Annotated in this window: 81 protein-coding genes and 1 riboswitch (2 of these 82 only partly in view); of the genes, 55 read left to right on the plus strand and 26 right to left on the minus strand. The window is 70.8% G+C overall.

Going from position 1 to position 115,343, the window contains the following annotated elements:
• Positions 1-95 carry the beginning of a carbohydrate ABC transporter permease gene (locus tag GWK25_RS04345; protein ID WP_215448555.1) on the minus strand. 829 nt of this gene lie to the left of the window's left edge, so the window shows 95 of its 924 coding nt (coding positions 1-95); the start codon lies at positions 93-95; its stop codon lies beyond the left edge, outside the window.
• Positions 92-1,528 carry an ABC transporter substrate-binding protein gene (locus GWK25_RS04350; protein WP_251828703.1) on the minus strand — a complete coding sequence of 479 codons (1,437 nt, stop codon included), beginning with the start codon at positions 1,526-1,528 and terminating at the stop codon, positions 92-94. The genes GWK25_RS04345 and GWK25_RS04350 overlap by 4 nt, the downstream gene beginning before the upstream one ends.
• 121 nt (positions 1,529-1,649) lie before the next feature.
• Here GWK25_RS04350 and GWK25_RS04355 point away from each other — a divergent pair, with 121 nt between their 5' ends.
• The 9 genes from GWK25_RS04355 (at position 1,650) to GWK25_RS04395 (ending at position 10,996) form a co-directional block, all read left to right on the plus strand.
• A complete protein-coding gene (locus GWK25_RS04355; protein ID WP_215448556.1) occupies positions 1,650-2,717 on the plus strand; it encodes a LacI family DNA-binding transcriptional regulator in 1,068 nt (355 codons plus the stop codon).
• A 216-nt stretch (positions 2,718-2,933) separates the two neighbouring features.
• A complete protein-coding gene (locus GWK25_RS04360) occupies positions 2,934-4,283 on the plus strand; it encodes an endo-1,4-beta-xylanase (RefSeq protein WP_215448557.1) in 1,350 nt (449 codons plus the stop codon).
• 87 nt (positions 4,284-4,370) lie between these two features.
• Positions 4,371-5,441 (plus strand): LCP family protein, encoded by a 1,071-nt coding sequence (locus tag GWK25_RS04365; RefSeq protein WP_374200687.1) that lies wholly within the window; start codon positions 4,371-4,373, stop codon positions 5,439-5,441.
• A gap of 199 nt (positions 5,442-5,640) precedes the next feature.
• Entirely contained in the window at positions 5,641-5,982 is a 342-nt protein-coding gene (locus GWK25_RS04370; RefSeq protein ID WP_215448559.1) for a PadR family transcriptional regulator, read from the plus strand.
• The gene (locus GWK25_RS04375) at positions 5,979-6,935 is read left to right on the plus strand and encodes a hypothetical protein (protein ID WP_215448560.1); all 957 of its coding nucleotides are present in this window, start codon (positions 5,979-5,981) and stop codon (positions 6,933-6,935) included. Before GWK25_RS04370 ends, GWK25_RS04375 begins: the two co-directional genes overlap by 4 nt.
• Before the next feature lie 106 nt (positions 6,936-7,041).
• The gene (locus GWK25_RS04380; RefSeq protein WP_215448561.1) at positions 7,042-7,962 is read left to right on the plus strand and encodes a phosphatase PAP2 family protein; all 921 of its coding nucleotides are present in this window, start codon (positions 7,042-7,044) and stop codon (positions 7,960-7,962) included.
• A 139-nt stretch (positions 7,963-8,101) separates the two neighbouring features.
• A complete protein-coding gene (locus GWK25_RS04385) occupies positions 8,102-9,004 on the plus strand; it encodes a MerR family transcriptional regulator (protein WP_215448562.1) in 903 nt (300 codons plus the stop codon).
• Between the two features lie 181 nt (positions 9,005-9,185).
• Complete coding sequence (locus GWK25_RS04390; RefSeq protein WP_184904576.1) at positions 9,186-9,542, plus strand: YciI family protein; 357 nt, start codon at positions 9,186-9,188, stop codon at positions 9,540-9,542.
• A 110-nt stretch (positions 9,543-9,652) separates the two neighbouring features.
• The gene (locus GWK25_RS04395) at positions 9,653-10,996 is read left to right on the plus strand and encodes an RNA polymerase sigma factor (RefSeq protein ID WP_374200592.1); all 1,344 of its coding nucleotides are present in this window, start codon (positions 9,653-9,655) and stop codon (positions 10,994-10,996) included.
• A 245-nt stretch (positions 10,997-11,241) separates the two neighbouring features.
• Here the strand turns inward: GWK25_RS04395 and GWK25_RS04400 are convergent, their stop codons facing one another.
• Positions 11,242-12,438 carry a methyltransferase domain-containing protein gene (locus GWK25_RS04400; RefSeq protein WP_215448563.1) on the minus strand — a complete coding sequence of 399 codons (1,197 nt, stop codon included), beginning with the start codon at positions 12,436-12,438 and terminating at the stop codon, positions 11,242-11,244.
• A 173-nt stretch (positions 12,439-12,611) separates the two neighbouring features.
• Here GWK25_RS04400 and GWK25_RS04405 point away from each other — a divergent pair, with 173 nt between their 5' ends.
• The 4 genes from GWK25_RS04405 to groL all read left to right on the plus strand — a co-directional run bounded on the left by GWK25_RS04405 (position 12,612) and on the right by groL (position 17,094).
• On the plus strand, positions 12,612-13,649 hold the full coding sequence (locus GWK25_RS04405) for a polysaccharide deacetylase family protein (RefSeq protein WP_251828704.1): 1,038 nt from the start codon (positions 12,612-12,614) through the stop codon (positions 13,647-13,649).
• A gap of 296 nt (positions 13,650-13,945) precedes the next feature.
• The gene (locus GWK25_RS04410) at positions 13,946-14,824 is read left to right on the plus strand and encodes a polysaccharide deacetylase family protein (RefSeq protein ID WP_251829437.1); all 879 of its coding nucleotides are present in this window, start codon (positions 13,946-13,948) and stop codon (positions 14,822-14,824) included.
• A gap of 206 nt (positions 14,825-15,030) precedes the next feature.
• A complete protein-coding gene (gene groES / locus GWK25_RS04415) occupies positions 15,031-15,339 on the plus strand; it encodes a co-chaperone GroES (protein ID WP_033527131.1) in 309 nt (102 codons plus the stop codon).
• A 129-nt stretch (positions 15,340-15,468) separates the two neighbouring features.
• Positions 15,469-17,094, plus strand: a complete 1,626-nt coding sequence (gene groL, locus GWK25_RS04420; RefSeq protein ID WP_215448564.1) for a chaperonin GroEL — start codon at positions 15,469-15,471, stop codon at positions 17,092-17,094.
• 77 nt (positions 17,095-17,171) lie between these two features.
• Here groL and GWK25_RS04425 read toward each other — a convergent pair whose 3' ends face one another.
• From GWK25_RS04425 to GWK25_RS04435, 3 genes are all read right to left on the minus strand, one after another.
• Entirely contained in the window at positions 17,172-17,879 is a 708-nt protein-coding gene (locus GWK25_RS04425) for an ester cyclase (protein WP_215448565.1), read from the minus strand.
• Positions 17,880-17,972: 93 nt separating this feature from the next.
• On the minus strand, positions 17,973-18,746 hold the full coding sequence (locus GWK25_RS04430) for an SDR family oxidoreductase (RefSeq protein WP_215448566.1): 774 nt from the start codon (positions 18,744-18,746) through the stop codon (positions 17,973-17,975).
• A gap of 134 nt (positions 18,747-18,880) precedes the next feature.
• Entirely contained in the window at positions 18,881-19,546 is a 666-nt protein-coding gene (locus tag GWK25_RS04435; protein ID WP_215448567.1) for an MOSC domain-containing protein, read from the minus strand.
• A gap of 80 nt (positions 19,547-19,626) precedes the next feature.
• On the opposite strand from GWK25_RS04435, the gene GWK25_RS04440 reads away from it, so the two are divergent.
• Positions 19,627-20,529, plus strand: coding sequence for a LysR family transcriptional regulator (locus tag GWK25_RS04440; RefSeq protein WP_215448568.1), 903 nt, complete (start codon positions 19,627-19,629; stop codon positions 20,527-20,529).
• 25 nt (positions 20,530-20,554) lie between these two features.
• On the opposite strand, the gene GWK25_RS04445 is transcribed toward GWK25_RS04440, so the two are convergent.
• Complete coding sequence (locus GWK25_RS04445) at positions 20,555-20,884, minus strand: WhiB family transcriptional regulator (protein ID WP_215448569.1); 330 nt, start codon at positions 20,882-20,884, stop codon at positions 20,555-20,557.
• A gap of 392 nt (positions 20,885-21,276) precedes the next feature.
• Between GWK25_RS04445 and GWK25_RS04450 the strand changes: the two genes are divergently transcribed.
• From GWK25_RS04450 to GWK25_RS04465, 4 genes are all read left to right on the plus strand, one after another.
• On the plus strand, positions 21,277-21,888 hold the full coding sequence (locus GWK25_RS04450; RefSeq protein WP_003948568.1) for a response regulator transcription factor: 612 nt from the start codon (positions 21,277-21,279) through the stop codon (positions 21,886-21,888).
• A gap of 268 nt (positions 21,889-22,156) precedes the next feature.
• The gene (locus GWK25_RS04455; protein ID WP_005481141.1) at positions 22,157-22,732 is read left to right on the plus strand and encodes a sigma-70 family RNA polymerase sigma factor; all 576 of its coding nucleotides are present in this window, start codon (positions 22,157-22,159) and stop codon (positions 22,730-22,732) included.
• A 162-nt stretch (positions 22,733-22,894) separates the two neighbouring features.
• Positions 22,895-24,400: an IMP dehydrogenase gene (gene guaB, locus GWK25_RS04460; protein ID WP_215448570.1), complete on the plus strand. Its 1,506-nt coding sequence runs from the start codon at positions 22,895-22,897 to the stop codon at positions 24,398-24,400.
• A gap of 116 nt (positions 24,401-24,516) precedes the next feature.
• Positions 24,517-25,641 (plus strand): GuaB3 family IMP dehydrogenase-related protein, encoded by a 1,125-nt coding sequence (locus GWK25_RS04465; protein WP_215448571.1) that lies wholly within the window; start codon positions 24,517-24,519, stop codon positions 25,639-25,641.
• Positions 25,642-26,192: 551 nt separating this feature from the next.
• Here GWK25_RS04465 and GWK25_RS04470 read toward each other — a convergent pair.
• Entirely contained in the window at positions 26,193-27,401 is a 1,209-nt protein-coding gene (locus GWK25_RS04470) for a nucleotide sugar dehydrogenase (protein ID WP_215448572.1), read from the minus strand.
• A 291-nt stretch (positions 27,402-27,692) separates the two neighbouring features.
• On the opposite strand from GWK25_RS04470, the gene GWK25_RS04475 reads away from it, so the two are divergent.
• From GWK25_RS04475 to GWK25_RS04500, 6 genes are all read left to right on the plus strand, one after another.
• On the plus strand, positions 27,693-29,399 hold the full coding sequence (locus GWK25_RS04475; RefSeq protein WP_215448573.1) for a glycerol-3-phosphate dehydrogenase/oxidase: 1,707 nt from the start codon (positions 27,693-27,695) through the stop codon (positions 29,397-29,399).
• Between the two features lie 263 nt (positions 29,400-29,662).
• Entirely contained in the window at positions 29,663-31,879 is a 2,217-nt protein-coding gene (locus GWK25_RS04480; protein WP_215448574.1) for a serine/threonine-protein kinase, read from the plus strand.
• A 457-nt stretch (positions 31,880-32,336) separates the two neighbouring features.
• Positions 32,337-35,090 carry a protein kinase gene (locus GWK25_RS04485; RefSeq protein WP_215448575.1) on the plus strand — a complete coding sequence of 918 codons (2,754 nt, stop codon included), beginning with the start codon at positions 32,337-32,339 and terminating at the stop codon, positions 35,088-35,090.
• 217 nt (positions 35,091-35,307) lie between these two features.
• Positions 35,308-37,113 (plus strand): serine/threonine-protein kinase, encoded by a 1,806-nt coding sequence (locus GWK25_RS04490; RefSeq protein WP_215448576.1) that lies wholly within the window; start codon positions 35,308-35,310, stop codon positions 37,111-37,113.
• 241 nt (positions 37,114-37,354) lie between these two features.
• Positions 37,355-39,217, plus strand: coding sequence for a serine/threonine-protein kinase (locus tag GWK25_RS04495; RefSeq protein WP_215448577.1), 1,863 nt, complete (start codon positions 37,355-37,357; stop codon positions 39,215-39,217).
• Positions 39,218-39,309: 92 nt separating this feature from the next.
• Positions 39,310-41,166: a serine/threonine-protein kinase gene (locus GWK25_RS04500; protein WP_215448578.1), complete on the plus strand. Its 1,857-nt coding sequence runs from the start codon at positions 39,310-39,312 to the stop codon at positions 41,164-41,166.
• A 42-nt stretch (positions 41,167-41,208) separates the two neighbouring features.
• On the opposite strand, the gene GWK25_RS04505 is transcribed toward GWK25_RS04500, so the two are convergent.
• Entirely contained in the window at positions 41,209-43,455 is a 2,247-nt protein-coding gene (locus GWK25_RS04505; RefSeq protein WP_215448579.1) for a glycosyltransferase family 4 protein, read from the minus strand.
• 5 nt (positions 43,456-43,460) lie between these two features.
• Positions 43,461-44,366, minus strand: a complete 906-nt coding sequence (locus GWK25_RS04510) for an alpha/beta hydrolase (RefSeq protein ID WP_215448580.1) — start codon at positions 44,364-44,366, stop codon at positions 43,461-43,463.
• Positions 44,367-44,714: 348 nt separating this feature from the next.
• On the opposite strand from GWK25_RS04510, the gene GWK25_RS04515 reads away from it, so the two are divergent.
• From GWK25_RS04515 to GWK25_RS04555, 9 genes are all read left to right on the plus strand, one after another.
• The gene (locus tag GWK25_RS04515; protein WP_308404170.1) at positions 44,715-46,265 is read left to right on the plus strand and encodes an FG-GAP-like repeat-containing protein; all 1,551 of its coding nucleotides are present in this window, start codon (positions 44,715-44,717) and stop codon (positions 46,263-46,265) included.
• A gap of 32 nt (positions 46,266-46,297) precedes the next feature.
• Positions 46,298-50,002 (plus strand): LamG-like jellyroll fold domain-containing protein, encoded by a 3,705-nt coding sequence (locus GWK25_RS04520; protein ID WP_215448581.1) that lies wholly within the window; start codon positions 46,298-46,300, stop codon positions 50,000-50,002.
• A gap of 243 nt (positions 50,003-50,245) precedes the next feature.
• The gene (locus tag GWK25_RS04525) at positions 50,246-57,064 is read left to right on the plus strand and encodes an RHS repeat-associated core domain-containing protein (RefSeq protein WP_215448582.1); all 6,819 of its coding nucleotides are present in this window, start codon (positions 50,246-50,248) and stop codon (positions 57,062-57,064) included.
• Positions 57,051-57,362, plus strand: coding sequence for an Imm53 family immunity protein (locus GWK25_RS04530; RefSeq protein ID WP_215448583.1), 312 nt, complete (start codon positions 57,051-57,053; stop codon positions 57,360-57,362). The genes GWK25_RS04525 and GWK25_RS04530 overlap by 14 nt, the downstream gene beginning before the upstream one ends.
• Positions 57,363-57,493: 131 nt before the next feature.
• Complete coding sequence (locus tag GWK25_RS04535) at positions 57,494-58,885, plus strand: diacylglycerol kinase family protein (RefSeq protein ID WP_215448584.1); 1,392 nt, start codon at positions 57,494-57,496, stop codon at positions 58,883-58,885.
• Between the two features lie 60 nt (positions 58,886-58,945).
• Positions 58,946-60,895 carry a serine/threonine-protein kinase gene (locus tag GWK25_RS04540; protein ID WP_215448585.1) on the plus strand — a complete coding sequence of 650 codons (1,950 nt, stop codon included), beginning with the start codon at positions 58,946-58,948 and terminating at the stop codon, positions 60,893-60,895.
• A 172-nt stretch (positions 60,896-61,067) separates the two neighbouring features.
• Positions 61,068-62,723, plus strand: coding sequence for a succinic semialdehyde dehydrogenase (locus GWK25_RS04545; protein ID WP_215448586.1), 1,656 nt, complete (start codon positions 61,068-61,070; stop codon positions 62,721-62,723).
• A 51-nt stretch (positions 62,724-62,774) separates the two neighbouring features.
• The gene (locus GWK25_RS04550; RefSeq protein ID WP_215448587.1) at positions 62,775-64,556 is read left to right on the plus strand and encodes a GMC oxidoreductase; all 1,782 of its coding nucleotides are present in this window, start codon (positions 62,775-62,777) and stop codon (positions 64,554-64,556) included.
• 240 nt (positions 64,557-64,796) lie between these two features.
• Positions 64,797-65,537 (plus strand): hypothetical protein, encoded by a 741-nt coding sequence (locus tag GWK25_RS04555; RefSeq protein ID WP_251828707.1) that lies wholly within the window; start codon positions 64,797-64,799, stop codon positions 65,535-65,537.
• A gap of 406 nt (positions 65,538-65,943) precedes the next feature.
• Here the strand turns inward: GWK25_RS04555 and GWK25_RS04560 are convergent, their stop codons facing one another.
• On the minus strand, positions 65,944-66,231 hold the full coding sequence (locus GWK25_RS04560) for a chorismate mutase (RefSeq protein WP_215448589.1): 288 nt from the start codon (positions 66,229-66,231) through the stop codon (positions 65,944-65,946).
• Positions 66,232-66,804: 573 nt separating this feature from the next.
• On the opposite strand from GWK25_RS04560, the gene guaA reads away from it, so the two are divergent.
• The gene (gene guaA / locus GWK25_RS04565) at positions 66,805-68,385 is read left to right on the plus strand and encodes a glutamine-hydrolyzing GMP synthase (protein ID WP_184904513.1); all 1,581 of its coding nucleotides are present in this window, start codon (positions 66,805-66,807) and stop codon (positions 68,383-68,385) included.
• A 21-nt stretch (positions 68,386-68,406) separates the two neighbouring features.
• Here the strand turns inward: guaA and GWK25_RS04570 are convergent, their stop codons facing one another.
• Positions 68,407-68,889, minus strand: coding sequence for a pyridoxamine 5'-phosphate oxidase family protein (locus GWK25_RS04570; RefSeq protein ID WP_215448590.1), 483 nt, complete (start codon positions 68,887-68,889; stop codon positions 68,407-68,409).
• A gap of 251 nt (positions 68,890-69,140) precedes the next feature.
• Here GWK25_RS04570 and GWK25_RS04575 point away from each other — a divergent pair, with 251 nt between their 5' ends.
• A complete protein-coding gene (locus tag GWK25_RS04575; protein ID WP_215448591.1) occupies positions 69,141-69,935 on the plus strand; it encodes a class II aldolase/adducin family protein in 795 nt (264 codons plus the stop codon).
• A 104-nt stretch (positions 69,936-70,039) separates the two neighbouring features.
• Here the strand turns inward: GWK25_RS04575 and GWK25_RS04580 are convergent, their stop codons facing one another.
• On the minus strand, positions 70,040-70,996 hold the full coding sequence (locus GWK25_RS04580) for a DUF4429 domain-containing protein (protein ID WP_215448592.1): 957 nt from the start codon (positions 70,994-70,996) through the stop codon (positions 70,040-70,042).
• A 383-nt stretch (positions 70,997-71,379) separates the two neighbouring features.
• Between GWK25_RS04580 and GWK25_RS04585 the strand changes: the two genes are divergently transcribed.
• The 5 genes from GWK25_RS04585 (at position 71,380) to GWK25_RS04605 (ending at position 75,190) form a co-directional block, all read left to right on the plus strand.
• Complete coding sequence (locus tag GWK25_RS04585; RefSeq protein WP_215457199.1) at positions 71,380-72,633, plus strand: hypothetical protein; 1,254 nt, start codon at positions 71,380-71,382, stop codon at positions 72,631-72,633.
• 353 nt (positions 72,634-72,986) lie between these two features.
• Complete coding sequence (locus GWK25_RS04590; RefSeq protein WP_215448593.1) at positions 72,987-73,499, plus strand: DoxX family protein; 513 nt, start codon at positions 72,987-72,989, stop codon at positions 73,497-73,499.
• A 141-nt stretch (positions 73,500-73,640) separates the two neighbouring features.
• Positions 73,641-73,847 carry a hypothetical protein gene (locus GWK25_RS04595; protein ID WP_215448594.1) on the plus strand — a complete coding sequence of 69 codons (207 nt, stop codon included), beginning with the start codon at positions 73,641-73,643 and terminating at the stop codon, positions 73,845-73,847.
• Positions 73,831-74,355 carry a DUF6879 family protein gene (locus tag GWK25_RS04600; protein WP_215448595.1) on the plus strand — a complete coding sequence of 175 codons (525 nt, stop codon included), beginning with the start codon at positions 73,831-73,833 and terminating at the stop codon, positions 74,353-74,355. Before GWK25_RS04595 ends, GWK25_RS04600 begins: the two co-directional genes overlap by 17 nt.
• Positions 74,345-75,190 (plus strand): helix-turn-helix transcriptional regulator, encoded by an 846-nt coding sequence (locus GWK25_RS04605; RefSeq protein WP_215448596.1) that lies wholly within the window; start codon positions 74,345-74,347, stop codon positions 75,188-75,190. Before GWK25_RS04600 ends, GWK25_RS04605 begins: the two co-directional genes overlap by 11 nt.
• A 735-nt stretch (positions 75,191-75,925) precedes the next feature.
• On the opposite strand, the gene GWK25_RS04610 is transcribed toward GWK25_RS04605, so the two are convergent.
• The gene (locus GWK25_RS04610; RefSeq protein WP_215448597.1) at positions 75,926-76,828 is read right to left on the minus strand and encodes a hypothetical protein; all 903 of its coding nucleotides are present in this window, start codon (positions 76,826-76,828) and stop codon (positions 75,926-75,928) included.
• Positions 76,829-78,408: 1,580 nt separating this feature from the next.
• Positions 78,409-79,005 carry a hypothetical protein gene (locus tag GWK25_RS04615; protein WP_215448598.1) on the minus strand — a complete coding sequence of 199 codons (597 nt, stop codon included), beginning with the start codon at positions 79,003-79,005 and terminating at the stop codon, positions 78,409-78,411.
• Positions 79,006-79,340: 335 nt separating this feature from the next.
• Here GWK25_RS04615 and GWK25_RS04620 point away from each other — a divergent pair, with 335 nt between their 5' ends.
• On the plus strand, positions 79,341-80,126 hold the full coding sequence (locus GWK25_RS04620) for a hypothetical protein (protein ID WP_215448599.1): 786 nt from the start codon (positions 79,341-79,343) through the stop codon (positions 80,124-80,126).
• Between the two features lie 749 nt (positions 80,127-80,875).
• On the opposite strand, the gene GWK25_RS04625 is transcribed toward GWK25_RS04620, so the two are convergent.
• The 3 genes from GWK25_RS04625 to GWK25_RS04630 all read right to left on the minus strand — a co-directional run bounded on the left by GWK25_RS04625 (position 80,876) and on the right by GWK25_RS04630 (position 84,682).
• Complete coding sequence (locus GWK25_RS04625) at positions 80,876-82,414, minus strand: recombinase family protein (protein WP_215448600.1); 1,539 nt, start codon at positions 82,412-82,414, stop codon at positions 80,876-80,878.
• A 473-nt stretch (positions 82,415-82,887) separates the two neighbouring features.
• The gene (locus tag GWK25_RS43215) at positions 82,888-83,205 is read right to left on the minus strand and encodes a hypothetical protein (protein ID WP_308404171.1); all 318 of its coding nucleotides are present in this window, start codon (positions 83,203-83,205) and stop codon (positions 82,888-82,890) included.
• Entirely contained in the window at positions 83,192-84,682 is a 1,491-nt protein-coding gene (locus GWK25_RS04630) for a PspC domain-containing protein (RefSeq protein WP_215448601.1), read from the minus strand. Before GWK25_RS04630 ends, GWK25_RS43215 begins: the two co-directional genes overlap by 14 nt.
• A 167-nt stretch (positions 84,683-84,849) precedes the next feature.
• Here GWK25_RS04630 and GWK25_RS04635 point away from each other — a divergent pair, with 167 nt between their 5' ends.
• Both GWK25_RS04635 and GWK25_RS04640 read left to right on the plus strand, forming a co-directional pair.
• Positions 84,850-86,139: an ATP-binding protein gene (locus GWK25_RS04635; protein WP_251828708.1), complete on the plus strand. Its 1,290-nt coding sequence runs from the start codon at positions 84,850-84,852 to the stop codon at positions 86,137-86,139.
• Complete coding sequence (locus GWK25_RS04640; protein WP_215448603.1) at positions 86,136-87,011, plus strand: response regulator transcription factor; 876 nt, start codon at positions 86,136-86,138, stop codon at positions 87,009-87,011. The genes GWK25_RS04635 and GWK25_RS04640 overlap by 4 nt, the downstream gene beginning before the upstream one ends.
• A 184-nt stretch (positions 87,012-87,195) precedes the next feature.
• On the opposite strand, the gene GWK25_RS04645 is transcribed toward GWK25_RS04640, so the two are convergent.
• Entirely contained in the window at positions 87,196-88,275 is a 1,080-nt protein-coding gene (locus GWK25_RS04645; RefSeq protein WP_215448604.1) for a C40 family peptidase, read from the minus strand.
• A gap of 483 nt (positions 88,276-88,758) precedes the next feature.
• Between GWK25_RS04645 and GWK25_RS04650 the strand changes: the two genes are divergently transcribed.
• Positions 88,759-89,112 (plus strand): hypothetical protein, encoded by a 354-nt coding sequence (locus tag GWK25_RS04650; RefSeq protein ID WP_215448605.1) that lies wholly within the window; start codon positions 88,759-88,761, stop codon positions 89,110-89,112.
• A 39-nt stretch (positions 89,113-89,151) separates the two neighbouring features.
• On the opposite strand, the gene GWK25_RS04655 is transcribed toward GWK25_RS04650, so the two are convergent.
• A complete protein-coding gene (locus GWK25_RS04655) occupies positions 89,152-90,345 on the minus strand; it encodes a C40 family peptidase (RefSeq protein ID WP_215448606.1) in 1,194 nt (397 codons plus the stop codon).
• An 8-nt stretch (positions 90,346-90,353) separates the two neighbouring features.
• Positions 90,354-90,526: riboswitch (cyclic di-AMP (ydaO/yuaA leader) on the minus strand.
• Positions 90,527-90,767: 241 nt separating this feature from the next.
• On the opposite strand from GWK25_RS04655, the gene pcrA reads away from it, so the two are divergent.
• Positions 90,768-93,284: a DNA helicase PcrA gene (gene pcrA, locus GWK25_RS04660; protein ID WP_215448607.1), complete on the plus strand. Its 2,517-nt coding sequence runs from the start codon at positions 90,768-90,770 to the stop codon at positions 93,282-93,284.
• Between the two features lie 102 nt (positions 93,285-93,386).
• Here pcrA and GWK25_RS04665 read toward each other — a convergent pair whose 3' ends face one another.
• Both GWK25_RS04665 and GWK25_RS04670 read right to left on the minus strand, forming a co-directional pair.
• The gene (locus tag GWK25_RS04665; RefSeq protein WP_308404172.1) at positions 93,387-94,994 is read right to left on the minus strand and encodes a M23 family metallopeptidase; all 1,608 of its coding nucleotides are present in this window, start codon (positions 94,992-94,994) and stop codon (positions 93,387-93,389) included.
• A gap of 415 nt (positions 94,995-95,409) precedes the next feature.
• Entirely contained in the window at positions 95,410-96,270 is an 861-nt protein-coding gene (locus GWK25_RS04670) for a triacylglycerol lipase (RefSeq protein ID WP_215448609.1), read from the minus strand.
• A 649-nt stretch (positions 96,271-96,919) separates the two neighbouring features.
• Between GWK25_RS04670 and GWK25_RS04675 the strand changes: the two genes are divergently transcribed.
• On the plus strand, positions 96,920-97,336 hold the full coding sequence (locus GWK25_RS04675) for a cobalamin B12-binding domain-containing protein (protein ID WP_215457200.1): 417 nt from the start codon (positions 96,920-96,922) through the stop codon (positions 97,334-97,336).
• Positions 97,337-97,600: 264 nt separating this feature from the next.
• Here GWK25_RS04675 and GWK25_RS04680 read toward each other — a convergent pair whose 3' ends face one another.
• Together GWK25_RS04680 and GWK25_RS04685 are read right to left on the minus strand one after the other, a co-directional pair.
• Entirely contained in the window at positions 97,601-99,211 is a 1,611-nt protein-coding gene (locus GWK25_RS04680) for a DUF5691 domain-containing protein (protein ID WP_215457201.1), read from the minus strand.
• Positions 99,212-99,360: 149 nt separating this feature from the next.
• On the minus strand, positions 99,361-100,737 hold the full coding sequence (locus tag GWK25_RS04685; protein WP_215448610.1) for an SWIM zinc finger family protein: 1,377 nt from the start codon (positions 100,735-100,737) through the stop codon (positions 99,361-99,363).
• A 133-nt stretch (positions 100,738-100,870) separates the two neighbouring features.
• On the opposite strand from GWK25_RS04685, the gene GWK25_RS04690 reads away from it, so the two are divergent.
• The 6 genes from GWK25_RS04690 (at position 100,871) to sucD (ending at position 109,896) form a co-directional block, all read left to right on the plus strand.
• Positions 100,871-102,037 (plus strand): AAA family ATPase, encoded by a 1,167-nt coding sequence (locus GWK25_RS04690; protein ID WP_215448611.1) that lies wholly within the window; start codon positions 100,871-100,873, stop codon positions 102,035-102,037.
• 65 nt (positions 102,038-102,102) lie between these two features.
• Positions 102,103-104,505 (plus strand): DUF5682 family protein, encoded by a 2,403-nt coding sequence (locus GWK25_RS04695; RefSeq protein ID WP_251828711.1) that lies wholly within the window; start codon positions 102,103-102,105, stop codon positions 104,503-104,505.
• Positions 104,506-104,662: 157 nt separating this feature from the next.
• Positions 104,663-105,829 (plus strand): VWA domain-containing protein, encoded by a 1,167-nt coding sequence (locus tag GWK25_RS04700; RefSeq protein WP_215448612.1) that lies wholly within the window; start codon positions 104,663-104,665, stop codon positions 105,827-105,829.
• Between the two features lie 254 nt (positions 105,830-106,083).
• Positions 106,084-107,199: a hypothetical protein gene (locus GWK25_RS04705; RefSeq protein WP_215448613.1), complete on the plus strand. Its 1,116-nt coding sequence runs from the start codon at positions 106,084-106,086 to the stop codon at positions 107,197-107,199.
• Positions 107,200-107,814: 615 nt separating this feature from the next.
• The gene (gene sucC / locus GWK25_RS04710) at positions 107,815-108,993 is read left to right on the plus strand and encodes an ADP-forming succinate--CoA ligase subunit beta (RefSeq protein ID WP_215448614.1); all 1,179 of its coding nucleotides are present in this window, start codon (positions 107,815-107,817) and stop codon (positions 108,991-108,993) included.
• An 18-nt stretch (positions 108,994-109,011) separates the two neighbouring features.
• Positions 109,012-109,896: a succinate--CoA ligase subunit alpha gene (gene sucD, locus GWK25_RS04715; RefSeq protein ID WP_215448615.1), complete on the plus strand. Its 885-nt coding sequence runs from the start codon at positions 109,012-109,014 to the stop codon at positions 109,894-109,896.
• A 115-nt stretch (positions 109,897-110,011) separates the two neighbouring features.
• Here sucD and GWK25_RS04720 read toward each other — a convergent pair whose 3' ends face one another.
• Positions 110,012-110,923, minus strand: coding sequence for an RNA polymerase subunit sigma-70 (locus GWK25_RS04720; protein ID WP_251828712.1), 912 nt, complete (start codon positions 110,921-110,923; stop codon positions 110,012-110,014).
• A gap of 324 nt (positions 110,924-111,247) precedes the next feature.
• On the opposite strand from GWK25_RS04720, the gene GWK25_RS04725 reads away from it, so the two are divergent.
• A complete protein-coding gene (locus GWK25_RS04725) occupies positions 111,248-113,344 on the plus strand; it encodes a DUF6350 family protein (protein WP_215448616.1) in 2,097 nt (698 codons plus the stop codon).
• A 70-nt stretch (positions 113,345-113,414) separates the two neighbouring features.
• Here GWK25_RS04725 and GWK25_RS04730 read toward each other — a convergent pair whose 3' ends face one another.
• Positions 113,415-114,203, minus strand: a complete 789-nt coding sequence (locus GWK25_RS04730; protein ID WP_215457202.1) for a hypothetical protein — start codon at positions 114,201-114,203, stop codon at positions 113,415-113,417.
• A 372-nt stretch (positions 114,204-114,575) separates the two neighbouring features.
• Between GWK25_RS04730 and purN the strand changes: the two genes are divergently transcribed.
• Entirely contained in the window at positions 114,576-115,205 is a 630-nt protein-coding gene (gene purN / locus GWK25_RS04735) for a phosphoribosylglycinamide formyltransferase (protein ID WP_215448617.1), read from the plus strand.
• Positions 115,202-115,343, plus strand: the beginning of a protein-coding gene (gene purH, locus GWK25_RS04740; RefSeq protein ID WP_215448618.1) for a bifunctional phosphoribosylaminoimidazolecarboxamide formyltransferase/IMP cyclohydrolase. The gene runs 1,421 nt beyond the window's last position; the window shows 142 of its 1,563 coding nt (coding positions 1-142); it begins with the start codon at positions 115,202-115,204; the stop codon falls past the right edge of the window. Before purN ends, purH begins: the two co-directional genes overlap by 4 nt.

The raw sequence follows: 115,343 nt of genomic DNA on the forward strand, positions 1-115,343 counted from the left end.
TGCGGACGGCCGGCGCGGCTCGCGCGGTGCTCCGGTCCCTTCCGCGCCGCCGGTCCCTTTCCCGGCGTCGGGGCCTTCTCGACCGTGACGGTCACTTGAGCCCCTTGCACGCCGTCACGAACTCGCTCGGCGAGGACTTGCCCGCGAACAGCTTGCCTATCTCCGTGTGCATCTTGGTGCCGATCCCGTCGCCGAGCGCCTGGTCCCAGGAGAGTGTGAAGGCGGGTGCCTTCTGCACCATGTCGTACTGGAACTTCGCGTACTCGGGGTTCGGCGCGGAGGCGAGGAGCGCGGCCGCGTTCGAGGTGGTCGGCACGTCACCGTTGTCGACGAGGGCCTTCGCGTACGCCTCCGAGGCGCAGTCCTTGAGGAAGCCGACGGCCAGGTCCTTGTTCTTCGTACGGGCGTTGATCGACCAGTAGTTGGTGGGGTTGCCGACGACGTTGCGGACGTCGCCCGTGCCGCCCTCGACGGTCGGGAAGGGGGCCCAGCCGAGGTTGCTCTTGGCGAAGTCCGGGAACTTGCCGAGCTGGGTGGAGTACTCCCAGGAGCCCATCAGGTGCATGGCGGCCTTGCCGCGCGCGAAGACCGCGGGGGCGCCGCCGTTGACGTACGACACCGAGGTGAACTTGGAGCCGAAGGCGCCGTCGTCGACGAGTTCCTTGACCAGTTCGGCGGCCCTGAGCATCGCGGGGTCGCCCCAGCCCTCGAAGTCGCCGTCCTGGATGCGCTTGAAGACCTCCGGGCCGCCGAGCCGGTCGACCAGGTACTCCAGCCACATCAGGTTGGGCCACAGGTCGGAGCCGCCGAGGGCGAAGGGGGTGATCCCGGCCTTCTTCAGCTTCGCGTTGTTGTCGAGCAGTTGGTCCCAGGTGGTGGGCGGCTGCAGCTTGTGCTCGGCGAAGACGGACTTGTTGTAGAAGAGGATCACCGGCTGCATGCCGCGCATCGGGATGCCGTAGTGGCGGCCCTTCAGATCGCCGGCCGAGAGGACCGAGGGCAGGAAGCCGTTCTTGAGGACCGGGTCGCCCTCGATGATGTCGGTGAGGTCGACGAGCTTGCCTGCGTCCTCGTACGGCTTGATCGAGCCGCCGCCCCAGTTGAAGAAGATGTCCGGGGCGCCGGGCGAGCCCATCGCCGTGCGGAGCTTGGGGGAGTAGTCGGAGCCGGGGACCTTCTGGAGCTTGATGGTGCCGCCGGCCTTCTTCGCCGCGGCCGACTTGTTGAACCGGTCGACGCTCGCCTGCTGGACCTTCACCGCGTCGTCGCCGTACACGAACGCGGTGAGCGTCTTGCCGTCCCCGCCGCCCGCGCCGCCGCCGGAGCCACAGCCGGTGAGACCGGCGCCCAGCCCGGCGGTGAGCAGCGAGGCGGACCCCGCGCCGAGGAACCAGCGCCTGCTGAACGGCCGGCCGGCCGCGCCGCCTCCGGCGGACCCGTCCACGCCGCTTCCGGTGAACCCGTCCACGCCGCTCCCGGTGGACCCACCTGCGGTCGCCCCGGTGGACCGGCCTCTGCTCGACTCCATGACAGCACCCTTCGCGAATGTTCGGACGTGCGAATGTTTCGGATGTCACTTCGAATGTTCCGGGAACGTATGGCCGTCGAAAGGGTTCGTCAAGGGGTCGCGCAGGGATACGATCCCGCACATGAAGCCCGCGAAGCCTGAGGCAATCCAGACAAGAGCGCGTTCGTCGCAGTCCACGCAGACCGCGACGCTCGCCGAGATCGCCCGCCAGGCCGGCGTCTCGGCTCCGACTGTTTCGAAGGTGCTCAACGGCCGAGCGGACGTCGCGCCCGCGACCCGCACCCGCGTCGAGGACCTGCTGCGCGAGTACGGCTACCGCCGCCGACGCGCCGAGGCGACCCGGTCCCCCCTCATCGACCTGGTCTTCCACGAGCTGGAGAGCGCCTGGGCCATGGAGGTCATCCGGGGCGTGGAGAACATCGCGCGGGAGGAGGGCCTGAGCGTCGTCCTCTCCGAGAGCGCGGGACGGCTCACCCCCGGCCGCACCTGGGCCGACCAGGTCGCGGCCCGGCGCCCGCACGGCGTCGTGCTCGTCCTGTCGGGGCTGGACGAGTCCCAGCGCGCCCTGCTCACCAGCCGCTCCATCCCGTTCGTGGTGATGGACCCGGCGGGCGACCCCGGCGACGACGTGCCATCGATCGGCGCCACCAACTGGCAGGGGGGCCTGGCCGCCACCCGCCACCTCGTCGAACTCGGCCACCGGCGGATCGGCGCCATCAGCGGACCCTCGCGGATGATCTGCAGCCGCGCCCGGGTCGACGGCTACCGGGCCGCCCTGGAGACCGCCGGGCTGCCGGTCGCCGCCGACCTGATCAAGGCCGGGGACTTCCACCACGAGACGGGCTACCGGCTGGGGCTGGACCTGCTGCGCCGCCCGGACCGCCCGACCGCCGTCTTCGCCGGGAACGACCTCCAGGCCCTCGGTCTTTACGAGGCCGCCCGCGAACTGGGCCTGCGCATCCCGGAGGACCTCAGCGTCGTCGGCTTCGACGACCTGCCGGTGGCCCGCTGGGTGGGGCCGCCGCTGACGACCGTGCGCCAGCCCCTGATGGAGATGGCCGAGGCGGCGGCCCGCCTGGTGCTGGACCTGGGCCGCCAGGACGCGGGCCCGTCGGCGGCGACGAGAGTGGAACTGGCGACGAGCCTCGTGGTGCGGAGCAGCACGGCGGTGCCGCCCCTGCAGTCCTGAAAGGGCGGCGAGGCCGCCTTCAGGGACGCGGGGCTGTATCCGCGGGCGGCTCCGCCGTGTGGGCGTGATCAGCCGCGACGAACGGGTCCGGCCGGCCACGAACCGTTCCCGGCGGGCGCGTGTCCGGAAGTTGATGTGTTGACGGCCGAGGCAACCCCCTCCACACTCCTCCGAAGTCAATCGGATGCACCACCGAAACTTTCGGAGGCACCCGCAATGAGACCCTCCCTGAGTGCCGTGCTCACCGGCATGGTGGCACTCGCCGCCTTGTTGGTCACGGCCCCCACCGCCCACGCCGCCGACCCGCCCCTGCGTGACCTGGCCGCCGCCAAGAACAAGGCGATCGGCACCGCGGTGACCGGCTCGAAACTCACCGGCACCTACGGCGAGATCACGGCCCGCGAGTTCAACTGGCTCACCCCCGGCAACGCCATGAAGTGGGGCTCGGTCGAACCCACCCGGGGCACCTTCGACTGGACCGAGGCCGACCGGATCGTCGACTTCGCCGAGGCGCACGGCCAGGACGTGCGCGGCCACACCCTCGTCTGGCACAGCCAGAACCCGAACTGGCTGACCAACGGGACCTGGCCCCCCGCCCAGCTCAGCCAGTTGATGACCGACCACATCGCCCTGGAGGTCGGCCGCTACAAGGGCCGCCTCGCCGCCTGGGACGTGGTCAACGAACCCTTCGACGAGGACGGCACCTACCGCGAGACCCTCTGGTACGACGGCCTCGGCGCCGACTACATCGCCCAGGCCCTGACCGCCGCCCGTGCCGCCGACCCGGCCGCCAAGCTCTACATCAACGACTACAACGTCGAGGGCGTCAACGCGAAGAGCACCGCCCTCTACAACCTGGTCCGGGACCTCAAGGCGCGCGGCGTCCCCATCGACGGGGTCGGCCTCCAGGCCCACCTGATCCTCGGACAGGTCCCCTCCACGCTGCAGCAGAACATCCAGCGCTTCGCCGACCTCGGCCTGGACGTCGCCATCACCGAGCTCGACATCCGTATGCAACTCCCGGCAACCGCCGCCAAGCTGGCGCAGCAGCGCACCGAGTACGACGCCGTGGTGAAGGCCTGCGTCGCCGTGACCCGCTGCACCGGCGTCACCGTCTGGGGTTTCACCGACTCCGACTCCTGGATCCCCGACACGTTCCCGGGCGAGGGAGCGGCCACCCCGTACGACGAGAACTACGTGCCCAAACCGGCGTACTACGGCATCGCGACCGGTCTCGGCGGGACGGGCACCACGCCCCCGCCGACCCCGAACGGCTGCGCGGCCTCGTACAGCGTCGCGAACCAGTGGAACAGCGGCTTCACCGGCAATGTGACCGTCCGTTGCGACGCCGGGTCCTCGCTCTCCTCCTGGCGGGTCACCTGGACGTTCGGGGCGGGGCAGCAGGTCGGCCAGGTCTGGAACGCGAGCTGCGCCCAGACCGGCGCGGCGGTCAGCTGCTCCAACGCCTCCTGGAACGGGAGCGTACCGAGCGGCGGTTCGGCGACCTTCGGCTTCAACGGCACCTGGAGCGGGAGCAATCCCGTGCCGACGGTGACGCTGGGCTGAGCGTGACTGCAGAGGGCTGAGAAGTCTGAGAATTTCCGAAGGAACGGCGGCATGAGGTTCTGTCCGTAACAATTCGGACGTAAGTTCCTGTGCGTGAATGGTGAAGAAAGCGCGTTCGGGGGCGGCAGCGGGGACCCGGGGGGACGGCGGCGCCGGCTGAAGATCGCCGGGGGGCTGCTCGCCGGGATCCTCGTGGTCGGCGCGGGCGGGGCGGGCTGGGCCTTCTGGCGGCTGAACGACAACATCCACAGCGTCGACATCGACGCCGCCCTCGGCGACAACCGCCCCGCGAAGGTCCGCTCCTCCCCGGAGCCGTCCGCGTCGGCCACCACCGAGGCCCCACCGAGCGGCGCCCTGAACATCCTCGTCCTCGGCTCCGACTCCCGCAGCGGCAAGGAGAACGCGAAGCTCGGCGGCGGTGGTGAGGGGGCGGGGGCGCGCTCGGACACGGCGATGGTCGTCCACCTCGACGAGGGCCGCACCGGGGCGACGGTCGTCAGCATTCCCCGGGACACCCTCGTCACCCGCCCGTCCTGCCCGTTGGAGTCGGGCGGTTCGACGGCCGTGGCGTACGACGTGATGTTCAACAGCGCGTACGCGGTCGGCGGTCCGGTCTGCGCGGTGAAGACCGTCGAGTCGATGACGGACGTCCGCATGGACCACTACGTCGAGATCGACTTCGGCGGTTTCGCGAAGCTCGTCGACGCCCTCGGCGGCGTCACGGTCACGACGGAGGAGGACATCGACGACGAGGACAGCCATCTGAGTCTGCGGGCCGGCACCCACCACCTGGACGGCGAGCAGGCCCTCGCCCTGGCCCGCACCCGGCACGGCATCGGCGACGGCAGCGACCTCGGCCGCATCGGCCTCCAGCAGAAACTGGTCAAGGCCCTTCTGGACCAGATCTCCTCGACCGACCTGCTGACCAACCCGGCCCAGCTCTACCGGGCCGCCGACGCGATCACCGGAAGCCTGACGACGGACACCGGCCTGGACTCCCTCACCGAACTGACGAGGCTGGGCGAGAGTGTGCGGGGCCTGTCCTCCGCCGGCACGAGGACCGTGATGATGCCGGTGGTCACGGCCCCGTACGACCGCAACCGGGTGGTGGCGGACGAGCCGGAGGCGAAGCGGCTGTGGGAGTCGCTGCTTCCCTGACGGTCGGGTGGGTTCGGGAGAGCGTGGAGCAGTCGCGGAACCGGCGGGCAGCGGCGGGACCCGGCGAGCCGTCGCCGTACCGGAGTTGTCCGGCCGGAGCGCCGCTCCGGTAGGCGGTGTGCCGGACCCGCGGCATGCCCGTCGGGGGGTGATCTTCCGACTGGCAGATATATTTCGTAGCTCGATATATGCTCGATGCATGACCAGACAGAGTCCGCCTCTGACGGAACCGCAGTACTTCATCCTTGCCGCGCTCATGGATGGTCCGTTGCACGGTTACGGCATCATCAAGGCCGCCGAGCAGGCCACCGACGGGCGGCTCCGGATCGCTGTCGGCACTCTCTACGGCGCGTTGGAGCGGATGGAGCGGGCCGGGCTGGTGGCCGCCGGCCATGAGGAGATCGTGGACGGGCGGGCGCGGCGCTACTACCGGCTCACCGAGGACGGCGCCGAGGTGCTCGGCCGGGAGGCGCTGCGGATGCAGCAGGCGGCGGCCGTCGTCATCGGACGCTCGCGGGACGCCGGAGCGGCCCCGGCATGAACCGTCTGCTGCTTGCGGTCTATCCCGAGCCCTACCGATCCCGACAGGGAGAGGAGGTGCTGGCCTGCCTGTCCGAGGCGTATCCCGGCCGCTCCTGGCCCCCGCCGCGGGAAGTCGCCGCCCTGGTGCGCGCGGGGGCGCGGGCCCGCGCCCGTGCCGTCGTCGACGACACGGCACGGCCGTGGTGGCTGGACGGCATCCATCTGGCCGCCCTGGCCCTCGCCGCGCTGGCGCTGGTTCCGTACTTGCAGGATGTGTGGCACTGGGCCCTGCGCATCGACCCCGGACAGCACGCCATGGCCTTCCGCTTCTCCGGCTGGTACCCGTGGGCCGAAGGCCCCACGCGGATACGGCTGCTGCCCTACGGGCTGCTCCCGCTGGGCTGTCTGATCGCTCTGCTGCGTGGCAGGCCGTGGATCGCGCTGCCGGCCGCGGCGGCCATGATCTGGGCCGGCGCCACGCCCGACGGCCGCATCCTCTTCGGCGACGAGGGCAAGGCCGGCCTGAGTTACTACGGTCTCGGCGCCCCGATAACGGCCCGTGACCTGGTTCTCGCGGGGGTGCTGTGCGCCGCGTGCGCCGTGCTGGCGCTCTGCCGTCCCAGCCGTCTGCGACGCCGCTCGTACGGCTGGCTGGCCCCCGTCGTGCTCGCCATGTTCATGGCCGGGGGCCTGCACATCATCTCCGTCAGTCCGGCTTTCCAGCGCGGTCTGTTCCTCCTCGAAGTCGCCGCGCTGCTCGCCGCGTGGGCGGCGACGGCCGCCACCGGCGACTACCGGTGGCTGATCCCCGTCGCGGCGGTCGCGTTCGTCCGCACGCAGGCGATCGTCGTCCGTCCGGACGCCTTCATGCAGTCCTTTCCGGACCTGGTCGTCCTCATCCTGCTGATCGCACCCCTCCCCGCCCTGGCGATCGCCGCCCAGCGCCGACAGGCGCAGGCCCTCGCCGACTAGGGGCAGACGGCGGGCCCCGGTGGGCCGGCCGAGCCCGGCGGCCCACGTCTTGCCGCGCGACGTGCCGCAAGACGTGCCAACTCCCCCCAACGGAAGAAACAGAGCGATGACCCAGCACGATTCTCCGTCCCTGCCCGCGCACCGTCCGGGGGCCTCGAAACAGGCCCCCGAGGCCCCCGACAGCCTCAGCCCGTCGCGTACGGCACGGCCGTGGATGCCGGCTCTGCTGTACACCCTGGGGTTCCTGACGGTCTATCTGCTCGCCATCTGCACGCCATGGGGGCAACGAGCTGAGAACCCGTGGTTCTACCTCGGCATACAGGGTGGCGAAGCAGCATGGATCTACCCCCTGTCAGGAGCGGTCTACGGCTCGACGCCCCTGCCGCCGCTGGAACTGAGCGCCAAGCCCACCGTGATGGCGGGCCTGGCCGTCATCGTGCTCCTCACCCTGGTGCGACGGTGCTGGCGGCAGGGATGCGCGGCGCTCGGGGTCGCCATTCTCGCGATCGGAGCCAAGGAGGTGTTCAAATCGACCGTGCCCCGCCCCGATCTGGTGGGCGCGCCCGAGAATCTCCTTGATCAGGGTTTTCCCAGCGGGCACACGGTCATCCCCGCCGCGTTCACTCTCGCCGTCGTCCTCGTGGTGTCCCCCCGCGTCCGCCCCTACGTCGCCACGGCCGGTGTGCTGTGGCTCGCCTGCATCGCCGCCGCCACCGCGACCATGGGCGGCCACCGGCCCAGCGAAGTGCTGGGAGCCACCTTGCTCGCCTGTGCCTGTTACGGCCTCGTAACCTGGCTGCTGCCGCCGGCCGACGCGCCAGGCGCCACGCGGAGCCCCCGTGCGCTGCCCGTCATCACCGTGACGCTCGCCTTGGCCGTCGCCCTCGTTTCCGGCGCACGGCCCGACACCCTCACAAGGTCACTGGTCTCCGCGGCGACGGCCTTCATATGCGCGGCCCTGGTCTGGTGCGCCGCAGTCGGGTGGCCTGCACGCGCCGCACGCCGCACACGCCCCGACCTGAGCTGACCACCCGGCCGGCTCCGGGCGGGAACCTGAGCCGCCTTCGTAGGGCCTGACTCCGGTGGCACCCGGATGAGGTTGTTGCACATGCCGTAGCGGCATGTGGTGGGGTCGGGTCATCACAGCACGAAAGGCTCTGTCTGCGATGTACCCCTCTCTCACGCCTCCCCGGCAGGTCAAGATCGGTGATGCCGCCGCGTTCGCCGGGACCACCCCGCGCGCCATCCGGCACTACCACGAGATCGGTCTGCTGCCGGAACCCGAGCGCGGCGGGGACGGCCGCCGCCGCTACGGCTATGACGACATGATTCGCCTGCTGTGGATCCGCAAGATGGCTGATGCCGGTATCAGCCTGGACGACATGCGGGCCGCCTTCGGCGAAGCCCGGGACGAAGCCGGCGACGAAGCCCCGGGCCAGGCCCCGGACCAAGCCCCGCACATCGAGTCGGTCCTGAGCAGGCTGGAGGAAACCTTGGCGGCGCAGGAGGCCGTCATCAAACGTCGCCGCGCGGCTGTCCAGCGCCTGCAGGCGCTGGACAGCCCGCTGGGGCTGCTCTCCGAACTGGTCACGGACCGGCTCGGCCACCTGCCCCCGGGAGCGCTGCGCCCTTCCGATCTGGACGCCCTGCTGGTCACGGAACGGATCTTCGGGCCGCTGGGCGCCGCCATCCAGGCCAGCACGTTCATCGTGCTGGCCACCCACCCCCACCTGCGGGCCGAGGAGGACCGTCTCGAGGCGGCCGAGGCCGCTCTCGACGACGGCGTCGAACCCGACGACCCGCGCGTCGAAGAGCTCGCCGTACAGCGATGCGCTCACCAAATGGCCCTGAACGAAGCCATCGAGGCAGCTGGTCTCGACGCGGCCGAGGAGAAGATCTTCGAGATCTACGACGCCGACCTGAAAGGGGAGGAGGACAGAGAGATGAGTGCCGCCGCAGCGATCACCAAGATGCCCTACGACTTCTCTCCTGCCCGGATGCGCTGCATGGAGCTCGCCGGACGACTCTTCGGCGAGGCCCTGGCCGACGCCTGCTCCGCGGACAGCTGATCGCCTGTGTCCGCTCGTGCACCTGACAGGGATCGCTGAAGCAGGGGTGAAGGGGCCCCCGAGGAGGGGGCGAAAAAACTCTCCGGAAAATCCGTGGGACGTGTCGATCCCGGGTGCGGTCGTTCGACGTAGAGGTGAGAGTCGGGGAAAGCCCCCGCCCGCCGATGTCGTAGGAGTCACCGTGCCGCGCTATCTGTCGTTGGTTCAGATCGACGAGAAGACCGCCCCCGCCGAGGGGCCCAGCCCCGAGCTGATGCAGCGGATGGGGGAGCTGCTGGAGGAGATCACCAAGGCCGGGGTCATGCTCGACACCGCCGGGCTGACGCCGACCGCTCAGGGCAAGAGGGTGCGCTGGGAGGGCGGGAAGCTCTCCGTGACGGACGGGCCGTTCACCGAGTCCAAGGAGGTCGTCGGCGGCTACGCGCTGATGCAGTGCAAGGACATGGCCGAGGCGATCGAGTGGACCCAGCGATTTCTGAAGGTGCACGAGGAGCACTGGACGGTGACCTGCGAGGTGCGGGAGATCGCGGAGGGCTGAGCCGCCCGGCCGAGTTCGTCCGACTGAGCCGGCCGAGTCCGCCCGGCCGAGTCCGGCAGGCGGGGCGGCCGCTTCTCGGGACCCGGGGATGTCGTGTCTGATGGTGGGCTGTGACCCCACAGCCCACCACGGACAGACCGCCCGACCCGGACCCGGGGAGGGGCCGAGCCTCGGAGAGGAACCCGGACACGGCCATCGAGACCGTCTTCCGGCTCGAGTCGCCCAGAGTCATCGCCGGTGTCGCACGGATCGTGCGGGACGTCGGCATCGCGGAGGAACTGGCGCAGGACGCGCTGGTCGCGGCGCTGGAGCAGTGGCCGAGGGACGGCGTGCCGGACAAACCGGGGGCCTGGCTGACGGCCACGGCCAAGCACCGGGCGATCGACCTCGTGCGCCGCCGGGAGCGGTACGCGCGCAAGCTCGCCGAGGTGGGGCGGGACCTGGAGTCGGCGGGACCGTACCTCGATCAGCCGTCCGACCCGGACGACATCGACGACGACTTGCTCCGCCTGGTCTTCACGGCCTGCCACCCGGTGCTGTCCGCCGAGGCCCGCATCGCCCTCACCCTGCGCCTCCTCGGCGGCCTGACCACCACCGAGATCGCCCGCGCCTTCCTGACCCCCGAGCCGACGATCGCCCAGCGCGTCGTCCGCGCCAAGCGCACGCTGGCCACGAAGAACGTCGCCTTCGAGGTGCCGTACGGCCCCGACCGCGAGGCCCGCCTCGACTCGGTGCTCGAAGTCATCTACCTGATCTTCAACGAGGGGTACGCGGCCACCGCCGTCGACGACCTGCTGCGCCCGGCGCTCTGCGAGGACGCCCTCCGACTGGCGCGCGTCCTGGCCCAGTTGATGCCCAAGGAGCCCGAAGTGCACGGCCTGGTGGCGCTGCTGGAGCTTCAGGAGTCGCGGGCGGCGACCCGCACGGGGCCCGCCGGGGAGCCGGTCCTGCTGCGGGACCAGGACCGCCGTCGCTGGAACCGCCTTCTCATCGCCCGGGGCTTCACCGCGCTCGGCCGCGCCACCGCCGCCGCGCACGGCGCACCCGGCCCGTACGCCCTCCAGGCGGCCATCGCCGCGTGCCACGCGCAGGCGCACACCTACGAGGAGACGGACTGGGCGAGGATCGCCACCCTGTACGCCCTGCTGGCAGCCCGAGCCCCGTCGCCCGTGGTCGAACTGAACCGCGCGGTCGCCGTCTCGATGGCAGAGGGGCCCGGCCCCGCCCTGGAGATCGTGGACGCCCTCACCGCCGAACCGGCCCTGCGTGACTACCACTTGCTCCCGAGCGTCCGAGGAGACCTGCTCCGCCGCCTGGGCCGCACGGAGGAGGCCAGAGCGGAGTTCCTGCGAGCGGCGGACCTGACCCGCAACGAACGCGAGCGCGAACTGCTGCTGGCACGGGCGGAGGAAGATGCCCCAGGGGCCGGTGAAGGGGCCGGTGAAGGGGTCTGAGGGGCGGGACGAGGAGTGGGGCGAGCCGTGGTCCCGCCGCGCCCTGAGGGTGCGGGTCGTGCCCGACACGGCCCAGCGTGCGGCTCCTCGGGCCCCTGCGGCTCGTCCCGGCGATCGCGTCGGGCCGCGGCGATGGCCGGGACAGCCGCGCGACCTGCAGCCCCGCAGGCGGCGACGTCGCGCGGCACGCCCCGGCGGAACCCCTCGGCTGTACCCCCGGCGGAACCCCCGGCGGAGCCCGCCCCCTACGCCGGGTGGCCGATCAGCATGGTGGGGGCTCCGGCTACCCGGGTCAGGAAGACCGTGGCCGAGTTGCGGCCCTGCGGCTTGACCTTCTTGCGCAGTTCCTCCGGTTCGACGGCCGACCCCCGCTTCTTCACCGTGAGGATGCCGACCTCCCGCTCGCGCAGCAGGGCCTTCAGCTTCTTCACGTTGAAGGGCAGTCGGTCGGTGATCTCGTACGCCGTCGCGTACGGGGTGACACGGTGCTCGTCGGCCGTGACGTAGGCGATCGTGGGGTCGATCAGCCCGCCCGCCAGTTCCTCGGCGACCTCGGCGACCAGGTGGGCGCGGATGACGGCACCGTCGGGCTCGTACAGGTACCGGCCCACCGGGCGGACCGGGGGGTCGGGCAGCATCGTCGCGGGGGTGGCGCGGACACCCGCCCCGGCGGGCAGCAGCATCGCCTGCCGCGCCCCCGGCGTCCCGTCCGCCCGGAACCAGAGCACGGCCTCCTTCACGTCCCCGCCGTCGGAGATCCACTCGGCCTCGGCCTCCGGGGGAATCGCCTCGTGCGGGATGCCCGGCGCGATCTTCAACGCGCCGAGCGGCGCCTTCAGCGCGGCCGACACGGCCCAGGACAAGGGCGGGGAGTAGGCCTCAGGGTCGAAGATCCGGCCGCGCTTGGAGGAACGCCGGGCCGGGTCGACGAACACGGCGTCGTACCCGTCCGTGTCCACCTCCGTCACATCCGCCTCACGCACCTCGATCAGCTCGGCCAGTCCGAGCGCGTCGGCGTTGGCGCGGGCCACCGCCACGGTCAGCGGGTCGCGGTCGACGGCCAGCACCCGGACCCCGGCGCGCGCGAACGCGATCGCGTCCCCGCCGATCCCGCAGCACAGATCGGCGACCGACCGCACGCCCAGCGTCCGGAGACGCTCGGCCCGGTACGTCGCCACGCTCGTCCTGGTCGACTGCTCGACCCCGTTCGGCGTGAAGAACATCCGCCCCGCGTCCGCCGCGCCGAACTTCGCCGCCGCCCGCTGCCGCAGCCGGGCCTGGGCCAGCGCCGCCGAGACCAGTTCGGCCGGGTGGTCGCGGCGCAGCCGGGTCGCCACGGCCAGCTCCCGGGCCGGCTCGGTGTCGCGCACCTCGTCGAGGAGGGCGCGGCCCTCGGGCGTGAGGAGGGGGGTGAGGAAGGTGGCGGGGTCGAGGTCGTTCACCGGGTCATTGTCGGTCAGGCGGACGGCGCCGGGGCCAGGGGGAGGGCGGTCCGGGCCAGGGAGAGGGAGGTACGGGACCGAGGGAGGGCGGTGTGGGCCAGTCGGTGGATGGTCGGGGGACCGTGGCGGTGTCGGGGCGGTGGAGGCGGGCCGCCCTGCGAGGATGCGGCGCCATGCGATTCGTACGACAAAATGATGTAAAGAGTGCGAAGCGGGCGGGGCTTCTCGGGGGGTGTGGCGGTGTCCGGGGCGGCATCGCGCTGCTCGCCGCCGCGGCCGTGATGTCCGGATGCGGCGGGGGAGGCGCCGAGGAGGGCCCGGAGCGGGGCTCCGCCGGGCGGCGAGGGGCGGCCGAGGCCGGAGAGGCCGCAGGGACCGCCGAACCCGCCCACGGCCAGCAGCGCGGGGCGCGACAGGACGGACAGCGGCGCCTCGACGCGCCCGCGGCACGGGCTCTCGACGCGTACGCCGGGAAGGTGCGCCGGGCGCAGGCCGCGCGGGTCGCCGCCGCGAAGCACTGGGGGCTGGCGAAGGTGCCGCTGAGCGCTCCCGCGCCGCCGGTACGGAAGCCGGAACTCAGGACCCGTGAGGGGTTCGAGGTCGACGGGCACGCGGAGGACGGCCTGCCCCCGGTCTTCACCACCGTCCCCACCCGCCACAAGGTCGTCTTCCTCACCATCGACGACGGCGCCGAGAAGGACCCCGCGTTCCTGCGGATGATGACCGACCTGCGGATCCCGTACACCGCCTTCCTCAGCGACTACCTGATCAAGGAGGACTACGGCTACTTCGCACGGATGCGGGACCGTGGCGTCGCCCTGCACAACCACACCCTCCGCCACCGCCACCTGCCCCCGCTCTCCTACGCCGCGCAGAAGCACGAGATCTGCGGCATGCAGGACGTGATGGAGAAGCGGTACGGCACCCGGCCCACCCTCTTCCGGCCGCCGTACGGCAGCTACGACCGGGACACCCTGCGCGCCGCCGCGACCTGCGGGGTCAAGGCCGTCCCGCTCTGGAACGAGGAGGTCTTCGTCGACCGCTGGGACTACCGCGAGTCGGACCGCGAACTCCGCCCCGGCGACATCGTCCTCAGCCACTTCCGGGGCACGTCCGACTGGAAGGGCACCATGCCCGACATGATCCGCCGCTTCCTGAACCTGGTCACCGCCGAGGGGTACGCGGTGGCGAGGCTGGAGGACTACCTGTGAGGGCCTACGGGGGCGGGCCGGGACCTGCGCGGGACGGGAGGAGACCTGTTCGGGGCGGGGGACGCGGTCCGGGTGCGCTGGGCGTACGTCGTGCGCTGGGCGTACGCCGTGGGTGGGGTGCACGTCGTGGGCGGGGCGCGGGCCGTGACGGGAGCGCGGCCCGTGGGCGGCGTGCGGGCCGTCCGTGGAGCACCGCCCGTGAGTGGGGCGTAGAACGCGCGGGGAGTGCAGGTCGTGCGCGGGGCTCAGGTCGTGCGCGGGGCGTCACCGACGCCCGGACGTCAGCCCCCCGCCCCCTGGGCGCGACCGCCCTCGCCGCCGTCGCCGCCCTCACGGCCCTGACCGCTCTGCTCCTCACCGGGTGCGCGGCCGCCCCGTCGGCATCCGGACCCACCGTCCCGCGCCCGGGTGCGGGCGGGCCGGTGCAGCCCCGCCCCGCACCTCCCCACTCCGGCGCGCACACCCCCGCACGCCCCCACCCCCACCCTTCGTCACCCCCCTACCGCCGCTGGGGCCTCCCCGCCCCCCTCGCCCCCGCGCCCGAGAAGCCCCACCGGTCCCCGGCGCCCCGCGCGGCGGGGCCGGGGCTGCCGCCGGTCGTGGACCGGGTGCCGACCCGGGACAAGGTCGTCTTCCTGACGTACGACGACGGGGCCGAGAAGGACCCCCGGTTCGTCGACATGGTGCGCGAGCTGCGGCTGCCGGTGAGCATGTTCCTGACGGACAGCGTCGTGGGGCCCGGGTACGGCCACTTCGCACGGCTGCGGGCGGTCGGCGCCACCGTGCAGAACCACACGCTCGACCACACCGCCCTGCGCGGCCTGCCGTACGCCGGGCAGCGCGCCGAGATCTGCGGCCAGCAGCACAAGCTCAAACAGCGCTTCGGCGTCCGGCCGACCCTCTTCCGCCCGCCCTACGGCGTCTACGACACCACCACGCTCCGCGCCGCCGCCGACTGCGGCCTCTCCGCGGTGGTCCTGTGGCGCGCTTCCATGCAGATCCACGACCTCCGCTACGCCGTCGGCGACCGCCTCCGCCCGGGCGACATCGTCCTCGCCGGCTTCCGGGGCCCCGACCAGCTCAAGGGCACCACTCTCACGGAGATGACGACCCGGCTGCTGCGCCGCATCCAGGAGCAGGGACTGACGGTCGGCCGCCTGGAGGACTACCTCTGACACCGCGACGACCGACCGCCACAACCCGCTCGATTAGCAGTCCGCTTGACCGAGTGCTAATCGCGGTCATAGTCTCAGGTCTGGCACTCCCCCCTGGAGAGTGCCAACAACGCGACGGGCAGGTCCGGCACCCGCGACGACGGATCCACCTGGTCGCCACCTCAGACAGTTAACCCCGTGAGATCTCCGAAGGGGGAGGTCGGATCGTGACGACCACCAGCTCCAAGGTTGCCATCAAGCCGCTCGAGGACCGCATCGTGGTCCAGCCGCTCGACGCCGAGCAGACCACCGCCTCTGGCCTGGTCATCCCGGACACCGCGAAGGAGAAGCCCCAGGAGGGCGTCGTCCTCGCCGTCGGTCCGGGCCGCTTCGAGGACGGCCAGCGGCTGCCGCTCGACGTCTCCGTCGGCGACATCGTGCTGTACAGCAAGTACGGCGGCACCGAGGTGAAGTACAACGGCGAGGAGTACCTCGTCCTCTCGGCTCGCGACGTGCTCGCGATCGTCGAGAAGTAATTCACCCGCTTCCTCACCGAAGCACCTTGCTTTTGAGCTGCGCCCTTGGCCCCCGCGACCACTAACAAGCCGGGCGTCGGGGGCGCAGTTCGTTTCACCCACGTTTTCCGAGAGGGCTGAACCGCTCCCATGGCGAAGATCCTGAAGTTCGACGAGGACGCCCGTCGCGCCCTCGAGCGCGGCGTCAACAAGCTTGCCGACACGGTCAAGGTGACGATCGGCCCCAAGGGCCGCAACGTCGTCATCGACAAGAAGTTCGGCGCCCCCACCATCACCAACGACGGTGTGACCATCGCCCGCGAGGTCGAGGTCGAGGACCCGTACGAGAACCTCGGCGCCCAGCTGGTGAAGGAGGTGGCGACCAAGACCAACGACATCGCGGGTGACGGCACCACCACCGCCACCGTGCTCGCCCAGGCGCTGGTGCGCGAGGGCCTGAAGAACGTCGCCGCCGGTGCCTCCCCGGCCGCCCTGAAGAAGGGCATCGACGCCGCCGTCGCCGCGGTCTCCGAGGACCTGCTCGCCACGGCCCGTCCGATCGAGGAGAAGTCCGACATCGCCGCCGTCGCCGCGCTGTCCGCTCAGGACCAGCAGGTCGGCGAGCTCATCGCCGAGGCGATGGACAAGGTCGGCAAGGACGGTGTCATCACCGTCGAGGAGTCCAACACCTTCGGTCTGGAGCTGGACTTCACCGAGGGCATGGCCTTCGACAAGGGCTACCTCTCGCCGTACTTCGTCACCGACCAGGAGCGTATGGAGGCCGTCCTCGACGACCCGTACATCCTCATCCACCAGGGCAAGATCGGCGCCATCGCCGACCTGCTGCCGCTGCTGGAGAAGGTCATCCAGGCCAACGCCTCCAAGCCGCTGCTGATCATCGCCGAGGACGTCGAGGGCGAGGCCCTGTCGACCCTGGTCGTCAACAAGATCCGCGGCACCTTCAACGCGGTCGCGGTCAAGGCCCCCGGCTTCGGCGACCGTCGCAAGGCGATGCTGCAGGACATGGCGACGCTGACCGGCGCCGAGGTCATCTCCGAGGAGGTCGGCCTCAAGCTCGACCAGGTCGGCCTGGACGTGCTCGGCTCCGCCCGCCGCGTCACCGTCACCAAGGACGACACCACGATCGTCGACGGCGCCGGTGACTCCGGTGCGGTCCAGGGCCGCGTCGCCCAGATCAAGGCCGAGATCGAGAACACGGACTCCGACTGGGACCGCGAGAAGCTCCAGGAGCGCCTCGCGAAGCTGGCCGGCGGCGTGTGCGTCATCAAGGTCGGCGCCGCCACCGAGGTGGAGCTGAAGGAGAAGAAGCACCGTCTGGAGGACGCCATCTCCGCGACCCGCGCCGCGGTCGAGGAGGGCATCGTCTCCGGTGGTGGCTCCGCGCTCGTCCACGCCGTGAAGGTCCTCGAGGGCAACCTCGGCAAGACCGGCGACGAGGCCACGGGTGTCGCGGTCGTCCGCAAGGCCGCCGTCGAGCCGCTGCGCTGGATCGCCGAGAACGCTGGCCTGGAGGGCTACGTCATCACCTCCAAGGTCGCCGAGCTCGACAAGGGCCAGGGCTTCAACGCCGCCACCGGCGAGTACGGCGACCTGGTCAAGGCCGGCGTCATCGACCCGGTCAAGGTCACCCGCTCCGCCCTGGAGAACGCCGCCTCCATCGCCTCCCTCCTCCTGACGACCGAGACCCTGGTCGTCGAGAAGAAGGAAGAGGAGCCGGCCGAGGCGGGCCACGGCGGTCACGGCCACGCCCACTGACGTACGACGTCGGTAAGCCGTAGGCGAAGGCCCGGCACCCCTCGGGGTGCCGGGCCTTCCCGCGTCCGCGTCCCCGCCTACTTCTCCAGATCGTCCAGCGCGCCCAACTGCCCCATCAGCCCCAGCCGGTCGTACTCCCACCAACCCTCGGCGATCTTCCCCTCGGACGTGCACCGGTGCACGAGCGTCCCCGTCATCCGGACCGTCCGCCCAGTGGCCGGGATCCCGACGAAGTCCCCCTTGTGCGTCGCGTCCCACGACCACCGCGTGCACACCCGGTCACCCTGCGCGATCTGATCCTCCACGGTGAACTCGAAGTCGAACCCGCCCCGCCACTCCTCGACCGTCCTCCTGAACGCGTCCATCCCGATGGCGTCCGGTTCCTCGGAGGGAACGTGGTCGTGGTAGTCCTCCACGAGCAGATCGTCGAGCGGCGGCAGCTCCCCTTTCTTGGCGATGGTCGCGAGGAACCGCCGCGCGGTGGCCGCGTACAACTGCTCGTCGCGCACCACGTCCAGATCGGTGAACGTGGGCATCTCGTCGCACAGCGCCACCATCTCCTGGAAGATCCGCTCCGTCTCCGGCAGCCCGGAGTTCCGCATCGCCTCCTCGTACGAGGGGAACTCCACGATCTCCACGAAGTGCGAGCCGTCCGAGCGGTCCTTCCCGATCACGCTGTGTGTCGCGGTCCGCTTCCCCTTGGTCTGCTCCACCCAGGTGTCCATCAGCCGGTTCATCTCGTCGAACCTGCTGGTCCTGCAGTCGATGAGCTGCACGAATGTCATGACACACCGCCTTTGACCCCCCTGGGTCCGGATGAACAGCTCCATTGTCGCGCCGGGCCGCCGCCCCCACTCGCTGGGCCGTCCGGGGGACGGCTACTGCGGCCCGTACTTCCGGCCCGTCTTCGAGCTGATCCCGCCCAGCAGGGCGCGCGGCATCACCTTCACCACACCCATCAGCGCCTTGTAGCGGGGGTCCGGAACGGAGACGGACCTGCCGCGGGAGAGATCGGCGAGCGCGGCGGTGACGAGCTTGTCGGCGTCGAGCCACATCCAGGAAGGGATGTTGTCCGTGCCCATGCCGGCCCGCTCGTGGAACTCGGTACGGACGAAGCCGGGGCACAGTGCCATCAGCCGCACCCCGGTCCCGGCCAGATCCCGCGCGGCGCCCTGCGTGAACTGCACGACCCACGCCTTCGACGCCCCGTACGTGCCGCGCGGCACGAAGGCCGCCACCGACGCCACGTTCACCACACCGCCCCGACCGCGCTCGCGCATGGCCTCGGTGGCCGCCGAGGTCAGAAGCAGGACCGCCTCGCAGTGGACCTTGAGCATCCGCAGCTCGTCGGCCATGGAGACGTCGAGGAAACGACCCTTGTTGCCGAAGCCCGCGTTGTTGACCAGCAGGTCGACCGGGTTCTTGCGGTCCGCCAGCCGCCGCGCCACCGTCTCGATGCCGTCGTCCTCCGCGAGGTCCGCCGTCAGCACCTCCGCCTCGATGCCGTGCCGGTCGTGCAGCTCGGTCGCCTGCTCCCGCAGCCGCTTGGTGTCCCGCGCCACCAGCACCAGGTTGTGCCCGTCCGCCGCCAGCCGCCGTGCGAAGGCGGCGCCGATCCCCGCGGTCGATCCCGTAATCAGAGCCGTTGTCATGGCCCAAGCGTAGTGACCGGGACCGCACGGGTCCGATGGCTCCACCGCACGTTCACCAGCGACTTCGCCGACACCTCGGTGAACACCCGCACCGCCGTGGCACCTTCACCGGCACCCCGCATCGCACCGGCCCGTCACCCCTGCGCCGCCACGTACTTCCGCGCGATCTCCAGCACCTCCGGATGCAGGGCCTCGCCCGCCGCCAACAGCCGCGGCAGCAGGGAGTGCTGATCCATCACGGCGCGGAAGACGAGCGCCACGGTGACGTCGTGGTCGGGCCGGTGGACGATCTCGACCGGGTCGCCCGCGCTGATCTCGCCCGGCCGGATCACCCGCAGATACGCGCCGGGCGCGCCCTGGCGCGTGAAGCGCTTGACCCAGCCCCGCTCGCCCAGGTGGCGCTGGAAGTTGAGACAGGGGACGCGGCTGGAGGTGACCTCCAGGACCACCTCGGAGCCGATCCGCCAGCGCTCGCCGACGAGGGCGCCGGAGACGTCGAGGCCCTCGGTGGTGAGGTTCTCGCCGAAGACCCCGCTGGGCAGAGCGCGGCCCAGTTCGCGCTCCCAGCCGTCCAGGTCCTCCCGGGCGAAGGCGTAGACCGCCTGGTCGTCGCCGCCGTGGTGCTCGGTGTTGCACACCGAGTCCCCGGCCACCCCGCTGGCGCCGACCCCCCTGGGGCCGGGCGCCGCCACCCGCACCGGCCCGTCCACCGGCCGTTTGTCGATGCCCGAGACCTTCTTCGACTCCTCCACGACGTCGACGGCTCGGGCCCGGCCCACATTCAGTGACAGAAGCTTCATACCGGCACCGTAGGCGCGGACGGTCAAAGCGTCGACGCAATATCCGGCACGCGGTCCAAGCCCCGCTTATGCTCGACCGCGTGATCGAGGCCCGTCATCTCCGTGTCCTGCGCGCCGTCGCCACCACCGGCTCCTTCTCCGCCGCCGGCCGGGAACTCGGCTGCACCCAGCCCGCCGTCAGCCAGCAGATGAAGGCGCTCGAAGCCTCCGTCGGCACCCCGCTGCTGGTCCGCACCGGCCGGGAGATGCGGCTGACGCAGGCGGGCGAGGCGCTGGTACGGCACGCGGCCGGCATCCTCGCCGGGCTCACCGCGGCGGAGGAGGAGGTCGCCGCCATCGCCGGGCTGCGCGCCGGACGGGTCCGCCTGGTCTCCTTCCCCAGCGGCAGCTCCACCCTGGTGCCCACCGCCCTGGCGGCTCTGCGCGCCGATCATCCCGGCACCCGGGTCTCCCTGGAGGAGGCTGAGCCGCCGCAGTCGGTCGGGATGCTGCGCGACGGCGACTGCGACATCGCGCTGGCCTTCCGCTATGAGGGCGCACTGGGAGCGGAGGAGGGGGAGTGGGACGACCTGGTCGTGCGCCCCCTGCTCACCGACCGGCTCGTCGGGCTAGTCCCGCAGGGGCACCGGCTGGCCCGCGCGCGCTCCATCGGCATCGGGGAACTGGCAGGGGAATCCTGGATCGCCGGCTGCCCGCGCTGCCGGGGGCAACTGGTGCGGGTCTGCGAGAGCGCGGGCTTCACGCCCCGTATCGACTTCGCGACCGACGACTACCCGGCGGTGGTGGGGCTGGTGGGTGCGGGGCTGGGCGTGGCCGTGCTGCCGGAGCTGGCCGTGGAGTCCGTACGCCCCAAGGGGGTGCGCACGGTGTCGGTCGAGCCGGTGGTGCACCGGGAGATCGTGGCGCTCACCCTGCCCGACCTGGCCCTTGTGCCCACGGTCGCGGCGACGCTGGACCGGCTGGCCGGAGCGGCCTTGCGCTAGCGCCACGCGCTGAAGAAACGTTCTTTCAGGTATCCGAACCGCTGTCGCCACTGGACGCGGACGCCGTCACCAACCGGTGCCGGGCCCTGCCCATGAGCTCCTCGCGCTCGTCCTCGGTCAGTCCGCCCCACACGCCGTACGGCTCGCGCACCGCCAGGGCGTGGGCCGCGCACTGCGCGCGTACCGGGCATCGCATGCAGACCTCTTTGGCCGAGTTCTCACGAGCGCTCCGTGCCGCACCGCGTTCTCCTTCGGGATGGAAGAAGAGCGAGCTGTCGACCCCACGGCAGGCCGCGAGGAGCTGCCAGTCCCACAGATCAGCGTTCGGTCCGGGAAGGCGGGAGAAATCTGCCATTGCGTGTCCCCTTGTTGCCGTTCTGGGAGGAGATGTTGCCCATGACCGTACATCGACTATCTAAGGAGATGAAAATATGACTCATTGCGAATCTAGCCTCAGACACCAATAAATGGGAACAAAAACGTCTGAATGGGGCATAGGTTGTGATGAAACGTTGAGGGTCCATCGCGCATGTCTGCACCGTGTCCGCCCCCTCACGTAGAGTGCCGAAGGTGGCCAGCCATCCCGTAACTCTTTCGAGTGACCGTCGTTGAGACGGGCGGAGGCGGTTGAAGGAACAAGCGCTCGGGCGGGCGTTCGTGTCCGCTCGTGAGTGTCGACCGCACAGGTGACGATTTCGTACCAGCCTGGAGGCTCAAGGTGACGCGCATCAGCTGCGGAGGGCGGCCATGACATCCGTCCTCGTCTGCGACGACTCCCCGCTTGCCCGAGAGGCGCTGCGCCGCGCGGTGGCGACCGTGCCCGGCGTCGAGCGCGTGACCACGGCGGCCAACGGCGAGGAAGTCCTCCGCCGCTGGGGGGCCGACCGCTCGGACCTGATTCTGATGGACGTACGCATGCCCGGCCTGGGCGGCGTCGAGACCGTACGGCGGCTGCTGTCCGCCGACCCCGGGGCGCGCATCATCATGCTGACCGTCGCCGAGGACCTGGACGGCGTGGCCCTCGCGGTCGCCGCCGGCGCACGGGGCTATCTGCACAAGGACGCCTCCCGCGCGGAGCTGCGTGCCACGGTCACCCAGGCCCTCGCCGACCCGACCTGGCGGCTCGCCCCGCGCCGGCTGCGCTCCGCCGAGATGGGTGCCGCGCCGACGCTCACCGCCCGGGAGATCCAGGTCCTGGAGGGCATGAGCCACGGCCGCTCCAACGCCGAGATCGGTCGCGAGCTGTTCCTCTCCGAGGACACGGTCAAGACCCACGCCCGGCGCCTGTTCAAGAAGCTCGGCGCCTCGGACCGCGCGCACGCGGTGGCGCTCGGCTTCCGCTGGGGTCTGGTCCGCTGAGTGGACCGTGCCGGGGGTGGTCCCCCACGAGGGAGGAGCCCCGCCTGCCGCACGGCCGGCGGGGGTGACGAGACGATCCGCCGGGTGCCCGCTGCTCGTTTCGCCGCGGATGCCGCATCCTTGAGGTGTGGAGTTCCTAGGGGAGCAGTCGAACGAGCGGGAGGGGAGGGCGCAGGAGATGAGTTCCGGCGCACCTGCTCATAACGCTTCGGTGCACAACCATGGACGTGGCGCCACGGACCGGACGGCCGCAAGGCACCATGGACCGATGCGCGACGACGAGACGACAGTGATCGGTGCGCTCGTGCATCGCGCGGTCGACGGGGACGAGCAGGCCACGCACGATCTGCTCGCCCATGTCCACCCCCTGGCGCTGCGCTACTGCCGCACCCGTCTGTCCCGGCTGCCGGGCGACGCGCGGCACTTCGTGGAGGACCTGGCGCAGGAGGTCTGTGTCGCCGTCCTCCTCGCGCTGCCGCGCTACAAGGACACCGGAAGGCCGTTCGAGGCGTTCGTCTTCGCCATCGCCGGCCACAAGGTCGCCGACCTCCAGCGGGCCGCGATGCGCCACCCCGGATCGACGGCCGTCCCCTCGGACGAGATGCCGGAGCGCCCCGACGACTCCCTCGGCCCCGAGGAACGCGCCCTGCTCAGCAGTGACGCCGAGTGGGCCAAGAAGCTCCTGGCCAACCTCCCGGAGAACCAGCGCGAGCTGCTGCTGCTGAGGATCGCGGTGGGGCTCACGGCCGAGGAGACCGGACAGATGCTGGGGATGTCGCCGGGTGCGGTCCGGGTGGCCCAGCACCGGGCGCTGAGCAGACTCCGGGCGCTGGCGGAGCAGTAGACGCGGTCGCACGGGCCTCGGGGCGCCCCGCATGAACACGCGGGGCGCCTTTTCCGTACGAACATACGAAGCCCGGCAGGACTTCGTACCGTGGAATGTGTGCCCCGCGCTTCCCGTTAGCATGGACATCCGCACCGATCAAGGCCATTTGGGGAAGGTGTCATGACTGCCAACGTCGACGGAGTGCCCGATAAATTCGCGACGCTCGGGCTGACCTACGACGACGTGCTGCTGCTGCCCGGCGCGTCGGACATGGCACCCGACGAGATCGACACCGCCTCGTACGTCTCCAAGAACGTGCGGGTGAACATCCCGCTGCTCTCGGCCGCGATGGACAAGGTCACCGAGTCCCGCATGGCGATCGCCATGGCCCGTCAGGGCGGCGTCGGCGTGCTGCACCGCAACCTGTCCATCGAGGACCAGGCCAACCAGGTCGACCTGGTGAAGCGCTCCGAGTCCGGCATGGTCGCCGACCCGATCACCGTGCACCCGGACGCCACGCTCGCCGAGGCCGACGCGCTCTGCGCCAAGTTCCGCATCAGCGGCGTGCCCGTGACCGACGGCAACAAGAAGCTGCTCGGCATCGTCACCAACCGCGACATGGCCTTCGAGACCGACCGTTCGCAGCGGGTCCGCGAGGTCATGACGCCGATGCCGCTGGTCACCGGCAAGGTCGGCATCTCCGGCGTCGAGGCCATGGAGCTGCTGCGCAAGCACAAGATCGAGAAGCTGCCGCTGGTCGACGACGCGGGCATCCTCAAGGGCCTCATCACGGTCAAGGACTTCGTCAAGGCCGAGAAGTACCCGCACGCGGCGAAGGACGGCGAGGGCCGCCTCCTCGTCGGCGCGGCCGTCGGGGTCGCCGGCGACGCCTTCGAGCGCGCCCAGGCCCTCATCGAGAACGGCGTCGACTTCATCGTCGTCGACACCGCCCACGGCCACTCCCGCCTGGTCGGCGACATGGTCGCCAAGATCAAGTCGAACTCCTCCGGTGTCGACGTCATCGGCGGCAACATCGCCACCCGTGACGGCGCCCAGGCCCTCATCGACGCCGGCGTGGACGGCATCAAGGTCGGCGTCGGTCCCGGCTCCATCTGCACGACCCGTGTCGTCGCCGGCATCGGCGTCCCGCAGGTCACCGCCATCTACGAGGCCTCCCTCGCCGCCAAGGAGGCCGGCATCCCGGTCATCGGCGACGGTGGCCTGCAGTACTCCGGCGACATCGCCAAGGCCCTGGTCGCGGGCGCCGACACCGTGATGCTCGGCTCGCTGCTCGCGGGCTGCGCCGAGTCGCCGGGCGAGCTGCTCTTCATCAACGGCAAGCAGTTCAAGTCGTACCGGGGCATGGGTTCGCTGGGCGCCATGCAGTCGCGCGGCGACCGCAAGTCGTTCTCCAAGGACCGCTACTTCCAGGAGGGCGTCGCCTCCGACGAGCAGCTCGTCCCCGAGGGCATCGAGGGCCAGGTGCCCTACCGGGGCCCGCTCTCCTCGGTCGTCCACCAGCTGGTCGGCGGCCTGCGCCAGTCGATGTTCTACGTCGGCGGCCGCACCGTCCCGGACCTGCAGGCGAACGGCCGGTTCGTCCGGATCACCTCCGCGGGGCTCAAGGAGAGCCACCCGCACGACATCCAGATGACCGTCGAGGCGCCGAACTACAGCCGCAAGTAGAACGCAAGCGGAAACGGCACACTGCTCCAGGGCGGTTCCGGGACTCCGGAACCGCCCTCGGCGTGCCCGTCGGCGATACTGGTAGACGCTGAACGCATCAGGGAAAGGCCACAGACGTGACTGAGATCGAGATCGGGCGCGGCAAGCGCGGCCGCCGGGCGTACGCCTTCGACGACATCGCCGTCGTCCCCAGCCGCCGTACGCGGGACCCGAAGGAGGTCTCGATCGCCTGGCAGATCGACGCCTACCGCTTCGAGCTGCCGTTCCTGGCCGCCCCCATGGACTCGGTCGTCTCCCCGGCCACCGCGATCCGCATCGGCGAGCTGGGTGGCCTGGGCGTCCTCAACCTCGAAGGTCTCTGGACCCGGTACGAGGACCCGCAGCCGCTGCTCGACGAGGTCACCGGCCTGCCCGAAGAGGCCGCGACCCGCCGTCTCCAGGAGATCTACGCCGCTCCCATCAAGGAGGAGCTGATCGGGCAGCGCATCAAGGAGGTGCGCGACTCGGGTGTGGTGACCGCCGCCGCGCTCTCCCCCCAGCGCACCGCCCAGTTCTCCAAGGCCGTCGTGGACGCGGGCGTCGACATCTTCGTGATCCGTGGCACGACCGTGTCGGCGGAGCACGTCTCCGGCTCGCACGAGCCGCTGAACCTGAAGCAGTTCATCTACGAGCTGGACGTTCCCGTGATCGTCGGCGGCTGCGCCACCTACACGGCCGCCCTGCACTTGATGCGCACCGGCGCGGCCGGCGTCCTCGTCGGTTTCGGCGGCGGCGCGGCCCACACCACGCGCAACGTGCTCGGCATCCGGGTCCCGATGGCAACGGCGGTCGCCGATGTCGCCGCGGCCCGCCGCGACTACATGGACGAGTCGGGCGGCCGGTACGTGCACGTCATCGCCGACGGCGGTGTCGGCTGGTCCGGTGACATCCCGAAGGCGATCGCCTGCGGCGCGGACGCGGTCATGATGGGCTCGCCGCTGGCCCGTGCCACGGACGCGCCCGGCAAGGGCAACCACTGGGGCATGGAGGCGGTGAACGAGGAACTGCCGCGCGGCAAGAAGGTCGACCTCGGGACCGTGGGCACGATCGAGGAGGTCCTCACCGGCCCCTCGCACACCCCCGACGGCTCCATGAACCTCTTCGGTGCGCTGCGGCGGGCGATGGCCACGACCGGGTACAGCGACCTGAAGGAGTTCCAGCGCGTCGAGGTGACGGTGGCGGACTCGACGCACATGCGGTGACGCTGCGCTCGGCTTGAGCGGGGCTTGGGGCTCGGTTGCCTTGGGGTGACCGGGCCCTTTGTGTGCCCAAGTGGCGTGGCGGGGGCGTGAGTTGCGGGGTGGGGGCGCGTGGGGGTGTTGGGGACGAATGTGGGCCGAATGGGCGTAGCCGGGCGATAGCGTTCGTGTCCGGCGCCCCAGTTCGGCTGGGAGCCCCCTTCCAAGGACCTGGTCCGGACCCCGCCCTCGGGGCCCGGCCCGATTCCGACGGACCGTCCACCGGGCTAATGGGCGGTGTCGTGGAAGGGGGCGCCCATGGGACGTCACCGCAAGCCCACCCGCTGGGACCGAGTCCGTCTTCGGATGGTGCAGTGCCGGAGGAGGTGGATCTTGCGGATTTTCGGATGGTGAGCGGCCGCCCCCATACGGACTAGGGGCGGACACTCCGTGATCCATCCAGGAGCCTGCCGCAGCAGCCACTGCGGTGGGCTCCACCTGTTTCCGTACGGTACCGGGGTGGGGCGGGGTCTGCCACCAGCCCCGGAGGCCGGGGTCGCGTCGTGCGCCCCCTCTCACAACCTGTGCGCCGCCCCCGTGGGCGTGGCCCCCCGGGTGTCCAGCAGCAGTTGCGCCTTCACCGACAGGCCCTGGAGGTCGTAGGTGCGGTGTTGCTGGAGGAGGATCGTCAGGTCGGCGTCGGCGGTGGCCTCGTAGAGGGAGTCGGCGCGGGGGATGGGGCGGTCGAGGACGCTCCAGGTCGGGACGTGCGGGTCGTGGTAGCTGACGTGGGCCCCGAGTTCGATGAGGCGGCGGGCGATCTCGTCGGCGGGCGTGCCCTGTTGGTCGGGGACGTCGGGCTTGTAGGTGACGCCGAGCAGGAGGACGCGGGCGCCCCGGGCCGACTTGCCGTGTTCGTTGAGGAGGGTCGCGGCGCGCTGGACGACGTACTGGGGCATGCGGTGGTTGACGCGCTGGGCCAGTTCGACCATGCGGAGGGAGCGGGGGGCGTGGCCCGCGAGGTCCTGGGGGAGGGCGTGGCCGCCGACGCCGGGGCCGGGGCGGAACGCCTGGAAGCCGAAGGGCTTGGTCTCGGCGCAGCGGATGACGTCCCAGAGGTCGACGTTCAGGTCGTGGCAGAGGGCGGCCATCTCGTTGACCAGGGCGATGTTGACGTGACGGTAGTTGGTCTCCAGGAGGTGGACCGTCTCCGCCTCGCGCAGGCCACGCGCGCGGACCACCTTGTCGGTGAGGCGGCCGTAGAACGCCGCCGCCGATTCCGTGCAGGCGGGGGTGAGGCCGCCGATCACCTTGGGGATGTTGGCGGGGCCGTAGGCGCGGTTGCCCGGGTCGACGCGGGCCGGGGAGTAGGCGAGATGGAAGTCGCGGCCCGCGCGGAGGCCCGAGCCCTCTTCGAGGAGGGGGCGCAGGAGGTCCCCGGTGGTGCCCGGCGGGACCGGGGATTCCAGGATGACCGTGGTGTGCGGGCGCAGCCGGGCGGCCAGCGTGCGGGCGGCCTCCTCGACCTGGGTGAGGTCGAGCGAGCCGTCTGCGCCGAGTGGGGCCGGGGCGCAGATGACGGCCGTACGGACGCGGCCGAGTTCGGCGGGGCTGGTGGTGGGCTTGAAGCCGCGGGCCAGCATGCGGCGGAGCTCGCCGGGGGTGAGGGAGCCGGAATCGGGCCCGGTGCGGTAACCGAGCGTGGCGATGCCGGCGGCGACGGCGGCCTGGGCCAGCGGAAGCCCCAACTGGCCGAGTCCGATCACGGCGAGATCTGCGGGCATGGCGGGGCCGTCCTTCCCAGTAACCGAAGCGGGACAGGCGCGCAAGCCCGGTGGTCTGGATGAGCGAGCGCAATGTCACATTAGGCGGAAATATGACCGATATGCGGGATTGGGGAGTTGTTTTTCTGTGCGCGTCCTGCGGAGTTATCCACAGGCTGGGGGCCGGTGGTGGCCGAAGTCGGACAACGCGGTCAGAATTTTGGGCAGGGGATGCGAGAGGGACGAAAGAGCTGGGTCTCGCCGACGGGTACGGACGGATGAGGCCGACGCGACGGACAGCGGGAGGCAGCGGTGAGGACAGCGGCACTGGGACCGGCGCAGCGCGTCGAGTCACTGGCGGGTATGGCCGAGCGCGAGCTGGACGTGCTGGTCGTGGGTGGTGGCGTGGTCGGTGCGGGCACGGCCCTGGACGCCGTGACCCGCGGTCTGTCCACGGGCCTGGTCGAGGCACGTGACTGGGCGTCGGGCACCTCCAGCCGGTCCAGCAAGCTGATCCACGGCGGTCTGCGCTATCTGGAGATGCTCGACTTCGCCCTCGTCCGGGAGGCCCTCAAGGAGCGGGGTTTGCTGCTGGAGCGGCTGGCCCCCCATCTGGTGAAGCCCGTGCCCTTCCTCTATCCCCTGCAGCACAAGGGCTGGGAGCGGTGGTACGCGGGCTCGGGCGTCGCGCTGTACGACGGGATGTCCATGGCGCGCGAGCACGGGCGCGGGCTGCCGATCCATCGTCATCTGACCCGTCGCCACGCCCTGCGGATCGCCCCCTGCTTGAAGAAGGACGCGCTCGTCGGGGCGTTGCAGTACTACGACGCCCAGATGGACGACGCCCGGTACGTCGCCACCATGGTCCGCACGGCCGCGTCGTACGGGGCGAAGGTCGCCAACCGCGCGCGGGTGGCCGGGTTCCTGCGGGAGGGCGAGCGGGTCGTCGGGGCCAGGGTGCAGGACGTCGAGGGCGGCGGGGAGTACGAGATCCGCGCCCGGCAGGTGGTGAACGCGACCGGGGTGTGGACCGACGACACCCAGGCGATGGTGGGCGAGCGGGGCCAGTTCCACGTACGGGCCTCCAAGGGCATCCATCTGGTCGTACCGAAGGACCGGATCCACTCCACGACCGGGCTGATCCTGCGGACCGAGAAGTCCGTGCTGTTCGTCATCCCCTGGGGACGGCACTGGATCGTGGGCACCACGGACACCGACTGGGACCTCGACAAGGCGCATCCGGCGGCGTCCAGCGCGGACATCGACTATCTGCTGGAGCGGGTGAACTCGGTCCTGGCGGTGCCGCTGACGCGGGACGACGTGCAGGGGGTGTACGCCGGGCTGCGGCCGTTGCTCGCGGGGGAGTCGGACGCCACCAGCAAGCTCTCGCGGGAGCACATCGTGGCGCATCCGGTGCCGGGGCTGGTCGTGGTGGCCGGCGGCAAGTACACGACGTACCGGGTCATGGCCAAGGACGCGGTGGACGCGGCCGTGCACGGGCTCGACCAGCGGGTCGCGGAGTGTGTCACCGAGGACGTGCCGCTGCTGGGGGCCGAGGGGTACCGGGCGCTGTGGAACGCGCGGGCGCGGATCGCGGCGAGCACCGGGTTGCACGTGGTGCGGGTGGAGCATCTGCTGAACCGGTACGGGTCGGCCACCGAGGAGGTGCTCGAACTGATCGCCTCCGATGCCTCGCTGGGGGAGCCGCTGGGGGCGGCCGACGACTATCTGCGGGCCGAGGTGGTGTACGCGGCCTCGCACGAGGGGGCGCGGCATCTCGACGACGTGCTCACGCGGCGGACGCGGATCTCGATCGAGACGTTCGACCGGGGGACGCGCAGTGCGCGGGAGACGGCGGAGTTGATGGCTCCGGTGCTCGGGTGGGACAAGGACCAGATCGAGCGGGAGGTTCAGCACTACGAGAAGAGGGTGGAGGCGGAGCGGGAGTCGCAGCGGCAGCCGGATGACCTGACGGCGGACGCCGCGCGGTTGGGGGCGCCGGACATCGTGCCGCTGTAGTCGGCCACCGTGCCGCCGCTGTGGTTGCATCCGCCCTCGGCGCCCTCGCCGCCCTCGCCGCCCTTGCCCGTCCCACCCGGGCTGGACGGGGCTGCTCTGATTCTGCGTCGGCCTCAGAAACGGGGCCCTGGTGGTGAAGTGTGGGTGGGTGTGGTGAGGGGCTTGGAGGTGGCGTGGCCGGTTGAGGGGGGCCCTGGGCGTGGGGCGGTTGGCGGGTGGGTGACAATGGAGGCTCTGTCAGGGCGGGTTGTATGAGGGGACGCATGTCGGAGGCGGAGCGGGCTGGGGAATCCCGTCAGGACAAGGACGCACGTCTCCTCGCCGGTCGGTACCGGCTGGGAGGGGTGCTCGGTCGCGGCGGCATGGGCACGGTGTGGCGTGCCATGGACGAGACGTTGGGCCGTACGGTCGCCGTCAAGGAGTTGAGGTTCCCGTCGAGCATCGACGAGGACGAGAAACGGCGGCTCATCACACGCACGCTGCGCGAGGCCAAGGCGATCGCGCGGATCCGGAACAACGCCGCCGTGACGGTGTTCGACGTCGTCCACGAGGACGACCGGCCGTGGATCGTCATGGAACTCGTCGAGGGCAAGTCGCTCGCCGAGGTCATCCGTGAGGACGGCGTCCTCGAACCGAGGCGCGCCGCCGAGGTGGGGCTCGCCATCCTCGACGTGCTGCGCGCCGCGCACCGCGAGGGCATCCTGCACCGCGATGTGAAGCCGTCCAACGTGCTCATCGACAAGCACGACGGCCGTGTCGTCCTCACCGACTTCGGTATCGCCCAGGTCGAGGGCGACCCCTCCATCACCTCGACCGGCATGCTCGTGGGCGCTCCCTCCTACATCTCGCCGGAGCGGGCGCGCGGGCACAAGCCCGGGCCCGCCGCCGACCTGTGGTCGCTCGGCGGTCTGCTCTACGCGGCGGTCGAGGGGGTGCCGCCCTACGACAAGGGTTCGGCCATAGCGACACTGACCGCGGTGATGACCGAGCCGGTGCCGCAGCCGAAGCGCGCCGGTGCCCTGAAAGACGTCATCTTCGGCCTGCTCACCAAGGACCCCGAGCGACGCCTCGACGACGCCGGCGCACGGGCCATGCTCAACAGTGTGATCCACGCGCCCGACCCGAAGGACGTCGATCCGGTGGACGCCACCCGGGTCGTGCCGTTGCCGCCGGTGCCCGAGGAGCGCCCGAAGAAGGGCGGCTCCGGTGGCGCCGGGGCCAAGGGCGGTGCGGGCGAGCGGGTTCGGGCACCCCGGTGGTCCATGCGGAAGGGGTCGGCCGCGGCTGGGGCCGGGGCCGCCGGTGGGGCCGTGGCCGGCGGAGCCGACACCGGCGTCGGTGCCGCGCGGGGTACCTCCGGTGGGACTTCGGGAGGGGCTTCCGGCGCGGTTTCCGGTGGGCGGGGTGCGAAGTCGCCGGCCTCGGCGGCCGTGACGACGCGGTCCGCGTCCGTCGGAGTGGCGTCCGGGGCCGACAGTGCGACGAAGGGCGGGGGCGCGGCGCAGTCGGCGGGCAAGCCGGCGTCCGGGGCCGTTGATCGCGGCGGGGCGGTACCCGGGCCGCGGCCCGGCGGAGCCGGTCAGGGTGCGGGCCAGGGGAACTCCGTCTCGACGGGGCGTACTTCGGGGTGGCCCGAGATGACGCCGCCGGATCTGCCGCCGCGGCCGGTGCCCAGGGCGCCGATCACGGACGTGGTGTCGCGGCGGACGCTGGCGGTCATCGCGGTGGCCGTGGCCCTCGTCGTCCTCGGAACCGTCCTGGTGCTCACCCTCGGTGGGGACGACGGCAGTTCGACCGGCAGCAAGGGAGCCGACACCAAGGCGGCCGCGTCCAGCGGGTCGGCGTCGGGGAGCGACGCCGACGGCAAGGACGCGGACAAGGGCAGGGACGAGGACACCGGCAAGGAGAAGGGGTCCGACCCCAGCCCCGACGGGGAGGCGACGGAGGAGGCCACCGGGTCGAGTGGGGTCGGCGGCAGCTCACCGAGCCCTTCGGGCGGGGCGAACGGCGCTGTCAGCGGTGACGGCTCCGGCTCCGGCTCGGGCGGCATCGCGGCCGAGACCTACAAGAGCGCTCAGGGGTTCTCCATCGGGCTGCCCGACGGGTGGAAGTACCAGTCGACGGACGGCGCGGGTGCGCGGTTCTCCGGCCCCGACGGCCAGCGCCTGCTCGTCGGGTGGACGTCCACGCCGAAGAGCGACCCGGTCGCGGACTGGAAGAACCAGGAGCGCTACATGACGCGTTCTCAGTACAAGCGGATCCGAATAGAGGCGGTGGACTACCGGGGCTGGAAGGCGGCCGACTGGGAGTTCACCTACGTGGAGAGCGGGACGAAGAACCGGTCGATCGACCGGGGGTTCGTCGTCGACTCGCAGCAGGGATACGCGCTGATGTACACCGCGAAGGCCGCGAAGTGGAGCGGAGAGCTGCGCAAGGACACCTGGCGGACGTTCACGAAGACGTTCGAGCCGAAGGCGTAGGGCGTAGGGCGTAACGCGCAGCGCGCGGAGCGGATCGGGCCCGGGGCCGGATCGGGCACCAGACGGATCGGGCACCGGGAGTAGGGCCTCGCGCTCGGTGGGTGGGGGCGCGTGCCGGTGGGTGTTGTGCGCCGGTGTGTTGAGGGCGAGGGCTCTGTGCGGACCCGTGCCTCGGTTCGGGGCGCCGCACGGGGGCGTGCGGGTGCGAGAGGCGGGGCGAGGCGGCTCCGTATGAGCTCAGCTCCGGGAGTTGTGCCCGCCGGGTGAGTTCGGGGACGGGTCTTCCGGGGAAGATCGGATGCGTTCGAGCGCATTCGAGACGAACGAGATATCGCATCGAGTCAATGTGAGTTGCCTCCGGCACGTATCGTGAAGGGCTGCGGATCGTACGCATCCAGCACGGAACAGGTCGCTGGGCGAGCGGAATCGACCAACCGGGCGGTCGGGGGAGGGCATCGTGGACGCATACGCGGGGCGAGTACTCGCCGACCGCTATCGCCTGCCGCTGCCACCCTCCGACGAGTACGAACTCGCCGCCGAGATACGGGCCTTCGACACCTACAGCGGACAGGAAGTGCTGGTCCGGCAGGTGCCGCTGCCCGAGGTGGTCGAGGCGGAGGTGCTCGACTCGGACGGTCTGCCGGAGGGGTACGTCGCGCGGGACGGCACGCCGCGCCGGGGCACCGGACGGGCCACGCGCGGGTCCGCCGACCCCGCCGTGCGGCGCGCCATCGAGGCCGCGCAGGCCGCCGCGCAGATCCCCGACCACCCCCGGCTCGACCAGGTCTTCGACGTGTTCGCCGACGGCGGCTCGTTGTGGATAGTGAGCGAACTGGTGTCCGCCCGCACGCTGGAGGCGCTCCTCGCCGAGCAGCCGCTGACGCCGTACCGCGCGGCCGAGGTCGCCGCCGACGTGCTCACCGCGCTGCGGGCGCTGCACGCGCACGGCTGGGTCCACCGGAACATCACCGCCCGCACGGTCCTGGTCTGCGACGACGGCCGGGTGATGCTGACCGGGCTGGCCGCCGGGGCGGCGGAAGAGGCGCTGTGCGGGTACGACCCGGTACCCGCGCGGGAGTACGAGGACAGGCCGCCCCCGGCACCCGGCGGTGGCGCGGGAGCGCCTGCCGGGCCCGGCGCGGGGCAGGGGCCACGGCAGGTCCCGGTGCCGCCCGGCGGGGTGCGGGACGCACGACGTGGCCCGGTGCCGCCCGGCGGGGTTCCCGGGGCCCGCGGCGGCGCGCTGCCCGCGAGTGGCGGCGGTACGTTCGGCGGTGCCCGGGGCGGGGTTCCCGGGGGCGCGGTCGAGGATCCCGAGGCCGCTCGGCGGGCCGCGATAGAGGCGCGGGCGGCCGGGAGCGCGGCCCCGGGGGCGGATCCCTCCGGAGGGCAGCGCGCGCTGGAGGCCGGCGGGGACGCGCGTGCGGCGCGGGCGGGTGCCATCGCGGCGTACCGGGCTGGTGCGCGGGCCGCGGCCCGCGTGCAGGACGACCAACACGGCGGGACGGGAACGGGGTTGCCCGCCCAGCGGTCGGCGCCGCAGGACCGGGCGCCCGGGGCAGGACCGGACAGCGGCGCGGCGACGCGCCCGGTGCCGTTGCACCAGATCGCCGACCCCTACGGCGTCCTCGCGAACGGCGGTGCCACGAGCGCCTGGCACGGCGCCCTGCCGCGCGGCGGGACGACCACGCCCGGCGCCGGCGAGGGCGGGACGCACGACAGCGGCGTTCGCGGCACCCATGGCACGTCCGGTGGCCCCGGCGGAGGCGCGGTGGGTGACGCGCCGTACGGCGGTGGGGCGGTCGGCGGTGCGAGGGCCGGCGGGGCCGACTCCGACGCCGTGCCCGGTGCGCCGGTTCCCGTGGGTGTGACGGATGCCGTCCCGTGGGGCGGTGCCGGGGCCGGAGCCGCCCCACGGCGAGGCCCCGCGACCGCGCTCGCGGCCGAGCGCGCGCGACAGGCGCGGATGGCCGTGGTGGGACCGGTCACGGAGCGATGGGCGCCGGAGCAGGCCGGACCGGTGCACGAGAACTGGCAGTTGGCCGCGCCGATCGGACCGGCCACGGACCTGTGGGCGCTCGGCGCGCTGCTGTTCCGGGCCGTTCAGGGACACGCGCCGTACCCGGAGGAGAACACCGCCGAGCTGGTGCAGATGGTGTGCGCCGAGCCGCCCGCGTTCGCCGAGGAGTGCGGACCGCTGCGTCCGGTCGTGGAGTCGCTGCTGCGGCAGGACCCCACGGAGCGGCTGGACTTCGAGGAACTGCGCGGCTGGCTGCGCTCCCTGGTGCGGTCGGCGCCCGAACCCGAGGCCGGAACGCACGTCGTGCCCGCCCCGCCCGTCGACGCGAGCAGGCTGCCGATCGTACGGCGGCGCGGCGAACTCGTCCGCAGACGACGGGCCGGGCTGCCCGCGACCAGCGCGCACGCCCGCCACAAGCGCACCCGCCAGGACAGGCGGCCCCAGCCCCGCAAGCTGGGCCGGAACCTGCTCCTGCTGATCCTGCTCGCGCTGGCCGCCGCCATCACGTACGCCATGGTGTTCATGCCGAAGGCCACGCCGAGCAGCCAGGGCAGCGACACGGGCAGCCGTACGGACAGCGCCGGGCGGCCGAGTTCGGCACCGGAGGCGAGCGGTGACTCCCGGCCCGGTCAGAACTCGAGTTCGCCCGACGGAGGCGAGGAGGGCGAGAGCGACGCGAGCCCCTCGCCGTCGGAGTCGTCCGGGTCCACCCAGACGCAGACCGGGGATCCCGATGTCGCCCAGGGGTTCACCCTGCGCAAGGACCCCGACGGGTTCCAGGTGGCCGTCGCCACCGGCTGGGACCGCGCCGGCAAGAACGGGCGCGGCCAGATCGTCTACTCCCAGGGCGGCTTCGAGCTGATCGTCGTCCCCGGGCGGGACAGCGCGGCGACGTACGGCAGCGATCCGCTGAAGTACCAGCGGGAGGACGAGCGCGAGTTGCAGCCCTTCCGTGACTCGACCTGGGCCACCTCCACCGGTATGCGGCTGGTCGAGGTGGGCGGGGTGACCTCGGCCGAGGGACAGTTCACCTGGCAGGACGCCGAGGGGCGCGGTGTCTTCGTACGGAACCTCGCGATCCTGCTCGACGGGCGGTACCACGTGGTGCAGGTGCGCGGGCCGGAGGCGGAGCGGGACGAGGTGACCCGGCTGTACGAGCAGGCGGCGGCCACGTACAAGGCGACCGGCTGAGCGGCCACGTACGAGACGACCGGCTGAGCGGCCACGTACGAGACGACCGGCTGAGCGGGGGAGGTCGCTGTTCGGCAAGGCGGCGGAAGGTTGCGCTCCGTTCGCGGAAGCGAGAACCGTCACAGTGCGGTCTCTGTGCGGCCCGGCCGGTTCCCCGGGCCGTGACCCGCTCCCTACTCTGACCCTGTCAAGAACATTGCGGGGCAACGTGAATCAGATGCAGGGCCAGCTCCTCGCGGAGCGCTACCGGCTCGTCGACACCATCGGCAGCGGTGGCATGGGACGGGTCTGGCGTGCGCACGATGAGGTGCTGCACCGGGCCGTCGCGGTCAAGGAGTTGACGGCCGCGCTCTACGTCTCGGAGAGCGAGCAGGCCATCCTGTTGCGGCGGACCCGGGCCGAGGCGCGCGCGGCTGCGCGGATCAACCACTCGGCCGTCGTCACCGTGCACGACGTGCTGGAGCACGACAACCGGCCGTGGATCGTCATGGAGTTGGTTGAGGGCGTCTCGCTGGCCGACGCCGTGCGGGACCGGGGGCGGGTGGAGGCCCGCGAGGCGGCGCGGATCGGTGTGTGGGTGCTGCGCGCGCTGCGGGCCGCCCACCGGGCCGGTGTGCTGCACCGCGACGTGAAGCCGGGGAACGTGCTGCTCGCCGAGGACGGCCGGGTCATGCTGACCGACTTCGGTATCGCGCAGGTCGAGGGCGACACCACCATCACCCGCACCGGCGAGATCGTCGGTTCCGTCGACTACATCGCCCCCGAGCGGGTGCGCGGGCACGAGCCCGGTCCCGCCTCCGACCTGTGGTCCCTGGGCGCCACCCTGTACACGGCGGTGGAGGGCAAGTCGCCGTTCCGGCGCACCACTCCGCTCACCACGATGCAGGCCGTGGTGAGCGAGGAGGCCGACGAACCGGCGGACGCCGGGGCGCTCGGGCCCGTCATCGCCGCGCTGCTGTGCAAGGACCCGGCCGTACGGCCCGGCTCGGACGAGGCCGAGCAGATGCTCGCCGAGGCGGCGGAGGGGCGGTGGCCCCGGGCGGCACAGGCGTATCTGACGACTCGGGAGCATCGGGAGCATCGGGAGCAGACGGCGGGTGCGGCTGCCGGGGGTGAGGGCTCGGGCGGTCCGGAGGACCGGGGCGGCGCGAACTTCGGCGAGGCGGACGGCACGGGACGTCCGCAGGATGCGGCTGGAGCGCATGGTTGGGCTGAAGCCCATGGTTCGGGTGGGACGAATGGTGCGGGTGGGCTAGGCACACACGGCGCGCACCGCACACATGGCACGCACGGCACACACGGTGCGCACGCGCTGGAGTACACCACCGGGGCCCCGGTCGCGGGACCCTATCAGTCGGGCTCCTCCGGGGCGCCCGTCGCGTCCAGCGGCAAGCGGCGCCGTCGGGGGCGTACGGTCGCGCTCGTGCTGGCGCTGGCCGTGCTGGCCGGTGGCGGCGGAGCCGTCGCGCTTCAGTACGCGGACGGATGGTGGCCCGGGAGCGGCGCCTCTGCCGGGGCTGACGGTTCGGGCGGGTCGGAGGAGGACGGGGACCAGCCGGCGGACGGAGTGCCCGAGGGGTGGGAGCGGGTCGAGGACCCGGAGGGCTTCAGCCTCGCGCTGCCCAAGGGGTGGAAGCGGCAGGTCGAGGGCTCGCAGATCGACTACACGCCCGACGGCGGTGAGCACTTCCTCCGCGTCGCCGTGGACGACTCGCCCGACTTCGACAGCCCGTACCACCACCAGCTCGACCTGGAGGAGCAGGTGCGGACGCGGCCGGAATACAAGCAGGTCAGCTTGGAGGAGAACATCTTCCGCGACCGGCCGGGCGCGCTGTGGGACTTCACGTGGACCGCGCCGAAGGACACGAAGTTCCCCGGGCCGCGCCGGGCGATCGAGCAGATGTACCTCTCCCGGGACGGCGTCGAGTACACGATCTACATGTCCGCGCCGGCCGGGGACTGGAAGACGGCCGAGGAGCAGTTCTACGCGGTGCTGCGCAGCTGGCGGCCGGCGGACCGCTGAGCCCGACCGGGCACGACCGGGCACGACCGGGCGAGTCTGCCGGGGGCACCGCCTCCTGACACGCGGACACTCGCGCCCTCGGGGCCGCGTCGCTCAGCGCCCCTTCTGCCGCCTGAATCCGCCGGCTCTCGGGCCCCGCGCGGCGCTCGCAAGGTGCTCGTGAGACGTGTGTGCGGCGCTTGTCGGCCAGCCCGTCGCAGGGCAGCGGAGGGTTCGGGTCCGGTGCGGCATGATGGGGCGCATGGGGACCGAGGGGGAGAGCGTCCGTGTCATAGCCGGGCGTTACCGGCTGGAGGCCAGGATCGGCCGCGGCGGTATGGGGATCGTGTGGCGCGCCACCGACCAGCTCCTCGGTCGGCAGGTGGCGGTCAAGGAACTCGCCCTGGACGACTCGCTCCCCGAGGAACGGTCCCGGGAGCGGCGCGAGCGCACCCTGCGGGAGGCGCGGGCGGTCGCCCGGCTCGGGCACCCGCACATCATCGTCGTGCACGACGTCGTCGAGCAGGACGAACGCCCGTACATCGTCATGGAGTTGATCGACGGCGGCTCGCTCGCGGAGCGGATCGAGGAGCGGGGGCCCGTCGACGCGCGGGAGGCCGCGCGGATCGGGATCGCCCTGCTGGGCGCGTTGCGCCGGGCGCACGACGCCGGAGTTCTGCACCGCGACCTCAAGCCCGCGAACGTCCTGATCGAGACCGGCACCGACCGGGTCGTCCTCACCGACTTCGGTATCGCCCAGGTGGCAGGGGCGCCCACGCTCACCGAGAGCGGGTCCTTCGTCGGCTCGCCCGAGTACACCGCCCCGGAGCGGATGTCCGGGGTCCGCACCGGCCCGGAGTCCGACCTGTGGTCGCTGGGCGCGCTGCTGTGCGCCGTGCTCAGCGGGGAATCGCCGTTCCGGCGTGACTCGTTGGGCGGGATCCTGCACGCGGTCGTCGTCGACGAGATCCGGCCGCCCGCGCAGGCCGCGCCGCTGCTTCCCGTCGTACGGGGGCTGCTGGAGCGTGATCCGGACCTGCGGCTCGACGCGGCGGAGGCCGAGCGGATGCTGCGGGCCTTCCGGGAGACGGGCCGGACTCCGCGGACGACCAGGAACCCGAGGACGTCGCACGGCTACACCCCGACCCGGCGCGACGTGCCTCGTCCGGGCCGGGACGCGCGGCGTACGGCTGCCGCGGCCGGAGGCGCGGGGCACGCCGGGTCCGCCGCCCCGGACGTCACGGCGGCCGGTGGCGGACAGTCGTCGGCGGACCCGGGCGGACCCGGTGCGCCGACGGCCGGGGAGCGGCCCGAGGAGGGGCGCCCGACGCACTCCACACGGAGCGTGCTGGTCGCGGCCGCGCTGGTGGCGGCGATGGCCGGGGCCGGCGTCTCGGCGGCGGCACTGCTGATGCGCGAGGGGGGCGGTGGGGGCGGCACACCCGGCAGTTCGGCACCGCGGACCCCGGGCGTGTCGAGCACGGCGGGCGAGTCGGGAGGGTCGGGTGGCGAGGGAGAGCCGGGGGCGACGGGTGAGTCGGGACAGTCCGGCTCGCCGAGCACTCCGCACACGTCGGGCGCGCCGAGCTCCTCGGGCGGGTCCGGGGGGCCCGGCGGCACAGCCGGTACATCGGGCGACGCCACGCCCACCGTGACACGCTCCCGGGCCGCCACCGCGCCGAGCGTGCCCTCGGGGTACCGGCTCGCCCGGGACGAGCGGGGCTTCAGCCTCGCGGTGCCGGACGACTTCACGCGGGAGCCGCAGGGGGAGCGGGTCTTCTACATGTCGCCGGGGCGGGTGGTCCGGATCGGCGTCAAACTCGACGACCCGCAGGAGGGCGGGCCCGCCGGGGTGATGCGGCGCGCCCATGCGAAGGGGCCCTCCACGAACCCCGGTTACCGCGACGGCCGCGTCACCGAGACCACGCACGACGGGCGGCCGGCCGCGCTCTGGGAGTTCACCTGGGACGGCTTCAGCGCGGCGGAGGGACCCCGGCACACGTACGACCTGTGCTGGGAGCGGGACGGGCGACTGTACGACGTGTGGGTGTCGGCGCCGGTCGGGAGGGTGAGCGAGGCGAAGGAGTACTTCGACGTGGCGGTGGACACGTTCGTACGTAACTAAAGCGGAAATAAGTGGTATTCCGCGTCACGGGTCTGTGACCGGAAAGCGGCGGGGGTGGCTGCCGAAGCCCTTGCCGCGATACAGATGAACATATGAGCAGCAACGGGGGCGCCCCTTACGGAACAGGGCCTGGGCCCGGCTACGGAGCCGACGAGCCGACGAGTTTCGGACTGCAACCGCCGCAGCCGAGCGCGCCGTACCCCGGGAACCCGTACGCGCAGCCGCCCCGGCCCGCGGACCGGCCCACGCCGCCCTCGGCGCCGCAGGCACAGCCGCAGGACCAGGCACAACCGCAGGCGCAGGCCCAGCCGCAGTCGCATCAGCAGCCGCAGTCCCCGCCGCAGCACGCGCAGGCGGCTCGCCCCGTACCGCCCTCGCAGGCGGCGCAATCCGCGCCTGCCGGACAGGACCCCGGCACCGGGCGGCTGATCGCCGGTCGCTACCGGCTGCTCGCCAAGCTCGGGCACGGCGGTATGGGCACGGTGTGGCGGGCGCAGGACGAGACGGTGGACCGGGAGGTCGCCGTCAAGGAGCCCCGCGTACCCGACCACCTTCCCGAGCGTGAACGGGCCAACGCCTTCGAGCGGATGCGCCGCGAGGCCCGCGCGGCGGCCCGGCTCGATCATCCGTCGGTCGTGAACGTGCACGATGTGGCGGTCGTCGACGGCCGGCCGTGGATCGTCATGGAGCTGGTACGGGGGCGCTCGCTGGGCGACGCGCTGCAGGAGGGCACCCTCGGCACCCGTGACGCGGCGAGAATCGGCCTCGACGTGCTCGGCGCGCTGGAGGCCGCGCACGCGGCGGGCATCCTCCACCGGGACGTCAAGCCCGACAACGTCCTCCTCGGCCGGCACGACCGGGTCGTCCTCACCGACTTCGGTATCGCCCAGATCGAGGGCGAGACCAATCTGACGGACACCGGCGGTTTCGTCGGCTCGCCCGAGTACATCGCCCCCGAGCGCGTGCTCGGCCAGCGCCCCGGGCCCGCGTCGGACCTCTGGTCGCTCGGCGTCGTCCTCTACGCCGCCACGGAGGGCGTGTCGCCCTTCCGGCGCAGCAACACGCCCGCGACCCTGCAGTCCGTGCTCAACGCCACGCCGGCGGCGCCCGCCTCGGCCACCGGCCCGCTCGCCGAGGCCATCAACGGCCTGCTGCAGAAGGACCCCGCGCGCCGTCCGAGCGCCGCCCGTGTCCGCGAGTTGCTGGAGACGGCCGCGAACCCGCCGGCCCCCGCGCCCACCCAGGTGGTCCGGACGGCCGCGGGGATCCGGGCGGGGGAACCCAAGGGCATCAGGATCGGCGCCAAGACCCTCGCCGGGGTCGGCGCGGCGGTCGTCGCTGTGGCGGTCGCCGGACTCGGTGTGCTGGGCGTGGCGGCGGCGGTGACGGCCTACGTGGTGATCGCCGACCCCTTCGCGGGGCCGCTGCCGGACGGCTGGAAGCAGCGCGACCTCGGTACGAAGGTCGCCGCGAGCGTGGGCGTGCCCGGCGACTTCGTGAAGGACCGGTTCGAGCCGGACGAGACCGACGGAACGTTCGCGCAGTACAGCGACCCGAGCGGGCTGATCCGGGTCAACGTCGACCGGGACATCAAGGAGGACGACAAGGAGAACGAGATCCCGGGCGTCGCGCTGGACAGGGCGTACGCCGACTGGGAGCTGGTCAAGGACGGCGAGTACTCGCTGGACGTCGCCGACACCCCCGCGCCGAAGGGGAGGCCGCAGGAGGCCCGGTTCCAGGACCACGAGGCCGCCGAGAACACCATCAGGTACACGACCACGGACAGCCAGGCCCCGCGCCTACGGGAGGCGCGGGTCCTGTACTACAAGGCCGACAACGGCGACATGTACCGGATCTGGATCGACTATCCGGGCAAGGGGCACTTCACCGGGCAGGGCCGCGAGATCGCCCGTACCGTCATCGCGAACCTGAAGATCGACTCGATGTAATCGACTCGATGTAGACGCGGCTTCGCCCCCGATGCGTAGGCCTCACGAGAGCGCGAGGGCCAGGTCGTTGGTGACGGTGAAGAAGAAGCGGGCCTGCGGCACGGATCCGTTCGGTGTGGTCATGGGGACCGCCGGGTACTTGTCGGTGTCCTTGCGGTCCACGATGTCGTCGAACAACCGGCCGAGTCGGATGGGTTCGGCGTCGGGGGCGGGGCGCAGGAACAGGTCCCAGATCACCTTGTCCGGGCCGACGGGGTCCGGCAGGGACGTCAGCCGCGCGCGGAATCCGGGTCGCCCGGCCGCGCCTGTCCGCTCCGCGCCCGTCCGCTCCGTGCCCGTCCGCTCCGTGTGTGTCGCCGGTACCTCGAAGTCCGCCACGTCCTCGCCCCGGGCGACGCCGACCAGCGCCGCGCCCTCGCCGAGCACGGCCCCGTGCAGCACGCCCTCCACGGCGAGCGACCCGTCGTCGACGGGCAGTGCGGTGACCTCGGCGTGCGCGGTGCGGTGGAAGGTGCGCAGCGCCAGGTAGCCGTCCTTGGTGGCGTACGGGATCGACCAGGCGACCGGCGACCGGTCCGGGAGCTCGGCGGTCAACAGGCCGCGCTGCTCGACCAGTCCCGCCCGCACCCGACGGCGTGCCCCGTCCCCGCCCCGCTCGACGTGCAGGTCCCAGCGGCCCTCCGCGAGGGCCGGCTCGTCGCGGCGCAGCGTGGCGGTCCACGGGCTCCTGGGGTCGTCCGGCGTGTCCTGCCGCAGGGGGACGCGCACCTCGTCGCCGGCGTGGCGTCGGCGCAGCACGAGCGTCAGGTCCGCCCCCGACACGCCGGACGCGGCGACGGCGATCCGTACACCGCCGCGCCGGTCGACACGGCAGCCGGCCTTCGGGCGTAAGGGCTTGGGCGCGGTGCTCTCGGCGGAGGGGCGCGGGGGCACGGCCTGCGCGGACTCGGCGGGTGCCTGGGCGGCACCGGCCTTCGCGTCCCCGGCCGTCGGCTCGGTCCCCCCGTCCTCCTCGGCCGGCGTCGAAGGGCGCCATCCCAGTGCCCGGCGTAAGCGGCGGGCCAGTTTGACCGGGGCCGGGGTGCGGGCCTCCTGGAGGTCGGCGATCAGCTGTTCGTACTCCGCGGCGATCGTGCGGGGCGCGTACCGCTTGACGGTCGTGCGGCCGGCGGTGCCGACGCGCTGCCGCAGTTCCGGGTCGTCGATGAGCCGGAGCAGGCCCGCGGCCAGGGCGTTCGGGTCGCCCGGGGTGACGAGGAGGCCGTCGGTGCCGTCGGTGACGATCTCGCCGGGGCCGTGCGGACAGTCGGTGGCCACCACGGGGACACCGGCGTGCATGGCCTCCAGGATGGTCATGCCGAACGACTCCCACTCGGAGCTGACCGCGGCGACGGACGCCTTCGCCCACTCGGTCTCCAACGTGGCCTGGGCGCCCATGAGGAAGACGTGGTCGCCCAGGCCGAGTCTGTCGATCGCGGCGCGCAGGTTCGCGCGCTCCGGGCCCTTGCCGTAGATCCGCAGCCGCCACTCGGGGCGTTCGGCGACGACCTTGGCGAACGCCTCGACGAGCAGGTCGTACCGCTTGACCGGGAACAGGCGCCCGGCGGCGACCACCAACGGCGCGCGCAGGTCGGAGGGTTCGGCCTTGGGCCGGGGCGCGGCGTTGGCGATGTTCGTGATGCGGGTGCGCACGCCGGGCAGGTGCAGACGGTGGTCTTCGGCGTCCCGCGCGGAGACGGTGACGAAGGCGTCCAGGCGCTTGATCGCCGCGTTCTGCGCCTCGCGTACGCCAGGCACGTGGTTGTCGTACGACAGGTGCTCCTGCCCGATGAGCAGCGGGCCCCGGCGGGACGCGCCGGTCGTACCGGAAGTGCCGGACGCGCCGGGTGGGCGGCGCGAGCCGACGGCGCCGTGCCCGGCCAGGGCCACCACGAGCGCCGGGCGGGTCGCGACGACGACATCGGCGTCGGTGGTGTCGAGGAAGGCGCGCAGACGTTCGTCGGTGAGGGCGGTGTAGCGGTGGGCGAGCACCTCGGTGGGCGGGACCACCGCGGAGGGCCGGGACATCAGTTCGTGGCCGCCGTCGTAGGACTCGGCGTCGGGGCGCTCGTCGACGAGCGGGACCAGGCGGACCTTGCCGCTCACCCCGAGCAGGGGGCGGTCCTCGGTGCGTAGGACGGAGACCACCTCCACGTCGTGACGGGTCGCCAGGGCTCCGGCGAGGTTCAGCGTCGAGCGGACGGTGCCGCCGATGGCGTACGCGTTGTGGAGCAGAAAGGTGATCTTCATGGCGCTCAGTGCGTCCTCTCAGCGATCCAACCCAGGACCCGGTCGGCGACCCCCGGCTCCTTCAACAGCGCTCCGCCGTGCGAGGAACCGGCCACCGTCCCCACTGTGACCCCGTTGGCGGGCATGTTGTGGGTGTCCTCCTCGGCGGCTTCGAGGTCGAGCGAGTGCCGGACGGGTACGAAGTCGTCCTCGGAGTGGAGCAGGAACATGGGGGCGTCGTCGCCGCCGGAGGCACGGTTCCTGACGACCATGTCCGACCAGGTGTCCCGGCAACCTGGGTGTGCCGAGGCGGAGTTGTCCGACGTCTCGGGGTGACAGCGGGCCAGGAGCGTGGCGTTGTCGCGCAGTTTGCGCTGCCTGGCGGTCGCGTCACCGGCGTTGCCGTCGCGCCAGGCGCGGTACGGGTCGTTCACGGGGGACAGCGCCACCACGCCGTCGACGCGGAAGGCGCCGGAGCGGTAGGTGGCGACGGCCGTGGCGATCTGGCCGCCCGAGGAGGAGCCCAGCAGGACCAGTCGGTCGGGGTCGAGGTCGAAGTCGGCGGCGTGGCCGCGGATCCAGTCCAGGGCGGACAGCGCGTCGGTCCGCTGGGCCGGCCAGGGGGCATCGATATTCAGCCGGTGGTCGACGGCGAAGACGGCGTACCCGGCGTCCGCGAACCTGCGCGACCAGCCGGCCCAGCCGGTGTCCTCGTACCAGTGGCCGCCGTGCAGGATCACGATGCCCGGCTGCTCCCCTCCCCGGTCCTCACCGGCGGTTTTCCAGTAGGCGTCGAGGGTCTGCCGGGGGTGCGAACCGTAGGCGTGGGAGCTCTCGTTGCGGGCGGCCGCCTCGCTGGCGCGGGTGTCGTGGACGAGCAGCGCGGCAACGACGGCAACGCAAAGAATGAGACAACCCCAGAGCCGACGCACGGCTACCTGCCCTTCGAGTGACCTGACGGCAGGCGACGTCGTACCCGGGCACGGGATCCGACCGAAACGTCCACGGCTTGGGGGCGCCCCACACGGCCTGCTTGCGTGAGCAACCGGACTATAGGCGGCCCCTGCGAACAACCGTCAATCGGGGTAGGTCAGTTGGCCGGAAATTTCCGGCCTGAACAGCTTGGCGGGGGTCGAGGATGACATATGCAAACATCTCCATGGCTGTGGATGACCCATGGAGAAAGGGGGGTTGACATGGAGGCGACGTGCACCTTTAGCTTCCCCTTATGTGGCCAGGGGTGTTGCTGTGGCCACTCAACGGGGATATAGGGGTGAGTTGTGCGAATACGCACACGCACAGCGGGGTTGGCCCTGCTGGCTTCCGTCGTCATGTCATCGGGGCTGTTGCCCTCCAGCGTCGCCGGGGTGGCAGCGGCGGCCACCTGCACGGCCGGCACATCCACCGACTTCAACGGCGACAGCGTCGTCGACACGGTCGTCGCGGACCCGAACGCCACGGTGAGCGGCGTCAAGGGCGCCGGCCTGGTGCGGGTGATCCTGGGCGGCGGCAAGGGGGTCTTCGAGATCTCGCAGGCCACTCCCGGCATGAACGCCGCGCCCGAGCACGGTGACGGCTTCGGCACCTCCCGCACCACCTACGACGCCGACGGCGACGGCTGCACCGACCTCGTCGTCGGGGTGCCCTACGAGGACGTCACCAAGGACGGGGTGAAGCTCGTCGACGCCGGGGCGATCTACATCGTCCACGGCAGGCCCACCGGTATCGGCGAGGGCTCCGTCATCGAGGGCTACAGCCAGTCGGGGCTGGACGCCGACACCACCACCGAGGCATACGACTGGTTCGGACAGTCCGTCAAGGGCGGCGAGACCGCGACCGGCGCGCCCTACCTGGTCGTCGGGGTGCCCGGCGAGAACGTCGTCACCGGCGGCACCGACTACGCGGACGCCGGCTGCGTCCACTACATCCAGGGCAGCACCAGGACGACCGTCAACCAGAACGACCCGGGGGTACCCGGGACCGTCGAGGCCCACGACCGCTTCGGCTACTCCGTGGCCGGCACCAACCGCTACTTCGGCGTCGGCATCCCGGGCGAGGCCATCGAGAGCAAGACCTTCGCCGGAGGCGTCGCGGTCTTCAACCACACCCTCGCGAACGGCGTTCCCACCGCCCTGGCCGGATTCGACCAGGACGCCGCCGGGGTGACCGGCACGGCCGAGACCGACGACGGCTTCGGCACCTCGATCGCCATGACCGGCCACCGGCCGAGCGACCAGACGTACAACTCCGACGTCCTGCTCGCCGTCGGCACGCCGGGCGAGGACATCGGCACGGTCACCGAGGCGGGCGGCGCGGCGGTCTTCCGGATCCAGCCCTCCGGCGCGTACACCGAGACGGCGGCCATCGACGCCGCGGTGGCGGACGTCGAGGGCGACCCCGTGGCGGGCGACTTCCTGGGCCAGCGCGTGGCCATCTCCAACACCGACACCAGTGTCGTCACCACCGCCGCCACCGTGCGGCTGGCCGTCGGCATCCCCGGCAAGGACGTCGGAGCTGCCACCGACGCGGGCGCCGTCCAGGTCTTCCGGCCCCTGGGGGCCATCGGCGCGGGCGACAGGCTGGTCACCCGCGGCTCGGGCCTGCCGGGTACCGCCACCCGGCGGGACCACCTGGGCATGTCGCTGACCGGCGGCGCGAGCAACCTCTATGTCGGGGTGCCCTTCAGCAAGGCGTCCGGCACCACCAAGGGGGTCCTCCACGTCCTGACGTGGGCCGACCTCGACGGCACCACCAGCACGGGTGCCACCACGTACCAGCCGGGATCGGGCGGACTGCCCGACAGCGGCGTCTCGTTCGGCGTGGTCGGGTGACGGACGGCATGGAGAGAAGGAAGTACACCGCGATGACGTTCCGTTCGAACAGAAGTGCGGGAGAAGGGGCGGGTGTCTCCCGTGCGGGCAGACGTCCGGTCCGCTCGCTCACCGTCGCCACCGCGCTGACGGCCCTGCTGGTGACGGCACTCGGCAACGCCCCCGCCCCCGAGCCCACGGCTGCGACCGCGGCCACCGGGAAGGCCACCGGAAACGCCGCCGGGAAGGCGGGCAAGGGTTCCGGCACGGCCCTCACCGAGGACGCCGCCCAGGACCGGGCCGCGAAGACGGGGAAGAAGGTCGAGATCGCCGGCCTGCGCGACGAGCGCAGCACGACGGTCGCCAACCCGGACGGCACCTTCACCGTCACCGAGTACGTGCAGCCGGTCCGCACCCGCAAGAACGGGGTCTGGACCGAGATCGACACCACGCTGGTCAAGCGGGACAACGGGACGTACGCGCCCAGGGCCGCCGTCACCGCGATGGCCTTCTCCGGCGGCGGCGACCGCACCTTCGCCGAGATCGAGAAGGACGGCCGCGCCGTCTCCCTCGACTGGCCCGGCAAGCTGCCCGAGCCCAGGATCGACGGCTCCACCGCGACCTACCGGAACGTCCTGCCCGGCGTCGACCTCAAGGTCACCGCGAACGCCGAGGGCTTCTCCCACGTCCTCGTGGTCAAGAACGCCGAGGCCGCCGCCCATCCCGACCTCGCCACCCTCGAACTCCCCGTCGACACCACCTCGGTGGAGCTGACGGAGAGCGCCGGCGGCGGTCTGACCGCCACCGACAGCGGTTCCGGCGGCGCGGTCTTCGAGGCGCCGAAGCCGTTGATGTGGGACTCCAGCGCCGGCACCGGCGAACCGGACGAGGTCTCCGCGGCCCCCGACGGCCCGGCCGCGGCCCCCGGCGAGGACATCACGCCGCCCGACGGCGCCACCGTCGAGGACGTGGCGGTGGCCGTCGACTCCGACAGCGTCACCCTCACCCCCGACGCGGACCTGCTCACCGGCGACGACACGGTCTACCCGGTCTACATCGACCCCGTGTTCCGCACCGCCAACCGCACCGGCTGGACCATGGTGTCCTCCGACTCCCCGTCCGACTCCTTCTGGAAGTTCGGCGACGACGAGGGCGTGGGCCTCTGCCCCTCCAACGTCTCGTTCCGCTGCTCCAGCAGCAGTGACAAGAAGCGGCAGTTCTTCGCCATCCCGACCGGGGCCTTCGAGGGCAAGGACATCGTCGAGGCGCACTTCGCCGTGACGCTGGTGCACTCCTACAGCGACTCCGGGCGCGAGGTGCAGCTGGCCCGCGTCAACAGCACCGGCGCGAGCGCGATCAGCTCCAGGACGAACTGGTCCAACCAGCCCTCGTCGAAGGACACGATCACCGCCAAGTCGCCGACCGACACGGCCGGTTCGTGCACCTCGACCAACCAGAACGTGCGCTTCGGCGTGACCGGCACCGTCCGGACGGCGGCCGACAAGGGCTGGGACACCACCACGTTCCGCCTCAAGGCCGCCAACGAGTCGGACGTCTCGTACTGGAAGCGCTTCTGCGGCAACGCCCACCTCGAAGTGACCTACAACAGGCCGCCGTTGCAGCCGGACCAGGACGCCCTGCAGATGAAGCCGGGCGGTTCCTGCGAGTTCGGCGCGGCCACCGAGCACTACGTCACCGAGACGCCGCGCGTCAGTGCCGTGCTCAAGGACTACGACCACAACGACACCGGCTCCAACTCCGAGAAGCTGCAGGCTCAGTTCAAGGTCTTCTGGGAGAAGGACGGGCAGACGGTCACGCACTACGCCACGACGGGTCAGCGCGCCACCACCAACGTCAGCAAGAAGATCACCCAGACCGGTCAGGCGACGTTCTTCTACACCATCGGCAGTGACGTCAAGGACGACGGCGAGCCCGGCTTCACCCTCCCGAAGAACACCGTCATCGGCTGGGCCGTGCGCGGCTACGACCAGGAGGCATACGGCGCCTGGTCCTCCGACGGCGCGCAGACCCGCTGCGAGTTCATCTACGACACCACGCAGCCCAAGTCGGCCACCGTCACCTCCGCCGCGTACCCGGACGACGAGGCCTGGCACGTCGGCACCGGCGACTACGGCAGCTTCACCATGGACTCGCCCTCCGCCGACGTCACCAAGTACACGTACCGCTTCACCGGGCCGCACGCGGTGAACACCCCGAAGACGGTGGCCGCCGAGTCCGTCGGCGGTCCGGCGACCATCCGCTGGATGCCGCCGAGCGAGGGCACGTACGCGCTGCAGGTCACGGCCGTCGACGGGGCGGGCAACGCGCAGAAGACCCCGACGGTGCACGTCTTCCTCGTCAGCGACGGCCGGGCACCGGTCGCGGCCTGGACCCTCGGTGACGCCAGGGGCTCCACGAAGGCCGCCGGCAGCGGGGACGCGCCCGACGCCACCGCCGGCTCCGGGGCGACCTTCGGCGCAGGGGGACCGCTCGGCTCCACCGACACCGCCGTCTCCCTCGACGGCACCGAGAACGCCTGGCTCGACGCGGGCGAGCCCGCCGTCGACACCGGCAGGACCTTCTCCGTGGGCGCCTGGGTGATGCTGCCCTCGCTGCCGAGGGAGAGCATGACCGTCGTCAGCCAGGACGGCACCGCCCAGCCCGGCTTCGAGCTCGGCTACGACGTGGACTCGGCGTCGTGGACCTTCCGCATCCCGTACGGGGACATCGAGTCGCTCGGCACCTGGAAGGTCTCGGGCGCCGCAGCCGTCCCCGGCAGCTGGGCGCACCTCATCGGGGTCTATGACGCCGAGCAGCGCAAGATGATGCTGTACGTCAACGGCGTCCTGGTCGCCGACGACGTCCAGGCCCGCCGCACCACCTGGAACGCGGGCGGCGCCGTACAGATCGGCCGCAAGCTGGCCCTCGACGGCTACCTCGGACACCTCAAGGGCACGGTCGCCGACGTCAAGATCCACGACCGGGTGATCCCGCCCGCCGAGGGGCAGGAGCTGGGCGGCATCCAGCCCCGCCAGCTCGCCTACTGGCCGCTCGACGCGTCCGCGTCCGGCATCTCCCCGGAGGTCGACGGCGGCACCGGTCTGACCCTGGGCGGCGGCGCCTCCGTCTACCTGCCCGACGACTCCTGCGACCCCGAGGCCGACCCGGAGTGCGTACCCCCGGCCGAGCCGCTGTGGGGCGACGGGCACCTGGCGCTGAACGGCACGAACGCCTACGCGACCCGGGCCGCCGGCGTGCTCTCCGCGGAGGACAGCTTCACCCTCACCGCCCGCGCACGGCTCGCCTCGACCGGCTCCACCGCCGACCAGACGGTGCTCTCGCTGTCCGGCGCCAGAGGCAGCGCGATCACGGTCAAGTACCTGGCCGCGAGCAACCGCTGGCAGCTGAAGGTGACCGACGCGGACGCGACGGCCCCGGTGGTCACCACGGTCCTCGACAACGGCGACCTGCCGAGCGCGGAGGGCGACGGCGACCATCTGGCGCTCGTCCACAACGCGGTCTTCGGTGACGTGCTGCTCTACGTCAACGGCGTCGCGGTGGCGGAGGCCCCCTGGGACAACACGTGGGACTTCACGACCACGAGCCTCCAGGTCGGCCGCACGCTCACCGGAGCGGCCGGGAGCGAGTACTTCTCCGGGGCGGTCGACGAAGTCCGCATGTACCAGGGGCCGTTGGACGCGTCCCTGGTGACGCTGGTGGCGGTCATGCCGGCGGGTTCCAGCATCAGCGAGAGCTAGCCGACACGGCCGTCGTTCGAATGCCGGCCGTCCGTGGCTGATCGCGCAGTTCCCCGCGCCCCATAAGGACACGGCCCCCGAGGGGCGTTCGGCCGGGGACGCAGCCCCTGCCTCTCAGGGGCGCGGGGAACTGCGCGAGCGTCCCCACCGGCCGTCAGTCGCGCCCCCGACCGAACGCCCCTCCCGCAGAGCGCTTCGGCCCCACCCCCTCTCCTTCCCGATCCCCTCCTGACGGGAGACATCATGTCCTCGCCCCCCTGGTACCGGTCCCCGAGACCGGCCTGGCGCACCGGCCGACGCCGCGCCGCGCTCGTGCTCGGCCTCGCGCTGTCGATCGGCCTGCTGCCCCAGTACTCCCCCCAGGCCCTGGCCGCAGACGGCGGCCTCACCAAGCCCGGGACCCAGACCAACCTCGACGACCCGGTCCGCGGCAAGAACGCCAAGCCCGAGAAGTTCAGGCAGAGCGACGAGGCCGCGAAGGCCGCGGTCGAGGACGCCGAGAAGACCACCTGGCCCAAGGCGGCCACCGCCGAAGTCGCCCTCACCGGCGACAAGGCCACCCGGGCCGAGGGCCTCCCCCTGACCGCCAGGGCCACCGGCGGCAAGAACGCCGCCGGCTCCCTCCGCGTCGAGGTCCTCGGCCGCAAGGCCACCACCGCCGCCGGAGTCGACGGCGTCCTCTTCACGGTCGCCCGCGCCGACGGCGAGGACAGCAGGGGCACCGCCCAGGTCGCCCTGGACTACTCGGCCTTCGCGGACGCGTACGGCGGCGGCTACGGCTCCCGGCTGCGCCTCGCGCAGTATCCGGAGTGCGTGCTGACCACGCCGGAGAAGAAGAGCTGCTCGACGCCGACGTACCTGAAGAGCACCAACGACGCGGCGAAGCAGACCCTCACCGCCAAGGTCACGGCGGCCGGCGACACGGCCGGCACCGGAACCCAGCTGATGCGGGCCGCGACCGCGAGCACCTCCTCGGCGACCGTGCTGGCGGCCACCGCCGGAGCGGAGGGCGACGGCGGCGACTACAAGGCGACGAGCCTGAAGGCGTCCTCCGAGTGGGGCGTCGACACCTCGTCCGGCGCCTTCACCTGGTCGTACCCGCTCACCACGCCGCCCGTCCCCGGCGGCTCGCAGCCCAAGGTCGGCCTCTCCTACAACTCCCAGTCGGTGGACGGCCAGACCGCGGCCACCAACAACCAGGGTTCGTGGATCGGCCAGGGCTTCACCTACGAGCCCGGCTTCATCGAGCGCAGCTACAAGGCCTGCGCCGACGACGGTCACGAGGACAAGTACGGCGACCAGTGCTGGGCGTACGACAACGCCACGCTGTCCCTCGCGGGCGGCACCTCCGGCGAGATCGTCAAGGACGACACCACCGGGCAGTGGCGGGTCAGCGGCGACGACAACTCCAAGGTCGAGAAGCTGACCGACGCCGTCAACGGCGACAACAACGGTGAGCACTGGAAGGTCACCACGACCGACGGCACCCAGTACTTCTTCGGCCTGGGCCGCCTTCCCGGTCACAGCAGTGGCAAGGAGGAGACCGCCTCCACCTGGACCGTCCCCGTGTACGGGGACGACTCGGGCGAGCCCTGTTACGACGCGACCTTCGCGAACGCCCACTGCACGCAGGCCTGGCGCTGGAACCTCGACCACGTCATCGACCCGCACGGCAACGTCATGTCGTACTACTACGGCAAGGAGACGAACCATTACACGCAGGGTCTGAAGACCGGCGAGAACGGCAAGGCGTACGTCCGCGGCGGGTACCTCAAGCGGATCGACTACGGTCAGCGCGCCGGCAAGGTCTACTCGACCGAGCCGTCCGCCCGTGTCGTCTTCACCACCGCCGAGCGCTGCATCGGCGATCTGACCGACTGCGAGCCCGGCGACCTGACGGACGCCACGGCCGCCGACTGGCCGGACGTGCCCTGGGACCAGAACTGCAAGGCCGACACCAAGTGCGCCGGCCAGAACTCGCCGACGTTCTGGACCCGCAAGAAGCTCACGAAGATCACCACGCAGATCCGCACAGGTGACTCCACCTACTCGGCGGTCGACGAGTGGGCCCTCTCCCACGACTTCACCGACAACGGTGACGGCTCCAAGTCGTTGTGGCTGAAAGCCATCGATCACACCGGCAAGGTGGGCACCGACGTCCCGATGCCGTCCGTGGAGCTCTACGGCCAACAGCTCGCCAGCCGCGTCGACGTGGCCGGTGACAACATCCAGCCCTTCCACCGCTTCCGGCTCTCGGCGGTGAAGAACGAGACCGGCGGCGTCCTCAGCGTCAACTACGCCGACACCCAGTGCACGTCGAGCACCCTGCCCGCCGAGGACTCCTCCACCAAGCGCTGCTTCCCGGTCAAGTGGAGCCCGCCGGGCGCCGAGAAGCCGATCGTCGACTGGTTCCACAAGTACGTCGTCGCCTCCGTCGTGGAGCAGGATCTCACCGGCGGCAACGCCGAGAAGGTCACCTCGTACACCTACCTCGGCGACGCCGGCTGGCGGAAGGTCAGGCCCGACGGCATCACCACCGCCGAGTACCGGACCTGGGGCGACTGGCGAGGCTACGGCAGGGTCCGTGTCGAGACGTCCGACGGCACGAACTCCGCCTCGAACACGAAGTCCGAGCACATCTTCTTCCGAGGGCTCGACGGTGACGTCGACGCCGACGGGGACTCCCGCTCGGCCACGGTCAAGGACTCCGCGGGCACCTCCTACGAGGACTCCGACTGGAAGGCCGGCCAGGAGCTGGAGACGATCACCTACAACGGCTCCGACATCACCCAGCGCGCGGTCACCCTGCCCTGGACCCACGTCACGGCCACCCGCGTCGAGGACTGGGGCACCCGCCGGGCGCGCTACCTCGACAAGGGCTCCGTCGACACCTACGTCTCCCTCGGCTCCGGCAACTGGCGGCACCTGAGGTCGACGACGTCCTACGACGACAAGACCGGGCGCGCCGTGCGGGTGGACGACGCCGGCGAGGTGGGCGTCGCCGACAACGAGTGCACCCGCACCGAGTACGCCGACAACGCGAGCCTCCACCTCTACTCGTACGTCTCGCGCGTGGAGAAGGTCGGCGTCGACTGCTCGACGACGCCGAACCGCAAGACGGACGTCATCTCCGACGAGCTGACCCTCTACGACGGTTCGACCACCCTGGGCGCGGCCCCCACCAAGGGCGACGCGACCATGACCAAGAAGCTGTCGGCGCACGACGGCACGACGGCCACGTACCGGACGACCGCCGTGACGACGTACGACGACTACGGCCGTCCGCGCACGGCGATGGACGCCGAGTCCCGCACCACCAAGACCGACTACGTGGACGCCCACGGGCTCGCGACGAAGTCCACGGTCACCAACCCGCTGGGCTGGACGACCTCCACCGAGTACGCGCCGCAGCGGGGCGTGCCGACCGCCAAGGTCGATCAGAACGGCAAGCGGACCGAACTGGCCTACGACGGCCTGGGCAGGCTCACTTCGGTGTGGCTCCCGGACCGCATCGGGCTGAGTCCCTCCATCAAGTACACCTACCTGGTCCGAGGCGACGACGGCCCGACCGCCGTCCAGACCCGGAAGATCGAGAACGACGGCATCTCGTACGGCAGCGAGTGGACCCTGTACGACGGCCTGCTCAGGCCCCGTCAGGAACAGACCGAGGGCGCCGACGGCGGACGGATGATCGCCGACACCCTCCACGACGGCTCCGGCCGCGTGGTGAAGGTCAACGACACCTACTACGCCTCGGGCGCACCGACCTCCACGCTCTTCGAGCCCGTCAACGCCGATCTCGACGCGCAGACGGTGACGCAGTACGACGGCGCCGGCCGTGCCACGGCCTCGATCTTCAAGGTCGCGGGCAGTGAGAAGTACCGCACGTCGTACACGTACGGCGGCGACCGCGTCACCACGATCCCGCCGTCCGGCGGCACCAGGACGACGGTCGTGAAGGACGCCAGGGACCGGACGACGTCGCTGATCCAGTACCCGGCGGGCGGCGAGGCGGTCACCACCACCTACGGCTACACGGACGCGGGCCTGCTGTCGAAGGTCACCGACCAGTCCGGGAACGTGTGGACGTACTTCTACGACCAGCTGGGCCGCAAGGTCCGGGCCGTGGACCCCGACACCGGCACCTCGACGTTCGCCCACGACGCGATGGACCGCCAGATCTCGGTCACCGACAACCGCGGCAACAAGACGTCGACGAAGTACGACGAGCTCGGCCGCGAGATCTCCACTTGGCAGGGCGACGTCGACAGCGGCACCAGGCTCTCCCTCACCCGCTACGACACGGTCGCCAAGGGCGAGCTGTACGGCACCTACACCTACAAGGACGGCGCGGTCTACTCGTCCGTCACCTACCCGACGCTCGACCCGGAGAACGACTACAAGCCGGTCTCGACCAAGTACTTCGTGTCGAAGACGGCCGAGCCGGAACTCGGCGGTACCTACGAGTTCACGACCCAGTACAACGACGACGGCACGGTGCAGGGCCAGGGCCTGCCGGCGGTGGGGGACCTCGCCGCGGAGGCGCTCTCGTACGTCCATGACGAACTGCAGCGCCCGACGGGGCTCAACACCTCCCTGACGGGAGGCAGTTACGTCACCGACGTCACCTACTCGCCCACCTCTCAGCTGGAGCAGCTGGAGCTGTCCACCGGGAACGCGTCCGCGCCCAAGACATGGCTCACGAACACCTTCGAGCCGGGCACGGACCGTCTGACCCGGTCCCGCGTGCACGTGGAGGGCGCCGCCGGCGTCGCGTACGACGCGGACTACACCTATGACGCCGCCGGCAACGTCCTCTCCCTCGCCGAGACCCCGAGCGGTGGGACGAACGACGTCCAGTGCTTCACCTACGACGGACTGCGTCGTCTGACGGACATGTGGACGTCGTCGGTGACCCCGAACGGGGCGTCCGGCACAGGCGGCACCGACGCGGCCTGTTCCTCGGGTGCCTCGGCCTCGACCGTGGGGGGCGTGGCCCCGTACTGGATCGAGTACGGCTACGACGCCGCGGGCAACCGCACGAGCGAGGTCCGCCACGGGGTGAACGGCAAGGGCACCTCGACCCGCACCTACACCTACGGGGACGGCTCGGGCCCGGACGGTGCGGACTCCGGCCCGCACACCGTGTCGTCGGTGGTGGAGAAGACCGAGGCGACGGCCACCACACCGGCGGTCACGGCCGAGGACAGATACACCTACGACGCCGCGGGCAACACCAGGACCCGTGTCCTCTCCGGCGACACGCAGACGCTGGACTGGAACAAGCAGGGTGAGCTGACCAAGGTCACCAACGCCGACGGCGAGGTCACGTCGTACAAGTACGACGCCGCCGGCGAGCGGATCCTGCGCGACACCCCCGACGAGAAGACGCTCTACCTGCCGGGCACGGAACTGCACCTGGACAAGTCCACCGCGAAGGTGACGGCGACCCGCTACTACACGTTCGCCGGCACGACGGTCGCCATGCGTGAGGCGGCCGGGGTCCACTTCCTGCTCTCCGACCACCAGGGCACGGCCGAACTGGCCGTGGAGGCCTCGACGGGCCAGACCACACGCCGCCGTACGGATCCGTTCGGCATCACCCGTGACGAGTCCACCTCGACCTCCGCCGGATGGGTGAACGACAAGGGATTCGTGGGCGGCACGATCCAGGAGTCCACGGGCCTGATCACGCTGGGCGCGCGCGAGTACGACGCCGACACGGGCCGCTTCGTATCGGCGGACCCGGTCATCGACTACAGCGACCCCCAGCAGATCAACGGCTACGCCTACGCCAACAACAGCCCCGTCACCTACAGCGACGCGTCGGGGCTGCGGCTCGCGGAGTGCGTGGGCGGCTGGCAGGAGTGCGGTCCGTGGCCGACCGGCCACAAGCGGGGCGCGGTGGCCGCCAACGCCGACGGCTCGGGTGGTGTGGCCCCCGCGGGCAACGCCCACACCGCCGCCCAGGCGAAGGCGGACCACGCACGGGCGGAGGAGGAGGCGGCCAAGCAGCGCGCCATCGCCATCGCCAAGGAACTCGGCAAGATCATCGCCGACGAGCTGGGCATCACGGACGCGCTGGACTGCTTCACCACGGGCAGCCTCGGCTCCTGCGGGGCGACCGTCGCGAACGTCGTCACCTCGCTCATCGGCGGAGGCCCCGTCGGTCGGCTGGTCTCCAAGTACTGGTACCGCGTCGACAAGGCCTACGCGCTCGGCAAGCGGATCGTCGGCCTGGGCAAGAAGCTGTGGGGTTCGTTCAAGGGCTGGCGCAAGAACAAGAAGGCCGCGGAGGAGGCTCAGGAGGCGGCCGACGAGGTCGGCGCGACCTGCAAGATCAATAGCTTCACCGCCGAGACCCGGGTCCTGATGGCCGACGGATCGACCAAACGCATCGACGACGTCGACATCGGTGACGAGGTCGTGGCGACCGACCCGGAGTCGGGAGTGTCCAGGATCGAGACGGTGGCGGCGGAGATCAAGGGCACCGGGCTCAAGCACCTGGTCAGGCTCACCCTCGAGACCGACGGCGAGAAGGGCGGCAGGACCGCGACCGTCACGGCCACGGCGGGCCACCCCTTCTGGGTCGAGGAACTGGGCCTGTGGTCCGACGCCACGGACCTGAAGGCCGGCCAGTGGCTCACCAACGGCGAGGGCGACCGGGTGCGCGTCGCCGCGGTCGAGCGCTGGGACCAGCGGACCACGGTCCACAACATCACCGTCACCAACATCCACACGTACTATGTGGCCGGCGCGGTCGGCGACGTCCTGGTGCACAACGCCAGGCCCAAGCGGCAGCGCCCCCACCCGGACGCCGAGGGACCGCACACCACCTTCATGCGGGACGGATCCAGCGGCGCGATCAAGAAGTACGCCACCTGGGTGGAGCAGACGAATCCGCGTGACCCGGCGCCATGGTCGCTCCAGAAGCGGTTCGACCGGTTCGGGCCCGAGCACAAGAACGCCGACGGTACGGTGGTTCCGACGCCTCACATCAACGAGGCCGACGGCAGCGCCAGGCCCTTGGACGACTGGGAGAAGCCCGATGGTTGCCCGTGACGAGAAGGGGCCGCTCGACGCGCTCGTGCGGTGGTACCGGGCGCAGTGCGACGGCGACTGGGAGCACGAGTTCGGGGTGCGGATCGCCACCCTGGACAATCCCGGCTGGCACCTTCAGGTGGACCTCGCCGAGACACCTGTCGAGGGGCGGACCATGCCCATGCGACACACGGACGACGGCCAGGGACGCTGGCTCAGCGCCTCGTCCGACGGTGAGGTGTTCCGTGTCACGTGCGACCCGGAGTCACTGGTGGAAGCGCTGGCCCAGTTCCAGGAGTTCGTCTCCCGGGAGGCGTGAGCGCGTCCGGTACATGTAGGGGTGGCCATGGTCCCCGGGGAGCCCGACTCCCCGGGGATCGTCGCTTCGGGCCGCCCACAGCCCCTAACATGCCGTGTCAAGTGCATGATCGGCGCGGAGGGCGAGCGAGCGTGGGCATCGAACACCTGGACGTACGGGCGCACGCGAGACAACGCTGGGCGGCCAGGGCCGCCCTCGGCTGCGCGGTCCTCGCCGTGCTGCTGCCCCTCGGCTACGCCCGCGGGGCGAGCCTCCTCCTCGTCGCCGGTGTCGTGCTGGGCGCCGGTCTCACCGTGGCCTCGCTCTGGTGGGTACTGACCCGGCGCGGCCCCGCCCGCGTCGCGGCGGGAGTGCTGGCCGTGGCCGCGCCGGTCGGCGTCGTCTGGTGGTTCGCCGTCGTCAACCTGCTCTGGGTCGTGATCGTCTCCGCCGCCCTGTGGAGCGTCGCCGTCTGGTCCGGCAAGTTCGCCCTCAGCAGCACCAAGTCCCACCAGGTGCACGTCCCCGAACACCGCGTCCCGGCCCCGACCCGCCCCTTCCTCATCATGAACCCCAAGTCCGGCGGCGGAAAGGTCGAGCGCTTCCGGCTGAAGGAGCGCGCCGAACGGCTCGGCGCCACCGTCCACCTGCTCGACCCCGCGCGCCACGAGGACGTGGCCGTGCTCGCCCGGGACGCCGTCAGGAACGGCGCCGACCTCCTCGGCGTCGCCGGCGGCGACGGCACCCAGGCCCAGGTCGCCGCCATCGCCGCCGCGTACGACGTCCCCCTGCTCGTCATCTCCGCCGGCACCCGCAACCACTTCGCCATGGACCTCGGCCTCGACCGCGACAACCCCGCCGCCTGCCTCGACGCCCTCACCGACAAGGGCGTCGAACTCCACGTCGACCTCGGCTACGCCAGCGGCCACCCCTTCGTCAACAACGCCTCGTTCGGCGCGTACGCGGCCGTCGTGCAGAGCCCCGCCTACCGCGACGACAAGGTCCGCACCACCCTGGAACTGCTGCCCGAACTGCTCACGCACCAGCGGGGCCCACGGCTCACCGCCCGCATCGGGGACGCCGTCATCGACGCGCCCCAGGCCGTCCTCGTCAGCAACAACGTCTACCGCAGCGACGACCTCGTCGGTCTCGGCCGCCGCGAACGGCTCGACGCCGGTGTGCTCGGTGTCGTCGGCGTACGCGTCGACAGCGCCGCCGAGGCCGCCGGACTCGTCCTCGGTCCGAACGCCCCCGGCCTCAGCCTCCTCGTCGCCGACGAGATCGTCGTCGAGGCCGACCGGCCGGAGATCGAGGTCGGCGTGGACGGCGAGGCCCTCGTCCTGCCGACCCCCGTCCACTGCCGGGTCTCGCCGAAGGCTCTGCGCGTCCGCGTGCCCCGCGACCGTCCCGGCGTCCCCGAGCCCAAACCGCCCCTGGACTGGCGCCGGTTGCGCAAACTCGCCGCCGCGGTCGGCCGCACCGCGCTGCCCAAGCACCGCGAACGGTACGGCTGGACCCAGGAGTTGTGGAACCGCCGACGCTAGAAACGCCGGTCGACCGGGTCCGCGTCGACAAGGTCCGCCCCCGCACGGTACTGATGGGGCATGAGCGACGACGGCGAACACCCGCGCGACGAACTCCCGTCCGGTGTCCGGGCGTCCAGGACCACCGGTCGTCTCGTCGGCGGCCGTTACCGTCTCACGGAACGCGTCGGATCGGGCGGCATGGGCACCGTCTGGCGGGCGGTCGACGAACTCGTCGACCGCGAAGTCGCCGTCAAACAGCCCAAGCTCCCGGGCGACCCGCACGGCTCGCACGACCTGAACGGTCCGCACGGCCCGGCCGGTTCGTACAACCCCGACGGCTCGGGTGGTCCCGACGATCCCGGCGGGCCCGCCGGACCCGAGCAGGACGCCCGTCGGCGGGCCGCCAACCGGCTCTACCGGGAGGCCCGTGCCGCCGCCCGCGTCGACCACCCGTCCGCCGTCACCATCCACGACGTCGTGGTCGAGGACGGTGCCCCGTGGATCGTCATGGAACTGGTCCGCGGCGAGTCCCTGCACGAGGTGCTCGGGCGCGGCGCCCTCACCCCCGTCGAGGCAGCCCGCGTCGGCCTCGCCGTCGTCGGGGCGCTGCACGCCGCGCACGGCGTCGGCATCGTGCACCGGGACGTCAAGCCCGCCAATGTCCTCCTCGGCCCGCACGGCCAGGTCGTCCTCACCGACTTCGGCATCGCCCACGTCCAGGGCGAGGAATCGCTCACCGTGACAGGGGAGTTCGTCGGGTCGCTCGAATGCGTCGCCCCCGAGCGGATGGCCGGTCCCGGTGCCGCCGGCCCGCCCTCCGACCTCTGGTCGCTCGGCGTCCTGCTGTACGCCGCCGTCGAGGGCTGGTCCCCCTTCCGCCGCACCACGCTGGAGTCCACGCTCGCCGCGATCCTCGCCGCCGAACCGCCGGCGCCGGAGCGGGCGGGCCCGCTCGCCCCCCTGCTCGTACACCTGCTGGCCAAGGACCCGGCGCTCCGCCCGGACGCCGAGGAGACCGCCGGGTTCCTGAAGGACGTGGCGGAGGGCCGGACGCCCGGCCTCCGGCTCCCGTCCGGGCTCCGCGAGTCGAACGAGGACGCGGGGACGCGGACGCTGCGGCTCGGCGACAAGCCGCAGCGAGCCGCCGTGCCGCAGAGGAGGCCGCAGAACGCACGGGGGGAGGAGCCGCAGAACGCACGGGGTGGGAAGCCCGAGGACGTGCGGGGTGCGAAACCTGAGGACGTGCGGGGTGGAAAGCCCGAGAGCGTACGGGACGAAGAGCCCGAGAGCGTACGGGCCGAGAAGTCCGAGGACGTACGGGCCGAGAAGTCCGAGGACGTGCCGGACACCGAAGTCGGGCGGGTCGGCGTCGCGCGCCCCGGGCGCCGGGCGCGTGCCGGTCGTCTCGTCGCTCTGGCCGCCGTCGGGCTCCTGCTGACCGCCGCAGGCGCCTGGGCCGGCGTCACGTTCGACACCGGCGGCGGTGTCACCGAGGTCGCCGAGCCCAAGGTCGCGTGGGTGGACGCCCGCGTCGAGTCCCCCAGCACCGGACCCACTTCGGGCAGCGCGGCCGACACGCGCTGGGTGGCCCACCGCGAGGAGGCCATGGACGCCGTCCTCTCCCTCCCCGGCCCCTACCGACGGATCCGCGCGGAGGGCGGCGACGACACGCGGCCCCGCACGGTCACCTACGAGGGCGAGAAGGTCGTCCGGGTACGGCTGACGCAGTGGGACCAGGCGCCCGCCTCACCCATGGAACAGGCCAAGGACGCAACGGACATCGTGGCGGGCGACGCGAAGTCGACTGCCCAGTACACCGCCACGAGCTTCCACGACCAGGAGGCCGTCCTCGCCGACACCACCCACCACCTGGACGGCACCCCCACCCGGGTCATGGAACTGATCGTCCGCACCGAGGACGACCGGATGTACGAGCTGCGCGTGGACATGCCGAAGGGCACGGCGGACGAGAAGAAGGGGACGGCCGTCTTCAAAGGGGCGCGGGAGCGGCTGGAGATCGGACCGTAGGCCGCCACCGGGCCCCTACGTGATCCACGCCGCATTCGCGGCCGCACGCCACCGCCCGCCGCCCTGATCAGCGACTTCGTTGCCAGCGATCACTGGCATGGTGTGTGCGCCCGGTGAAACCGGGTTACCGACGGGTACCCAAAGTCGTCCGGTCCGGAATACCCTGCGCGTCATGACGGACTCGCAGGCCCCCGAAAAGACCGGCACGACCACCACGGGTACGACCGGCACGGCACGGACGACCGGCACCAACCCCCTCGCGGCAGCCCCGCAGGGCGCCCGTACGGCAGCCGACGTGGTGACCCCCGAACTGGTCGCCCAGCTCACCAAGGGCGTGGTCGGCTCCGGCCGCACCGCCAACCACACGCCGTTCACCGGCGAGAAGCTCGCCGACCTGCCGGAGTCCACCCCCGAGGACGTGGAGCGGGCCTACGCGACGGCCCGCGCCGCGCAGGCCGTCTGGGCCCAGCGGTCCGTGCGGGAGCGCGCCGCCGTCCTGCTCCGCTTCCACGACCTGGTCCTCGAACGTCAGGCCGAGGTGCTCGACCTCATCCAGCTGGAGACGGGCAAGGCCCGCCTGCACGCCCACGAGGAGGTCCAGGCCGTCGCGGTCGCCGCCCGTCACTACGGCCGCAAGGCCCCCTTCTACCTCAAGCCGAAGCGGCACACCGGCGCCGTACCGACCCTCACCAAGGTCACCGAACTGCGCCACCCGCGCGGGGTGATCGGCCAGATCGCCCCCTGGAACTACCCGCTCGAACTCTCCGTCGGCGACGCGATCCCCGCCTTCGTCGCGGGCAACGCCGTGGTGATGAAGCCCGACACGGAGACCTGCCTGACCGCCCTGTGGGCCCGCGACCTGCTCATCGAGGCCGGCCTGCCCGCCGAGGTCTTCCAGGTCGTCCTCGGTGAGGGCCCCGTCATCGGCCCCGAGGTCGTCAGGCACGCCGACTACGTCTCCTTCACCGGCTCCACCCGCACCGGGCGCGAGGTCGCGCAGGGCGCCGCCGCCCGGCTCGTGGGCGTCTCCCTCGAACTCGGCGGCAAGAACGCGATGCTGGTCCTCGCGGACGCCGACATCGAGAAGGCGGCGGCGGGCGCAGTCCGTGCCTGCTTCTCCTCCGCCGGCCAACTCTGCATATCCATCGAGCGGTTGTACGTCCACGAGTCCATCGCCGACGCCTTCCTGGAGCGCTTCGCCGCCCGCACCAAGGCCATGCGCCTCGGCAGGTCCCTCGCGTACGGCGCCGACATGGGCTCCCTCGTCGGCGACCGCCAGCTGGAGACCGTCACCCGCCACGTCGACGAGGCCGTCGAGAAGGGCGCGAAGGTCCTCGCGGGCGGCGTGGCCCGCCCCGACATCGGCCCCTACTTCTACGAGCCGACCATCCTCGACGGCGTCACGGAACCCATGTCCGTGTGCACGGAGGAGACCTTCGGCCCGGTCGTCTCCGTCTACCGCTTCACGGACGAGGACGAGGCCATAGCGGAGGCCAACTCCACCGCGTACGGCCTCAACGCCTCCGTCTGGACCAAGGACGGCCGCCGCGGCCGCGAGGTCGCCTCCCGCGTCCGCGCCGGCACGGTCAACGTCAACGAGGGCTACGCCTCCGCGTACGGCTCCGTCCAGTCCCCCATGGGCGGCATGAAGGACTCCGGCCTCGGCCGCCGCCACGGCTCCGAGGGCATCCTCAAGTACACGGAGGCCCAGACGATCGCCCAGCAGCGCCTGCTGCCCATGGCCCCGTCCCTCGGCATGGACGACGAGCAGTACGCCCGGTTCATGAGCCGCAGCCTGCGGGCGATGAAGGCCCTCCGGCTCCGCTAGGTCTTCGGGTAGATCTTCGGGCCCGCCCACCGTTCTCAACGAGGAGAGCACGTGTCGTACGACTACGACGTCATCGTCGTCGGATCCGGATTCGGCGGCTCGGTCACCGCCCTGCGCCTGACCGAGAAGGGCTACAAGGTCGGCGTCCTCGAAGCGGGCCGTCGTTTCACGCGCGACTCGCTCCCGAAGAACTCCTGGGACCTGAAGAACTACCTCTGGGCGCCCGCCCTCGGCCTGTACGGCATCCAGCGCATCCACCTCCTCGGCAACGTCATGGTGCTGGCCGGAGCCGGCGTGGGCGGCGGCTCCCTCAACTACGCCAACACCCTCTACGTGCCGCCCGAGCCGTTCTTCGAGGACCCGCAGTGGAAGGACATCACCGACTGGCAGGAGGAGTTGAAGCCGTACTACGACCAGGCCCGCCGCATGCTCGGCGTACGGCTCAACCCGACGATGACCCCGTCGGACGTGCACCTGAAGGCCGCCGCCGAGCGGATGGGCGTCGGCGACAGCTTCCACCTCGCCCCGGTCGGTGTCTTCTTCGGTGACGGCGAGGACGCCGACGGCAAGGCGAAGGCCGCGCCGGGCGAGCAGGTCGCGGACCCGTACTTCGGCGGCGCGGGCCCCGCCCGCAATGCCTGCACCGAGTGCGGCGCATGCATGACGGGCTGCCGCCACGGCGCGAAGAACACACTCAACGAGAACTACCTCCACCTCGCCGAGAAGGCGGGCGCGGTCGTCCACCCGATGACCACGGTCGTGGCCGTGACGGAGGACTCGCAGGGCGGCTACGCCGTGACGACCCTCCCGACCGACAACCGCAGGAAGGGCCGGGGCCGGGTGCTCAAGGCCCGCCGCGTCGTCCTCGCGGCCGGCACCTACGGCACCCAGACCCTCCTGCACCGGATGAAGGAGGGCGGCCAACTCCCGCACCTCTCGGACCGCCTGGGCATGCTGACCCGCACCAACTCCGAAGCGCTGGTCGGCGCGCAGACCGACAACCGCCGCTACCGCAAGGCGCACGGCGTGCCCGAGGTCGACTTCACCCGGGGCGTGGCGATCACCTCCTCCATCCACCCCGACGAGAACACCCACATCGAGCCGGTCCGCTACGGCAAGGGCTCCAACGCGATGGGCGGCCTGTCGATCCTCCAGGTCCCGTACGCGGGCAGCACCGCGTCGGGCACCGCGCGCGTCCTCGGCTGGCTGGGGTATGCGGCCAAGCACCCCCTGCTGGTGGCCCGTTCGCTCTCCAACCGCCGCTGGTCGGAGCGGACCATCATCGGCCTGGTGATGCAGTCGCTGGACAACTCCCTGTCGACCCGTCTGAAGCCGAAGGGCCTCGGCAAGGGCCTGTTGACGGCTCGTCAGGGCCACGGCGCGCCCAACCCCAAGCAGATCGAGGCCGCTTCGCGAGCCGCCTCCACCATCGCCGCAGAGATCAACGGCTTTGCCGGCAGCAACGTGGGCGAGCTGATGGGTACGCCGCTCACCGCGCACTTCCTCGGCGGCTGCCCCATCGGCGCCACCGCGGACGACGGAGTGATCGACCCGTACCACCGCCTCTACGGTCATCCCGGCATCTCGGTCGTCGACGGCGCCGCCGTCTCCGCGAACCTGGGCGTCAACCCGTCACTGACGATCACGGCGCAGGCCGAGCGGGCGATGTCGTTCTGGCCCAACAACGGCGAGCCGGACCGGCGCCCGGCCCCCGGGGAGGCCTACGAGCGCCTCGCTCCCGTGGCGCCCCTGCATCCGGTGGTCCCGGAGGATGCCTTCGGCGCGCTCCGGCTGCCGCTGATGCCGGTGCCGACGGTGCCGCCGAAGAAGTAGTTACGGAGAAGGACCCGCGCCCCCCTCCGAGCGCGGGTTCTTCTCTCGTGTGCCAGGTGTGACTGGTGAGTGCCGTGAAGGGTTGCCCTCGCAATAACTGTTTTCTTGTGTGACGTGAGTCACATGGATGGAGGGTTGAGCCGGTACAACCGACGGGCGCGCCCCGCCGTCACATACATGTTCGATGGGGCCTATGAGGTCCCTGTGAGGCATGAAACGAAAGTCATGAGGGTGGGGGACATGAAGTCGACGATGTCGCGGGTGGCGGTAGCCGTCTCGGTCGCGGCCACGCTGGGATTGACCGCGGCGTGTGGCGGGGGCGGCGAGGAGGACAAGGCGGAGAAGAAGCCGTCGGCCGCGGGCAGCGCCTCGGCCGCCGAGGACGCCGAGAACGGGGACGACGGCGCCGGGAAGACCGCACTGACCGAGGCCCAGCTGAAGGAGGCGGCCCTCGCGAAGGGGGACGTGAAGGGGTACAAGATCGCCGACATGCCCGCGGAGGACATGCCGGCCGAGACCGTTCCCGCGCAGCCGGCCGCCTGCCAGCCCCTCGCGAACATGTTCTTCTTCACCTCCGACCCGCAGGCGAAGGCCCGCGCCGGGCGCACGGTCACCTCGGAGGACGAGCTTTCCGCCAGCGTCATCTCCCTCGCCCTCGCCGCGCACGAGCAGGACGACGCCGAGAAGGTCATGGCCGATCTGCGCAAGGCCACGGAGAGCTGCGACGGGTACGAGCACGTCGGCAACAAGTACAGCGGCATCGAGGCCCTCACCGCTCCCGAGCAGGGCGACGAGGCCGTCGCCTACAAGATGAAGGGCGACATCGAGGGCGCCGAGATCCCGATGTCCTTCACGGTGGTGCGCAGCGGCTCGACACTCATCGGGTTCTACTCGATGAACATGCTCGACGCGGACAAGGCCGAGGTGCCGGACGCGATCCTGGACGCACAGGTCGCGAAGGTGGAGAAGGCCGCCGGCTGAGCGCTCCCGGCGTGACGAAGGACCCCGCGGAACGGCCGGCTCGGCCGCCGCGGGGCCCTCGGGGTCGGTGATCTGTTCCGCGTCGTGAAGGGGGAACGGGCTCCGTGACCGTCGCGCCCACCTCGGAACAGTTCCGCCGGTCGGCCCCGGGCGTCCCCGGAGCCGGCCGTTCTCTTGCGTGACCGGGCTGCTGTCCCCTGCCGTCCGGTCACAACCCTGGAGCGAGGTCCCACGGCGCTCGGCACGATCCGGACGCCTCATCGCTCCAGCGGAGCCACGCGTGGTTCTTTCCGGCCCGCACCTGGCTGGCACGGACACCGACACCAACGAAGCGTGTCGTACGGCGGTCACGCGCCGTACGGGTGAGAGGACAGGCGTACGTACGTGCGCCGCCGTTGCGAGCCGGTCAGATACGGCCCCGGCACAGCTCCAGCAGGGTCATGGCGAGCGCGGTGCCTGGCTTGCCGAGGGCGTCCCTGTAGTGGGCCAGGATCTCCATCTCCCGCGACAGGTTCACCCGCCTGCCGCCGGACTCGATCCGTGCCTCCTGGATCACGGCGGAGACCGCCACGCGTTCCTGGATCAGGCCGATGATCCGGTCGTCCAGGGCGTCGATGCGTTCCCGGGCACCGGTGATCACACCGGCGGCCTCGGAGGTACGGGCACCGGTCTTCTCGGTGGAGGTGATGGTCATCCTGGGCTCCTCGTCGGAAGTCGAACGGACCCCCGGAGCGGCAAGACCCGGAAAACGCCAGACGCCCCGGACCTTGTCGGCCCGGGGCGCCTGGGGAAGTCGCTTGTCAGTTGCTCAAGCAGCACGACCATGGCAGCCGGTGGGCCCGGTGCCATAGCTAAAGACAAAGGTCGAGTGCGCGAACATGGGCGCCAGTATGCCACGCCGCACCCGGCCCCCACCGCCAGGCCCGCGCCCCTTCAGGGGCGCGGGGAACTGCGCGACAAGCCACGACGGAGGCGCCGGTCGGCCACGCACCGATCCGGCCGTTCCGGCGCCGCTCCCGCACAGGGGCCCGCGTCGGGTGGCGGCTGGGCGAAGGATGGCGGCTGGGCGAAGGATGGTGGCTGGGCGAAGGATGGTGGCTGGGCGAAGGGTGGCGGCTGGGCGAAGGATGGTGGCTGGGCGAAGGATGGTGGCTGGGCGAGGGCGCGGCGGTCCAGGGGCGGAGCCTCCGGTGGGCCGACTTCACGAGCGCCCACCCCGGTAGACTCGGACCACACAGACCCCCGCCCCACCGCCGGAAGGCACCTCGTGTCATCAGCGAACCCCGCTGCCGCCGCTCCCGACACCGTTCTGGTCGTCGACTTCGGCGCCCAGTACGCCCAGCTCATCGCCCGACGGGTCCGCGAGGCCCGGGTCTACAGCGAGATCGTGCCGAGCACCATGCCGGTCGCCGAGATGCTCGCCAAGAACCCGGCGGCGATCATCCTCTCCGGCGGCCCCTCGTCGGTCTACGCCGAGGGCGCCCCCCGCCTCGACCGCGACCTCTTCGAGGCCGGCGTCCCCGTCTTCGGCATGTGCTACGGCTTCCAGCTGATGGCCACCACCCTCGGCGGCACCGTCGACAACACCGGCGCCCGCGAGTACGGCCGTACCCCCCTGCACGTCTCCAAGAGCGGCAGCACCCTCTTCGAGGGCACCCCCGACGAGCAGTCCGTGTGGATGTCCCACGGCGACGCCTGCTCCGCCGCCCCCGAGGGCTTCACCGTCACAGCCTCCACCGACGTCGTCCCGGTCGCCGCCTTCGAGAACGACGAGAAGAAGCTGTACGGCGTCCAGTACCACCCGGAGGTCATGCACTCCACGCACGGCCAGCAGGTCCTGGAGCACTTCCTCTACCGGGGCGCGGGCATCACCCCCAGCTGGACCACCGGCAACGTCATCGAGGAGCAGGTCGAGGCCATCCGCGAACTGGTCGGCGACAAGCGCGCGATCTGCGGCCTCTCCGGCGGCGTGGACTCCGCCGTCGCCGCGGCCCTCGTCCAGAAGGCCATCGGCTCCCAGCTGACCTGCGTGTACGTCGACCACGGCCTCATGCGCAAGAACGAGACCGAGCAGGTCGAGAAGGACTTCGTCGCCGCGACCGGCGTCCAGCTGAAGGTCGTCGACGCGGAGGAGCGCTTCCTGAAGGCGCTGGCCGGGGTCTCCGACCCCGAGCAGAAGCGGAAGATCATCGGCCGCGAGTTCATCCGTGTCTTCGAGCAGGCCCAGGCGGAGATCATCGCCGACGAGGGCCCCGAGGTCGCGTTCCTCGTCCAGGGCACCCTCTACCCGGACGTCGTCGAGTCCGGCGGCGGCACCGGCACGGCCAACATCAAGTCCCACCACAACGTCGGCGGCCTGCCGGAAGACCTCGAGTTCAAGCTGATCGAGCCGCTCCGCAAGCTCTTCAAGGACGAGGTCCGGATGGTCGGCCAGGAGCTGGGGCTCCCGGAGGAGATCGTCCAGCGCCAGCCGTTCCCGGGCCCCGGCCTCGGCATCCGCATCGTCGGCGAGGTCACCAAGGAGCGTCTCGACCTGCTCCGCGAGGCCGACGCCATCGCCCGCGAGGAGCTGACGGCGGCCGGCCTCGACCGCGACATCTGGCAGTGCCCGGTGGTGCTGCTGGCGGACGTCCGCTCCGTCGGCGTCCAGGGCGACGGCCGCACCTACGGCCACCCCATCGTGCTGCGCCCGGTCTCCTCCGAGGACGCCATGACCGCCGACTGGTCCCGGCTGCCGTACGACGTCCTCGCGAAGATCTCCACCCGCATCACCAACGAGGTCGCCGACGTCAACCGCGTCGTCCTCGACGTGACCAGCAAGCCGCCGGGCACCATCGAGTGGGAGTGAGCCCTTTCCCGGCGGAGAGGCTCAGGTCCGCCTGAGGGCCCGCACCGGCTCTCCGGGCTTCCAGACCTGGACGACCAGGTACTTGTCGTCCTCGACGTAGGTCCGCACGACCTCCGTCAACTCGGTGCGGAAGAGGTGGAACGGCTCCGGCGGTTCCACCTCTTCGCCGTACGCGGCCTTCTCCTCCGGATCGTCGACCTCGATCGCCCGGCCGCTCACCCGTACGTCCCCGCCGCCCATCCCCGTGCCCGGCCCCGGGTTGGCCTGCAGCGCGAAGCGGGGATCGCGGCGCAGATCGAGCGCCTTGAGCGAGTCGGACATCATCCCCAGCCACAGCTCCCCCCGCTTGAACCGGACCTCCAGCCCGGTCGTACGCGGCGAGCCGTCCTTGCGCAGAGTGGCGAGGACGTGATGGGTGAAGGCCCCGAAACGCGCTTCGACGGTCTGGGCGAGCTCAGGTTCGGCGGCGGCGAAGGCGCCCCAGTTCGCAAGATTCTCCGGCATACGTCGAGTCTCACCCGGATACCCGACAACCACTGTCCGGTTACCCCGAGCGACGTACGTCCGACGTACGGCTGACGTACGGCCGATGCAAGGCGCCGTACGGCGTGGCCCGAACCGGCCGAGCGGTCCGCACCTGACGCGCTTCGGTGACTTGCGTAACGGTTGCGCACTCTCTTCACGAGACGGACCTGTTCTCCCCGGGGGACCGACGGTAACTTCCGCTTCGTAAAGGAAGTCATTCTGGAGGACACATGCACGGGCCCACACCGCCCCTGCCCCTACCCACCGACCAGCTCCGGTTCGCCATGCCGCCGATGCACGAGTCGGCGGAGGAGGAGCGACGGCACCGCAAGGAACGCCTGGCCGGGGCCCTGCGGATCTTCGGGCGCATGGGGTTCGAGGAGGGGGTCTCGGGACACATCACCGCGCGCGACCCGGAGTTCAGCGACTGCTTCTGGGTCAATCCGTTCGGGATGCCCTTCAAGCACGTCACGGTGAGTGACCTCGTCCTCGCCAACCAGGACGGCCAGGTGATCGAGGGCCGCTACCACGTGAACCAGGCCGCCTTCACCGTCCACGCCCAGGTGCACGCCGCCCGCCCGGACGTCGTCGCCGTCGCCCACTGTCACTCCGTGCACGGCCGCGCCCTGTCAGCGCTCGGCGAGCTGCTCGACCCGATCACCCAGGAGTCCTGCGCCTTCTACGAGGACCAGGCCCTCTACGACCACTACACGGGCGTCGCCGTGGACGCGGACGAGGGCCGCCGCATCGCCGCCGTCCTCGGCAGCCGCAAGGCCCTCGTGCTGCGCAACCACGGACTGCTCACGGTCGGCGACTCGGTCGACGCGGCGGCCTGGTGGTTCCTCTCCATGGAACGCTCGGCACAGGTGCAGCTCACCGCGAAGGCGGCGGGCCGCCCCCTGCTCATCGAACACCGGCTGGCCGTCGCGACACGTGAGCAGGCGGGCGGCGACCTGGTGGCGTGGATCAACTACCAGCCGCTGTGGCAGGACATCAGCCGCAGCGAGCCGGATCTGCTGAGTTGAACCGGAGCACCCCGAACGGGACGCCGGGAACCGCGCGACCAGCCACACAGCCCCCGCCGACGCGTGACGGCCGTGGTGTGGGACAGCGATCTCGCGCGTGCACGTCAGAAGCCGCGCAGCACGGCGGCCTTCGTGGCAGCGAACTCCTCGTCCGTGAGGACGCCGCCCCGGTGCAGCTCCCCGAGTTCGCGGAGCCGGCGGAGGAGCGTGTCGTGGTGGTCGGAGGAGCCGGGGCGGTCGGGGGCGTCGGGGCGGTCGGAGGAGCCGGGGCGGTCGGAGACCGACGGCCGGACCGCGCCGGCCCCACCCGGCCCCGCGCCGTCCACGGGGGCGTTCGCGGGGCCCTTCGCCCGTGTCGACGGATGGGGGAGCCGCGCCGTGACCGCCGTCGCGACGAGGGCCGTGAGCAGGTCGCGCCGCGCACTGCCCCACAGATCGAGGGCGAACGGGTCCCGTTCCGGCGGCAGCTTCGAGAACACGGTCTCGCGCGTCACGAACCGCAGGAACCCGTCCTCGTAACCGGAGTTGGGCACCCAGTCGACCTGCACCAGTTCCCCGATGTCGATGATCCGCGGGCCGGTCGCGCGCTTGACCCGGTCGGAGGTGTCGTTCCAGTCGATCCGGACCCGCGTCCCGTCGAACGACACCGTGCCGTCACTGGACCGCACCGACACCGGCACGGGCGGACCCGGCAGGAGGTAGGCCCCGGCGGGCTCCTTCGGCGTCTGTTCCAGCAGCATCGACTGCCGTATCTCCTCGGCCACGTACTCGGCGATCCCCGACCGGTCGAGATCGACCGTCAGCCGGTACGGGTCGGCCGCGTCCGGCAGTCGCCCGCCCGTCGCCTGCAGCAGCGGATCACTGCCCTCGCGCAGCCGCAACCGCAGCCGCCCGCGCTTGCGTTCGGGCTCATAGACGACACCGGCCACTGCCTCCAGCGGCACCGCGATCTCCCCGTACGTCTGCCGGAACAGCGCCACGGAACGGTGCAGGCCCGGCGTGATCCGGACCGTGTCGCCATCGAAGGCCCAGACGCCGTCACGCTGGATGATCTCGGCCATAGGAGAATTCTCCCAGCCCGGTCAACACGGGCACCCGCACTTCACCCCGTGCCACCCACGCACGGAGTGGCCCTGCCGAATGCGGGCCGTGTTCCATACGGCACAATTCGCTGTCATCGCAGGGCAGTTGTACGGCCGCACGGCTGTGGTAGTGGGCGGACGAATGTACGACACCGCGCTACGGCGGTATCGACGCAGCGGTACCGGCAACGCACGGGCGACTGTCGTCGCCCTCGTGGCCGGAGCGGTGACAGCAGTGCTGGCAGATGGCAATGACGGTGGCGGCGAATGCCGAAGTACGCGGACGTGGGCGCGATGGCGCCCGCGGACGACGGCGCGGGAAGGCGGACTCGGGCGTGGCGGTACAGGAGGCGAGAGGGGGCATGGGCGCGGGCGCCCATGAAGGCGGGTGCACGTGCGGGGACTGCCCGCACGGGGCGCGCGCGGGACACCGGCGCGCCGTCGCCGAGTTCCTGCTGAAGCGGGAGGAGTTCGCGTCGGGGCAGGGGCTGCCGGCGGCGGTCGCGCACTCCGCTTCCGCCTCCCGCCAGTGGGTCTCCGACGAACTCACCCAGTCCGCGGCCCTCGTCGCCGAACGCGGCCGGGTCGAGGGCGAGACCTGGCTGGCCCGCCTGTGGCTGCGCACGGCGATCGTGGTCTGGGCCGCCGTCGTCACCCTCCTCCTCGTCCAGTCCCTCACGGCGATCGGCGCCGGCTGGACCTCGGCCCGCACCGCCGGTCTCCTCGCCGCCCTGCTGATGGCCGCGGCCCTGACGGGCGCGGGGTATCTCCACCGGGCGCGTGGCGGTGCGCTCGCCCCGGTCATCGGCGAGGACAACCGACTCTCCACCTCCCGCGCGGTCGCCGCCGGCTGGGTGCTCCTCGTCGTCTTCGCGGTCCTCGTCCTCGTCGGCCGCCTCGCCGCAGCCTCCGACCACCGTGAACGCGACGCTCTCATCGCCGGCCTCGACCTCGCCCGCGGCGCCGGCATCGTGACCGTCCTCGCCGTCGTCTGCGGCATCGCCGTCCTGGTCCGCCGCGTGGTCGGTCTCCGTGTCCTCTCCCAGCGCCTCCAGAAGGTCCGCGCCCACCGCCCCCGCGCCGCCGACCTCCTCACCGACGACTCCGGCCGCGGCAGCTTCACCGACATCCAGTACGTGATCATCTGCACCGTCGCCCTCGCCTTCGCGGCGGTCCGCCTCGCCCGCCGCCCCGACCAACTCCCCGACCTCCCCTGGGGCCTGGCCCTCCTCGTCCTGGTCTCCGCGGCCACCTACGTCGCCGGCAAATACGCCGAGGGCGGCCGGCCCGTCATCCTCTCCGTCGTCCGCGCCCGCGAGGCCGGCGACCTCGACGCCCCCATCCGCAACGGCGACGACATCGAGATCCGCGGTTCCGGCTTCGTCCCACCCGGCGCCCAGACCGCCGACCACCTCTCCCGCATGGTCGTCCGCATCGGCCCCGTCCACGTCCACGTCCCGCTCGTCCCCGTCGCCGGCGGCTTCAGCAACCCCACCGACGCCGTCCTCACCGCCCCCGTCCCCGTCGACGTCGAACCCGGCAAGATCGAAGTCCAGGTCGTGACAGCGGCGGGCGTGGAGACCAACCGCTACACCATCGAGGTCGCCGCGGACTGACCGGTTGCCGGGGGCCCGAGGCGGGCTGACCCCCTCAAGGGAGCGGAGGTGCAGGGAGGCGGGTGGCTCGGCACCTTGGCCGGTGGTGCGGGGAGTGGCTCGGCCCCTGGGCACCTTGGCCGGTGGTGCGGGTAGCAGGTCGGCCGCTCAGCCCCTTGGCCGGTGGGCCGGTGGGCCGGACAAACAGGGCCGTCGGCGGTAGCGGGAAAGCCTCCCGGGCGCACACCTCCCTGCCCTCCCCCCAACGTTCTCCGACCCGGAAAACGCGCCCGAACCATTGAGCACCCCCACCCCTCTGAACGTATCGTCTGTTGAGGGGTCAACGGCACGGCGGACAAGAGGCGGCGCAGACCATGACTCACGGCATTCGCTCGGACTCCCACACCCCCTATTTCGACGGTGGCCCCGACTGGCGCGACACCGCCACCCGCTACGCCCTCCTGCCCCTACGGGTCTTCCTCGCCGTCACCTTCATCTACGCCGGCCTGGACAAACTCACCGACAGCGCCTTCATGGCGGACTCCGGCTCCGGCTCCATCGGCGACATGATGAGCGCCGCCCGCGACTCCTCCGCCATCCCAGCCATGATCGACATGGCCCTGAACAACCCCGTCGGCTTCGGCTACGCCATCGCGATCGGCGAACTCGCCGTCGGCATCGGCACCCTCCTCGGCCTCCTCGCTCGCCTCGCGGCCTTCGGCGGAGCTCTGATCTCCCTCAGCCTCTGGCTCACGGTCAGCTGGTCGGCATCTCCGTACTACTACGGCAACGACCTCCCGTACCTGTTTTGCTGGGTGCCGCTCGTGTTGGCCGGAGCGCCGTTCTGGTCGGTAGATGCCCTGATCAGGCGGCGTAGGGGGCACTGACTGCGGTTGGCCGCCGTCTCACCGTCAGACACAGAGATACCCGATGACGCGAATATCCGGCCGGTCGCATAGACGCAGCTCACGGGCCCCTCGTACCGTCGTGGCAGACGCCCCAACGGGGGCCAGCCGAAGGGGAGTTCAGTGGCACGCGAGGAGCTACAGCGACTGACCGGGAACGGCAACGGCACGTGTGGCAAGGACGATTGCCCGAACGTCTACCGCACCGCCTCAGGCTCGTTCGTCGTCCAGGGGGACGTGTCGGACGCCTTCACGGCGCCTATCGGTGAGGGACTGGTCGAGATCCCTGAGGAGACGCTGAGGGAGGCTTTCCGTGCTCTTGGCTGGTGAGCAGTGGGCAGCACGATTCGAGGGCTTCACGCGGGAAGCGTGGCGACTGGAGACCCTGCCGCAGTACCTCATGCCCCAAGAGGCCGAGGAGTTGGAAGCGTTCAAGGCAGGCGCCCGTATCGACCCTCTGGCGGTCTCGAACGAGTACACCGACCGGCTACGCCGACAGGCCACCGAGGGGCGCTCACAGGGCCGTGTGCACGTTGTAACTCGCCCCCTTGCCGAGTACCTGCGGTTTGAGTTCCACCAGTACTACGCGCCCCACGCGCTGGCCGGTGAACAGATCCGAATCCTTGACGTGACCGACCGGGAAAACCCCCTCGAAGGGGTTCAAGATTTCTGGATGTTCGACCGGGCCGAAGTGGTGCTCATGAACTATCACCCGGACGGACGGCAGATCAGCCGCGAAGTATTCGAGGGTGACGTGACTCCGTTCATCGAATACCAGCGAATCGCCGTAGCTGAGTCGGTGCCCTTCGAGGAGTACGTGAAGGGCCTTGACGTTTGAGCCAGAAAGGCTAGGTCAGTCCAGATCGGACCTAGCCGAAGCAATGCGCACACTGCGGAAGCGAGCCGGGAAAACGCAAACCTGGCTCGCTCGCCGCTGCACCATGTCTCAAACCAAAATCAGCAATATCGAGAGCGGAAAGCTAACCCCCGCCCTAGTCGACGTTGAGCTGATATTGGATGCCCTCGGGTCCGAGGGAGCAGAAGCCGAAGAGCTTCTGTCACTCGCTCGTACTGCGAATACCGAGTGGCAGGATCACTGGTCTTCCCGTCGTAGAGGCTTGGACAAGAAACAGAACGAGCTAGCCAGGCTCGAAGCCTCCTCGACTGAGTTCCGATATTTCCTGCTGTCAGCGATTACCGGCCTACTGGCTACACCTGAATATGTGCGTGCGAGTCTCGCGGACGTTCCCGGAGACCAGTCGAAGACTGTGGCAAAGAAGCTGGAACGGCAAAGCATCCTGCATGACTCCTCCAAGTCGTTTACGTTCATCCTCACAGAGCAAGCCGTAAGGTGGCCGTTCCTGCCGCCCCTTGCCATGGCTATGCAGCTCGATTGGCTAGCGTCCGTCTCCCGCATTCCTAACGTGCGGCTAGGTGTGATCCCTCTGAGTGGTCACATTCCAGAGATGCCGCTCAGCACATTCACCCTCTACGACCGGAGACTAGCCACCGTCGAGACGGGAACCGGGGCACTGATCCTCAGGGACCACAGAGACGTGACTGCATACCGAGAAGACTTTGATAGGTACGAGTCATACGCCGTGTTTGGCGACGCCTGCCGGGAACTGTTGTCCGAGTGGGCCATGATTCATACCCGACAACGCGAATATTGAGCCTGGTTACCCCGGCTTCGAGGGACCATTGAGTCTCAGGAGCCGGGAGGTCGAGACTATGGCGAGCGATACCAAGACGACGCCGACGGATGCACGGCAGGGCGATTACGTCACCTACGCGCCCAAGGGTGAAACGTGCATCGGTTGCAGACAGGAATTCAAGAGTCTCGACCGCGTATGGCGGGTCACCATCGAGAGGGTGTCAGGCGCCCCGGCCCTTGGCCCCTACCGCCATTACGACAAGTGCCCCGAGTAGCGGCTTCCTGCCAGAACAGCGAACTAGGGTCCCAGAGTTCCTATTGCGGGATATGCGTTGGGCGCCGTGACATTTGGTGTGACGAGTGCTGTGGATTCGATGGGTGCGAGGTCTGCAACTGGACGGGAAAGAGACCCTGCCCTGTCTGTGTCGGTGGAGATGCCCAACCGATCCGCTGGTGAGATTCCGGGGCTGGACGCGACGGCGAGCAACACAAGGCGCCTAGCCCTGGAAATAGAGCCCTCGGTCATGCCGGGGGCTCTTCGGATTACCAATCAAACCGGAACTTAACCGGGGTGTTGAGGTCTCTCGCGATCGCCTCGTCGAGAACGCTCTCGGATCCAGACGGGTCCATTCCTCCTCGCCCCAATCCGTTGTCCTCGAATATCGGCTCCCTATCCGAGGCCGGGAGTTTCATTCCTCGCTCCTGCGCCCGTTGCCTTCGGACCCAATCTCGCGCCTCATCCATGGCGCTGCTCTCACTCACTGGCATTCACCTTGGCTCGTGCAGCCCGCTCCGCGTAATCCTGCTTCTCATCCTCGTCGAGCTGGTCAAGCTTCCACTTCTGAATACCGTCACCCGGAATGGTGACCGATTCAACCTTACTCAGCGCCTCACTCAGGGACACAGACTTCTGGTCACTCGAATACGGGTCCATGCCGCCTCGACCAAGCTTCACCGGCTCGACAAAGGGAACTCCGTCACGGTCTGCATAAGCGTTCGGCAGATTACTCAGTACGGACTCACGGGCGCCGAGAGCAGTACGAAGCAACTCAAGGGCCTTAGCGGCATCCTGGGTACGCTTGCTGATCTCACGGTCTGCCCACTTGCGATATTCCTCGCTGGCAAAAAGCTCCTCGTACGCTTCATCCAGCTTGATCCGGGAATCATGTGCAACCTTGGCACCGACAGTGATGCCGTTTTCTAGTTTGGTCAGCAGCTTGTGAAGCGGCGCCAAATCCTCGTGGTCTACCGGTTCGGGTATATCCGCTCCGGCCTCCACGGCTCGCGTGAGACCAGCCTGATACTCCGCTTCATCCTGAGATCGCTTATCGACAGCCGCCTGAAATGCGATCAGTTCGGCCTCATGGTCACTGAGACTCTTCTGCACAAAGCTCAGTCGTTTATCCAGCTCCTGGCCCAGAACCTTTACACCCTCGGAGTCTGTCTCGTGACTGACATAGCCCAACGGGAGTGTGGGAGCCTCGAACGGCTCACGGAAAGTCGGGTCCTTGATCGCTCGCAGTTCTGCCTCAAGGCGATGCCTTTCGTTTATGAGATCCGCTTGCGATACGGACTGGGCCCCATAGCTGAGATCGGGCACCCCATCGAGAGGCTTGGGAAGGAAGCTGTCGAGCATTTCACCGTTGTTGTAGATCATGAATTCTCCTCAAGGATAGATGCCGCTATCTCAGCGGCCTTTTCGTTCTTGCTCAGTTCTGCTCGCTCAGATTGGGCACGCTTACGCGATTGCCTCTCTAGTCGGTATCGCTGAAGCCAGCCACGGAACCCTTTCTCGACGAGTCCGAGGTATTCCCCCACGGGACCGCTGTAGACGCGTACTGAGCCGTCTGGAGAGGCGACAAGGGCGAACCCCACCGGCATCCCGTTGTTAGCTCCGGGGGATGCAGGGATTACATGGTTAAGGACAGGAGCCGAGCGAGTTAGCTTGACCGGGATTCGGTCGGTGCTCTTCGCCAGTCCTGGATCTCGGTAGAAGACTGCTCGTGCCCCTTTCGGGTCCAGTAGTCGGGGGGTCGGGTTACTCGTCATCTCCGTACCCTCCCTCTCGCAACTGCGGATGCCGGTGGATCATGTCGGCGTACGAATTCATCGCCTTACCTCGGTAGGGCTGGTCTGTCTCTTCGGTCTCACACTGTTCATTCATGGCTCTTGCTCCTGTCTCGGTTATGCGGCTTGCCGGGGGAACGTCATCCGCTGGTGCTTGGACGACCAAGCCCGGTAGTACGCCCTCTGGCATTCACGGCAGTACGGCTGCCGTCCTTCAGAATGGTTCGGGCTCTTATTGAACTCAGTCAGTGGCAGGTCGAGCCTGCACTTTGAACACGTCTTCACTGGATGCCTGCCCTTCATAGAAGGCTTTGCCAAAGCTCTGAGGCTCAAAAGAAAAGGCCCCCGACTCGAAAGCCAGGGGCCTTTCCCACCATGAACAACGGCGGAGCCACACGAACCTTGTTACGGAAAGGAAGAAGATCAGAAGAACTTGAGAGAGGTCAACGCTCTTTCCACCCTCTGAGGGGCTGCCAATCGCCGTCCACATTCAAGACGCCGTGACCAAGTCAAGACGACCATCCCCCTCGCATAGCTACGGGGGTGGTTGTTGCCGACTGGTCATCGGTGGATTGAGTGAGGTCTCGGAGTCAGCATCACACCTGAACGGAATGAGGACACCGTTTAGCGCCGGAGTGCATCGCAGTAGGCGTAGGTGTTCTCATGAAGTGAAGTTGTTCTGAGTGATGCTGTCCATATTAAATGGCCGTTCATCGGCCACCTTCTATGGAGTCAGACTTAATCCGTCTGGCGATAGAAGAGACTCCGGAGGACAGACAGGAGTTAGCTCCTGGCTAGTACCGACGGAGGAGGACTGAGCATCTGGACTCAGATGCGACTACGACCCGATCCCGTCGGGTCGTTTTTTACTTCCCCAGATGGCTTACGTCCCATCTGGGTCTATGAATCTACTTAGCCGCTGCCCTTAAAGCGGCTCCTTAACGGGAACCTGAAGGTTCCCTTACATCTGAGGTAGATGAACATCTTCTTCTTAGCCGCCAAATCGCGGCTACATGGCTAAGCCCCTGGTGCTTGATACCCAGGGGCCTATCAAGAATCTCTTTATCGTCGTGATCCTCAGATGGATCACTCTTAGTCGGCGCCGGGGAGGCGCCTCTACTAGGGCCATAAGTCTACATGTGCTCCGGTGGCTCTTACTAGGGCCATAAGTCAGTCGTCCTCTGAGTAGTCCCCAGCACTGTCCAGGTGCGTCCAGTCGGCAAGGTCGCCGACCTGGAGATAGAACGTTGTCTTGGCTCCTCGCTTCTGGCCGGTGACCTCCTTCCGGAGCCACCCTGCTTCGATGAGTACCTGTGCTCCGCGATCTGTGTACGAGCGAAGGTTCCCTGCCCGGTTGCGCTTCCCTACCGCATCCGCCAGTGAGCGCCACGGGATAGTTACCTGGGAGTCGTCTCCTGACAGTCGGGCTATCTGCCTTGCAACGTCCCTTCCGCTACGGGGCACGTACTGCATCACTTCCTCGTACCAAAGGGCGGCTTGCCCGGTAGGTGGGGTGTGCTCTGCCGCGAATGGGAATCCTCGCTTACGCAACTTCCGGCTGTGCTCTTCGATCTCAGCCGCAGAGGTGGCGAGGAAGCCCTCATCCGCCGCCTCCTGGACTTCCACCGGACCGGTACGGGATTCCTCCGGAAGGGCAGTCTCAAGCGTAGGGAAGGTCTCCCGTGGCCTCTCGGGGCAAGGCGTATAGATCACGGGATTGGCACAGGGACAGAACGGACTGTTGCACTTGGCTATACCGGTCGTCATGGGCGGCTCCTTCTGGGCATAAAGAAAGGGGCCCGGCTCAAAGCCAGACCCCTGGATGTGGGATATGTGCATTTAGTTGTGGCTAAGCTGGTTACCCGTTTTCAGGGCAGGCTAAAGCGTTGTCGGGTTTCCATTCCTAGCGGGTAGAAGTTGGACGGCCAATCGGCCCATCACTAGGTACATCGTTCTGATCGGCTCAAGCGTTACAGGTCTGGCGTGTGATCTGGGTCTCAGACTTATTTAGGTGACTGGGCCTAACTAACTAAGTAAGTGGTGGAGCGGATTTTAGGAATGCGAGGGCCGCACGCACCACGTCACGGAGTACAGTCGACGGCATGGAGACCACGGAGACAATCCATCAGATCGACCACTTGACAGTGCGCGCCGTCTGGACAGATACATCTGCATACCCTTCAGAGCTGCACCTTACGACGGAAAATCCAGGAGTCCCCGGGTTCGGCATCACTAGCGCTGTGCTCCGGGACCTGAAGCTCGCTCATCCGAACCCGCCAACGAATAAATCAGCCATCAGCACGGCCTTGGATGCAATACATGAAGTGTGGAAGTGTCAGAGTTATCAAGAGAGCTCAGTAGATAACGATTACCTGAAGGCCCTAGCCGCTGCTTACAGGGCGATGAGTAAGACTGAGACATCGGAACCAGTTGAAAGGATGTCCTTTTTCCTTCATTACGACCCTGGCGTCATCGGGAATCACTTGACCGAAGCCAGGAAGTTGGGATTCCTTGAACAAGGAGAAGGGGGAGGGTCCTCCCCTCAATCGCAATCTAATAGCCTGGGCGGGCGCCCAACTGGACCTCTAGTCCTCGATTCAGATATGACGGAGAGAGAAATCGTAACCACGCAGAAGCAGGCCGAGAAAGGAAGTTCTATGCGCGCTAGAGAATCGATAAAAGTCAGAGTGGTCGAAGTTGACAATGAAGGAAACGAGACCCTGCTTGATATCTTGGTGGACGGCGAGTGCGCACACGACGATTCTCTCGACTGCAGGGGACTGAAGGCAGAGCGTGATCGAAAATATGACGATTGGTTGCGCGCCAAACTGAGTCCGCACCAATACGAGGATCATCTGCGTCGAGCGAGTCTCCGCGAGGAAAGCTAATTCGCTCAACTGCGAGCGCGGGAGGTGCCTGCGGGGTAGGGGGAGGGGCCCTCCCTTCAATAACAATCGAATAGTCCGAATGGGTGCTCAGTAAGACGCCTGGGGGTCGGCTCTTCGAGTCGGCCCCTTTGGCATGTCTTGGGTAGTGGCTTGTCGGCAAGACTCCCGGTCCCCTGTGTCCCCTCCTGCCGTCCCCTCAAGACCTCCCCGGTACCGAGGTGCCAGTCCTGCTCTCCTGGCCTCTCCTGAGGACTCCAAGTCGCTCCGCCACCGGCCTACGTGCGTGGCAGCTTCACTCAGGTCTCCAACGTTGAAGGGTCATCACGTAACAGCCGAACGATCAAGGCAAGTGCCTTTAGTCGAGTGAACCGAGATCAAGGCGCAGAGAAGCTTTCAGCGGCGTTATCACTTGCTCGGTTCTTTCGTTCGTCGAGCACAGAAGGTTGTTTGCGGATTTCTCGCGGCTCTTGTGTGTATGGGCGCCCAGGGGGAGGGGGAGGGGGAGGGGTCCGGACATCCGCATTACGCCGATCGGGACGTCATATGGTCTTCAATCCTGTACGGGTTCCCGTGGGCCAGCCAGGGCCGAAAACGAGGCCATTTCGAGGATGTGACCACAATCACGTGCCCTTGGGGCGTCCGGACAAGAGGCCCTTTGGTTTGAATCTGTCCATATCCTGAGATCGTTAAATGCGTGCGGACATGAGAAAGGCCCCGGTCGAAACCGGGGCCCTCTCGGTAGTCGCTTCTCAGTGAATAGTCAGCGGCTGTGTGATGTCGCCGAGATGAATATCTGCTCCAAAGTCTACTGTGTTCGATACGCCTGCAATTAGGGGCTTCAGCCGGAACGTAACGCCAGCCTTAATGAGGTGTCGCGTCCGCTCGTCGTCGCTGCTGCCAGACCACATCTCTCGGAAGGTGCGACCGGTATCTCTGTACTCGTACCGGTCCGGCATGTCGCCCTCTGCGGCTAGAGAGTCGTGTTCCTCGGCCAGGGCTGCAATCTCAGCCTCGGTGGATGACTTGGCGAAGCCGTGTGCGTTCTTCCCTCCCGGCCTGATGGAGCGCTGGAGATTCGCTACGTGCTGCTCGATCTCTTGCAGTCTCTTGGAATTGTTGGAGCCCTTTACGTAGATCCGCTCATGCAATGGGCGGTCACCGAGAACTGTCAACACGACTTTCTCGACATGTTCCTTAACTATTTCGGCCCTGAAGGAGTACCCCTTTCCGCACGACTTGCGGTTAGCCGCAGCGTTGCAGCGATATACCGGCTTGCCCTGTTGTCTCTCGGGATTGAAGAGATACAGATTTCGGCCACAACCGTCGCAGAGAACCACTCCTCGATAAGCAGTCGTATTCTTGGTAGTGCGTCTTGCCGAGCTAGGGCGGTTCTGCATTTCCTCTTGTAGCTTGGCCCACTCTCCTTCAGTCAGGATCGGGTCAGCCATCCTGATTTTTCCCTCAGTCGTAAGGATCGGCTGCGACCGGCCGTATTGTTTACCGGGAACCTTCACTTCTTCGCACTTCCATCCGAGGATTGTCTCGGATTGAAGAATCTGGGTGATGGAACGTGGGCGCCAGGTGGGCAGCTCCACGCCCAATTCCTTCCTGCGATTGGACATGCGCTCTGCGCCCGGAGAGAGGACACCTCTCTTGTTGAGGTCATCTGCGATCCCTGAATAAGGTTCACCGGCGATCACCCGCTCATACAGCTCGCGGATGACTGTCTTCTGGTTCTCTCGAACCTGGAGATACATTGCCCCGTCTTCCCCACGGTACGTCTCGTATCCGTATGGGGGGTTTCCCTTGGCCCAGACATTCTTTGTCTTGGCGTGTTTCTGGAAGCTCTTGACTCTCATGCTGATGTTCTGTGCTTCCATTTCGGCAATGGCCGCAAACAGGTCGATGATGACGTGGCGGAAAGGGCCCACCATGTCGAGTACGGGTTCCTTTACGGAGACCAGTGCCTTACCGCCATGCTCAGATGCCCACCTGATCATGTCTTGCATGTCGACCACCTTGCGAACAAAGCGGTCCATCTTCCAGAAGAGAATCAGATCAAACTCAGGGGCTTTGTTATTGAGCCATTCCCCGAGTTCCGGTCTCTCGAATGGGTGAGACTTGGTGGCGGAGATGTGTGCATCCTTGGCTACACCGACTTCCTCCCACCCGAGGTGTGCCCTCTCTGCGATGTGCTGTCGGCAGTCAAGTAGCTGCCTCTCCAGGGAGGTAGAGGCGTCCGTCTCGTTGCTGATCCGTAGGGCGATCAGGACCCGTACTCGCTTCACAGGGCAGGACCCTACAACAGCAGTACGCCAGTGACCTCCCCTATCTCATGGCCTGGATCCCGCTGATCCTCGCCGGCGCCCCGGTCCTGTCGGTGGACGCCGCCATTCGTTCCCGCCGCCGGGGCGGCCCCAGCAGGCACCGAGCGGGCGACGCCTACCACTGAGCCCTTGAGCCCTACGACGCCCCGCCGCCCCGGATGAGTGCGGCTGAGGCCGGGCGGAGTCGGCTGGAGAGCGGGGCTGTGGTTCCGCCCGCACCGGCCGAACTGTTCCGCCGGGGGGTGTGAAGGCTGGTCGGGCCGCGTGAGTCCGAGGAGCCTTGGTCCTCTCCCCGTCCACTCCCCGCCCGCTCCCAGTCGGACCGGCCTTCCTCTCTGCCGCGTTCACCCACCCTTTGCCGCGCTCATCCACTGGCGACCAGCGCCCACCCACTGCCGGCCCGGCCTGCCCGCGCTCAGCCGTCCCTGCTGGCTCTAGCCATGCCCACTCGTGCCCGCCGCCCCGGATGACCCCGCCGCCCCGGATGACCCCGCCGCTCCCGTCGGCCAAGCCGGTCCCCCCGGCCCCATCACCCCCGTTGCTCCCGACCGTCCCGCGCGCCGCCGTCCCCGTATCTCGTGGTCCAGAGAAGCCACTGCCCCCGCGAGACACAGCCCTCCGACCACCAGGGGTATCACCACGAACCACGGGGTCTTCCAGGCGCCTCCCGCGTCGCCGAGGTACACGACACCGGCGGCGGTGAGGAAGAGGCCGGCGACGAGCTTCCCGGGCCGGAACTCATGCCGCAGCACGGGCCACCTCCGCCTGTCCCAGACCGACTTCGAGGTCGATGGTGAGCGTTCCTCCACTGCCCGAGCCCTTCGCGGGGGGCAGCGTCAGCCGGTCGCTCTTGTCCGGTGCCACGTCCACGTCCTCCTTGTCGTCACCCGGCAACTGGATGTCACCCAGGCCCACTTCGATGTCGAGCCGCACGGTGACGTCCGGTGGAACCACCACCTTCACCTTGCCCGCGCCCACCTCCACGCTGGTGCTCAGCGACTCTCCCTTCGGTATGTCCACCCGGGACAGATCCAGCGTGCCCACTCCGGTGCCGAGCTCGTACCGGGCTGCCACGCTCTCCGCGTTCCGGGGTGTCCACTTCGTACGGGCCCAGTCGGTGGTGATGTTCGACGGAAGCGCCGCCGTGCCCGCCAGGAGTCCCGCAGTGACCACGGCCAGGAAGATCGACCCCGCTCCCGTACGGCCGAGGAAGGCGCTGAGGGCTATACCCAGACCGAACACGGTCAGCGCGCAGGCCAGACCGGTCTGCAGGCTCGCGGCGAGGGTGCGGTCCGCCCAGGTGGTGCCGGTACCCGCGCCGCCGGCGAGCAGCGCGAGCAGGAAGATCCAGCCACCGATCCAGCGCGGCCCCCGCGGCTTCGGCGGACGCGCCACGCGTATGTCCTGACGGGTGGGCCGGATGCCTCTGGCGATGTTGACCGCCGCGGCTATGTCCCGGTCGCGGGATTCCCACGGGCCCCACAGATAGCCCGTCCCACCGACATGGGTGCCGTCCTTGACTATGGGGTCGCGCCACCAGGACGGGTAGGCGGAGGCCACCGGTGGTGCCTGGGCCTCCGGCGGGGCATCGGCCACCGCCTGGGCGGCCAATGGATCGGGGTCGGGGGCGCCGCGGTGCTGTGACCAGTACCCCGCGCCGGCCAGGAGCAGGGAGAGGACCACGGAGAAGGTCAGGACGGTGGTGTTGCCCAGCATGGTGAGGAAGACGCCGCAGCCGACCAGCGCGAAGAGCACGGCCGTGAGGGCCTGGCCGTCGACCCGGCCGGTCAGCAGCTTGCGCAGCTCGTTCTCCTCCTCGTCGTCGTACGGCACGAACAGCCAGGCGAAGCCGTAGAAGAGGAGGCCGAGGCCCCCGGTGAGGGAGAGCACCGCGAGCACCACGCGGAAGATCACCGGATCCATGTCGCACTGGCGTCCGAGCCCGGCGCAGACACCGCCCAGCATCTTGTACCGCCGGTCGCGGCGGAATCTGTGCGGGGGACCGGGGGGACTGAGGGGACCGGGGGGTCCGGCCGGAACGTCGGGGCCGGTGGCGTCCGATTGATCTGCCCGCGTGCCCGCCCGCGTGCCCGCGCCCTCGTGCGCGCGCGGCTTCTTGGCCCCCGTGCCCGGTGGGGGCACGGCGTCCTGCGGCTCGCTCTTGGGCCGCAGGGCGTCCGGACCCGAGCCGGGGCCCGGCTCCGCTGCCGCGTGCTGGTGATCCGTCATGCGTCCATCGTGACCGCCGCGCCGGTTCGATGGCACTCGGGATGACCCTGGTCGAACCCTGATATCCGTCAGGGGGATGTGTTCGATCACGCTCGCGTCGAAGATCAGGGACGTCTCGGGGGTCGACCCTGATGCCCCGCTCGGCCGTGCGTGTGAACATCGATGGCATGCCGGAAGCCGCAGCACCGCCAGTCGACACTCCGCGGCCCCCGCGCAAGCTCTACCGCAGCAGCGACGGACGCTGGCTCGGAGGCGTGGCGCGAGGGCTCGCCGGACATCTCGGTCTGCCTGTGACCTGGGTGCGGCTCGTGTTCGCCGGCCTCTTCCTGGCCGACGGCCTCGGCGCCCTCGTCTACGCGGCGTTCTGGTTCTTCGTCCCCCTCGGTGTGGGAGGAGTCGACAACCAGCGGCCTCCGGCCATCGCCACGGAGACCTCCCCCGACGGCCGCCGCAGACTCGTGGCTCGCAAGCCCGACCGAGGCCAGATAGTCGCTCTCCTCCTCATGGTCGTCGTGGCCATGGTCTTCGTCGGCAATGTGAACCTGGGGGAAGGCGCCAGGGCGTATCTCTGGCCGACGGTGCTCGTCGCCGCCGGCGTCGCCCTGGTCTGGCGCCAGGCGGACAACGCGCGGCGGGCCCGCTGGGCCGAGGTCGGCCGCCGTCGACGCACGATCACTCTGCTGCGCTCCGTGGCCGGTGTCCTGCTGGTCACGGCGGGGGTCTCCGGGATATTCGTCCTCCAGGGCTCGGCCGCCCACCTCGGCTCGGTCCTCCAGGCGGCGCTCGCGGTCCTCGTGGGCATAGCCCTGCTGGCCGGTCCGTACCTCGTGCGTATGACCCAGGATCTCTCCGAGGAGCGCCTGATGCGCATTCGCGCCCAGGAGCGCGCGGAGGTCGCGGCCCACGTCCACGACTCGGTGCTGCACACACTGACGCTCATACAGCGGAACGCGGACAAGCCGAACGAGGTCCGTCGCCTCGCCCGCGCCCAGGAGCGCGACCTGCGGAACTGGCTGTACAAGCCCGAGGGCACGGGGAAGGACGAGGACGACGAGCCCGACACCCTCGCCGAGGCCGTCCGGCGGAACGCGGCCGAGGTCGAGGACAAGCACGGTGTCCCCATAGAGGTGGTCGTCGTCGGCGACTGCCCCCTCGACGAGGGACTGACCGCACAGATGCAGGCCGCGCGCGAGGCGATGGTCAACGCCGCCAAGTACGGTGGCGAGGGCGGCGCCGTGCAGGTCTACGCCGAGGTCGAGGGAAGGACGGTATTCGTGTCCGTCCGCGACCGCGGCCCAGGATTCGACCTCGACGCGATACCCGCCGACCGCATGGGCGTCAGAGAATCGATCATCGGCCGCATGGAGCGCAACGGAGGCACGGCACGGCTCCGCGCCGTACCGGACGGCGGCACGGAGGTCGAGCTGGAGATGGAGAGGGCGGAGACGACGTCATGAGTGACGCGAACGGGGCCAACGACACTGGCACACAGGGCGGTTCGGGCACGACGCCGAGCGGGGGACCAGGAGGTACGGCCGCGCGGGGCACGGGTTCGGCAGAGGGCCTGCGCGGCGAGCCCGCCCGGCAGGACACGCCCGACCAGCCCCCCACGCTCGACGGTGTCGCCGCGCCCGGCGCACTCGGCGCACCGGGACCGTCCGGCCCCGGGCGGCGCGTGCGGGTCGTGCTGGTGGACGACCACCGCATGTTCCGTACGGGAGTTCAGGCCGAGATCGGGCAGACGGACCGTACGGGGGTGGAGGTGGTCGGGGAAGCCCCCGACGTCGATCAGGCGGTCTCGGTGATCACGAGTACGCGGCCCGAGGTGGTGCTCCTCGATGTGCACCTGCCCGGCGGCGGTGGGGTCGAAGTCCTGCGCCGCTGTTCGTCGTTGATGGCGGACGCCGAGCAGCCCGTACGCTTCCTCGCCCTGTCCGTGTCGGACGCGGCGGAGGACGTGATCGGGGTGATCCGGGGCGGCGCGCGCGGCTATGTCACCAAGACGATCACCGGCTCGGACCTGGTGGACTCCATCTTCCGGGTGCAGGAGGGCGACGCGGTCTTCTCCCCCCGGCTGGCCGGCTTCGTGCTCGACGCCTTCGCCTCCACCGACGCCCCGCCCGTCGACGAGGACCTCGACCGCCTCACCCAGCGCGAGCGGGAGGTGCTGCGGCTCATCGCCCGTGGCTATGCGTACAAGGAGATCGCCAAGCAGCTCTACATCTCGGTGAAGACGGTCGAGTCCCATGTCTCCGCCGTCCTGCGGAAGCTGCAGCTCTCCAACCGCCACGAGCTGACGAGGTGGGCGACGGCACGCCGCCTGGTGTGAGGCCCGGAGGCCCTGCCAGGCCCTGTACCGTCGCGCGACCGCTGGTGGCGACGATGGGGGGCGGCCGGGGTGGGTCCGGCCGCGCCCGCCGTGTCTCCCGGCGGGGCCCTCCAGCCGCTTCCCACCCGCCGCTCAGGCACGCGGCTCGGACCCCCGGCTCAGGGCCCTCGGCTCAGGGCCCCGCTCAGGCCACCCGTGTCGCCCCCGCGTACGGCATCTCGTCCAGGGGCGCCACGCGTACCGGGGCCGAGGGGTTGGGGGCGTGGATCATCTGGCCGTTGCCGATGTAGATGCCCACGTGGCTGATGCCGGAGTAGAAGAAGACGAGGTCTCCGGGGCGGAGGTCGGAGCGGGCGACGCGGGGGCCGGCGTTGATCTGGGAGTAGGTGGTGCGGGGGAGGGAGACACCGGCGGCGCGGTAGGCGGCCAGGGTGAGGCCGGAGCAGTCGAAGGCGTTGGGTCCGGTGGCGCCCCAGACGTACGGGCTGCCGATCTTGGAGTAGGCGTAGGAGATGGCCGCGGCGGCGCGGGAGTTGGGGGCTTCGGCCGTGGCGGATGCGGGGGAGACCGGGCCGGTGAGGCCGCGCTGGGCCGTGGTGGAGGAACGTGAGGCATGCCCCGTGGCGCCGCTGCGGGTGTCGAAGCGTGCGCGGTCCTCGGTGGTGAGTCGGCCGAGCAGCTGACGGGCGTCGGTCAGCTTGGAGGTGACGGTTTTCTTGTGGCGTTTCAGTTCGGTCTGCCGGGTCTTGAGCGTGCCCAGTTCGACGCGGGCGGCGCCGCGCAGGCGTTCGATGTCCAGCAGTTGCTTCCGTACGCTCGCCACGTCCGCCGAGTGCCGGCTGCCGACGCGCTCGGCGAGGGCGGCGCCGTCCAGGTACTGGTCGGGATCGGCGGAGAGGGCGAGCTGCCAGGTGGGCGAGATGCCGCCGTCCCGGTACTGCGCCGCCGCCAGCGAACCGAGCTCGTCCCGGGCCGAGTTGAGCCGTTCGGTGCGGCGGGCGGCCTGGTCGCGCAGCTCCTCGAGGTTCTCCTGAGCCTTGTCGGCCTTCTCCTTCGCGCCGTTGTACTTCTCGGTGGCGACCTCGGCCTCTTGGTACAGCTTGGCCACCTTCGCCCTGACCTGCTCCGGGGTGAGCTGGGGGTCGGCGTGCCCGGTGCCGTCGAAGCCGGTCGCGGTCGCCGCGCCCGCGAGGGCGATCGTCGCGGCGGTACGAGCCGTATGGCCGCCGAGCGAGCGCTGTCTGGGCTTGCGGTGCGCTGCCACGTGGAGTCCACGTCCTCTCCGTACGACCGCCGTCCGCAGTACGAACATCGTCTGTCCGTACGGACCGCCTGGGGGTAGCGGTTACGCGTCCGGCGGCGGCCCGCACAGGGGGAGCGGGACGCCGCCGGACCTTTCTCGGCGGTGGTGGCCGACTGCCGCCCCTGGCCCGGGCGGCGGTGGGGAGCCGGTCACCTGAGGGAGGACGCTAAACCTGACTGTGACGGCTCGGTAACGCGTTGTACGGAAGTGGCGCGCACCGACTGTGAGGTGACCGTATGTGACCGGGATCGGGGCTCGGCGCCGCCGACTTCACGCTGTGCGATGACCGATGCGGCGATTTCGGACCGGGCGGGGGCGTCTCGGTGCTATGGAGCGCATATATGCAAGGGCGTCCGAGGGTGCCGGTCGAGAGGGCCGGTCGAGGGTTCCGGTCCGGCCGCCCCGGTGCCCGAGGGGTCTCGGGCACCTCATTAGGCTCCGCGCATGGACGTACTCATCCACATCCTCGTCGCCCTCCATATCATCGGCATCGCCTCCCTCCTGGGTGGCTTCCTCACCCAGACGAAGGCGATGAGCCAGGGCGCCGCCCGCTTCGTCCCCGCCATGCTGCACGGCGCCCTCACGATGCTCGTCACCGGCGCCCTCCTCGTCGGCCTCAACCAGGCCGACGACCAGCCCGTCGACAACATCAAGATCGGCGTCAAGCTCGCGCTGCTGATCGTGATCCTCGGCCTGGTCTACGTGAAGCGCGACGAGGAGCGGGTGGAGAAGCCGCTCTTCGCCCTGGTGGGCGCGCTGACCACCGCCAACGTCTTCATCGCGGTGCTCTGGACCTGAGGCGAGCCACGCGGTGAGGCATCCGGGGGCGAGCCCCGGTCACGCGGGCCGCACCACGCTGTGGATCGAGGACTCGCCGTCGTAGAAGACCGACTCCTCGCGGACGTACGTACCCGGCTTGGGAGCGTGGATCATCATGCCGTTGCCGATGTAGATGCCGACGTGGCCGATGTTGTCGTAGAAGAAGACGAGGTCGCCCGGCCTGGCGTCGGCGAGGGGGACGGTGGTGCCCGCCTCGACCTGGTCGTAGGTGGTGCGCGGGAGGTCGACGCCGGCGGCCTTCCAGGCGGCCTGGGTGAGGCCGGAGCAGTCGTAGGAGCCGGGGCCGGTGGCGCCCCACACGTACGGCTTGCCGATCTGCGCGCGGGCGAAGGCCAGGACCTTGGTCGCCTTCGCGGCGTAGGTGGAGTCCTCGACGGGGGCGGTGGTCCCGCTGGTGACGGGGGACGTCTCCGTGCCGGCGGCGGTCCCGCCCTGGGCCTCCTGGGCCCCCTGGGTGCTCGGGGCCTCCTGGCTCGCCTGCTGTGCCGCCTGCCGGCGCGCGAGTTCCTCCGCCTTGCGGTCGGCCTCCTCCCGCTCGCGCTGTTCGATCGCGGCGAGCCGGGCCTTCTCCTCGGCGGTCAGGGTGGAGAGCAGTTCGCGGGCCTCGGCGAGTTTCGCCTGGACCTTGGCCTTGCTGGTCTTGAGGGCGTTCTGCGACTCGGTGAGCTTCTCGAGGCTGTCGCTCGCCGTCCGGCGCTGCTCCGCCGCGTCGGCCTGCTCGGTGACGTACGCGTCGACGGCCTGCTTCTGGCGGTCCGTCAGCCGGTCCATCAGCTGGTTCTGGTCGAAGTAGTCCTGCGGGTTGTCCGCGAGGAGCAGCGAGGCCTGGTCCGGGGCGGACGCGCCGTTGCGGTACTGGGCCGCGGCGAACGATCCCAGTTCCTCCCGCGCCTCGTTCAGCTTCTCCGTGCGCTTGGCGACGTCGTCGAGGAGGGTGTCGACCTTCTTCTTCTGCTTGGTCGTCCTCTCCTTGGCCGCGTTGTAGTTCTCGGTCGCCGACCCGGCCTGGCGGTAGAGGTCGTCGACCTTCTTCTCGACTTCCTCCAGGCTCGGCCTGTCGTCGTCGGAGGGCGCGGCCGTGGCCGTCTGGGAGAGCAGGGCCACGGAGGTGAGGGCGGCCGTGGCGAGAGCGGGGGTGCGTATGCCCGCGCGCGTCCGGCCGGTCGGACGCGGCTTGCGGTGCGGCGCCATGGTGCGGCGTCTCCTTCCGTAGTCCGCCTACCGAGTTAGCTGTCGGGTTCGGGCGCAAGCTTCGGAAGGTTTGCCCTACGACCCTTGCCGCGAGCGGCGGTCGGGTCGATTCACCCCAGAGGTCGGTGGGTCCCCGGCTCCGGCGCCGCGGGAGGCGTACCGGACTCGGCGGAGGCCGTGCGGCCCGGCGACGTTCGCCGGTTGTGTCGTACGGCCCAAGAGAAGAAGCTAGCCAACTCGTGGGTCCCGTGTGAAGGTTGATGTTCGATATGCCCGATACGTTTTCGTGACCTTAGCCTCGGGCGCGCGACAGGCGGTACGCTCGATCGCTCACCGTCGTGAGGTGAGCGCGGTGAGTGGTGGGTGCGGACTTCCCGGGGCGGCCCCTCGCTGTCAGTGGGGGCGCCTAGACTCGGAGAGCGATGAGCAGCCTCTTTGACGACAGCTTCCTGGCGGACCTCCAGGCCCCTCGCGGCCATGCGGAGGAGCCCCCGCCGCCGCCCGAGGACGATCACGTACCGGAGCCGCTTCCGGACGATCTGTTCGGCGGGAAGTTCGACGTGCCACCGGACCGGGACGAGTACTACCGGGGCGGTGCCCCCCGCCCGGCGCTCGACGCGGCGGCTCTCCTGGACGGGCTCAACGAGAACCAGCGCGCGGCCGTGGTGCACGCCGGGTCCCCTCTGCTCATCGTCGCCGGCGCGGGTTCCGGCAAGACCCGGGTGCTCACCCACCGCATCGCCCATCTGCTCGGTGAGCGGCATGTCCACCCGGGCCAGATCCTCGCGATCACCTTCACCAACAAGGCCGCCGGTGAGATGAAGGAGCGCGTCGAGCAGCTCGTCGGCCCGCGCGCGAACGCGATGTGGGTCATGACCTTCCACAGCGCGTGCGTCAGGATCCTGCGGCGCGAGTCGAAGAAGCTCGGCTTCACGTCCTCCTTCTCGATCTACGACGCCGCCGACAGCAAGCGGCTGATGGCACTCGTCTGCCGTGATCTGGACCTCGACCCGAAGCGCTTCCCGCCGAAGTCCTTCAGCGCCAAGATCTCGAACCTGAAGAACGAGCTGATCGACGAGGAGGACTTCGCCGCCCAGGCCGCCGACGGCTTCGAGAAGACCCTCGCCCAGGCCTACGCGCTCTACCAGTCCCGCCTCCGCGAGGCGAACGCGCTCGACTTCGACGACCTGATCATGACGACGGTCAATCTGCTGCGCGCCTTCCCGGACGTCGCCGAGCACTACCGCCGTCGCTTCCGTCATGTCCTCGTCGATGAGTACCAGGACACCAACCACGCCCAGTACGCCCTGGTCAGAGAGCTGGTCGGCACCTCCGAGCACCCGGTGGACGTGCCGCCGGCCGAGTGGGACGTGCCGCCCGCGGAGCTCTGCGTCGTGGGTGACGCGGACCAGTCGATCTACGCCTTCCGCGGCGCGACCATCCGCAACATCCTCCAGTTCGAGGAGGACTACCCGGACGCGACGACGATCCTGCTGGAGCAGAACTACCGCTCCACACAGACGATCCTCTCCGCGGCCAACGCGGTCATCGAGCGCAACGAGTCCCGCCGCCCGAAGAACCTGTGGACCAACGCGGGCGCCGGTGCGCAGATCACCGGCTACGTCGCCGACACCGAGCACGACGAGGCCCAGTTCGTCGCCGACGAGATAGACCGACTGACGGACGCGGGCCACGCGAAGGCCGGCGACGTCGCCGTCTTCTACCGGACGAACGCCCAGTCCCGTGTCTTCGAAGAGGTGTTCATCCGCGTCGGCCTGCCCTACAAGGTCGTCGGCGGCGTCCGCTTCTACGAGCGCAAGGAGGTCCGGGACGTCCTCGCGTATCTGCGTGTCCTCGCCAACCCCGAGGACTCCGTCCCCTTGCGCCGCATCCTCAACGTGCCAAAACGCGGCATCGGCGACCGTGCCGAGGCGATGATCGACGCCCTCTCCCAGCGCGAGAAGATCAGCTTCCCGCAGGCCCTGAAGCGCGTGGACGAGGCGTACGGCATGGCGGCCCGGTCGACCAACGCGGTCAAGCGGTTCAACACGTTGATGGAGGACCTGCGGACCGTCGTGGAGTCCGGCGCCGGACCGGCGACCGTCCTGGAAGCCGTCCTCGAACGCACGGGCTACCTGGCCGAGTTGCAGGCCTCCACCGACCAGCAGGACGAGACCCGTATCGAGAACCTCCAGGAACTCGCCGCGGTCGCCCTGGAGTTCGAGCAGGAGGCCGGTGCCGCGGAGGGCGAGACCGAGGGCGGTGCGGCGGGTACGACCTCCGCCGGGCTCGCCGACTTCCTGGAGCGGGTGGCGCTGGTCGCCGACTCCGACCAGATCCCCGACGAGGAGGAGGACGGCTCGGGCGTCATCACGCTCATGACCCTCCACACCGCCAAGGGCCTGGAGTTCCCGGTGGTCTTCCTCACCGGCATGGAGGACGGCGTCTTCCCGCACATGCGCGCCCTCGGCCAGACCAAGGAACTGGAGGAGGAGCGCCGCCTCGCGTACGTCGGCATCACCCGCGCACGTGAACGGCTCTACCTCACCCGGTCGACGTTGCGCAGCGCCTGGGGACAGCCCTCGTACAACCCGCCGTCCCGGTTCCTGGAGGAGATCCCGGCCACCCATCTGGAGTGGAAGCGCACGGGCGCCTCCGCGCCGGTGTCCTCGGGTCCGGCCGCCGGCATCGCGGCGTCGCTGTCGTCCTCCCGCTCGCGTTCCTCGGCCCGCGGCGCGTCCGGCTTCGCGACCCGCCGCGGCGACGAGAAGCCGGTGGTCTCCCTCGCCGTGGGCGACCGTGTCACGCACGACCAGTTCGGTCTCGGCACGGTCGTCGGCGTCGGGGGCTCGGGAGCGAACGCGGAGGCGACGATCGACTTCGGTGACACCAAGCCGAAGCGGCTGCTGCTGCGGTACGCGCCGGTGGAGAAGCTGTAGCGGACGCGCCCCGGCGCCGTGCGCAACGAAACACCGGGCCCCTGCTCAGCAGGGGCCCGGTGTTTTCGTGTCGGTGCGCGCCATGCGCGTGACGGCTGACTCTTACGTCGGGTCCAGCCCGTGGCTGCGCAGCCACGGCAGCGGGTCGATGGCGGAGCCGCCCGCCGGGTGGACCTCGAAGTGCAGGTGCGGGCCGGTCGAGTTGCCCGAGTTGCCCGAGTAGGCGATGGTGTCGCCGGCCTTGACGGTCGTACCGGAGGCGACCTTGTAGGTGGAGAGGTGGCAGTACCAGGTCTCGGTGCCGTCCTTGGCTGTCACGATGACCATGTTGCCGTAGGCGCTGTTCCACTGGGTGCGCACGGTACCGTCGGTCGCGGCCATCACCGGGGTGCCGTACGAGACGGGGAAGTCTATGCCGGTGTGCAGGGACATCCAGTTGACGCCGGACTGTCCGTAGTACGCGCTGAGGCCGCGCTCGGCGACAGGGAGCGCGAACTTCGGCCGCAGGCGCTCCTTGCGGGCCGCCTCCGCGGCGGCCTTCTTCTGCTCCAGCTCCTGCTGGGCCTTGAGGTCGATGCGCTCCTGCGTCCGGCTGGCCCGGTCGGCGAAGTCGTCGGCCTCGGCGGAAAGGCTCTCCAGCTGGGTGTCGAGCTGGTTGTTGGCGGTGGACGGTTTCACCGCGGTGGCGTCCGACTTGACCGACGCCGTCGTCTCCGTGTCGTCCGACGTGGCGCCGACCGAGGCCGCCGCGATCCCCGCGACCCCCATGACACAGGCCGACGGAACGGCCACGGTCAGCAGGGCGGAACGTTTGGCCGGAGGCTTCCGGCGCGACCGTGAGGCCGCGCGGGTGGCCGCGCGTCCGGGGCCCGCGCTTCTGGTGGCCGCCGTGGTGACCTCTTCCTCGCCGTCGAGGAGTGCCGCGCGGTCCGCGCCGTCGGTCTCGAACTCGCCGTCCGCCGAGGGGTGTTCGTCCTGGTCGTACGGGGCGATCTGCTCGAAGGTGGCGGTCGCCTGCTGGTGGAAGTCCGTGGCCTCGGCCGACAGGTCCACCACGACGGTCTGCGGGTGTTCGTGCGCTTCGTACGACTCGGGGGCGCCGTCGGAGTGTTCGTAGGACTCGGCCGCGCCGCCACCGTGCTCGTCGCCGACGGGTGTGCCGTCGCTGTTCCACTGGGTGGCGTCGAAGGCGCCCGTGTCGAAGTGCTGGGTGCCGATCCACTGCTGGGTCTGGCCGCTCTGCCCCAACTGGTCCGCGTCGTCGGACTGTTCGGTCTGCAGCCAGCCGCTCGCGTCCCACTGGCCGCTCGTGTCGGGGCCCGTCGGCTGCGTCGGCACCTGGGAGAGGTGTTCGTAACCGGACGACCAGGACGTCGTGTCGTAACTGCCCGTGTCGTACGCGGCCTGGTGCTGCGCGGCGTACGGGTCGTAGTTCAGCGTCTGGTGGCTGCCGGTCGACCACTGGGTGGCGTCGTAGGAGCCGGTGCCGCTGTCGTTGCCCGGCATGTCGCCGAAGAGGGGGTCGACCGCGAAGGTGCCCGTCGCGTTCGCGTGGGAGCCGGTTTCAAAACCGGTGGCGGGGTAATCGGCGTACGTGGTGAAGTCGCCGTAGCCGGCTTCCTGGTGGCCGTACGACGCGTAGTGCGCCGGGTCGGCTTCAGAAGCCGCAGTCGGGGGTGTTGCGGTCCCCGACGGGTGACGATCGTTCACCAACTTCTCTTTCGCCTCGACGACAGGGGCTGGCAGAGCAGTGCGGTGACTGTACCCGGCGGTATGCGGGCGCGACAATCTTCAACGGGTTTCACGCGCGCAGGAAACGGGCATTCGAGCGTCTTTCGGCGGTCTATGGGCACGACTTTGGCCTGGCGTTCGAAAGTTGTTCGATAGTCGACCGTCGTGTGCGGCATGCGGGACGCCCGCGAGAACCGGGGTGAGACGTTTCTCAGGGTGGCCGCGGGTTCGGTGTGGGGCGCGTAGTTGCCGTCGGGAGGGGTGTCGTGAGTCGGGCGCGTGGTGGGGGCGCGTGGGCGTGCGCCGCGTTTACCGCCTTACGTCCGCGTTTGGTCGCCCTGTGGCGAGCGTCACTGGCCCTGTCGCCGCGTTTTCGTCCGGTGGTCGGCGTGGTTCACGCCACCGTCAGGCCGCCGGGGCGGGCGGCGGCGCGGGCGCCCGTCCGCGAGGTGTCGAGGGCCTCCCGGATGCCGTTCGCGACGGCGGGGTGCACGGGCAGGGCGAGATGGCCGATCCCGGTGACCCTGATGTTCTGCGCCATCAGGTCCGGATGATCGACGCAGGCGCTCTCCACCGGTGCCATCACATGGTCGAAATCGCTCCAGAACGCCACGAAATGAGTGCGGCAGCCCGGTGCCGGCTCCCGTAGTTCCTCCAGCACGTCCGAACCGGGCCGCATCTGCCGGACGATCGGATGGGCGTCCGCCAGCGGCACCGCCCGGGTGCCGCCGTGCGGGGTCCCCAGCGTGACGAGCGTACGGACACGGTGATCACCGCCGAGGCGCTGCACGTAGTACCGGGCTATCAGTCCACCCAGGCTGTGGCCGACGACGTCCACCTGCTCCTGGCCCGTGCGCTCGCAGATCTCCTCGATGCGCCGGCCGAACAACTCGGCGGCGGCGCGGATGTCGCAGGTGAGGGGTGAGTAGTTGAGCGACTCGAGGTGCCGGGCGCCGGCCCCCGCGAGGGAGCGGCGCAGCAGGACGAAGACCGAGCGGTTGTCGATGAAGCCGTGCAGCAGAACGACCGGGGGCTTTTCCTGCATGGGGAGCCGGGGCGCGTCGGGCGGGGGGAGCGTGGGCACGGCCCGCCGCTCCTGCGTCATCCCGGACGGATAGAGCAGCAGATGTCCCGCGAGGATCGCCAACTCCAGGGCGGTCGCCTTGAGAAGGGCCACGGACAGGCCGGCCAGCCGGGTCGGCAGGAAGCGCTCACAGAGCGGAACAAGGGGCGCGACCGCCCTGGTGACCTTCATGCCCGACCTCCCGTCGCACACGGGCGGACGGCTCTGTCCCCCGTGTGCCTAGTGGAGAGACCGGTGGTGCGGGCGGCGGACGGCGGGTGCGATGCGACGTGACGCGGTGCGTGTGGAGCGCGCATGCGTGACGTGCGGTGCGTGTGCGACGTGTGAGGCGCCGACCACGCGACGAGGGGTCCTGCTGCTCCTGACTCCCCGCTGCTCTGCCCTCTGCCGTCCGCCGGTGCCGATCCGTCCTCCACCCTGGCCTCCCGCGGGCGGTGGGTCGGTGCGGCCCCTTCCGGCGACTCTCCTTGCGCACGCCTCCCCGTGGCGCGCACGCCACGGGAGCCTCCGGCCTGCGGCCCGGAAACGGTCCGGCAGCCGCGATCACCTCCGTGATCACCTCGGTCCCCGCGACGCGTGAGCCGCGGAATCCGGGAGCAGTGCGCGGCGAACGTGTCCCACCGTGTGATTTCCCCCTCGCTCTCCACCGCGAAACTGCCGGTTGCGGGATCCTGGAGATAACGTTCGTTCACTTCCCCGGTGTGCGGTGTGGGTAGGTGTTTCATGGACCTGGGACCGTGACGTGCGCGGTTCGCCCGGTTCGTGCGGTGCTCCAGGCCGTTCCGTCATGGGTTGGTGCAGTCGTTTCATGGAGGCAGTGATGGGTGTGGCAGCCGGTCCGATCCGCGTGGTGGTGGCCAAGCCGGGACTCGACGGCCACGATCGCGGGGCCAAGGTGATCGCGCGGGCGCTGCGGGACGCCGGTATGGAAGTCATCTACACCGGCCTCCACCAGACTCCCGAGCAGATCGTCGACACCGCCATCCAGGAGGACGCCGACGCGATCGGCCTCTCCATCCTCTCCGGTGCCCACAACACGCTCTTCGTGGCCGTCATCGAACTCCTCAAGGAGCGTGACGCCGAAGACATCCTCGTCTTCGGCGGCGGCATCATCCCCGAGGCGGACATCGCGCCGCTCAAGGACAAGGGAGTGGCCGAGATCTTCACGCCGGGGGCGACGACGGCGTCGATCGTGGAGTGGGTGCGGGCGAACGTGCGGCAGCCTGCGGGGGCTTGAGCGGTCGAGTCGGGGCCGGGTGGGGTGCGTCGGCGGGTACGGCCCGGTGGGGCTTCCCGCGCAGTTCCCCGCGCCCCTGAAAGACCAGGCCCTGCGGGCCTGATGGACGACACGGCGGCCGGAAGACGACGGGGTGGCTGGCTGAATAGCACGGGGCGCAGCCCCTGCTATTCAGGGGCGCGGGGAACTGCGCGATCAGCCCCCACGCGCCCGCACCCGACGGCGCACCGGCACCCGACCACGCACCCCCCGGCGCCCACCCCCTCACGCACCCCCCGGCGGCGCCAGCTCCGTTGCCATCGTCGCTCGTAGGCGCAACGTCGTCGTCAGCCGCTGGAAGGCCTCGGCCCAGTACCCCCCGGCCCCCGGCGCCGCGTCCTCGGCGTCCTCCGGAGTGGCCGTCAACGGTTCGAGACGCACCGCTTCCGCCGGGGCCAGGCACCGCTCGGCCAGCCCCATCACCCCACTGAAGCTCCAGGGATAACTCCCGGCGTCCCGAGCGATGTTGAGCGCGTCCACCACGGCCCGCCCCAGCGGCGGCGCCCACGGCACCGCGCACACCCCGAGCAACTGGAAAGCCTCCGACAAACCGTGCGTGGCGATGAACCCCGCCACCCACTCGGCCCGCTCCCCGCCGTCCAAGGTCGCCAGCAGCTTCGCCCGCTCGGCCAGCGACACCGCGCCCGGCCCGCCGGCCTCCGGCGCGGACGGCGCCCCCAGCAGCGCCCGCGACCACCCGGGATCCCGCTGCCGCACAGCCGCCCGGCACCACGCCCCGTGCAACTCGCCCTGCCAGTCGTCCGCGACCGGCAACGCCACGATCTCCTCCGGCGTACGCCCCCCGAACCGCGGCGACCAGGCCCCGAGCGGGGCAGCCTCCACCAGCTGGCCCAGCCACCACGACCGTTCACCACGGCCGGCCGGTGCCTTGGGCAGCACACCGTCGCGCTCCATGCCCGGGTCGCACTCGTGCGGGGCCTCGACCACGATCGTGGGCGCCCCGGAGGCCGTCGACGCGCTGCCGGTGTGGTCGACGGCCACACACGCGGTCGCCCGCTTCGCCATCCGCCGCGCGAGCGCCGAGTCCGGCAGCGCGGACAGCAACTCCGCCGCCGTGGCACGGACGTTCCGGCTGCGGTCGGCCAACGCGGCCTCCAGGAACGGCTCGTCCGCCGCCTCCAGCCCCGTACGGAGCGTGTCGAGGAACATGAGCCGGTCCTCGGCCCGCTCCGTCGACCATGTGGACGACAGCACCTCGCGTGCCGAGGCGGCGTCCCGGGCCCGTATCGCCGTGAGCAGGGCGACACGTTCCGCGAAAAGGCCCTCCTGCCAGAGCTGTCGGACCCGTTCGGGCTCGTCCGGGCCGGGCAGGGCCGCGCCACCACCGGGCGCCGCACGCAGCGCGAAACGCCAGTCAGGGTTGAGCCGGGCCAGCCACAGCGCCCGCGCGCCCGCGAAGGCGAGCACGGCGGGACGCAGATCCGTACGGCCGCGGGCCGCGTCCAGCAGGGCGGGCAGGACCTGCGGAGGTGCCGCGTAACCGTAGGCGTTGGCCAGCGCCAGCCACTGGGGGAGGAGTTCCATCAGGTCGGGTGCCGCGCCCCGGCGCCCACCACCGGTGCCGGGCCGGTCGGTCAGCAGCGTCGTCAGCCGCCGCGTCGCGGCCGGTGGCAGGGGCGGACGCGGGTCCGATGTCGCCGGTTCGGGTCGCGCCGCCGCTCGCACCGGCCGTATCCCCGCCCTGCGCCGGACGGTCGCCACGGCCGCCGCGTCCAGCAACGCGACCGGCGCGTCCCTGCCCGGCACCGCCCCCGGAGGCGTACGCCGGTCCGTCCCGAGCAACGCGGTGGTGACCAGCTCCTCCCAGGCGAGCATCGCCGTGGTCGGCGTGGTCGGCGTAGGGGAGGGAGCGTCGCCTGTGGTGCCGCTCATGCGGGGTCCTTCCGTGCGCTGACGGTGAGATGAAGCCGGAGGGGCGTAAGGGGGCCGGGGGAGAGGTGAGGCGGTCAGTCCCCCGGCTCGACTCAACACAGTGCCACCGCCTGCCCGGTGGGGCCCTGGGCGTCCTCTCGCTCGGCTGCCCAGGCCGTCAGTGGTGTGAAGCCGTGGTGCCCGCACTCGCCGAACACCGTGACGGGTGCCCCGCCGGAGAGGGCCATGAGGCGCCAGAGGCCGGGGCGGGAGCGGGCTGAGGACGTGAGCGGGAGGGCGAGCTCGCTGTCGGCGTCGATCAGTTGCCAGGAGTCGCCGTCCGGGGCGGGTACGACGCGGGTGAGTGTGACCGGGTACGAGTCGAGCCAGGGGTCGTCCTGGAGGGCAGCGCCGTACCGTGCTGCCGCCTCGGACGGGGTGATGCCCGGGGGGCGTACGGACGAGGGCTCGGGCGCCGTGAAGCGCTCGCCCAGCGCCGCGCGCAGCTGTCCCGTACCCGGATACGCCGCGACCTCCGCCTCGAAGGCCAGCCCCACCGGGAGCGACAGCTCGGGGGCGCGGCCGGCGGCTCCGTAGGAGAGGAGCAGTGCCGTACGGCCCGACCCGGTGCCGTACAGCCAGATGCGGCGGGTGGTGAGGCGGGAGTCGGAGGTGTCGTACTGGGCGAGAGTGAGCCAGTGGTCGCGGACCGGTGGGCCGTCCGGGGAGCCGGACAGGCCGATCCGGGAGCGGACCGTGGCCGCGAGGCCCTCCGGGAGGTGATCGCGGCGCAACCAGCCCTGGTCCAGCAGATGGAGGAGGGCGCACTCCTCCAGGAGGCGGACGGGCCAGCCCGGACCCGAGCCCTGTATCGCACCCAACTCCCGCACCCGCGAGGCCAGTCCGGGCGCCTGGGCGTCGACCATGCGGGCCGCCGTCTCCTCCCAGAGCGCGTATCCCGCCTGTTCCGCGGCGGCCAGGCCGCCGCGGAACAGGTCGGTCAGGCGTTGTTCGAGCTCCGCCGCGCCCGCGGTGATCCGGTCGGCGCGCCGCTCGGCCCGGCGCCGCGCCGCCTCGGGGTCAGCGGACGTGGCCCCAGATGCCGCGTCCGTCCTCGTCGTCCTCTCCGCTGCGCGTGTGCGGCGGCCGGCAAGCCACTGCTGCGCCCAGTCCGGTGCCTGCCCAGGAGGCACCGCGGTGTCGTCGCCCGCCCAGAGCAGGAGCAGCCCCAGCGCATGCTTGCACGGGAACTTCCTGCTCGGACAACTGCACTTGTAGGCGGGCCCGGTGGAGTCCGCGACGTCGATCACTGTCTGATACGGCTTGCTGCCACTGCCTTTGCATAGTCCCCACACCGTCCCCTCGTCCGAAGTACCCGCCGACGACCACGGTCCGGCCACGGCGAGTTTGCTTCCGGCTTTGCGCGACGCTGCGTCAGGTGCCAATGCCAGCACCTGCTCAGCCGTCCAGCGCACCCCCTGCTGAGTCATGTTCTGAAGGTAGATCCCACCACTGACAATTGGCTTGCGCGATCCAATTTCCCCAGGTCAGACTGGATTGTCAGTGGCGTGGTGCAGTGTGGTCAGCAGATCCGAACCGGCCGAGCTGGAGGGGGACTCAGCCATGCCTGCGTCTGCTGGAACGACCACTGTCGACCCGAGCCACAACCAGTCCGCGCCCGCGAACACGCACCCGGCCGCCCGTCCGGACGGCGAGGTGCTGCGGGCGCACGCCGAGCACGCCTTCGCCCATGAACTCGCCGCGCTGGCCGCCCAGGACGACCGTCCCCGGCCGGCCCGATGGAAGCTCTCCCCGTGGGCCGTCGCCACCTATCTGCTCGGCGGGACACTGCCGGACGGCACGGTCGTCACACCGAAGTACGTCGGACCGCGCCGCATCGTCGAAGTGGCCGTCACCACGCTCGCCACCGACCGCGCGCTGCTCCTGCTGGGCGTGCCCGGCACGGCCAAGACCTGGGTGTCCGAACACCTGGCGGCGGCCGTCAGCGGCGACTCCACGCTCCTCGTGCAGGGCACGGCGGGCACCCCGGAGGAGGCGATCCGGTACGGCTGGAACTACGCGCGGCTGCTCGCCCACGGGCCGAGCCGCGACGCCCTCGTGCCCAGCCCCGTCATGCGGGCCATGGCGGAGGGCATGACGGCACGCGTCGAGGAGCTGACCCGGATCCCGGCCGACGTCCAGGACACACTGATCACCATCCTGTCCGAGAAGACGCTGCCGATACCGGAGTTGGGGCAGGAAGTGCAGGCCGTTCGCGGCTTCAACCTCATCGCCACGGCCAACGACCGCGACCGGGGCGTCAACGACCTGTCGAGCGCCCTGCGCCGCCGGTTCAACACCGTGGTGCTGCCGCTGCCGGAGAGCGCCGACGCCGAGGTCGACATCGTCTCGCGCCGCGTCGACCAGATCGGCCGGTCCCTCGACCTGCCGGCCGTGCCCGACGGCGTCGACGAGATCCGCCGAGTCGTCACGGTCTTCCGGGAACTGCGCGACGGCGTCACCACCGACGGCCGGACGAAGCTGAAGTCACCCAGCGGCACGCTGTCCACCGCCGAGGCGATCTCCGTCGTCACCAACGGACTCGCCCTCGCCGCCCACTTCGGCGACGGCGTCCTGCGCCCCTGCGACGTCGCCGCCGGCATCCTCGGCGCCGTCGTCCGCGACCCCGCCGCGGACCGTGTCATCTGGCAGGAGTACCTGGAGGCCGTCGTCCGCGAACGCGACGGCTGGACCGACTTCTACCGCGCCTGCCGGGAGGCGAGCGCGTGAGCGAGCGGGGGCAGGAAGCGCCGCCGGGCGGAACCGTCAGGGCCGATGGGGCGGGTGACGGGCCCTTGCTGCTGGGTGTTCGGCACCACGGGCCGGGGTCGGCCAGGGCGGTGCGGGCCGCTCTGGACGCGGCCCGGCCGCGGGTGCTGCTGATCGAGGGACCACCGGAGGCGGACGAGCTGATTCCGCTGGCGGCCGACGAGGACATGCGGCCCCCGGTCGCCCTCCTCGCCCACGCGGTCGACGAGCCCGGCCGGTCCTCCTTCTGGCCCTTCGCCGAGTTCTCCCCGGAGTGGGTGGCCATCCGCTGGGCCCTCGCCCACGACGTCCCCGCCCGTTTCATCGACCTGCCGGCCGCGCACTCCCTGGCCCGGGGGCACGAGGAGGACGCAGACGCCGAGCCGGAGGGGGCGGCCCCGTCGCCGGAGGAGGAACCGCTGCGGGGCGACCCGCTGGCCGCGCTCGCCGAAGCCGCCGGGTACGACGACGCCGAGCGGTGGTGGGAGGACGTGGTCGAGCACCGGGGGACGGGCGGGGACGCCTTCGCGCCGTTCACCGTGCTGGAGGAGGCCATGGGGGCGCTCCGGGAGACGTACGGCACCGGGGGCCGCGACCGGGACCTGGTCCGCGAGGCGCACATGCGGTTGCGGATCCGGGCCGCGCAGAAGGAGTTCGGGGACGCCGGTGTGGCCGTCGTGTGCGGGGCCTGGCACGTGCCCGCGCTGCGGCAGAAGCGGACCGTCGCGGCCGACCGGGCGTTGCTCAAGGGCCTGCCCAAGGTCAAGGCCGACATGACCTGGGTGCCGTGGACGAACCGGCGGCTGGCCCGGGCCGGCGGTTACGGCGCGGGCATCGACTCGCCGGGCTGGTACGGGCACCTGTTCGGCGCGCCCGACCGCCCCGTGGAACGCTGGCTCACCAAGGTGGCCGGGCTGCTGCGCGAGGAGGACCGGATCGTCTCCTCCGCGCACGTCATCGAAGCGGTACGGCTCGCCGAGACGCTCGCCGCGATGCGCGGCCGCCCGCTGCCCGGCCTCACCGAGACCACCGACGCCGTACGGGCGGTGATGTGCGACGGCTCGGACGTACCGCTGTCGCTGGTGCGGGACCGGCTGGTGGTCGGGGACGCCCTGGGGGAGGTGCCGGAGTCCGCGCCGGCGGTGCCGTTGCAGCGGGACCTCACCCGGCTCCAGCGGCGGCTGCGGCTCAAGCCCGAGGCGCTCGAGCGGGAGTTGGAACTCGACCTGCGGAAGGAGAACGACGCGGAGCGCAGCCGGCTGCTGCACCGACTGCGGCTGCTCGGCGTCGCCTGGGGCGAGCCGACCACCTCACGCGGCAGCACGGGCACCTTCCGGGAGACCTGGCGGCTGCGCTGGGAGCCCGAACTGTCCGTGCGCGTGGCCGAGGCCGGGGTGTGGGGGACCACCGTGCTCGCGGCGACGACCGCCAAGGCCGAGGCGGACGCCGTCACGGCCGGCTCCCTCGCCGACATCACCGGCCTCGCCGAGCACTGCCTCCTCGCCGAACTCCTGGACGCCCTGCCCGTGGTGATGCGTGTCCTCGCCGACCGCGCGGCCCTCGACGCCGACGTCGCCCACCTCGCCCAGGCGCTCCCGGCCCTCGTGCGCTCCCTGCGCTACGGCGACGTCCGCGCCACCGACACCCGGGCACTGGCCGAGGTCGCCGCCGGTCTCGCGGAGCGAGTCTTCGTCGGACTGCCACCCGCGTGCGCCGCGCTCGACACGGAGGCGGCCCAGGAGATGCGCCGCCATGTAGACGCCGTGCACGGGGCGGTGGGGCTGCTGGGCGACGCCGTGCCGGGGGAGCGGGCGTCAGGGGACGGCGGCCTGCGGCCCCGCTGGCACTCGGTGCTCCACGTCCTCGCGGGGCGGGACACGGTGCCCGGTGTCATACGGGGGCGTGCCGTACGACTCCTGCTGGACGACGGGGAGTTGGCCCAGGACGAGGCCGCCCGGCTCATGGGGCTCGTGCTCTCGCCGGGCACGGCACCGGCCGACGCGGCGGCCTGGATCGAGGGCTTCGTCGGCGGAGGCTCCGGCGGCGGGATGCTGCTCGTCCACGACGAACGGCTCCTGGGCCTGGTGGACGCCTGGCTCACCGGAGTTCCGGCGGACGCGTTCACGGACGTACTGCCTTTGCTGCGCCGGACGTTCTCGGCGTACGAGCCGGGGGTGCGCCGCACCCTCGGCGAGCTGGTCCGCCGCGGGCCGGGCCGGCCGACGGGCGTGGCGGCCGTCGGTGGCGGCATACCGGGCTTCGCCGACGAACTCGACGGCGACCGCGCGGACGCGGTGCTGCCGGTGGTGCGGCTCCTGCTGGGCCTGGACGACGCCCCCGAGGACGCTCAGGGCGCTCAGGGCGATCACGGAGACGGGGAGAGCGCCGAGCAGGGGAAGACGGATCACGAGAAGGCCGGCGACAACGACTTGGTGGGGGTGGCGGGATGACGAGTGACGGACTGCGCGAGCCCAGGCGGGCTGCCGCGGCGGGGGACGGCGGGGACGGGCGAGGACACGGACACGGACACGGGCCGCGCTCGGGCGACCGTCCGGCCACGGTCACCGTGATGCCTCTCTGGGCCCGGTTCCGTGCGGGGGTGGACCGATGACGGCAGGGGCCGGGGAGGATGCGGCCGCCGAGCGGTTGCGGCGGTGGCGGCTGGTGCTGGGCGGGGAGTCGGCGGACGGTACCGGGTGCGCGCTCGGCGGGCGGGACGCGGCGATGGACCAGGCGTTGACCGCCCTGTACGGGAAGGGCGACAAGTCGGGGACGGGGCGGGACCGTTCGGCGGGGCTCGGGGCGTCGGCGCCGTCCGTGGCGCGCTGGCTGGGGGACATCCGGACGTACTTCCCCTCCTCCGTCGTCCAGGTGATGCAGCGGGACGCGATCGACCGCCTGGGACTCTCCGCGCTGCTGCTGGAGCCGGAGATGCTGGAGGCGGTCGAGGCCGACGTCCACCTCGTCGGCACCCTGCTCTCCCTCAACAAGGCCATGCCGGAGACGACGAAGGAGACCGCGCGAGCCGTCGTGCGAAAGGTTGTCGAGGACCTGGAGAAGCGGCTCGCGACCCGCACCCGGGCCACCCTCACCGGCGCTCTCGACCGCAGCGCGCGCGTCAACCGGCCCCGCCACCACGACATCGACTGGAACCGCACGATCGCGGCCAACCTCAAGAACTACCTGCCGGAGTACCGGACCGTCGTGCCCGAGCGGCTCATCGGGTACGGACGGGCCTCGCAGTCGGTGAAGAAGGAGGTCGTCCTCTGCATCGACCAGTCGGGGTCCATGGCGGCGTCCGTCGTCTACGCCTCCGTGTTCGGGGCGGTGCTGGCGTCCATGCGGTCCATCAGCACCCGGCTCGTCGTCTTCGACACGGCCGTAGTCGACCTCACCGACCAGCTCGACGACCCGGTCGACGTCCTCTTCGGCACCCAGCTCGGCGGCGGCACGGACATCAACCGGGCCCTGGCGTACTGCCAGTCGCAGATCACCCGGCCCGCGGACACCGTGGTCGTGCTGATCAGCGACCTCTACGAGGGCGGCATACGCGACGAGATGCTGAAGCGGGTGGCGGCGATGAAGGCGTCGGGGGTGCAGTTCGTGACCCTGCTCGCCCTCTCCGACGAGGGAGCGCCGGCCTACGACCGTGAGCACGCGGCGGCCCTCGCGGCGCTCGGCGCACCGGCGTTCGCCTGTACGCCCGACCTCTTCCCGGAGGTGATGGCGGCGGCGATCGAGAAGCGGCCATTGCCCGTACCGGACAGCGTGTGAAGGCGGGGCGGCGGCCGCGCGTGACGGCGGAGCGGCCGCGACTGACGGCGGTCGTGGCCGACGTGGCAGGCGGTAACCGGACAAGGGAGGTTGAAAAACGGACATGAGAACGCGTCGGTGACAGGTGGCTTGCGCGGCGGCTGGCGTCCCGTGCGAGGATCGGCAACACTTCACAGCCCTCACACGGATGTTCGCATCTCGCGCATCTTCGCCCCGTACTCCGCCGTTCCGCCGCACCGGAGGATTTTTCCGTCTTGACCCCAGCGACCGTGTTTCCCGGTGCCGGTGGCGTCCTGCGCGTGCTGCGCGGGGCCGCCGGGTGCCGTCTGGTGCGCGTGGCGCTGTTGGTGGGTGGACTGTTCGTGCTGGGCGTCGTGTGCGGGGAGCGGGCGAGCGCCGCGGACGGGGCACCGGCTTCGCCGTCCCCGTCCCTCCTGACCGCCGTCACGCAGGACGTCGTACGGCCGGTCGTCGAGCGCAGGGTGCGGCCGGTCGCCGAGGCGGCCGTACCGGTCACCGGGACCGCCGTGAAACCCGCCGCGAAGCATGCGGCGCGGACCGTTGCCGAGCACGTGTCGCGGCCCGTCACCGAGCACGTGGTGCGGCCCGCCCCGCGGCCCCGGGCCGAGCGTGCGGCACGGCCCGTCACCGACCGGCTCGTGCGGTCGGCGACCGGACGAGCCGCTGAGGGAGTCACCGGCACAGTCCTGGAGCCGGTCGTCGGGGATGTCCTGCGGCCGGTCACCGAGTCGGTCGGGCGGCCCGTCACCGAGGGTGTCGTGGTGCCCGTGGGGGACCTCGTGGAGTCGGTGACCGGAGGGCTGGGCGGGGTGACGTCGCAGCTGCCGCCGGTGGCCCTGCCGCCGCTGCCCGGAGTGCCGGGGCTTCCGGAGGTGCCGCCCCTGCCCGGGCTGCCCGAATGGAACACCCTGCCCGTCGAGTCCCTGCCCGCCGGCGACGTGCCGCAGGAGTCGGGGCCGAAGGAGCCCGAGAACCCGGCCCCGGCCTCGGACGGCGGCGCCGGGCATGACGGAGGAGGGGCCACCGGTCCGGCTTCCGTCACGTACGGGCCGAAGGCCGTGGGCGGCGGTACGGACGCCGAGCCGACCCCTCGCCGGACCGCCGGTGACCTGGACGCAGAGGGCTCGCCCGGCGTCCGCGTGCCCACGCATCACGACCCGGACGGTGTTCCCACGGGTGCCCTCGGCCGGCACTCCGCCCTCGACAACGGCGGCCCCCGGCACGCCGAGCCGCACGCTGTCGCCGCTCTCGACCCGGCGCCGCTGAGCCTCGTGCCCGGCGCTCTCGCGGACGACACCCCGGGCGGGACCCGGGACCGGCACCGGGACATCCCCGAGTTCCCCGGCTGAGCGCAGGGCTCCCCGCCTCGCCAGACCTGTAGCTCCGAGGCGGCCACCCATCGGCCCGCCGTCCGGAGGCCCCTCCGCGGTGCGGAGGACCGGCGGACCACGAAGAGCGGCGGCTGGACCGCCCGCCCTTCCCGCCCTCAGGTCACCCCGATCCCCTTTCGTGCACCGCGCCGTCCCTACGCCGTAGGGGACGCGGCCACAGTCGACCGACCCTCCGTGCGGAAACCCGGACGGCCGAAAGCCGTCGGCCCGGTCCGGGCGGATGCCGGGGGCGGTGACGGACGGTCTCCCATGGGGAGGAGATCGCCCGTCGGGGGCCCTTCCACGTCGGTGGAGGGCCTCTGGGAACCTCACCGGACGTACCCCCGTCCGGTGAGGTTCCGCACGCGCGGCACGCGGTGCCAGTGAGCGCGGCATCATGTGACAGGTATCACCGCGCAGGTGTGACCCGCGATTTAGGGGGCTCCCGGAAGCAGCGATAACCTGCGAGACGGACATGCCGCGCGCTCGGACACCGTGTGCGCCTCTCTTGTGACTCTCGGCGGACGTCACGTTGCCCTTCGCGGCACGCCCACGCATAAGACGAACCGCGATCACTGATAGGGACGGAAGCGCGTGGACCTGTTCGAGTACCAGGCGAGGGACCTCTTCGCCAAGCACGGTGTACCGGTGCTGGCCGGTGAAGTCATCGACACGCCTGAGGCGGCGCGCGAGATCACCGAGCGGCTGGGCGGCAAGTCTGTCGTCAAGGCTCAGGTGAAGGTCGGTGGTCGAGGCAAGGCCGGCGGCGTCAAGCTCGCCGCCACCCCGGACGAGGCCGTCGCCCGTTCGACGGACATCCTCGGGATGGGCATCAAGGGCCACACGGTCCACAAGGTGATGATCGCCGAGACCGCTCCGGAGATCGTCGAGGAGTACTACGTCTCCTACCTCCTCGACCGCACCAACCGCACCTTCCTCTCCATCGCCTCCGTCGAGGGCGGCATGGAGATCGAGGAGGTGGCGGCCACCCGCCCCGAGGCCGTCGCCAAGACGCCCATCGACGCCAACGTGGGTGTGACCCCCGAGGTCGCCCGTGGCATCGTCGAGGCCGCGAACTTCCCGGCCGAGGTCGCCGACAAGGTCGCCGACATCCTCGTCACCCTGTGGAAGACCTTCATCGAGGAGGACGCCCTCCTCGTCGAGGTCAACCCGCTGGCGAAGGTCGCCTCCGGCGACGTCCTCGCCCTCGACGGCAAGGTCTCCCTGGACGAGAACGCGGACTTCCGCCACCCCGACCACGAGGAGCTCGTCGACCACGCGGCCGCGAACCCCCTCGAGGCCGCCGCCAAGGAGAAGAACCTCAACTACGTCAAGCTCGACGGTGAGGTCGGCATCATCGGCAACGGCGCGGGTCTCGTCATGAGCACCCTGGACGTCGTCGCGTACGCCGGTGAGAACCACGGCGGCGTCAAGCCCGCCAACTTCCTCGACATCGGCGGTGGCGCCTCCGCCGCCGTCATGGCGAACGGCCTGGAGATCATCCTCGGCGACCCGGACGTCAAGTCCGTCTTCGTCAACGTCTTCGGCGGCATCACCGCGTGCGACGAGGTCGCCAACGGCATCGTGCAGGCGCTGCAGCTCCTGAAGGACAAGGGCGAGGAAGTCACCAAGCCCCTCGTCGTCCGCCTGGACGGCAACAACGCCGAGCTGGGTCGCAAGATCCTCTCCGACGCCAACCACCCGCTGGTGCAGCGCGTGGACACCATGGACGGCGCGGCCGACAAGGCCGCCGAGCTCGCGGCTGCGAAGTAAGGACGAGGGAACACAGCCATGGCTATCTTCCTCAACAAGGACTCCAAGGTCATCGTCCAGGGCATGACCGGTGCCACGGGCATGAAGCACACCAAGCTCATGCTGGCCGACGGCACGAACATCGTCGGTGGCGTGAACCCCCGCAAGGCGGGCACCAGCGTCGACGTCGACGGCACCGAGATCCCGGTCTTCGGCACCGTCGCCGAGGCGATCGAGAAGACGGGCGCGAACGTATCCGTCCTCTTCGTACCGCCGGCCTTCGCCAAGGCCGCCGTCGTCGAGGCCATCGACGCCGAGATCCCGCTCGCGGTCGTCATCACCGAGGGCATCGCGGTCCACGACTCGGCCGCGTTCTACGCGTACGCCGTGTCGCAGGGCAACAAGACCCGGATCATCGGCCCGAACTGCCCGGGTCTGATCACCCCCGGTCAGTCGAACGCCGGCATCATCCCCGGTGACATCACCAAGCCGGGCCGCATCGGCCTGGTCTCGAAGTCCGGCACGCTGACGTACCAGATGATGTACGAGCTGCGTGACATCGGCTTCTCGTCGGCCGTCGGCATCGGTGGCGACCCGGTCATCGGCACCACGCACATCGACGCGCTCGCCGCGTTCGAGGCCGACCCCGACACCGACCTGATCGTGATGATCGGTGAGATCGGCGGCGACGCCGAGGAGCGGGCCGCCGACTTCATCAAGGCCAACGTGAAGAAGCCGGTCGTCGGTTACGTCGCCGGCTTCACCGCGCCCGAGGGCAAGACCATGGGCCACGCCGGCGCCATCGTCTCCGGCTCCTCCGGTACGGCCGCCGCGAAGAAGGAGGCCCTGGAGGCCGCAGGCGTCAAGGTCGGCAAGACGCCGACCGAGACGGCGAAGCTCGCGCGCGAGATCCTGGGCGGCTGACCTTCGGCTCGGCCGAGCCTTTCGTGGGCCCGCACCCCGGTCACGGGGTGCGGGCCCACTGGCGTCTCCGGGCGGGGCGGGTCCGCCTACGTTGCCGGTCAGTCGACGTCGCCGGTCAGTCGGCTTCCGGGTGGAGGCGTTCCGGCCCGGCGGCCGCCTCCGACCTGAGCTTGGCCCGGAGCTTCTGTTCGGTCTTGGAGAGGGGGCCGGGGGCCGCTCTCGGGGGCACGCCCTGGACCGGGGCGCCCGGCGGGACCGGACGCTCGTAGTGGTCGGGGGCGGTGTGGAGGGTGAGGGCGGTGGTGGTGAGGAGGAGGGTGGTGAAGGCGATCGCGGCGTGGATCCAGCGCCGGGCGCGCAGGTCGGCCTGGGCACGCAGGTCGACGGGCTGGGTCGGGCCGGGGCGGACGTCCGACGGGAGCGCGGCGAGGAGGCGGTTGAGGTCGTCGGGGGCGACCGGTTGGGGGAGGCGTGCGGTGACGTTCTCGCGGGCGTAGAGGAGGCGGCCGGCCGTGGCGGGTGTGCTGGCCTCCGTCTCGGCGGCCGTGTCGGGCAGGTCGAGGCCGACGCCATCGTAGAGGAGCAGGGTCCGGCGGTACGGGGGCGGCAGTTCCAGGAGGGCGGTCAGCAGAGCCCGGTCGGCGGGGTCGGCCGGGGGTGGTTCGCGGCGCTGGAAGGGCCGGGGGTGCAGTCGGCGCCAGGGGGAGAGGGCGTAGTCGTGCGCAGCCGCCCGCACCCAGCCCGCGGGGTCGCGGTCGACCGCCACCTCCGGCCAGCGGTGCCAAGCGAGTTGGAAGGCGCGCTCGACGGCCTCACGTGCGAGGCGGCGCTGCCCGGTGAGCAGATAGGTCTGCTGTACGAGGGTGGGGGCGCAGTACGCGTAGAGCGCGTCGAAGGCCTGGGCGGGCGTCAGGCGCGGTGAGGACGGGACCGAGTCAGAGGTCGGACCGTCGGCGTCGGTGCCGAGGGGCTGCTGGTACCACTCGGCCTCGCCCTGGACGGCCGGCTCGACGGAAGGCGCGGCCATGGTTCCGGATGAGGTTCCGTTCTCAGCGCCGAAGCCCACCCCGACGCCCGTTCTGGCGCCGGTGCCGGTGCCGGTGCCGGTGCCGGTGCCGTTTCCGGCTCCGTTTCTGGTTCCAGCTCTGGTGCCAGCTCTGCTTCCCCTCCCGGCTCCCGTCCTGTTTCGATGTCCGGTTCCGGGCTCGACCCCGGGCGCGGTCACCGGGTCGCCTCCCGTCGTGGCGACCTCCGTCGGACCAACCCTCGTACGAAAAAACACATAAGCACATATTGGGCGACACGTGCAGGAAACGTCCGTTACGCCGGTAAAGCGCGTGTCGTTGGGAGCATGGCCGACGTGACGCACGCGACCGACCCGAACGACCCGGCCACCGGGCCGGGCCACCCCATCGGCCACGCCTGGCCGGCATCGTCCACGGCACCCGGGATGCCTCTCAGACAGGGGGAGTCGACGGCCTCCCTGTATTCGTCGTCGCCGCGGTCCCCCCTCTCGCCGTTGTTCCGGAGGGCGCGCCGCCGGTCGTCCAAGCTCGTCTCCGGGGTGCTGGGCGGAGCCCTCGCGGCGGGCCTCGGGTGCGCGGTCTTCACCGCGCTCGTGACCGTGCTCTGGATCAGTTCGCCGTACCCGGACAGCGGGCCCGGCGGGGCGCTGCACGTGGCGGCGGCCCTGTGGCTGCTCTCCCACGGCGTGGAACTCGTCCGCACCGACACGCTCTCCGGTGCCCCCGCCCCGGTCGGCCTCGTCCCTCTCCTCCTGCTCGCGCTGCCGGTGGTCCTGCTGCACCGTTCGGCCCGCGACCACGCGGGGGACGGTTCCGGGGTGAGCGCCCGGGCGACCTGGGCCGGACTCGTCATCGGATACGGGACCGTCGGCGCGGTGGTCACGCTGTACGCCTCCGGGGGCGTGCTGCGCCCGTCGTGGCTGTGGGCCGCGCTCTGCGTACCGCTGCTGGCGGCGCTCGCGGCGGGTACGGGGGTGTGGGCGGCGCGCAGGGGCTCCCGGCTGCCCCTGCCCGCGCTCCTCGGGGGCGCCCCCGGGACGGAAGGGCGGCGGCAGCTGGCGGCCACCGCCGGACGGGCCGCCGGGGCGGGTGTGCTCGTGCTGACCGGCGGGGGTGCCCTGCTGGTGGCCGTGTCCCTGGTCTGGCACGGAACGGCGACCCGTGACTCGTTCCTCCAGCTGACCGAGGGGCTGTCCGGGCGGTTCGCCGTCCTGCTGCTCTGCGTGGCCCTCGTCCCGAACGCGGCGCTGTGGGCGGCGGCGTACGCGCTCGGGCCGGGCTTCGTGCTGAGCACCGGGCACACCGTCGCGCCGTTGAGCGCGGCCGCTCCCGCCGCGTTCCTGCCGTCCTTCCCGTTGCTCGCCGCCGTCCCGGCGGGCGGGGGTGCGCCTGCGTACTGGACGGTGGGGGCGGTGCCGCTGGCCGCGGGGGTGACGGTCGGGTGGTTCATCGCGGGGCGGGCCGCCGCCGACCGGTCGACGCCGTGGACCGTACGGCGTACGGCAACCGCCGCTCTCCTCGCGGCGCTGCTGTCCGCCGCGGCCTTCGCCCTCCTCGCCCACCTCGCCGGAGGACCTCTCGGCGTTGCCGCGCTCACCGACTTCGGTCCCGTGTGGTGGCGTGCGGGCGGCGCGGCCGGTGCCTGGGTGGGAGCGGTCGCACTCCCGGTCGCGCTGACGACGCGCTGGGCCCGGGTACGGCCCCGAAAGCCCAAGGCTGTCGCGCCGACCACCGGCCCACGAACGGCGGCCGGGGTGCCGGGGGCGAGGGGGGCCGGGCGGGAGAGGACGACCGGGGCGCCGGGGGCTGCGACGGGGCGCGGTAAGGCGGTGGCGGCGCCGGAGGGTGGAACGGGGCGGGAGAGGGTGCTGGAGGCATCGGTGGCTGAGGTGGACCAGGAGAAAGCGCAAGGGGCAAAGGCCGGGCGCGATCAGGTGGGGGATGCGGCGGAGGACGGCCCGGTGAAGGACGGCCCGGTGAAGGACGGCGCGGTGAAGGACGGCGCGGCGGACGAGTCGGGGGCAGAGACGGCACGGGAAAAGACGGCGCGGGAGGAGGTGGCACGGCAGGAAACGGCGCGGGAGGAAACGGCGCGGGAGGAGGCGGCGCGGGGTGGCGGTCCCGTCCAAGCGGCCGCCGTCTCCCCGTCACCGCCCGTCTGGGACCCCGCCTCGCGTGCAGCCCGCTGGGCGGCGCTGCGCGAGGCGTTGACGCTCGGGGGCGAAAGTGACCGAACCCCCGGCCCTTCCGGCGATGGCCGCTCCGATAGCGGTGTCGCCGCCTTGGCCTCGGCTTCTACCCCTACCCCTGCCCCGGCTTCCACCGCTGCCTCTACCCCCGCCCCTGCCCCTGTCTCTCCCGCGCCCGAGAGCGCGCCGGGGGCCGACACCGGCGCCGAGCTCAGGCCAGGAGAAGCGCCCTGACCAGGGCGAAGGCGCCGGCCGTGGTCGTCCTCGGCGGCGCCTTCGTGGTGTTGACCGCTGTGCCGGGCGGCTACTGCGCGCCCAGTACCTCCCGCAGCGGGCCCTCCGGGAGGAGGTCCTTGCAGGACTTGGCGGAGACCGTGGTGAGGGAGTCGTCGACGCAGGTGTAGTAGTCGCGGTAGACGAACTGCGCCGTGAAGGTGACGGCGACGATCGTGAGCGCGATCGTGGAGGTCACCAGGCCGCTGATGGCCGCCGTCCGCTGGGGGCGACCGCTCGGCTCGGACGTCGCCGGCCGGGACGGATCCGGGCCGGCCGGCTTCGCCCGCAGCGCGCTGACGGCCCAGTACACGGCCAGCGAACCGAGCAGCAGCGCCACGTACGGCCAGGCGAAGAGCGCGAAGAAGAAGGCCCACATACCGCTGAGCAACGAGTACCGTGCGCGCCGTTGGGCCGGGTCCGTCGGGTCCCAGCGCAGCCCGCTGCCCGGCCCGCCTTCGGGGCCCTGCCCGGAACCGCCGGGTCCACCCGGTCCGCCCTGGCCGCCGGGACGGTCACCGAAGTGTCCGCCGGACGAGCGGCCGGGCTGCCGGTCGCTCCACTGACTGCCCCACGGCGAGTGACCACCACCGCGCCCCGCTCCGTCGCCGGAACCCCGGCCGTCGGGCCGGCGTGGCTGCCACGGCCGGTCGGGCGCGCCCTCGGGCGGCGGCGCGAACGGATTGTCGTCCGAAGAGCCTGAGCCCTGGCCCCGCCCGGGCTGCTCGGGGGCGGCGTCCTCGCTCTCGCGCGGGGGCGTGGGCGAGGAACTCCGCTCGCGCAGCAGGAGCGAAGGAAGGCGGAGGCTGCGGTCCGGCATCAGGAGTGCGTCTTCCCCTTGGTGAATACGGTTGGTGGTGTGCGCGGCGGCGACGTCGGTGGTGGACCCAGTCACGATCTCGGCGCTGAGATCCACTGGTAGGGCATGAGCAGGCACTCCGTGAACGCCCCGCACACCGACCGCGTTCCCGAGCCCACTCCTGGCAGACGCTACCTCCCGGCCACGCCCCCGTCCCACGGGGGCCGTCCGAAGTGCCGGTATCGTTGCTGACGGTCGGCCGCTTCGTAGACTTCCCCGTATCGGGGGACGCGAAGCATTCGTAGGAATGTACAAGCGCGCAGGTGTACCGCATGCACCGGCGCGGTCGGCGGACCCGAACGTCCCCGCAGAACCCGTAGAAAGGGCCCCACTGTGGCCGCCAAGCCCGTGGCCAAGCGCCTCGTCGTGCTGGTCTCCGGATCCGGCACCAACCTCCAGGCGCTGCTGGACGCCATCGCGACGACCGGCGTCGAGGCATACGGCGCCGAGATCGTGGCCGTCGGAGCCGACCGCGGCGGGATCGAGGGACTCGCCCGCGCCGAGCGCGCCGGGCTGCCGACCTTCGTCTGCCGGGTCAAGGACCACGCGACGCGTGAGGAGTGGGACACGGCGCTCGCCGAGGCCGTCGCCGCCCACGAGCCCGATCTCGTCGTCTCCGCCGGGTTCATGAAGATCGTGGGGAAGGAGTTCCTCGCGCGGTTCGGCGGCCGGTTCGTCAACACCCACCCGGCTCTCCTCCCCAGTTTCCCGGGGACCCACGGGGTGCGGGACGCGCTCGCGTACGGCGCGCGGGTCACCGGCTGCACCGTCCACTTCGTCGACGACGGCGTCGACACCGGGCCGATCATCGCGCAGGGCGTGGTGGAGATCCGGGACGAGGACGACGAGAGCGCTCTGCACGAGCGCATCAAGGAAGTCGAGCGAAGGCTGCTCGTCGATGTCGTGGGGCGGCTCGCCCGCAACGGCTATCGCATTGAGGGACGAAAGGTAGTTATCCAGTGACCGCCGACATCAACAAGCGGCCCCTTCGCCGGGCGCTCGTCAGCGTCTACGACAAGACCGGGCTGGAGGACCTGGCGCGCGGGCTGCACGAGGCCGGTGTCGAGCTCGTCTCCACCGGCTCCACGGCCGCGAAGATCG

Origin of the sequence: Streptomyces sp. ATCC 21386 (assembly GCF_018728545.1) — a bacterium.
GTDB lineage: Bacteria > Actinomycetota > Actinomycetes > Streptomycetales > Streptomycetaceae > Streptomyces.

Bases quoted from the DNA above. Each gene is read 5' to 3' on its own strand.
- GWK25_RS04520 (WP_215448581.1), top strand. From the start codon at position 46,298: ATGACGTTCCGTTCGAACAGAAGTGCGGGAGAAGGGGCGGGTGTCTCC.
- GWK25_RS04370 (WP_215448559.1), top strand. From the start codon at position 5,641: ATGACCAGACAGAGTCCGCCTCTGACGGAACCGCAGTACTTCATCCTT.
- GWK25_RS04630 (WP_215448601.1), bottom strand. From the start codon at position 84,682: ATGACGGATCACCAGCACGCGGCAGCGGAGCCGGGCCCCGGCTCGGGT.
- GWK25_RS04635 (WP_251828708.1), top strand. From the start codon at position 84,850: ATGCCGGAAGCCGCAGCACCGCCAGTCGACACTCCGCGGCCCCCGCGC.
- GWK25_RS04430 (WP_215448566.1), bottom strand. From the start codon at position 18,746: ATGACAACGGCTCTGATTACGGGATCGACCGCGGGGATCGGCGCCGCC.
- GWK25_RS04725 (WP_215448616.1), top strand. From the start codon at position 111,248: ATGGCCGACGTGACGCACGCGACCGACCCGAACGACCCGGCCACCGGG.
- GWK25_RS04455 (WP_005481141.1), top strand. From the start codon at position 22,157: ATGCGCGACGACGAGACGACAGTGATCGGTGCGCTCGTGCATCGCGCG.
- GWK25_RS04590 (WP_215448593.1), top strand. From the start codon at position 72,987: ATGACTCACGGCATTCGCTCGGACTCCCACACCCCCTATTTCGACGGT.
- GWK25_RS04730 (WP_215457202.1), bottom strand. From the start codon at position 114,203: ATGCCGGACCGCAGCCTCCGCCTTCCTTCGCTCCTGCTGCGCGAGCGG.
- GWK25_RS04435 (WP_215448567.1), bottom strand. From the start codon at position 19,546: ATGAAGCTTCTGTCACTGAATGTGGGCCGGGCCCGAGCCGTCGACGTC.
- sucD (WP_215448615.1), top strand. From the start codon at position 109,012: ATGGCTATCTTCCTCAACAAGGACTCCAAGGTCATCGTCCAGGGCATG.
- GWK25_RS04675 (WP_215457200.1), top strand. From the start codon at position 96,920: ATGGGTGTGGCAGCCGGTCCGATCCGCGTGGTGGTGGCCAAGCCGGGA.
- GWK25_RS04375 (WP_215448560.1), top strand. From the start codon at position 5,979: ATGAACCGTCTGCTGCTTGCGGTCTATCCCGAGCCCTACCGATCCCGA.
- GWK25_RS04655 (WP_215448606.1), bottom strand. From the start codon at position 90,345: ATGGCGCCGCACCGCAAGCCGCGTCCGACCGGCCGGACGCGCGCGGGC.
- GWK25_RS04690 (WP_215448611.1), top strand. From the start codon at position 100,871: ATGCCTGCGTCTGCTGGAACGACCACTGTCGACCCGAGCCACAACCAG.
- GWK25_RS04530 (WP_215448583.1), top strand. From the start codon at position 57,051: ATGGTTGCCCGTGACGAGAAGGGGCCGCTCGACGCGCTCGTGCGGTGG.
- GWK25_RS04505 (WP_215448579.1), bottom strand. From the start codon at position 43,455: ATGAAGATCACCTTTCTGCTCCACAACGCGTACGCCATCGGCGGCACC.
- GWK25_RS04615 (WP_215448598.1), bottom strand. From the start codon at position 79,005: ATGACGACCGGTATAGCCAAGTGCAACAGTCCGTTCTGTCCCTGTGCC.
- GWK25_RS04720 (WP_251828712.1), bottom strand. From the start codon at position 110,923: ATGGCCGCGCCTTCCGTCGAGCCGGCCGTCCAGGGCGAGGCCGAGTGG.
- GWK25_RS04405 (WP_251828704.1), top strand. From the start codon at position 12,612: ATGCGATTCGTACGACAAAATGATGTAAAGAGTGCGAAGCGGGCGGGG.
- GWK25_RS04350 (WP_251828703.1), bottom strand. From the start codon at position 1,528: ATGGAGTCGAGCAGAGGCCGGTCCACCGGGGCGACCGCAGGTGGGTCC.
- GWK25_RS04555 (WP_251828707.1), top strand. From the start codon at position 64,797: ATGAAGTCGACGATGTCGCGGGTGGCGGTAGCCGTCTCGGTCGCGGCC.
- GWK25_RS04425 (WP_215448565.1), bottom strand. From the start codon at position 17,879: ATGACATTCGTGCAGCTCATCGACTGCAGGACCAGCAGGTTCGACGAG.
- GWK25_RS04495 (WP_215448577.1), top strand. From the start codon at position 37,355: ATGGGGACCGAGGGGGAGAGCGTCCGTGTCATAGCCGGGCGTTACCGG.
- GWK25_RS04490 (WP_215448576.1), top strand. From the start codon at position 35,308: ATGCAGGGCCAGCTCCTCGCGGAGCGCTACCGGCTCGTCGACACCATC.
- GWK25_RS04525 (WP_215448582.1), top strand. From the start codon at position 50,246: ATGTCCTCGCCCCCCTGGTACCGGTCCCCGAGACCGGCCTGGCGCACC.
- guaB (WP_215448570.1), top strand. From the start codon at position 22,895: ATGACTGCCAACGTCGACGGAGTGCCCGATAAATTCGCGACGCTCGGG.
- GWK25_RS04355 (WP_215448556.1), top strand. From the start codon at position 1,650: ATGAAGCCCGCGAAGCCTGAGGCAATCCAGACAAGAGCGCGTTCGTCG.
- GWK25_RS04360 (WP_215448557.1), top strand. From the start codon at position 2,934: ATGAGACCCTCCCTGAGTGCCGTGCTCACCGGCATGGTGGCACTCGCC.
- GWK25_RS04445 (WP_215448569.1), bottom strand. From the start codon at position 20,884: ATGGCAGATTTCTCCCGCCTTCCCGGACCGAACGCTGATCTGTGGGAC.
- GWK25_RS04650 (WP_215448605.1), top strand. From the start codon at position 88,759: ATGGACGTACTCATCCACATCCTCGTCGCCCTCCATATCATCGGCATC.
- groL (WP_215448564.1), top strand. From the start codon at position 15,469: ATGGCGAAGATCCTGAAGTTCGACGAGGACGCCCGTCGCGCCCTCGAG.
- GWK25_RS04680 (WP_215457201.1), bottom strand. From the start codon at position 99,211: ATGCTCGCCTGGGAGGAGCTGGTCACCACCGCGTTGCTCGGGACGGAC.
- GWK25_RS04685 (WP_215448610.1), bottom strand. From the start codon at position 100,737: ATGACTCAGCAGGGGGTGCGCTGGACGGCTGAGCAGGTGCTGGCATTG.
- GWK25_RS04480 (WP_215448574.1), top strand. From the start codon at position 29,663: ATGTCGGAGGCGGAGCGGGCTGGGGAATCCCGTCAGGACAAGGACGCA.
- GWK25_RS04450 (WP_003948568.1), top strand. From the start codon at position 21,277: ATGACATCCGTCCTCGTCTGCGACGACTCCCCGCTTGCCCGAGAGGCG.
- GWK25_RS04560 (WP_215448589.1), bottom strand. From the start codon at position 66,231: ATGACCATCACCTCCACCGAGAAGACCGGTGCCCGTACCTCCGAGGCC.
- GWK25_RS04545 (WP_215448586.1), top strand. From the start codon at position 61,068: ATGACGGACTCGCAGGCCCCCGAAAAGACCGGCACGACCACCACGGGT.
- pcrA (WP_215448607.1), top strand. From the start codon at position 90,768: ATGAGCAGCCTCTTTGACGACAGCTTCCTGGCGGACCTCCAGGCCCCT.
- GWK25_RS04700 (WP_215448612.1), top strand. From the start codon at position 104,663: ATGACGGCAGGGGCCGGGGAGGATGCGGCCGCCGAGCGGTTGCGGCGG.
- GWK25_RS04385 (WP_215448562.1), top strand. From the start codon at position 8,102: ATGTACCCCTCTCTCACGCCTCCCCGGCAGGTCAAGATCGGTGATGCC.
- GWK25_RS04585 (WP_215457199.1), top strand. From the start codon at position 71,380: ATGGGCGCGGGCGCCCATGAAGGCGGGTGCACGTGCGGGGACTGCCCG.
- GWK25_RS04380 (WP_215448561.1), top strand. From the start codon at position 7,042: ATGACCCAGCACGATTCTCCGTCCCTGCCCGCGCACCGTCCGGGGGCC.
- GWK25_RS04570 (WP_215448590.1), bottom strand. From the start codon at position 68,889: ATGCCGGAGAATCTTGCGAACTGGGGCGCCTTCGCCGCCGCCGAACCT.
- GWK25_RS04610 (WP_215448597.1), bottom strand. From the start codon at position 76,828: ATGATCTACAACAACGGTGAAATGCTCGACAGCTTCCTTCCCAAGCCT.
- GWK25_RS04500 (WP_215448578.1), top strand. From the start codon at position 39,310: ATGAGCAGCAACGGGGGCGCCCCTTACGGAACAGGGCCTGGGCCCGGC.
- GWK25_RS04575 (WP_215448591.1), top strand. From the start codon at position 69,141: ATGCACGGGCCCACACCGCCCCTGCCCCTACCCACCGACCAGCTCCGG.
- GWK25_RS04580 (WP_215448592.1), bottom strand. From the start codon at position 70,996: ATGGCCGAGATCATCCAGCGTGACGGCGTCTGGGCCTTCGATGGCGAC.
- GWK25_RS04640 (WP_215448603.1), top strand. From the start codon at position 86,136: ATGAGTGACGCGAACGGGGCCAACGACACTGGCACACAGGGCGGTTCG.
- GWK25_RS04670 (WP_215448609.1), bottom strand. From the start codon at position 96,270: ATGAAGGTCACCAGGGCGGTCGCGCCCCTTGTTCCGCTCTGTGAGCGC.
- GWK25_RS04470 (WP_215448572.1), bottom strand. From the start codon at position 27,401: ATGCCCGCAGATCTCGCCGTGATCGGACTCGGCCAGTTGGGGCTTCCG.
- GWK25_RS04540 (WP_215448585.1), top strand. From the start codon at position 58,946: ATGAGCGACGACGGCGAACACCCGCGCGACGAACTCCCGTCCGGTGTC.
- GWK25_RS04620 (WP_215448599.1), top strand. From the start codon at position 79,341: ATGGAGACCACGGAGACAATCCATCAGATCGACCACTTGACAGTGCGC.